Here is a 112,479-nt window from a genome sequence, read left to right as displayed (position 1 = left end):
AACATCAATTTCCGTCCTTTTCTATCGGCAAGGCGTCCCCAAATCGGTGAGACGATTGCGGCGACGAGGAACGTTGCCCCGAACGCAATCCCGGACCAGGTCGTAATCTCCTGACGTCCATCGACGCCAAGCTCTTCAATGAATAATGGCAAAAACGGTAAAACGAGACTGAGTGCAGCGGCAGTCAAAAAACTCCCGATCCACACGACGATTAAATTTCTTTTCCACAACGGCATTGTGGCATCACTTCCTTTTTAATGGTAATTCCGAGGTCAAGCAACAACTTCTAATATACACTTCACAATGTGAAATGTCTAGGTTTTGAACTGATGCAATAGTCTCAAAGACTATTGATGGATACCTATTTTAAGCAAACGAACCGATAGTAGGAGTACCATGCAGAAGGAGTGAACACTAGTTTTCTCGTCAGTCTCGTCTGCGTCTCGTTTTTCAGTCTGTTGCTGCCGTCAAGCGGTCAAGCCGCTCTCCCCGTCACGCGCCATACGGTGATGTGGTCGATTCCGGAAGCGTCCATCCCCGTGAAAATTAATCAGCTCGCCAACCGGCAGATGAAGCGTGTCTATCTTCATGTTGCTGTGGAGGGGGACCTGATTCTCTATCGAACATTCGTCGAGGCCGCGCATGCAGCAGGAATTGAAGTTTACTTCCTGTTCGGACAACCACGCTGGATTACGAATGAAGGCGCGACCTTCCGACCGAATGCCGAAGACCCGCTCGCCTGGATTACCCTGTATCAAAGTGAGACGATGCAGCATCCGGATGGAATCAGCGTCGATCTCGAACCGTAGGCCTTACCGGAGTGGACGACGAATCAATCTGCCGTTATCGCTTCTTATCAACGAATCCTGACTGCCTTTCAGGAGCGGGCAACGATGGAAGGGCTACCGCAACTCTTTCTTCCGTTTTGGTTCCTACGGTCACGGATGTCTCCGGACGTCCTGTCAGTGCCTGGGCGATGGATCTTGCAAGCGAAGTGACCTTAATGAGTTACCGGACTGTCTACGGTGGTGGAAACGGCTTATCCGCCATCACGCTCGTCGATACGTTGTATGCGGCAAACCACCAGCACAACCTGTCGTACGCTCTCGAGTTCACGGAACTACCGGAGACACCGAGCATCACCTTTTATGGTCAGTCACGGCAAGCCTTGAACCAACTCGTCAATCAGACGATGAACAGCTCTTTCCCCCCGCGTGCCATCGTCTATCATGACTTTGAGGCCTATCAGGCGTTCATGCAAAATACGAAATGATTGATTGGCAAGATTCTTTAAGCTATTGATGAAAAAAAGCTCAGTCCTTCACGGATTGAGCTTTTTTGCTGTTACAGTGCTGTTTTGATTTCTTCCAACATTTTTTCGATCGATTGGATACCGCCACCAGACAGATACCACACGTCTCCACTCAAGTAGACGACCTTATTATTTTTGACGGCATCGACGTTTTTCAATAATTCATTGTCCATCGCTTGTTTCGCCGTTGCGCCTTCACCGATTGCTTCTCCACGATCGATGACGAAGATGATGCCCGGATTTTTTTTGACGATGTATTCGTACGAGACATCTTGTCCGTGGACGGCTTGATCAAGAGTCGTATCGATTGCTTTTAAACCAAATGCATCGTAAATCAAGCCAAAACGAGAGCCCGGTCCGAACGCACTCATGCTTTTATCCCCCGCGAGCAGGACAAGTGACTCAGGTGCTTCTTTAGCATCCTCTTTGACTGCCGCGATTTTTTCATCTACTTCTTTTAATGCAGCTGTCGCTTCTGCTTCTTTTCCGAACAATTCACCGAGCATGTTGACGTTATCTTTGAACGATGTCATGTAGTCCTGTGTATCGATTCCTACATAAATCGTCGGTGCAATCTTGCTGAACTCTTTATACATTTCCGATTGACGGGCTGAGATCAGGATGACGTCTGGTGCAAGTTCACTGATTGCTTCAAAGTTTGGTTCTTTTAAACTTCCGACGTTCGTATACTGCTCTGCTTCATATTGCTTAAGATAGGCTGGAACGAGTTCTTTCGGTAGACCTGCCACTTCGACACCGAGTTCATCGAGTGTATCGAGTGCACCAAAATCAAAGACGACGACTTTTTTTGGGTCTTTGACGACCTCAGTTGAACCTAATTCATGTTTGATTGTTATTTTTTCATCGCTTGAAGCGGCTGATTCATTTGTTCCTTTTCCACACGCACCGAGTGCGACGACACAAATTGCAATAACGAGTAAGAACCACTTTTTCATGTTAATTGATCTCCCTTATGTTAAGTATAGTAGAGGCAAATTTTATGATCATCCATCTGTTCCAACGTTAAATCCATTTCATACAGGTTTTCGAGTAACGACTGTTCCATCAATTGCTCTGTCGGACCCGTCGCAACGATTTGTCCTTCTTTCATCGCGACCATCTGATCTGAGTAAACGGATGCGAAGTTCAAGTCGTGTAAGACGACGACGATCGTTTTATCTTCCTCGTCGACGAGCTTCCGGAGTAACTTCATCACCTGGACGGCATGACGCATGTCGAGGTTATTCAATGGTTCGTCGAGCAAGATATAATCCGTATCTTGGGCAATTACCATGGCGATGAAGGCACGTTGCTTCTGACCTCCGCTGAGGGCGTTGATTTGTTTATCTTGCATCTCTTCGAGGCCGACGTATGCAATCGCCCGATCGATTTTCTCGTGATCAAGGGCGGTCAGTCGTCCTTTCGAATACGGAAAACGACCAAACCCGACGAGCTCACGGACCGTCACACGCAGTCCGAGGTGATTGCTTTGTTTTAAAATCGACAGTCGCTTCGCCAAGTCATCTGACGGAAATTGACTGATTGCCGTCCCCTCCAGTGTGACGACGCCCGCATCCGCTTTCGCGAGACGGCTAATCATTGAGAGGACCGTACTTTTACCCGCACCGTTCGGTCCGATGAAGGATGTCAATTTACCTTTCGGGATCGTGAACGTTGCCTCTTCGACGACGGTCTTCGTTCCGAACCGTTTTGTGATGTTGTCAATCGTAATCATCGGTCGACTCCTTTCAGCAAGAGATAAATAAAGTAGCTACCACCAATCAAGTTCAAGATGACACTGAGCGTCGTCGAGAAGTTCAAGACGTGCTCGACAATCAACTGCCCCCCGACTAACGCGATCACACCAAGTAAAACTGTCGCGACCGCTAAAGCGTGATGGCGGTACGTCGGGATGAGTTGATAGGCGACGTTGACAATCAATAGCCCTAAAAACGTAATCGGTCCAATTAAAGCCGTTGCAATCGAAATATAGATGGCGACGATGATTAACAGACGTTTGACGATTTTTTCATACGGAATGCCCAAGTTAATCGCATGGTCGCGTCCGAGTGCCAATACGTCGAGGAAGCGGACATACCGCCAAAGCCAAGCCGTATTCAAGACGAGGAGGACTGTCGCTAACATCAATAAGTCCGAATCGACGTTGTTGATGCTCGCGAACGAGCGATCTTGCAACAATTGAAATTCGTTCGGGTCCATCAGCAGTTGAAGGAACGAGGTGATGCTACCGAAAAACGTTCCGAAGACAAGACCGACGAGGAGAAGGAAGTAGACGTTCCGCCCTTCCCCTCGGAACAGCAATTGATACAGCACGATCGCAAAACCGACCATCAAAAGAATCGTTGCGACGAAGCGGACTTCGATTCCGACTTCAAGCAGGATTGAGCTGCCGAACAAAAACAAGAGTCCGGTTTGAAGCAACATATACAGTGAATCGAGACCGATGACGTTCGGTGTCAAAATCCGGTTCATCGTCACGGTTTGGAAAATCAAGGTCGAGACCCCGATCGCGACACTCGTGACAAGCATCGCTGCTAACTTTGTAAAGCGCCTTGGAATGACATATCCGAGTGCCCCTTGTAAGTTCAACGTCATATAGCCAACCATGCATAATAACGCGAGGACGCCCAGCCAAATCAACCGTTTACGATAAGCCATAACGATCCCTCCTAAACAAGAGGTAGAGGAACAAGCCACTGCCAATCGTCCCGACCATCAAGCTAATCGGAATCTCATACGGTGCAATCAACAGGCGGCCCGCAATGTCACAGACGAGGACGAACAAGGCACCGAACAGAGCCGTTAACGGTAACGTCTTTCGTAAGTGATCGCCGTACCAAATCGAAATCAAGTTCGGCACGATCAGACCAAGAAACGGAATCACACCGACCGATAAAATCACGGCTGAAGCGATCAATGAAACAATCGCCAGCCCAAGCTGCATGACACGCTTATGGGAGATACCAAGATTTTGTGAAAATTCTTCGCCCATTCCGACAATCGTAAACCGGTGGGCATAACGATAAGCGACGAACAGCAACGGAACAGTTATGTAAAGCAATTCGTAGCGTCCCTTTGTGATCATCGAAAAGTTTCCTTGCATCCATCCTTCTAAGCTTTGCAGCAAGTTAAACCGCAATGCGAGAAACGTCGTCAAGGCACCGACGATACTGCCGAGCATCAACCCGACGAGAGGAATGAAAATGACGTCCTTCATTTTGATCCGTTCGAGAATCCGCATGAACAAGAGCGAACCACCAAACGCAAATCCAAATGAAATGAGCATCTTAATCAGTGGATGTGCATCACTAAAGCCAATCATTGAAACGACGATTCCGAGTTTCGCGAAATCCATCGTTCCCGCCGTTGTCGGTGAAACGAAGCGGTTTTGTGTAATTTGTTGCATGATCAATCCCGCAATGCTCATACCCGCTCCAGCTAATAAGATACTTAAAAGTCGTGGTATCCGACTCATCAAGAACAATTCCCATTCCGTCTCGCTCCAAGATAAAATTTCTGTTAAATCGAGGTCAGCGACACCAACAAACATGGAGCCAATCGAGACACATACGAGGAGGATTCCCCAAATCATAATCGACATCGTAGTCTCCTTGTAAAGATAATGATATTCATTCTCATTGAGAACATTCTCATTCTCTCTTTTTTCCAGGCTTTCGTCAACCGTTATTCTGATATTTTTTTTAGAAAGTCTTTTTCGCGGTCACATAAAAGTGCGTTTTTTTGAACAACATTCAGTACATTGACCTCGTGGGTTTTGAACAACATTCGCTTCTACCACGGTTCGCTTGCTTAGGGGCAAGCGGGAAGCCGCTTCGCTTTTTACAAAAGCTGCAGGGTCTCCCCTTGCTTGCTCGTGAACCTTTTCAAGGTTCACTGATTCCCTCAAGCGTCTCACCGTTTTCGAAGCAAGTTGTTCAAGTTATCCCTATTTCCGTTTAAGGCGCTACATCTTATCGATTGGCGTTCTCACTTCTATGGAAGCTCAGACACGCGTTAACCGATCTGTTCTAGAACGGCATTCGACAGAAACGCACCTGCCTAAAAGATTCGCTTCCCGTGACTCCTACGGGAAAAAGCGCAAGAAATTCTTGCGCTGTCAGAGGCAAGCGAGACCCTGCTACTTATCCGGATAGGATCAAGTAGCAACGGCTTGCGCCTCGCCCGAGGAAAGCACGGGAAGAAAGAATCTTCATCCCCCAACATTCTTGAATCGTTCAAGGCACTGTACTTTGTCTATCTGCAATCTAATCCGATCTGTTCGAGAACGGCATTCGACAAAAACGCATCTGTCTAAAAGATTCGCTTCCCGTGACTCCTACGGGAAAAAAGAATCTTTATCCCGCAACATTCTTGAATCGTTCTCTACGCAAAATAAAAAGAGGTAACCCCCACAATTAAGTGAACGGTTACCTCATCGCTTGACGATTTGTGCCAAACAAACATTTCTTATTTTCCTAAGTTATCGAGCATGATGCCTGTCCCGCGTGCGACACATAACATTGGATCTTCTGCAATCAAGACCGGTAACCCAAGCTCTTTTGCCAACAACTGATCGATTCCATCGAGCAATGCCCCACCACCTGTTAAGATGATGCCGCGGTCGATGATATCTGCTGCGAGTTCCGGGGGTGTCTTCTCGAGAACCCGTTTTGTCGCTTCAACGATTTCCATCGCTGATTCTGCGAGTGCTTCATGAATTTCCTGTGAGCTGACCGTAATGTTATGCGGCAGCCCTGTGACGAGGTTGCGTCCCCGGATGTCCATCTCTTCCTGACGTCCGTCTTCTGAGACCGTTGCGACCGTCATCTTGACGTTTTGCGCCGTCCGTTCACCGATGATTAACTTATGCCGATCTTTGATTGCCCGAATGATATCGTGATCAAATCGATCTCCTGCAACTTTGATTGTTTCGCCACAGACGATATCTCCCATCGAGAGTACTGCAACATCCGTCGTCCCGCCACCGATGTCGATGACCATATGTCCCGCAGGCATCCAAATGTCCATCCCTGCTCCGACCGCGGCTACTTTCGGTTCGACTTCGAGGAAGACGGTTTTCGCGCCCGATTTTTCTCCTGCCTGACGAATCGCTTTTGCTTCGACCGTCGTGATGCTCGCTGGTGTACAAATCAACATCCGAACGCCACCGAACATGCTGCGGACCTCAATTTTATCGATGAAGTGACGTAACATGGCTTCCGTCATCTCGAAATCTGCGATCACACCATCTTGGAGCGGACGAATCGCGACGATGTTTCCCGGTGTCCGGCCTACCATTAAATGTGCTTCCGTACCTACTGCATGAATTTTGCCGGTCGCTTTATCAATGGCGACGACTGAAGGTTCATCGAGGACAATTCCTCTTCCCTTTACATGAATGACGACATTGGCAGTTCCTAAATCAATTCCGATATCTTTTGAAAACATCTCGCGTGATCTCCTTTACCAGCTGGCTATTATTCCATAATTTAGAACGTCGTTTGGACGTCTAACCCATTTATGTATACATACCTTTCAATTTTAGCACAGGCAAGCAAAAAGAGACGACTTTCTTTTTCAGAAAGTCGTCTCTCGTTAATGAAATGGAATAATAGCTTAAGATTAAAGCTTTGTCGCTGCCGTTTCTTCGACAACCGCTGTTTCTTCCGTGATGCGCTCGACATCTGCGCCAAGGGCTTGCAGTTTCAAGTGGAAGTCAACGTATCCACGATCGATGTGATGGAGTGCACCGACACGTGTTTCACCTTCAGCAATCAAACCAGCTGTGACGAGCGCTGCACCAGAACGAAGGTCTGTTGATAAGACTTCTGCTCCTTGAAGCTGAACACCACCTGTGATGATGGATGAGCGTCCTTCGATTTTGATATCAGCATTCATGCGGCGGAATTCTTCCACGTGCATGAAGCGGTTTTCGAAGACCGTTTCCGTGATGACCGATGTTCCTTCAGCTTTTAAGACAAGCGCCATCATCTGTGCTTGAACGTCTGTCGGGAAACCAGGGTGTGGCATCGTCTTCACGTCGACAGCAACCAATTTCTTAGGTCCGACAACACGAAGCCCTTCTTCTGTATCCGATACTTGAACACCCATCTCTTCCATTTTTGAGATCAATGGACGAAGATGCTCACGCTCAGCACCGATGACTTCGACGTCACCTTCTGTGATTGCAGCTGCAATCATGAATGTTCCGGCTTCAATCCGGTCTGGAATCACATAGTGGTTGCCACCGTGTAATTTTTCGACACCTTCGATACGGATCGTTTCCGTACCTGCGCCACGGACTTTCGCGCCCATCGCGTTCAAGAAGTTCGCGAGGTCAACGATTTCAGGTTCTTTCGCAACGTTCTCGATGACTGTCGTGCCTTCAGCGAGTGTTGCCGCCATCATGATGTTTTCTGTCGCACCGACAGAAGGGAAATCAAGATAGATTTTTGCACCTTGGAGACGACCATCGACTTGTGCTTCAACAAAACCGTTTCCGATGATTGTTTTAGCGCCCATCGCTTCGAATCCTTTTAAGTGAAGATCAATTGGACGTGATCCGATTGCACAGCCACCCGGCATCGCAACGCGTGCGCGACCGAGACGTGCAAGGAGTGGACCCATGACAAGAATCGATGCCCGCATTTTACGAACGTATTCAAGTGGTGCTTCGTCTTTTAGTTCCGGTTCTGCATTGACGGTAACCGTATTCGCTTCTGCATCGAATTCAACTTGTGCGTTTAAGTTCCGTAAGACATTGTTGATTGTATAGACGTCTGCAAGACGTGGTACGTTTTGAAGGACCGATTGACCTTCTGATGCGAGCAATGTCGCAACCAACGTTTTTAAGACTGCATTTTTTGCACCTTCTACTTTTACTGTTCCAGCTAATTTACGTCCGCCACGGACAACAATTTTTTCCATTACCCATACTCCTCTGCTTCGTTTCTTTTCTATTCGTACAATTCGTGATTGGTGTTGATCATAGTTGAAAAGTCAACAAATGATAGAAAGAAACTTTCCTATAGTTATCTCTCGTGCCAAAAGCCAATACGATTTTCAGTGTCATAATCAATGTGTTTCTTCATTATAAGAATACTATCCTTTTCCATACTAATTCAGATGACCAAATTAGGGTTTACAAGGAAGTTACAAGTTCAGCCTACTAAAAATTGAAGACGTTGGGCGAATCCCGAATACTCCAGCAAAAAGCGACCGACGAGGGAACCGAGTGCAATCGCAAGCAACGTCCGTAACGCAATGGCGTGTGGACCTTTAGGATGTTGGAGGATTTTTTCCCACTTGACTGGTAAGAGTGACCACCAGGCAAGAACAATTGCCATTACATAAACGAGCATACTCACTAAAGCACTTAAACCAATTGACGTCACGCGCTTGCACCTCTTCTTCGTGTTTTCTTCAACCTTACCATGATTTCACAAAATGAATGATTTCGCAAACAAAAAAGCACAATATGCATTTATTTTAGCGCATAAAATATATTTATTAAAGATGATTGTCACAATTTCTATAGAAGTAAGGATGAAAAGTTTGTGAATAAGAGGTCTATATGGTACTTTTACTATTTTTCGCCATCTTAAACCTGAATCGCCTTAATCTTAAAGAAAACGCTTTTAAATTGACGTTTTCTATAAAAAAAGACCCGATTTCCACGAGGGAAACCGGGTCTTTTACTTGAATCAATCGCGACCGTAGTCTTTTAAATCGAGACGGTTAATTGCCCGTTTCAATGAAAGCTCTGCGCGTTTGAACTCAAGATCTGATAATTTCGTGTCCTGGAGACGTCGTTCTGCACGAACCTTCGCAGCCGCAGCACGGTCATAATCGACCTTATCTGCCTGCTCCGCCGTTTCTGCAAGAACCGTTACAGTATCCTGGCGCACTTCCATAAAGCCACCGCTGATAGCGATCAACGTGCGTCCGCCATCTTCGTGGCGCAACTTCAAGATGCTGATGTCGAGTGGTGTTACGAGCGGTACGTGGTGCGGGAGGACCCCGATTTCACCCGTTATCGTTTTCGCAACGACCATACGGACATCGCCATCATACACTTCGCCATCCGGGGTGACGATATTGACATGAAGTGTGTTCATCTCAAGTCCCCCTTATGCTTTGTCACTTAGACAAGCGCCTTCGCTTTTTCAATCGCATCTTCGATCGGACCGACGAGACGGAATGCTTCTTCCGTCAAATCATCGTGTTTGCCATCGAGGATTTCTTTGAAGCCGCGGATCGTGTCCTTAACTGGGACGTACGATCCTTTTTGTCCTGTGAACTGCTCAGCTACGTGGAAGTTCTGCGACAAGAAGAACTGGATACGACGCGCACGGTGAACACTTAACTTGTCATCTTCCGACAACTCGTCCATACCGAGGATTGCGATGATATCTTGAAGTTCTTTATAACGCTGAAGTGTTTCCTGAACTTGACGTGCTACAGCATAATGCTCTTCACCGACGATTTCAGGTGAAAGGGCGCGTGATGTAGAAGCAAGTGGATCCACGGCAGGATAAATACCCATCTCAGAGAGACGGCGCTCAAGGTTCGTCGTTGCATCTAAGTGAGCAAACGTCGTCGCAGGAGCCGGGTCAGTATAGTCATCGGCTGGTACATAAACCGCTTGGATTGATGTAACCGAACCTTTGTTTGTTGACGTGATACGCTCTTGGAGCATACCCATCTCTGTTGCAAGTGTTGGTTGGTAACCAACGGCAGATGGCATACGACCGAGAAGGGCTGATACCTCTGAACCAGCTTGCGTATAACGGAAGATGTTATCAACGAAGAGAAGAACGTCCTGTCCTTGCTCATCACGGAAGTACTCAGCCATTGTCAAACCAGTCAAGGCAACACGAAGACGTGCACCAGGTGGTTCGTTCATCTGACCGAAGACCATCGCTGTTTGTTTGATAACGCCTGAATCCGTCATCTCATGGTACAAGTCATTACCTTCACGTGTCCGCTCACCAACACCTGCGAATACCGAGATACCGCTGTGCTCTTGAGCGATATTGTTGATCAATTCCTGGATGAGGACGGTCTTACCTACACCGGCACCACCGAAGAGACCGATCTTACCACCTTTGATGTAAGGCGCAAGTAAGTCAACGACTTTAATTCCTGTTTCAAGAATTTCAACTTTTGTTGAAAGGTTGTCGAACGTTGGTGCTTTTTTGTGAATCGGAAGACGTTCCACGCTTGCATCAAGTTCTTTTTCATCAATTGGGTTACCGAGTACGTTGAATACGCGACCGAGTGTCGCTTCACCGACGGGTACCGAGATTGGAGCGCCTGTATCCAGGACTTCCACTCCACGGCGTACACCATCCGTCGAATCCATCGCAATGGTACGGACGACATCGTCACCAAGGTGTAATGCGACCTCAAGCGTTAAGTCGATAGCCACTTCTTCTACAGTTTGCGGCGTATATTGAATACGAAGCGCGTTGTAGATGTTCGGTAAGTGTCCTTCGAACTTAACGTCGATGACAGGTCCCATGACCGCGACGACGCGGCCTTTTAAACCGAGTTCGTTCATCGTGTTTCCTCCTACCTATCATTACGTCCTTGGGGCTTACTGCTGCGCAGCTGCTCCACTGACGATCTCTGTGATTTCTTGCGTGATTGCAGCTTGTCGAGCCCGGTTGTAGACGAGAGTCAATCGACCGATCAAGTCATCTGCGTTATCTGTCGCACTTTGCATTGCTGTCATACGTGACGCATGTTCTGCTACTTTCGCGTCAAGAAGCGCACCGAAGATCAAGCTTTCCGCATAACGCGGAAGGAGTTCAGAAAGGATTTGCTCCTCACTTGGCTCATACTCATAAGTCGTCGAAGACGAAGCTTCGATTTCTCCGAGTGGGAGAAGGGTTTCGACTTTCACTTCTTGGCTGATGACAGACAAGAAATGGTTGTAGCTCAGCTTGAGTTCGTCGATTTCACCGTTCGTGAACGCACTCACTGTACGCTTCACGATTTCAGCTACATCAACATACGAAGGAGAATCGTTGAGTCCTGTGATCGCGTCTGTGACCGTGATTCCGCGTGAACGGAAGAACTGAACACCGACTTTACCGACCACATACAGAACGTAACTGTCCGTAGTGTGCTTTTCTTTGATTTCCCGGTAGACTTCACGCAGCACGTTGGCGTTATATGCACCAGCTAAGCCGCGATCCGATGTGATGACGATAAATCCAGTCTTTTTGACGGGACGTTTCTCGAGCATCGGATGGCTCGCACCTGTCGTGCCATTCGCAATGGTTCCGAGAACCTCCTGCATTTTCAGCATGTAAGGCTGGAACTTCGCGCTATGTGCTTGAGCGCGGTTTAGTTTCGACGCCGAAACCATGTTCATCGCTTTCGTGATCTGTTTCGTACTTTTCGTCGAGTTAATCCGCGTTTGTATCTCGCGCAACGATGCCATTTCGATTCACCACCTTGTTAGTATCAAGAGCGTTCAGGCGAAGCCTAAGAGTTGACCCTTAGACTGTCGCTTGGAACGTTTTCTTAAATTCTGAGATTGCTGTAACGAGTTCTTCGTCAGCCGGAAGGTTACCTGTTTTACGGATCTCATCGCAAAGCTGTTTGCGGTTTTGATCGAGCCAGAGGTTGAGTTCCTTTTCAAAACGACGAATATCCGTAACGGCAACATCATCAAGGTGACCACGAGTCAAGGCATAGATGATGATGACTTGCTTGTCGACAGTCAACGGTTGGTTAAGATCCTGTTTCAGAACCTCTACTGTCCGCTCACCACGGTTAAGCTTCGATTGTGTCGCTTTATCAAGGTCAGATCCGAACTGTGAAAAGGCTTCGAGCTCACGGTAAGAGGCGAGGTCAAGACGGAGCGTACCCGCTACCTTCTTCATCGCTTTTACTTGAGCCGATCCACCAACACGCGATACCGAGAGACCCGGGTTGATCGCTGGACGGACACCTGAGAAGAAGAGATCCGATTGAAGGAAGATTTGACCATCCGTAATCGAGATAACGTTCGTCGGGATGTAAGCCGAGATATCCGACGCTTGTGTCTCGATGAACGGAAGTGCTGTTAAGCTACCTGCGCCAAGCTCGTCGTTCAATTTCGCCGCACGCTCAAGAAGGCGTGAGTGAAGGTAGAAGACATCCCCTGGGTAAGCTTCGCGGCCTGGTGGACGCTTCAAGAGAAGCGAAAGCTCACGGTATGCAGCTGCTTGTTTTGAAAGATCATCATAGATGACAAGAACGTGCTTGCCGAGATCCATGAAGTGTTCACCCATCGCTACACCAGCGAATGGTGCGAGGTAAAGAAGTGGTGCCGGCTGTGAAGCAGCGGCAGAAACGACGATCGTGTAATCAAGTGCACCGTTTTTACGGAGTGTTTCAACAACACCACGGACTGTTGATTCTTTTTGTCCGATTGCGACGTAAATACAAATCATGTTTTCTTCTTTTTGGTTGATGATTGTATCGATGGCGATCGACGTTTTACCTGTCTGACGGTCACCGATGATCAACTCACGTTGTCCACGACCAATTGGAACGAGGGCATCGATTGCCTTGATTCCTGTCTGAAGTGGTTCGTGAACCGATTTACGTGCCATAACGCCAGAAGCTTTACGCTCGATTGGGTTATAGTGTTCCGTTTCGATTGGACCAAGACCATCGATTGGCATACCGAGCGGGTTAACGACGCGACCGAGCAATGCGTCCCCTGTCGGTACTTCCATGATGCGTCCTGTACGGCTAACTGAATCGCCTTCTTTAATATCAAGGTAGTCACCAAGAATGATGATACCAACGTTGCCTTCTTCTAAGTTTTGCGCCAAGCCCATTGTGCCGTTAGCGAATTCTACGAGCTCTCCCGACATGACGTTGTCGAGTCCGTGTGCACGAGCGATACCATCACCAATTTGGATGACCGTACCCGTCTCGTTCACTTCCATCGTAGAACCGTACTGCGCGATACGCGCTTTAAGCAGGGCGCTGATTTCTTCAGCTCTAATGCTCATGCGTTTCACCCCTATTTTCTTACGCTTTTAACAGCTCACGCTCAAGTCGCGTTAGTTTCGTTTCGATCGTGCCGTCATATGTCGTGTAACCGATTTGGACGCGAAGTCCTCCGATTACGTTCGTATCAACAACATTTTCTACTTCAAGCGTTTTACCTGATTTTTGGCCGAACGTTTCTTTCACTTTCGTGATTTCCGCGTCTGACAATTTGTATGCACTCGTCACGACGGCTGTCGCAACGTTACGGTGTTCATTCAATAACGCAATGAAATGCTCCGGCAAAGACAATACTTCCGCCGCACGGTCGTTTTCGACCATGACGAGGATGGTATTCAAAACAATCGTGTTGAAGCCCGTGAAGCTCGTCTGTAAGACTAACTTCAGCTCTTCCGCAGAAATCGATGGGTTACTTAAAACCGATGCGAGCTCTGGTGTTGCGTGGAGCACTTCGCCGAGCGTCCGCACATCAGCTTCTGCTTGCTCGAGCACATGATGCTCAAGCGCAAGATCGAAGAGCGCTTTTGCGTAGCGTCCCGCTACGTGATCACGCATTAGTTCGTGCCCTTAGTGTCAGCAAGGAATTGATCGACGAGCGCGCGCTGAGCGGCTTCGTCTGTCGCAAGCTGTGTTTTCATGACGTGGCGTGCTGCAGCGATTGCTTGAAGAGCAACATCGTTCTTCAAAGCAGCTTGTGCTTCAGCGCGTTCACGGTCGATTGCACGGCGAGCTTCTTCCTTACTCATTTCTGTCTCAAGACGTGCCTGCTCCATCGCACGTGCTTGTTCTGCCTCAGCTTGACGGCGTGATGATTCTAATAAGTCACGTGCTTCCGTACGTGCCTTATTTAATTCTTCTTGTTGTTGTTCTACGTAGACTTCAGCGTCTTTACGGCTTTTTTCAGCCGAGTTGATCTCGCTAGCCACATGCTCTTCCCGCGCTTTCATCATGTTGATGAGCGGGCCCCAAGCGAATTTCTTCAAGAGGATGAGGAGCAAGAGGAAAACGACGATCGTGACGATCATATTGGCAAGTAAAAGGTGGCTTTCTTCGCCGCCTGCTTCTGCCGCAAGATACGTAAGATTCATTCGATTACACTCCCCTCGTGGTTGGTCCAACTTCTTATATCTACATAAGGGAGCAAAAGCTCCCGTGACGGTTCACTCCTGTCGAACGAATAACGCCCTATGTAGCTCGTTTCTTAAACTATGAATTAAGAGTTGAGGAGAAGGAAACCGACCGCTACACCGATGATTGGAAGTGCCTCAACAAGACCGATACCGATGAACATTGTTTGACGAAGTTCGTTTTTGAGTTCTGGCTGACGTGCTTGTCCTAATACTGTACCGTTTACGATAAGACCGTTACCGATACCAGCGCCAAGTGCGCCGAGTCCGATGATGATCGCTGTTGCAATAAGTTCCATTATAAATTGCCTCCCTAGATTGTGTTCGAAATTTGGTCGTGCGATTATCGGAAAAGCAGATGCTTTACCTTCGAATTAATGGTCGTGCGCTGCCTTATGTCCGATGTAAACCATCGTCAGGATAAGGAAGATATACGCTTGGATCGCTCCGATGAAGAGTGAGAATCCTTGCCAAATCAGCATTGGAATCGCTGAAAGGATGACACCGACTGGTCCGAGGAATTGGAAATCGTTCGTTCCAGAGATGATTCCGATCGAGAGAATGATTCCGATCATGATTTCACCAGCGAAGATGTTCCCGTAAAGACGAAGACCGAGCGTCAACGTGTTTGCGAATTCTTCAATGATGGTAATAATAAACATCGGCGTCATAAACGTTTTCGCATATGCACCGAAGCCGCGCATTTTCACACCGTAATAATGGCTCATGACCACTACCATAGATGAAAGTGCAAGTGTCACGTACGGATCCGCAGTTGGTGAGTTGAACCAAATGTAGTGACCCGTCACAACGTTAAATGGGAGACCCATTAAGTTGGACACGATGATGAATAGGAACAGTGTCATTCCGAAAGTAAGGAAGCGACCCCCTGTTTTCCAATCCATCGTACTGCTGATGATTCCGCGAACGAATTCGAGGAACCACTCTAGCGTGTTTTGAAAACCGGTTGGCTTCATCGCGAGACGTCGCGTACCGGCCACGGCAATCAGGAAGACGAGAGCAGCTGCTATCAGCACTGTGATCAAGTTCGTCCAGCTACCGTACAGAACGAAGTCGCCCCAGAGTGGGATTTCGTAAAGTGGCATTTCGTGGTTCATTTGACTATTCACCTCTTTTCCCGCTTAAGTTCGTGAGTCAAGAACTCACAAAATTGTATGACGTGGCCGGCGAGAAGGCCTATTACCACCGCAGTTAATGACAATTCGGCTTCGTACTTCAAACCGATCATCACACAAAGTACCGCGACCGCCATGCGTGATACGGTCCCTCGAGACATCGGCTTGCGCCCACGCTCGATTACACGATACATTCGATCGACGCTTAATCGTTGCAGCGTCAAGATCATGAAGCTACCTGCCCCACCTAATGCCAGCCCATAAATCACTGGATCACTCGGATAACCGACAAGTAACAAGACAGCCAGGATTCCATAATAGAGTCCAAACCATCGTAAGTACGCACGATACAACGCATCTTGAAGGATTATGTTCATGTCTTGTCTCCTAACAAGTGCCTGATCATTGCGATCATGCAAAGAATGCCGATGAAAATCCCGATGAACACTGAGAATGTCGCTCCCATCTTTTGCCACCAGTCTTGCTGTTCCCCATAGTTCCCAACAAGGAAGCCGATGACGATTGGTGCGGCAAGTGCCGTCGAAATTTGCGAGGCCATGACCATACTCGTTGCGAGCCCTTTTTGGCGCACTAGAGACGACCCCCTTTTCCCAATTGCAGGTTCTTTTTCTTTCCCACAATTTGCGGATTTTCATACTAGTCAAGAATACAATGAGAACCATTTCATAGTCAAATGAATTCACAAATAAAATAGACCGCTGAAACCATTGTATATCAACGATTGATAAGGTTTTCACAGAGGTACCCCATCCACCTCTTTTCACGAAGATGTGAAGAAAATATGTAGTACTATCAACGTTTAAAGAGATGGTTCACTTGATGAACAAAACCATTGAACAGTAACGTTATATCGCGTTCTGGAATGAGAAACAAGCCGTCTAAAATTGATTTGTGTCGATTTTGTGAAAAAGTATTTTTTGTTCAAGATTGGAAGCGCTTTCGATTCGGGACAGGAAAACCGCTCTGACATCTGTTTGTAACAAAGGATTTAAAGCATTTCCAATTTGTCTGTTGTGTTACTTGTCACAGCTTGAAATGTCATGAATGGATTATAGGTTTTAAGGTCAGCACGGTGATTTAGATTTTACATTTTCTTCACAATCAGGCAGATTGAGGCGTTTATTTCTTAGTTAAAGATATATTGATGTATGTTTACTCACTGCTTTTTGTTTAGTGATTATCGGATAGACCATTATTGATTATTGAATAGACCTTTCGCTATTTCCTCTCACTTTCCTTGGGCGGGACGCAAGCCGCGATTTCCCTATCGGGTAACCGGGTCTCGCTTGTCCCTGTCGGAAGCGTTCCGCTTCCTCTTCCCATAGGAGTCGAGAGGAATTGCTCAAGGCGATTCAATTTACAAGTGACTAACAACACTACGCCTTGACCAAAGTTTAGTAGAGCGTAATTGAAAAGGACGTACCCAGGTCGACTCGACTCCTACGGGAAAAGAAACCACAGTTCATCGTGGTTTCGTCAGAGGGAAACAAGACCCGGCTTGGCACACACCGTGTACCGAGTCGCGACTTGTCCCTCGCCCGAGGAAAGCGAGGTCGACGGGAACGTCTGAAACAACTTATGGAAGTTAACCTTAAACGGAATCATTAAAAAGGACGCATCCGTTCGTCTTGATTCCCGTGGGAACGGCAAGATATACGGAAACGCCCTAAATAAACATTTTTTGGACTGGATTACTTCATTTTAGATATCTGCATGAAAGGGTTCTGAAGTTTCCCCTTGATTGAAGTGCGCTAAAATCGCTGCTGCAATCCGCTCCGACGCATGACCGTCCCCGTAAGGATTTGAAGCATGCGCCATTTTTGCATAGGCCGCTTCGTCTTCAAGCAACTCGCTCGCCATCCGGTAAATCGTCTCTTCATCTGTTCCGGCAAGTTTCAACGTACCGGCTTTGACTCCTTCCGGACGCTCCGTCGTATCGCGTAACACAAGGACAGGTACGCCGAGCGAGGGTGCTTCTTCCTGTACGCCGCCGGAATCGGTCAGGATTAAATGGGCACGACTGGCAAAGTTATGAAAGTCGAATACATCGAGCGGCGGAATTAACGTGATGCGGTCGTGTCCCCCAAAGATTTCAGCCGCTGTTTCCTGGACGACCGGATTCAAATGGACCGGATAGACGACGTGCACGTCCGGATATGTATCGACGAGTCGACGGATCGCCCGAAACATCTGATGCATCTTCTCTCCGAGGTTTTCTCGCCGGTGTGCCGTCATCAAGATCAGGCGTCGTTTGCCGACTGCCTCGAGCATAGGGTGAACATAATCCGGCTGGACCGTCGTCTGCAGGGCATCGATTGCCGTATTTCCCGTCACATAGACACCAGCATAACGATTTTCAGATGCTAAGTTCGCTGCCGCCTGATCGGTCGGCGCAAAGTGCAGATCTGCGAGTGTCGACGTCAATTGACGATTGACCTCTTCCGGAAACGGTGAGTATTTATTATATGTACGGAGTCCGGCTTCGACGTGTCCGACGGCGATTTGATTGTAGTAGGCAGCAAGACTACCGACGAACGTCGTCGTCGTGTCGCCATGAACGAGAACGAGATCCGGTTTGACATCCTTCATGACGAGATCAAGTCCTTCGAGACCACGCGTCGTGATGTCGACAAGCGTCTGACGGGGTTGCATGATATTGAGGTCAGAATCCGGTTCAATCTCGAACATCCGTAACACTTGATCAAGCATTTCCCGGTGTTGCGCCGTGATCGTCACATGGACATCGAACGCTGGATTTTGTTTTAAGGCATTGACGAGCGGTGCCATCTTGATGGCTTCCGGTCGTGTTCCAAAGATGGGCATGACTTTGATGGGCATCATTACTTCCTCCTTTTTCTACTTCCTCCATTTAAGCATAGTTGAAAGCTGTCCTGCATCTTACAACAAAAAAAGCAGCCTGCCGGGAGTGGCAGACTGCTTCTGTCTTACTTCGTACCGAACAAACGATCACCGGCATCCCCGAGTCCAGGGACGATATAACCATGATCGTTCAGTTTTTCATCGAGTGCCGCGAGGTAAATATCGACATCCGGATGCTCTTCCTGAACGCGTTTGACGCCTTCAGGTGCTGCACACAGGCAAGCCAGTTTAATGCTTTTCGCGCCTTGTTTCTTTAAAGAGGAGATTGCGTCAGCAGCCGAGCCGCCTGTCGCAAGCATTGGGTCGACGACGACAAAATCACGTTCTGCGACGTCAGTCGGCAACTTGAGGTAGTATTCCGTTGGTTCAAGCGTCTCTGGATCACGGTAAAGACCGATGTGACCGACTTTGACGTTCGGCATCATCCGAAGCATCCCGTCGACCATCCCTAGTCCTGCGCGAAGGATCGGAACGATTCCGAGCTTCTTGCCTTCAATCATCTTCTGCGTCGTTTTCGTGACCGGTGTCTCGATTGCGACTTCTGTGAGTGGAAGGTCACGCGTGATTTCATATGCCATCAATGAAGCCACTTCGTCGACAAGCTCCCGGAATTGTTTCGTCCCCGTTTCGACTTTACGCATGATTGTCATTTTGTGCTGAATCAATGGGTGATCAAATACATGTACTTTACTCATTGTTTGCATCTCCTCTCAATTCTCTTTTCGCATTGTACTCCAAAAAGTGACCGCTTGGGAACTGTTTTTTTGGAATCACTCCTCCCCAAGCGTACTTTTCCCGTCAAGAATCGCTTGCGCCGCATAGGACCATTCATTATCTGGTTGCTTCGCTAATTCTTCTAACGTCGCCTTATAATCGCCGACCTTATTCTTTTGTTCATAGACGGCCTGCATCCATAACACATCACTCATGTAACCGGAATCCGGGAAGTCCTCTCGATACGCGACATAATCCGTTTGTTTCGTTTCACCTAACTTGCCTCCAGCAATCAATTGATAAAAACGTGCCATGCCCTTCGTTGCGTCATCCGTTAACACAGTTCCCGTCAACAAGCGGTTCGCTGACTTATAATCTTTTTCTTGCGTCGCAGCGATCGCCTGTTTCAATGTTTCTTCGGGAGAAAGCGTCTTCTTTGCATCCGTAGTCGCTTTTGGTTTCGCTGTCTCTTTTGGTTTCGCTGTCTCTTTTGGTTTCGTTGTGTCTTTTGATTTCACTGGTGCTTGTTCTGTCAGCTGTTCATTTTTTTCTTTTAATTGCTCGACTTCTTTTTCAAGCGCGGCCAATTTTTGTTCAACGTTCTCTTGATTGGTCACGACCGGCACTTCTTCCGGTTGTGAGAAATCAAGTTGAAAGAGACCGAGAACGGCAAGACCCGCAACAAGCAATCCGCCGAGCATCCACGGATTCGATTGCAGCTGCTTTTTCCACGGTTTGAGCTGCGGATGATTTTGGACAGCTGCCGGGAGCATGGAAAAACGCTTTTTGACGAGTCGCTTCCCGCCCGCTTTTCCGGCGATTGCTAACCGGTACCGCTGGAGCTCCGCCGGAATCCCTTTGTTCTTCCACTGGCTGAACCGCGTGTCCGCTTGTTCATAAAAGCCTGCTTCTTGCATGATGACGATTGCTTTAAAGTCTTCACTGAGTCGTTTATATTCACGTTCTGTTTGACTTTTTTTAGTCAGCCAGTCCGCAATTTGAGTCGTATTGATTGTTTCGAGTTCTGATTGGACCAGTGCTGAAAATTTCATCTGACAGTTTCCACCCTTACCTTATTTTACTAAGGTTAAGTATACCAAAAATCATGGTCGTAAAATATAAGTCTTCTGACGCATGGTGGACAAAACACGGACGCCGCCTCTTGTCTCGAGACGACGTCCGCGTTATTCCACTTCGCTCAAGTAACCATCCTCGATCCGCAGGACACGGTCACAATACTCAAGCATCCGCTCATCATGGGTGATGACGATGACCGTTTTTTGTTCCTCATGGGCTTGCTTTTGTAACACTTCCATCACTTGGCGTCCGTTCGTATAATCAAGGCTTGCCGTCGGTTCATCTGCGAGGACGAGTCGCGGCTGATTGACGAGTGCCCGAATGATCGCGACACGCTGTCGTTCTCCACCCGATAAGGCGTGTGGCAAATGGTGTGCACGGTCTTTTAATCCAAAAGCGGCGAGCATCGCGGCGGCGTCAACTTTCCGCCCCGCTTCTTCTGCGACGAGTTCGAGTTGTTCCGCCGCCGTCAGGAACGGAACGAGATGCGATTCCTGAAAGATGAATCCGATCTCTTCGAGGCGCATCTTTCGGCGTGCTTCGTCCGATTGCTGATTGACGTGCTGTTCCCCAAACTGAATGTCTCCCGCTGTCGGTGTTTGCAACAATCCGAGCAGTTGGAGCAACGTACTTTTTCCACTTCCGCTCGGTCCGACTAAGGCAATCAGTTCACCCGCTTTCGCTTCGAATGAAACATCATGGAGCACGGGGACGTCACTGTAAGTCTGTTCGACATGTGTCATCTTAATCATCCTGCCATTCCTCCCATCGCGTCTGCCGGCTCAAGTTTTTTTAAGGCCCGGAGCGGAATCACGGATCCAATTAATGCCGTACCGATCAACAATGCCCCGTAACCGAGACTCGTATCCCACTCAAAACGAAACGGAATGCCGCTCGGTAAGACTTGGCTGACACCGAGCGTCACGCACAGGCTGAAAGCAAGCGACAGGAGCGTCAAGACGAACACCTGCAAGACGAGCGCGCTTCCAATCGTCCGTGTCCGAATCCCGATCGCCTTCAAGATGCCCAGTTGCTTCATTTTTTGCATCGTCAAAATATAGAAAAACGCCGTCAAAATCAAGGCGCCGATTACGACAAGCGCCAGCCGCATCATCTGGAATGAATTTTGTTCCGCTGCGTAACCGGGAACCTGCTTGACGATGTCTGCTTTCGTATACGTCGTCAGGTCCGTTTTGAATGAATCCTGACTGACAAATGCCGAGACATAGTTCGTCTGCATCTTCGCTTGCCAGTCGTCCCACGACGCAAGCGTCGTCCATAACACAGGCGCATGGCTGTAACGTCCATCCGTGACGGTACCGACGATCGTAAACGTCATCTTCGTCCGAAAATCGGTTACTTTGTCGCCGACTGCGGTCCCGGTCTGTTTCGCATAAGCGGTATCGACGAGAACTTCGCCTCGTTTCAACGCTTGCAGTTGCTTTGGACCGTACGCCGTCTCAGCAGGTAACGCAAACACCGTCACATCGTCCTTCGTCCCGTCCTGTTTCTCGAGAACCATATTTTGAACGCCGAGTGCCTCCGTCCCTTTTGGTTGCTCCTGTTCCTCTAAAAATGATCGCGTCAGTTGCCCTTCCGCCTCTTGACTGAGTGCCACCTGCTCAACCGGTAAATTCCGGATGACGGCTCCATTATCGTATGCCAGTCCGTCTGCGAGCCCGGTGATCATTAAAATCAAGACGATGATCAATGTCGTCACGAGCCCCATCAGACCGAAGCGTTTTTTCATCCGGATTAGTTCGCGCCAACCCATTTTCATTTAATATCCCTCCTGTATGTGCGTTACAGGTCTTATCTTACGGATACTATATGAACGGAGCATGAACAACTTACGTCGCCCGTAAAAACGTCAGGATGAACGTCGTCCCCGCGCCGATTTTCGAATCAATCTCGACCGTCCCGTGCAACTGCTTGACGGTCTCGGCGACGATGGCGAGCCCGAGCCCCGTCCCGCGCGAACCGCGTGCCGTGTCGGCTTGATAAAAGCGGTCAAAGGCATGGGCAATCATGTCGTTTGACATACCGGGACCTTCGTCCGTGATGCGGACAATGACGTGCTCCGCAGTCTGTTCGGCTTCAATCGTAATCATGTCCCCGTCGTTTGAAACATGGAGGGCATTCCGGATGACATTTTGAAAAACATGTTCGAGTGCGGCGGCATCCGCCTCGATCGTCATGTCACTCGCGACATCAACAGCGACAGCGACACCACGTTCATCGATTTGGTAGGCGAGTGTCGCGAGCGTCGTCCGAATCGCTTGTCCAAGATGGATTGACTCCAGTCGCATCCGACTTCCTTCATCGAGCCGGGCGAGGACCAGCAGTTGCCGGGTCATCTCTGCCATCCGGTCTGCTTCACGCGCAATCGTTGCCAGTTTATCCTGTCCGACAGGTGCGACATGCGGTTGCAGTTGACCGGCGTACCCTTTAATCGTCGTCAGTGGCGACTGAAACTCGTGCGAGACGTTGGCGACGAACGTTTTGCGCTCAGCATCCGACTTCGCGACTGCTTCCGCCATCTCACCGAACCGCCGTGACAACTCTCCAATCTCATCGCGCGAGGTCGTCGCCACATGAACGGCATAGTCACCGGACGCGACTTGTTTTGTCGCATCCGTCAAGCGTTTAATCGGACGCACGAGATAGCGGATTGAGAAGGCAAGCAACAGAAAACTGATGACGACGAGTAAGCCGAGGAAGGCTCCGACGAACAAATGGAGTTCACGGATTTGTCGGCTCAAATCGGGTCGAATGAAGACGGCGTCGGTCCCGTTTGGCGTTTCGAGCGACGCACCGACTGTATTGACGACTTCATTGTCAAACAGACCGAGTAAAAAGAGATGAAACGGATAGTCCCGCATTCCGTGATAGACTTCCCCGGCGCGGACCCGTTCGATGATCGCCGGTGCCAGTGTTTCGTCGCGGAATGTATTCCCGTGGCGGATAACGGGGCCTGTCTCCGGGACGACATAGAGCTGAAAACCCGTCGCGCTCAACATGTCGTAGAAGGAACCGGTCTGTCCGTCGCCATGCCGTTCATAGTAGGCAAACGATTGATCGACCGCCTCTTCGACCTTTTGACTATAGGAAGACTGCAAGACATTGTAGTAAAACAAGTTGCTGATCAGTAAGGAAATCAAGGCCGACACGAGCAGGACCAGACAGACGAGTCCGACGATTTTCGTATAAAGTGACTTCATCCCTTCGCCTCCAGTCGGTAACCGAGACCGCGGACGGTACTGATGTGAATCGCGTCCGTATGGCGCAAGCGACTGCGCAAGCGTTTGATATGGACGTCAATCGTCCGATCATCACCCATGAAGTCGAGTCCCCAGACCCGTTCAATCAATTCCTCCCGACTGAAGACACGTCCCGGAAAACTCGCAAGCTGATGTAACAAGTCGAACTCACGCCTAGGCAACGTCAATTCCGTTTCGCCAAGCATCACCTGTTGACTGCGTTTATCAATCGTTACGTCACCAAACCGGAGAATCGGAAGCGCCGCCTTTTGATACCGCCGGGCGACGGCGTGTAAGCGGAATAATAATTCTTCCGGGTCAAACGGTTTCGTGATGTAATCATCGGCACCTGCCGTAAATCCGGCGCGTTTATCTGTCAACTCTCCGAGCGCCGTCAACAGCAAAATCGGCAGTTCATCTCGTTGCCGGAGCTGTTCACATAACTCAAGTCCACTCCGCCCGGGGATCATTACGTCGAGAATCGCCGCCTCGAACGTCAGCTCGTTTATCCAGCACGCCGCTTCTTGCCCGTCTGCCGTCGCCCGGACGCGATGGCCGTCTGCTTCGAGCGTCTCGACAATCAGGTGTTGAATGTTTTGGTCGTCTTCTACGACTAAAATCTCCATCTTTCGTCCCTCCTATCCTATCGTTTACTCGTCAATCAAAAAAACCACCTCTGACTTCTCAGCGATCGAAAAGAAAGAGGTGGTTCAACAGACGGGTCAGCATGCGTTCCGATTACCCGCGTTCCGGGTAAAGCGGGAAGCGACCTGTCAATGCAAGGACTTGCTCGTGTGCATTTTTTAATGTGTCGTCGTCTTCCGGGTTTTTGAGGACGAGTTCAATCAATGCCGCAATTTGTTTCATTTCTTCTTCTTTAAAACCACGTGACGTCATCGCTGCCGTCCCGATGCGAATCCCGCTCGTGACGAATGGGCTGGCCGGATCGAATGGAATCGTGTTTTTGTTGACCGTGATACCCGCTTCATCAAGGGCATGCTCAGCGAGCTTACCTGTGATGCCGAGCGGCTGTAAGTCGACGAGCAACAAGTGGTTGTCCGTGCCGCCTGAAACGATCCGCAGACCACGTGCCGTCAATTCTTCACCGAGTACTTTTGCATTCGTGACGACTTGACCAATGTAGTCTTTGAATTCAGGAGCAAGTGCCTCACCGAACGCGACCGCTTTTGCTGCGATGACGTGCATGAGGGGACCGCCTTGAATACCAGGGAAGATCGATTTATCAATCGCTTTCGCATGTTCTTCTTTACAGAGAATCATCCCACCACGTGGCCCACGGAGTGTCTTGTGCGTCGTCGTCGTGACGAAGTGTGCATGCTCGACAGGGTTCGGGTGCAGACCCGCTGCAACGAGCCCTGCAATATGCGCCATATCGACCATCAAGTATGCGCCGACGCTGTCTGCGATTTCACGGAAACGTTTGAAGTCGATGACGCGCGGATAAGCCGATGCTCCCGCAACGATCAATTTTGGTTTGTGTTCTTCTGCAAGCTTCGCGACGACATCGTAATCAATCATCTCTGTCTCTTGATCGACACCGTATTCGACGAAGTTGTATTGAACACCGGAGAAATTCACAGGACTACCATGCGTTAAGTGGCCACCGTGTGAGAGGTTCATCCCGAGGACCGTATCGCCCTGGTCAAGAATCGTGAAGTAGACGGCCATGTTCGCTTGTGCACCCGAGTGCGGTTGAACGTTTGCATGTTCGGCACCGAAGATTGCTTTCGCACGATCACGTGCCAAGTCTTCTGCGAGATCAACGAATTCGCACCCACCGTAATAACGGCGTCCCGGGTAACCTTCTGCATACTTGTTCGTCAGCACGCTACCTTGTGCTTCCATGACAGCTTGCGAGACGAAGTTTTCTGACGCAATCAACTCGATATTATCGCGTTGACGTCCTAGTTCCTTGCGCATTGCCGAAAAGAGTTCCTCATCTTGCTGTTTCAGATACGTAAGCGGTGTTTGTTCCATCTGAATTCCCCCATTCATTTTCGATACGCCTATCTTAACACGAATAATCAGTCCGCGGCACCCACAAAAAGTGCAGAAAAATAGCAAGAGGTATGCAACCCCTTGCATGAATCATTCGTATTTAGCACGCATTCCACCAATTAACTTCGGACGCGTCGTTGCTGCCGTAACATGTGCCTCACCGATTTCCCGGTGTGGAAGGCGAACCGGGATGGCGACCGGCTTCAAGTGCATGCCGATGAACGTGTCTCCGATGTCGATTCCAGCATCTGCTTGAATCGATTCGACGACGACCGGGGCAGAAAAACGTTCATAGGCGATACTCGCCATCGAACCACCTGCTTCCGGTACCGGGACGACCGTGACCGGTTCCAGTCCAAGTCGTTCAACCGTTTGGCGTTCGAGCGTCAAGGCGCGGTTGATGTGTTCACAACCTTGGAACGCAAGATCGATTTGATGCGAACGACGAAATGTATCGAACACCTCGAATAATGCTTCCGCGACTTCCGGCGAACCCGCTTTTCCGATTTGTTTACCGATGACTTCACTCGTCGAACAACCGATGACGAGCAGCTTCCCTTTTAAAGGGAAGCGCTCATTCAAATCGGTCAACGAGGCTTCAAGATCCTGTTTAATCTGTTCGAGATCCATTTACTTCACCTCATAATCCGAGATTTTGCAGACACGGTTTTCGTGACGTCCACCTTCGAACTCCGTCTCTAACCAAATCTTTGCGATATCAAGCGCAAGACCCGGTCCGATGACACGTTCGCCCATCGTCAAGATGTTCGAGTTGTTATGCTGACGTGTCGCTTTCGCACTGAACGTATCATGGACGAGTGCCGCACGAATCCCTTTGACTTTATTCGCTGCGATTCCGATTCCGATTCCTGTTCCGCAAATCAGGATTCCACGATCAAATTCACCGTTCGCGACGGCCTCCGCGACGGGAATCGCGACGTCCGGGTAATCAATCGAGTCAGACGAATACGTACCGAAGTCCGTATAGTCGATCCCGAGTTCCTTTAATAAACCGTTGATTTCTGCTTTGAGTTTAAAGCCACCATGATCTGCACCGATTGCTACTTTCATCTGAACTATTCCCCCGTTTGTCTAGGTTGTTTTTTCGGAAGTTTCCGGTTGTCCGGCGCTTTTCTTCCATTTCCGTTCTGCGTTAATTTTAACACAAGACGGTTGACGAGGGGTTCGAGTTCATTTCGAACTTGGCGATAGACGTTCATCGATCCACCGTACGGATCGTTGATGTCCCGCTCAAGCCCTGTCACATATTCATAGAGGGTGAACGTCCGGTCCTTCAGTTCCGGGTAACGTTCCCCGACTTCTTGTTTATGACTCCGCGTCATCGTCAAGATGATGTCAGACCAGCGTCCGAGAACATCATCGAAAACTTGCGTATAATGCTCGAGTTCAATTCCCCGTTCCCGCAATACTTGGAGTGCGTTCTCTGACGCATCGAAGCCTTGCATCGAACGCAGTCCCGCAGACCGGACATCAAACTCTTGATCTGCGACTTTTGAGCGTAGTAATGCCATCGCCATCGGGCTCCGGCATGTATTTCCAGTACAGATAAACAATACGCGACGTGTGCTCATCTCAGTATCCTCCTTCTTTACGGGCGAATGATCCGACCACCTGCTGCCTTATGGAGCCGATTTCGGACTGCTAGCCCAACCCCTTCTTCTGATAGGTCCCGTACAAAAATCTGATCCACCGTCGTCTGATCAAATCGCCGTAAACAATCGTAAAGACGCTGTGCCGCTGTTTCTGCGGTCGTGCCGAGGAAACAGCGGACATCTGCTTCGACGTCTTCTCCGTCAAAGAGAATGACGCCGGTCTTTTGTCCGGTTTGGCGTGCTTCATCGATGAGCTGCTGCAGGAAAGAGAGGTCGCCCGCCACGACGGACAATGTTGCTTCCGGTGCGTAGTGCGTGTACTTCATTCCCGGTGCCTTCGGTGTTTTATCTTTCATCGATAAAGCAGGATCGAGTGCCACGGTGCCGATCTCCGCTTCCAGCTGTTCACGTGTGACGCCGCCCGGTCGTAAAATGACCGGAGGTGTCATCGTACAGTCGATGACGGTCGATTCAACACCGATACCGGTTTCTCCCCCATCGACGATTGCTGCGATTCGTCCCGAGAGGTCATAGGCGACATGTGCCGATGACGTCGGAGAAGGTTTTCCGGAACGGTTGGCACTCGGTGCCGCCAACCCTAGTCCTGTCGCTTCAATCAATTGAAGTGCAAGAGGATGGTCCGGCATCCGTAATCCGATCGTATCAAGTCCTGCGGTGACGAGGCTTGAAGCGGTTCCGTTCGATTCTAGAATGATCGTCAAGGCACCTGGCCAAAACGTATCCATCAAACGTTTCGCGACAGCCGGAATACGAGTGACGAACTGCTCTGCCTGTTCGATTGACGCGACATGGACAATCAATGGGTTGTCGGACGGTCGGCCCTTCGCGGCGAAGATTCGCCGAACGGCCGTCTCGCTCGTCGCATCCCCCGCAAGACCATAAACGGTCTCTGTCGGCATCGCGACGACTTCCCCTGCTTTTAATAAGTTTACTGCTACATCCAGTGTCTGTTGATCGATCATTTCCGTCTTCACTCTGTACAATCCTTTCGTTCCGCATACACGATACGGTCTTTACCGTTTATATCTTTTAAAATACCCGTTTCCGCAGTAGGATAACGCTCTTTTAACATCATTTGCACTTCACTTCCTTGATTGTGTCCGATTTCAAACACAATCAAGCGAAAATCGTCCTTTAAAATACGTGTGCTGCCGTCAATCAAGCGACGATAAAAAACGAGACCGTCTTTTCCGCCGAACAGCGCGAGATGAGGCTCATGGTCAAATACGACGTCACTGAGCAACTCATCTTCTTCAATATAAGGCGGGTTCGAGACGAGGACACGGACCGATTGATCGGCGAGCGGCTCAAGCAGATCCCCTTGTAAAAAAGTTACGTCGCCGCCAAGTGCCGCTTGATTTTTTTTCGCGACCGCAAGTGCGTCTTCTGAAATATCGACCGTCGTGACCGGCTGTCTGAGCTCGAGCGCGAGTGTGACCCCGATCGCTCCGCTTCCCGTTCCGATATCGACGATTTCACCCGGGTGGAACGTCTCCCCGCCTAAACGACGGACGACGAACTCAATCAATTCTTCCGTTTCCGGACGGGGAATCAGGACAGCTGGCGTAACCTGAAAATCGCGTCCATAAAAGGGTTGGTACCCGATCAAGTGTTGGACGGGAACACCATTGACGTGTGCCAGTAAGTATTCGCTGAATAACAGGTCATCGTCCGGCGATAATTCGTCCGAAAGTCGCACGAGCAATCCCGTCCGGTCGACTTGTAACACATGCATAAGTAACCATTCGGCACTCGACGCCTCGCGTCCTGCCGCGACTAACATCGTTTGTGCTTGATTCAATCGTTTCGCAATCCGCATCAGTTCGCCGCCTCCGATGCCCGTGCCTGGTACTCCATCACGAGCGTGTCGATGACTTCATCCATCTCGCCTTGGAGAATCCGGTCGAGCTTTTGAATCGTCAAGCCGATTCGGTGATCCGTCACCCGGTTTTGAGCGAAGTTATACGTCCGGATCCGCTCGGAACGGTCGCCCGTCCCGACAGCTGATTTGCGTTTTTCATCGTACTCGGCCTGCTGTTCGCGTTGAATTTTATCATAGACGCGTGCTCGTAACACTTTCATTGCTTTTTCTTTATTTTTAATTTGCGATTTCTCATCCTGACAGCTGGCGACGATTCCTGTCGGCACGTGTGTCACGCGGACAGCGGATTGTGTCGTATTGACGGACTGACCGCCGGGACCGCTCGATGTAAACGTATCGACGCGGACATCTTTATCGTGAATTTCAACTTCGACATCTTCTGCTTCCGGCAAGACGGCGACGGTCGCTGTTGATGTATGAATCCGTCCGCCTGACTCTGTCGAAGGCACACGTTGGACGCGATGGGCGCCGTTCTCATATTTCAGTTTCGAGTACGCCCCTGTCCCTTTGACGATGAAGATGATTTCTTTATAGCCGCCGAGTTCCGTGTAGCTCGCATCGATGATTTCGATTTTCCAGGCTTGTTTCTCAGCAAACTTCGAGTACATCTTGAAAAGATCAGACGCAAATAAGGCTGCCTCGTCGCCTCCTGCCGCACCCCGAATCTCGACGATGACGTTTTTGTCGTCGTTCGGATCCTTCGGTAAGAGTAACGCTTTTAATTTCGTTTCGAGTTCCTTGATTTCCGGCTCCAGGATTGTCACTTCTTCTTTCGCGAGGTCCCGCATCTCGGGATCCGTCAACATTTGACGTGCTTCCTGATAGGCTTCCATCTTATCGCGGTAAACGCGATACGTTTCGACGGTCGGCGCGAGCTGGGATTGCTCCTTTGAGACCTCTCGTAATTGATTCGTATCATTAATGATCGCCGGGTCAGCCAACTGATCATTTAATTTTTCATAACGGTCCTCTAACGCACTTAATCGATCCAACATAATCGGTCATCCTTCCTGACGGTTCTTCTATCGTCAGTATAGCAAATATTTAGAACGTCAGTAGCAAGACCTCCTCGCGACCGTCACTTCCGTCGTCAGACCGGTAGTTGACGTCAGACGGTCATTTTCCTATAATTAGTGTACTAATTGAATTAATACACTTAAGGAGGTGGAAGGATGTTTACCGTTGATCCGAAAAGTCCGCTCCCGATTTACGAGCAACTGGTCACGCAAATCATCCGCGCGATTGCGCGGGGAATCCTACGGTCGGGCGAACAGATGCCGTCGGTCCGCGATCTTGCGAGCACGTTACTCGTCAATCCAAACACTGTCTCCCGTGCTTATCAGGAACTCGAAAGCCGAGACTTTATCGTGACGATGCGAGGAAAAGGCTCCTTCGTCTCGGATTTGCCGCTTGACCAAGTCAAACAAGCTGCCATTCAAGAGCACATCACGACACTTTGCCTTGTCGCGAATGAACTATCGATTTCGAACGAAGAACTTTATCAGTTACTCATACAACACAGGGAGGATTCATCATGTTGACCGTGTCACACTTAACAAAACAAATCGATTCGACGATGATTTATGAAAACGCCTCGTTCACATTGCCTGCTGGTACGATCACAGCATTGATTGGACGAAACGGCGCCGGAAAAACGACGTTACTGAAAACACTTGTCGGGGCACTCGAACCCTCGCGCGGGAAAGTCGAATGGAACAACCAGTCAATCCACGACGTCCCGGCAGCACGGAAGCATCTATTTCTCGTTCCCGACTCCATCGGCGTCTACCGTCAGATGACACTCGGATCACTGATTGAGTTTTATCAGGCTTTTTATCCGAACTTCGAACGGACCTATATCGAAAACTACTGCCGCTCGTCGAACCTCGATCGTGGTCGGAAAGTGACGTCGCTCTCGAAAGGACAGGCGCAACTGTTCTTGCTGCAACTCGCGTTTGCGACGAACGCCCCTGTTTTGTTACTCGACGAACCGACAGACGGACTCGACCGGATTAATAAGCGCAACTACTTACAGCAACTGGTCTCTTTACTGACGGAACGTCAGACAGCCGTCTTGATTGCCTCACATCAACTCGAGGAACTCGATACGCTCGCGGACCGCGTGATGACGATCGAACAGCACCTCGTCAAGGAACCGAAGACACTCGACGATGCAAAAGCGAGCATGCAAAAATGGCAAGTCGTCTACGAGACCGTCCCCGAGCTGAAGCACCATGACATTCATGTCCTGACACAAACCGGACGCGTCGTCACCTTGCTCGTTTTATCGGAAGCAGGAAAGCTTTACTTAGAGAAGACGAATCCCTTATTAAAGGACGCCTTACCGGTCCAGATGGAAGACTATTTTTTAGGAACGTTCGGAGGAAATCGTCATGATTAAACAATTGATTCGTTATCATATCAAACAAGGCATTTGGCCGCTCGCGACGTTCTTTTTACTCGCAATCTTCAGCTACGGCTTCAGCAGTTTCTCCGCCATCGAAAATTTCGATACGTATCGTCTTGATGCAAAACCAAATCTCTTGCAAACCGTACTCGTCAGCCCGATTTTCGCCGGTTTCGGAGCGCTTTTGATTGCCGTCTTCGCCATTTTGATGGTTGGTCAAGAACGGGGCAGCGGACGCAGTTTAATCCTCCATGCCTTACCGATTCATAAAAAACATCTATTCTTCATTAAGTTGAGTATCGGGGCCGCCGTATTGATCATCATTCCAATCCTCGGCTTTTTCTCGAGCTGGTTCATCTTACAAGGCATCGGAGGCATCCATCCGTTTGATTACGTCACTTTGAGTGATCTGACATATGACTTTTTTAAATTCTTCATCTTCGATATGACAGTCTTCGCCATTTTCTTGTTCGCAGGAACGATTGCGGGTGATATCATCGGTCAGCTCTTAATCGGGATGTTCCTGTTCTTTTTGAATTACTTCACGTTTTTTGCCATCGCTGCCGTCACGACACTCGGTTTCGGACTTAAAGATGATTTCACATCGTCACTGGATTTTTTGATGACGGTCACAACCCCGTTCCCGTTGTTGTTCCAATCGAATGATTTAACCGGTCCTGCGATTTACAGCGCTGCTTTGACGATCCTGCTTCTCGTCATCAGCCGTCAGCTTTATGTGCGTAGCGAAAACGAGCGACTCGGTCGCTTTACCGTCTTCCCGAAGTCGCATCCGTTTTTCATCATTCTCTTTACGGTCTATACGACGTTCATACTCGCTGCCGTCATCGGCGTCATTTCGTCCGAGAATCAAATCCTGTATTGGCTCGCCGTCTTGATTCTCGCCTGGCCTGCCTTCAGTTCCTACCGCCGGATGATTGGGTGGAGTCGCTGAATCCGTGCTACACTTGTTTCAAATCTTTTAAATAAGGACGGTCTACACCCATGCCAAAATATCTTCAAATTTCCCGACAACTCGCCGCCCGGATTCAGGATGGATCATTACCTGCTGAAACGAAATTACCATCAGAAACGGAATTGATGGCAGAATTCTCTGCGAGTCGCGGGACGGTCCGTAAGGCAATCGATGCGTTGCTCGAAAAAGGCTTTGTTCGTAAACAACAAGGCAAAGGCGTCTTCGTCTTGAGTCAAGATGCGATCGAGTTTCAGTTCAATGGCATCGTCAGCTTTTCGGAAGCCCATCAAAAAATGGGGCAACACGAAGTTGAAACGGACGTTTTGTCTTGCGACGTCATCGATGCGACGGATGAGCTCGCTCAGTTATTCAGTGTAAAAAAAGGAACATCGATCACACGAATCAAACGGATTCGAATCATCGACGGTGAACGCGTCATTTTTGATATCAACCACTTCGTGACAGAACTCGTCCCAGGACTCACTTCAGCGGTCGCTTCCGGCTCGATTTATACGTATATCGAACAAACGTTGAACCGGCAAATCAGCTATGCGAAACGAAAAATCGAAGCGCAGCCTGCGACAGCTGAAGATCGGGAACAACTCGACTTAGAGGGGACGACGCATGTCATCGTCATCACGAATGACACGTATTATTATGAAGGGCAACATTTCGAACATACGGAATCGCGCCACCGTCTCGATAAATTTCAATTTACGGATATCGCGCGTCGATAGACCGCAAGATGGCCGCTCAAAAGACGATTCGAGACAGATTGCGCTCTAAACCGTTTGCATGCCTGGATTTTCCTCATGGTATGACCTGAAAAGCGTTACGTTCGTTGACTCCTACGGGGAAAAGTGCGTTTTTAACGCACGTTCAGAGGCAGGCAAGACCCTGCTCGTTGTCCGTGAGGATCAAGGAGCAACGGCTTGCGCCTCGCCCGAGGAACGCAACGAAAACAGACGCTTGATTTCCCGGTAGCACGTTGTCTACAGTCTTAAACCGCCTCCCTATTTTGTCGGAGAGGCGGTTTTTATCTTGATTCAGAAAGGATTGAAGTCTCCTCTTCTTCAATCCATTTAAACTTATCTATATAAGTTGTTGACTTAACTTATATAGATAAGTTAAGATGGATTTGCGCAGATAAGAAAACGTTTTCATTTCAAGTGATGTCTTCAGTTCAATCCAAAAGGAGAATGAGAGATGAAACCTAATTACCGTCAAATTGCTGAACAACTCATCGAACGAATCGGTGGGAAAGATAATATTGAGCAAGCCGCCCATTGTGTGACGCGGCTCCGCCTGACACTGAAAGATCAAAGCCTCGTCGAACAAGATGCCTTACTCGAAGTCCCGCTCGTCAAAGGGGCATTCCTGAATGCCGGCGTCTATCAAATCGTCATCGGCGCGGGGGATGTCGACCGCGTCTATGCCGAATTCATTCAATTGACCGGATTAAAAGCAACGACCATCGCCGACGTCAAATCGTCCGGTGCTTCCAAGATGAATCCGTTCCAGAAACTGATTAAAGTCTTCTCCGACGTCTTCATGCCAATCATCCCTGCCATCATCGTCGCTGGTCTCTTGATGGGGATCAACAATCTCTTCGGCATCGAGTTCGGCGGAAAAACGATGATTGACCGCTACCCGAACCTCCAGGGGTTATGGGATTTAATCAACATGATGGCGAACACCGCCTTCGTCTTCTTACCGGCACTTGTCGGCTGGTCGGCGACAAAACGGTTTGGCGGAAGTGAAATCCTCGGGATCGTCATGGGACTGATGCTTGTCCACCCGGACCTCCTGAATGCCTGGAATTATGGACAAAGTGCGTTAAAAGGCGAGATTCCGACATTCAACATACTCGGTCTCTTCGAAATCGAAAAGGTCGGTTACCAAGGTCAAATCCTGCCTGTACTCGCAGCGGCCTATGTCTTAAGTACGATCGAGAAATGGCTCAAGGAACGTGTTCCGAATGCAATCCAGCTCCTCGTCGTTCCGATTACGACGATTACTTTAACTGGTTTCCTTGCCCTCGCTGTCATCGGTCCCGTCACGCGTCAGCTCGGCGACTGGATCACGATTGGTGTCGTCAATACGTTCGAAGCCGTCCCGCTGCTTGGTGCCTTGTTGTTCGGTGCCCTCTATGCACCACTCGTCATCACGGGGATGCACCATATGTTCATCGCCGTCGATCTTCAACTGATTGGACAAAGCGGTTCAACCTTCATCTGGCCGATGATCGCCATCTCGAATATCGCTCAAGGATCAGCGACGCTCGCCATGCTCTTCCTCGCGAAAAACGCGAATGATAAAAACATGGCGTCGACGTCCGCGATTTCTGCCTACTTCGGCATTACGGAACCGGCGATGTTCGGTGTCAATTTACGCTTTAAATATCCATTTTATGCAGCACTCGTCGGATCAGCCATCGCTTCTTCCTTCATCGCCGTCAGCGGTGTCTTAGCTCCTGCAATCGGTGTCGGTGGTTTGCCTGCCTTCATCTCAATCGTTCCCGGATCGATTTTGTCGTTCATCATCGGTATGGTGATCGCGATTGTTATCCCGGTTGTCTGTACGTTCCTGTTCCATTACGTCTCGACGAAACGCGCACGAAAAGCGGCACTCAAAGATGCTGCGTAACTGTTTTTAGAAAGGTGTGACTTGTATGACTCTCACAACGACCGACTGGCGGAAATCCGCTGTTTATCAAATCTATCCGAAAAGTTTTTACAGCCCGGAAGGAAAAGCGACGGGCACCCTCCGTGGCGTCACGGAAAAACTCGACTATCTCGCGTCACTCGGCATTGATTATTTATGGCTGACACCCGTCTATGCCTCACCACAAAATGACAATGGGTATGATGTCAGCGACTATTATGCGATTGACCCTTCTTACGGGACGATGCAAGACTTCGATGACCTGCTTGCGGAAGCAACGAAACGTGATTTAGCGGTGATGATGGATATCGTCGTCAATCACTGTTCAACGGAGCACGACTGGTTCCAGCAAGGACGGAATCCCGACAGTCCGTATCATGATTATTTCATTTGGCGGGATGAACCGACCAACTGGCAGTCGAAGTTCGGTGGTCCGGCCTGGTCATTTGATGAAGTCGCCGGCAAATATTATCTTCATTTGTTCGATCAAACCCAAGCCGATCTCAACTGGGAAAACCCGCGTCTTCGCGAAGACATCTATCAGATGATGCAGTTTTGGCGCGACAAAGGGGTCCGTGGATTCCGCCTGGATGTCATCAATCTCATCTCGAAGGATCAATCGTTCCCAAATGACCCGACTGGAGACGGCAGAACCTTTTATACGGATGGACCTCGTGTCCATGAGTACCTCCAGGAAATGAATCAACGTGTGTTTGACGGTTATGACTTGATGACGGTCGGTGAGATGTCCTCGACGACACTCAATCATTGCCGGCAGTATTCAAATGTCAGCGAGGAAGAGTTGAAGATGACCTTTAACTTCCACCATTTAAAAGTCGACTATCCGGACGGTCAAAAATGGATAGCCGCGCCATTCGATTTTCTTGAGTTAAAACGGATCCTGTCGGACTGGCAAGTCGGGATGCAGGGAAAAGCGTGGAATGCCATCTTTTGGTGCAACCACGACCAGCCCCGTGTCGTCAGCCGGTTCGGTGACGATACCGTCTACCGCGTCGAAAGCGCGAAGATGCTCGCGACGACGTTACACGGTCTACAAGGCACACCGTATATTTATCAAGGCGAAGAAATCGGGATGACGAATCCGGACTTTACGGATCTTACAGATTATCGTGACGTCGAAACATTGAATCTCTATGAAGAAAAAATTGCTCAGGGCGAAGCATCTGAACAGATTCTTGCGGCAATCCGCCAAAAATCACGCGACAATGCCCGAACACCGATGCAATGGGACTCGACGCTTCACGCCGGTTTTTCAGAAGCAACGCCGTGGATCGACGTCGCTCCGAACTATACTGACATCAATGTCAAAGCTGCCGTCGCTAATCCTGATTCGGTGTTCCACCACTATAAAAAGTTGATTCAATTACGAAAACAATATGACGTGTTGACGAACGGAATGTATCGTCTTCTCACACCGGACGACTTGTCGATTTGGGCGTACGAACGAACGACAGAGGACGAACAGCTGCTCGTCCTCTCGAACTTCTACAGTTCAGAAAAGACGTTCACGTTACCAGAGACGATGTCGGACGCCGACGTCTTGATTCAGAACTATCCTGATGTCGCACAAGACGGGCGCAACGTCACATTACGTCCATATGAGTCGGTCATGTTCTACCGGACCACTTAACGACTTGAAATGAATAAAGGGAGGTGGATTTCCAGTGCATGACCCGGAAATCCACCTCCCTTTCTCTTGTGAACGATAAGAATTTGCATAGAAAAGGCCGATGCTTCCGTAAAAAGTCGGAAGCGTCGGCCGTTTGATGGATTGTGATCTGACTCCTGCGTCGGATTCACCTCCAAAAGAAATGATCGCTTTTGGATTCAGGAGGCGTTTCGATTTGCCTGTTCTTTTTTCAGCTGTTCGCGGAACAACCTCGTCTCGGCAATGACGACGCCGGACAGACCAAGCAGACCAATCAAGTTCGGTATTGCCATCAAACCGTTGAAGACGTCCGAGATGGCCCAAACCATGTTCAAGTTCGTCGTCATCGCGCCCATTCCGGCGACGAGAACAAATACGACGCGGTACGGCACGATTGATTTTTGACCAAAGAGATAATAAATCGATTTTTCACCATAATACGACCAGCCGAGGACTGTTGAAAAGGCAAACAAGACAAGTCCAATCGTGACGATATACTTTCCGGTCGGACCGAGGAACACTTCAAAACTTGCAGTCGTCAATTCGACTCCTTCTAATCCCGTCCCGATTTTTCCACCCATGACGAGCGTCAATCCTGTCATCGAACAGACGAGAATCGTATCAAGGAAGACTTGTGTCATCGAGACGAGTGCTTGTCGTCCCGGGAAATCGGTTTTCGCCGCCGCCGCCGCGATTGGCGCTGAACCGAGACCCGCCTCATTCGAGAAGACGCCTCGGGCGACACCGTAACGAATCGCCGCCCCGATTGCACCACCCGTAATCGCTTCATTCGAGAATGTGCTGCTGAAAATTGTTGAAAATGCCGCTGGAATCAAGTCATAGTTCATGATCAGGATCAATAAACCACTTCCGACATAAAAGAAAATCATGAATGGCACGAAAAAGCTGACGACTTTCCCAATCGATTTGACACCACCCAAAATGACGCCACCTGTTGCGAGCATTAAGACGATTCCGGTCACGTAGAGCGGTACATCGAACGTTGACTTCATCGCGAGCGCGACCGAGTTCGTTTGAACCCCGTTACCAATCCCGAAAGCGGCAATCGAAGCGAAAGCGGCAAATAAAATCCCGAGCCACTTTTGCTTGAGCCCCCGTTCAAGATAGTACATCGGCCCTCCGGCCATCTGCCCCTTTTCATCGACGACACGGTATTTGACGGCGAGAATCGCCTCCGCATATTTGGTCGCCATGCCGAATAATCCGGATAACCACATCCAGACGATCGCACCTGGTCCCCCAAGGACGACGGCTGTTGCGACACCGACGATATTCCCCGTACCGACCGTTGCTGCCAGTGCGGTCATTAATGCCTGAAAATGACTGATGTCCCCTTCCGATTGTTTCGAGTCCTCTTGTTTCGTAAACGCGAGCTTTAACGCATAAGGAAGTTTTGTAATTTGAATGAATCCTAAACGAATCGTTAAGTAAATGCCTGTTCCGACTAATAGGATCAGTAACGGTGCTCCCCAAACCAAATTTGACACCGAACTTACCCACTCAGTGAATGACGTTCCCATGCTTTTCCCCCTCTGCAATTCGTATGTAGACTTTCCCATTTTTTCAGAATTGACAGAATACTGTCAACCCTATTTCCTAAGTTCCCCTTTCAGAGATGTTCCACACATGAAAAAAACGCCGACCTCCTCCGGCGTGTCACGTCGGGGAAAATCGGCTGTTCGTCATTGGTTCATATCAGTAATCGATTGGGCCTCTTTTGCCTCTTCCGGCAGCTCAATCGACTCGATGGCATTGAATTTCGAAAACGTGGATTCATTCGTCATCTTAAAGGTCGTGCCTTCTGTGATTTCAAACTCCATCGTCATATCGAGCGTCTTCGGATAATACGTCTTTGCGTCATATGTCATCGTATATTCCATCTTTTTATAATCCACTTGATCCATCATCTCTTTCATCTGCGCCATCTGTCCCGATTGTTCGAGCGCGTCTTTCATGAAGTTTTTCAAGTCGTCCCCCGTCAAGTCCACATCAATTTGATAGAGTTCATCTTTTCTTTCGGCTGTCCAATTGTCTTTATACTTCTTCAACAGTTTCAGGTTTTGATCGGTCGAGACGGATGATTCCATGATGTCATTCATCTCCGAGATGTCTTGGACAAACCATTGCCCGTCCTGTGCGATATACATCTTGTCGTCGAGCATATAGCTCTCCATTTGTACATCCGAGCCATCCTCGACATTCTTCATCTTAATCGTTTGATGCATCGTATAGGGTTTTTGAATGACATCTGCTGCGACTTGCTGACTGACAGGCAGACCGCCGACTTCTGAAAAGATGTCGCTCTCCATATGAAACGACTGAATATCCTCCTGTGCTGCCGTCGCCTTTTTTAACAGTTCACTATTCGACAGGTCGTCTTGACTGCATCCGGCAAGACCGACCGAAGAAACCATTGCCAGCGAAAAAAACCATCTTCCCTTCTTCATGTGCGTTCCCTCCTCGTTTACCTGTGTCTACGAGTCGATTTTGGAAAAAGTTTCAAACTGAGTCGGTTACGCTTAGCGCTGATCCGGATAGAGCAACAGCTCAATGGCTTCAGGCCGCATCGGACGACCGAAATAATAACCTTGCATCCGTGTACACTTCAAGCGATTCAAGACGTTGACTTGTTCGAGCGTCTCGACCCCTTCCGCGATGACTGCTACATCCAGCGATTTTGCTAAATGAATGATGGAGGAAATCATCGCATACCCACTCGTCTCGATATTGATTTTTTTAACAAATTCACGCGGAATCTTTAACGTATCAATCGGGAAATCGACGAGACGGGATAATGAGGAATAGCCTGTCCCGAAATCATCAATCGAAATCGTGAACCCCAGCTCTTTCAAACGATGCATCGTCTTGACCGTAACCTCGATGTCTTCGACTGCCGATACCTCCGTGATTTCTAAATCGATTCGCCTCGGGTCGACGTCTGTTTCTGCTAAAAGTTGCATCAACGTCAGGACGAACGTTGGGTGATGGAACTGTTGCATCGAGACATTCAGACCGACCTTCAACTCGATTCCTTTATCCTCCCAGCGTTTCGCCTGCAAAAAGCCTGCACGTAAAACCCATTCGCCAAGACGAATGATCATCCCCGCTTCTTCCGCGAGGGGAATGAAATCGTTCGGTGAAATCATTCCGAGCTCCGGATGATTCCAGCGGACCAACCCCTCGACACCGACCATCTGATACGTGATCGTGTCGACTTGAGGTTGATAATACAAGACGAGTCGATTCGTCTCAATCGCATGGGGAAGCTCCGACTCAAGTCGTAGCCGGTATGACGCCGCTTCCGCAATATCATCAAAGAAGACGACCGTTTTTCCGCCTTTTGCCTTTGCCTGATACATCGCTAAATCCGCTTGTTTTAATAACGTCACGACATGTTTCGGTTCCGTTCTTTGATGGCGAACTACTCCGATGCTCGGGCTCGAGACGACTTCAAGTCCTTCAATATTGTACGGGATGCTCAACTGGTTAAGAAGGCGCTCGGTCCGGGTTCTCGCCCCTTCTTCCGACACGATATGACGGAGAATGACCGTGAATTCATCGCCCCCTTGTCGGGCGACGACATCTTCGATTTCTGTCGCGCGGCGTAAGCGTTCTGCGACTTGAATCAGCAATTGATCGCCGATGTGATGTCCAAACGAGTCATTCACGAGTTTAAAATCGTTTAAGTCGATGAAGCAGAGAATGATCGTTTCTTGACTTTGTTCTTGCTCGACTAAATGGTGTAACATCTCTTCGAAGTACTTTCGATTGACCGCTTTCGTCAAGTGGTCATAGTACGCAAGCTGATGGATTTTCAATTCATTTTTCCGCATGTCTGTGATGTCACGACCGATGCCGAACAAACCAACAAGTCGTTTTCGGACACGAATCGGAATTGTCGTCACGCTGAGCAGGACATTGTTGCCACCTTCCTTTCGAAACACCGTCTCGAATTGTTCAGCGCTCATCTTATCTTGATCCGCCATGGCAGAAGTCCCTTGTCCAAGCAATTGATCGTACGACCGACCAATCAACTCGCTCTCACAATGTTCCGTCAGTTTTTCGAATGATGGGTTCGCACTTTCAATTTGTCCTTTCAAATCAAGAGAATAAACGGCATCCGGATGATACGTAAAGAGTGATTCATAACGTTCCTTACTCTCTTCCAACTCATCCGCCTTATGGTGGATTTCTTGAATCAATTGATGGTTACTTAAAATAATTAAAATTTGCCGGACTAAAATTAAGAGAATCGTCACCCCGCAACCAATCATCAATCCATTTAAGGCATCTCCCCGTTGCGCATAAAACAGCATTGTTGAGAACAATAGAAGTACGAGGAAATACGGTAAAAACAATCGCCCGAGATGCAAGGATTGCCTTTCTTCCTGATCGACTCGGATATGTTCCATCGTCACTTCTCCCGCATGACCGGAAATCGCGACTAACAATAAACTTAAAATGAATAACGGATCAATCGCTGCGGTGTTCTCATACCCATGGATGGTCGTCATATATAGAAAAAGGGTATCGGCGATAATCTGAATTAATATTCCGATTAACAAAAAGGAGAAACAGGTCGGTCGTGTGACAGTTTGTCGTTTTTCGATTAAGAAGTAGATGCTGATGACACAAAACAGCAATACGACATCATTCATCGGATACGCGAACGCGACGAAGTTTTCCGCTGTCGACGCTTGCCCATCCGCTAAAGAAGGACGAACCAAGAAAAACCAGCTGTATGTCACAGCGACAGTCATGACGATTAAAATATCAAACACGAATCGAATCAATTGATGTTTCGTCACGTATTTTCGAATCAAATGAAGAAATGCCATAAAGAAAAAGAACGATTGCAACATATAAAAAGGGTCCGGCAGACCGGGAAAAGGAACGGCAACCTGTTGGATATTTTCATAAGACATCCAAATCAGTTCCGCAATCAGATAACTTCCTGTTCCGAAAGCAAGATAGAGAAAAAACCGGCCTTGGTCCCGGCCATTCGTTCGATATGTGTGCAGTAAGAATAATGTTGCAGCTATACAGCCTATGATAGAAAAAATGTTATTTCCCCACGATGCCAGTTCCGGTCGATCGGCATAAAACCAGATCCAACTATAATAGCTCAAACTAAATAAAAGAACGCCGTATACGTAATGAATCCGCTTCATGTTCATTCGCCCCCCTTTCTTCCAAACCTCTAAGTTTTCCGTACTTTTATTATTATACGGTGGTTATACCATCCCGTGTATCCGTGACCATGAATTATTGATAAAAACCAAAAAAATTTCTATCGCATGTAAGAGGGGCGCGACCTCAAAAAGGAATCGCTCATTTTCCACGCGCTTTCCTGCAGGAGTCGCGTGAAACGAGTGATTCCTTTTGAACGATCTAACAGGTGGCGGATTGACTTTTACGTCTGTCCCCGTTTTACATCCGATAGAGAAACATTACTGAAAGCTGCGTAACAAGTTCGCCATCTCGATGGCAGAGACCGCCGACTCATACCCTTTGTTCCCTGCTTTCGTGCCGGCCCGTTCGACCGCTTGTTCAATCGAGTCCGTCGTCAATACACCGAAGATGATCGGAACACCCGTCTCACGCGACGCACCGGCAACACCTTTCGCGACTTCATTGCAGACATAATCGTAATGCGACGTCGCACCGCGGATGACGGCACCGAGTGTGATGATGGCATCATACTTACCGCTTTTCGCCAGTTTCTCCGCGACGAGCGGAATCTCGAATGCGCCCGGCACCCACGCCGTATCGACGCTATCCGCTTCGACACCGTGACGACGGAAGGCATCGTTTGCTCCTCCGACTAATTTAGAAGTGATCAATTCATTAAAACGTGCTGCGACGATCGCAACCCGGAGTCCTTCGCCCGTTAAAAATCCTTCGTATACCATCTTATTTTCCTCCTTCGAGATCGAGCAGATGCCCGAGCTTCGTCTGTTTGGTTTTGAGATACTGGTGGTTTTCTAAACTTGCCGGTACTTCATGCGGAACCCGCTCAAGCACAGTGATGCCGTACGTTTCGAGCGCTTGCTGTTTATCCGGGTTATTCGTCATCAAACGGATTTTCGTGACACCGAGGTCCTGAAGCATCGCTGCTGCGACGGCGTAGTCGCGTAAGTCGGCTGCGAATCCGAGCGCATGGTTCGCCTCGACCGTATCGAGTCCTTGTTCTTGGAGCTCATAGGCTTTCAGCTTCGCCATCAGACCAATCCCCCGACCTTCTTGCCGCAAGTAGAGGACAGCGCCGCCTTCTTGTTCAATCCGGTCGAGCGCCGCGTCGAGTTGCGGACCGCAGTCACACCGTTTTGATCCGAAGACGTCACCCGTCAGACATTCGGAATGAACCCGGACGAGCATCCCGTCTTCTGCTTCACCTGATAGCACCGTGACATGTTCCTTGGCGTCAGGTGTCGTATAACCAAGCATCCGAAACGCCCCGTGCGTCGTCGGTAACAAGACTTCCGCTTCACGGCGGACAGAGCGCTCGAGATAGCGGACGAGAGCATCGATCGTAATCATTTTTAAATCATGTTCTGCTTTATACGTCACTAAATCATCAACCCGTGCCATCGTCCCGTCGTCTAAAATGATTTCACAGATGACGGCCGCTTCGGCGCTTCCCGCGAGCCGTGCCAAATCAATCCCTGCTTCCGTATGACCACGCCGGACGCGTACGCCGCCTTCGTTTGCGATCAACGGAAAGATGTGTCCGGGACGCTTGAACTGCTTTGGACCATCCGTCAACATCCGCTGAATCGTCATTGCCCGTTCCGCTGCACTGATGCCGGTTTTCGCATCTTCATGATCAATGCTGATCGTAAAAGCCGTTCCGTGCGGATCCGTGTTGACATCTGTCATCGGCCGGAGTTCGAGTCGTGTTGCGATATCCGGACTGACCGGGACACAGACGAGTCCTTTGCCGTAAGTGATCATGAAGTTAATCATCTCGGGTGTCGCATGTTCCGCAAGTAACACGAGATCCCCTTCGTTCTCACGGTTTTCATCGTCACAGACGATAATCGGTCGTCCGCGTTTTAAGTCATCCACTGCTTCTTCAATCGAATCAAATCCGTTCATCATACTTCGCCTCCTAAAAATGCCGACCAGTCCGTCTTCGCATCCTTCTGCGTAAAGTGATAGAGATGTTTCGCCATCAAGTCACATTCGATATTGACGAGGGCACCCGTCTGCAAGCGATCGAACGTCGTGACTTGGCGTGAATGGGGAATCAATGAAATCGTCACCGCGTCGTTTCCGACATGTTGCAGCGTCAGGCTCGTCCCATTAATCGCAATCGATCCTTTCGGAATACAGTACTTGCTCCAGTCGCCTGCCTCAAAACGGTATTCCATCGCTTCACCGTCCGGTCGCCGGCTGAGAAACCGAGCCGTTCCGTCGATATGACCGCTGACGAAGTGACCGCCGAACCGTCCATTCGCCGGCATCGCGCGTTCGAGTTGAACGGCTGCTCCGACCCGTAACGTCTGCAGCGACGTCGCTCGGATCGTCTCATGGACGGCATCGGCCGTGAATCCGCTCTTCGTCATCGCCGTCACCGTCAAACAAATCCCATCAACGGCAATGCTGTCGCCAATCTTTGTTCCATCAAGCACTGCTGTCGCTTCAATTTCGAGCGCCAGCCCGTTCGGACGGGGGACTTTCCGTTTTATTGTGCCGAGTTCTTCAATCAATCCGGTAAACATGTCATCCTCTCCTTTCGTACATACTGGAGATGGACGTCTTGTCCGATTTGGTTCATTTTCACTAAATCAAAACGGTCTTCGATGTCCTGTTCCGTCGTCAGAGACTTGGTCCCACTGAAGAGGGACGGTGCCTGATAGAGTTCGATCGTATCCACGAGATCCGCTTCTAAAAATGCGGATTGAATCGTGGGACCGCCTTCAATCAACAGACTGCGAATACCTTGTTCATATAAAAGTTCGAGGATTTGGTCCGGTGTCGCATACGTCCCGACGAAAACCGTCACGTTCGCCCGTTCGCTTGTTCGTGGCTGTTCCGTCAGCCAGTACGTCGGATTCAAGCCATCGTTTAAGACTTGGAATGTTTCAGTCAGGCGCCCGCGGCGATCGACAATGACACGGACCGGTTCGATGCCGGTCGAACTGCGCAACGTCAGTGCCGGGTCATCGATGATCACCGTGTCGCTTCCGACGAGAATCGCGTCGTGTATCCCGCGTAACTGCCGTCCGTCAGCACGTGCCGCTTCCGAAGTGATAAAGCGTTGTTCACCCGTCGCAATCGTCCCGTTCATCGTTTGGGCGACTTTCACTGTGACATGCGGACGTTTTCGTTCAATCGCCGTCCAAAATGGTTCATACAGTGCCACTGCCTCGTCTTTTAGTAGACCGACTTCGACGTCAATCCCCGCCTGACGGAGACGTGTGATACCGCTTCCTGCGACGAGCGCGTGGCGGTCCTCTGTCGCGATAAAAACACGATTGATTCCTGCTTCGAGGATTGCTTCCGTACACGGCGGTGTTTTGCCGTGATGATTGCACGGTTCGAGTGTCACGTAGAGATCGGCTCCGCGTGCTGCTTCACCTGCCATGAGGAGCGCTTCGACTTCGGCATGGGGTCCTCCCGCATAACGGTGGGCCCCAAAACCAACAATCCGCCCCTGTTTGACGATGACGCAGCCGACACTCGGATTCGGGCTCGTTTGACCGTTTAACATGTGTGCTAGTTGCATCGCATAACTCATGAATGTTTCCATTTTTTCCGCTCCTTTCAATAAAAAAGACGCCTCCTGTAAAAGGGGCGTCGTGATTGAAGGATTGACGAAATAAGCGTCTCGCGTTTCTGTTTTTACACATACAGAAACAGACCTTTCCCTGAAAACATTTTTTCAGAAAATGGCAGCAAGCGCATTGTTTCGTCCTTCTCCCATCCGGACTTTACCGTCGGCCCTGGAGTCTCACCAAGTCAGCCACAGTGCGTACACTGCAGGTCGCGGGCTCATCGATTTATCAATCGCATCACCGCCGGTTGGGATTTTCACCCTACCCCGAAGAACTGGTTATTGAGTTATACAGCTCAAGACTAGCACAGGTCATTCTAAAATACAAAATGAATTGTATTTCATTCTCTTTTTTTAGGAAAACATCAAAAAAAGGACCCTTCTCTTAAAAGAAAAGGATCCTTCCATCTGCACTAAGGCAGAATCCGCTCCGCTCATCTTTCAGACAAACGTCTGACGGAATTGGCACAGTACGACGTAAGAAGTCTGTTGCCGAGGTTTCGTAGGGCCAGTCCCTCCACCTCTCTCGATAAGTGCTACGGTATGAAGTTCATATGTGTGATGTTTCAAGTCGTTCTTATGTCGTGAATCTAATGCTTACACTACGGGGATTCCTTTCTCAAGTCAACCATATTTTCAAAATTAAACCAAATTACCCAGTTTATCAATTTCGACTTCTTTTTGACGTCTTGACAACGTATTTCAATCAATGCTATCCTCTTCACAATGATTATTCCGACAATTCCTATACGATATATCAAGAGTGGGCGAGAGATCTGGCTCTACGAACCCACGGCAACCTGCAACATGCAAGGTGCTCCGACCAGCAAAGCCGATGCTTTGGATGATACTTACGAGAATCTCGTAGTGCGCCTAAAGCACTACGAGTTTTTTAATAGAAGGAGGAACCCTTTATGAATTCATCATCACCCGTCCTGTTTGGCGCAGAAGCTTTTTTGATTGAACGAGGTCCAATCGGTATTTTACTGTCTCACGGTTTTAACGCAACCCCTCAAAGCGTCCGTACTGTCGGAGAGCAGTTTGCCGCCCAAGGGTTTACCGTGTATGCCCCGCGTCTCGACGGACACGGGACGAGCATCCGTGATTTCGAAGCGTCGACTGCTGAAGATTGGAAACAAAGCCTCCGCCAAGGGTTCGACGTCTTAACCAATCATTGTTCGTCCATTTTCATCGCCGGACAATCGATGGGTGCGACACTTGCCCTTGCACTCGTCGCGGAAGGATTACCTGCTGACGGATTGATTACGATCAATGCAGCGTTAGCGATTCCTGCCTATGAAGCATTATCTTTTGAAGACTGTCCACGCTACTTAAAAGAAAGTACCCCAGACATTAAACGTGAAGCGTTTGAAATCATCTATGACCAAGTCCCTGTCGTCTGCGCATCGGAACTTTTGACCTTGATTGACCAGACACGTCCACTCTTACCAGCCATCGAGATTCCAACACTTATTTTATATTCTGCCGAAGACCATGTCGTCCCGCCTGAAAGTTCGGATTACCTTTATCAAGTCATCGGTTCGACGGACAAACGGAGCTATTGCCTGCTTGACTCCTATCATGTCGCGACCCTCGATTATGATCAAGAAACGATTGTCCGCGAGGCAACACACTTTGTACACCAATATAGTCGTTTGACCCACACCGGTTGATGTCTTTCCTGCGCAAAAGCAAGGGATGAAGACTGTTTCGATGCGTGTTTCAAGCATCGACTAAGCCGTCCAGAACAATATGAATGCGCAAAAAAAATGGCCGATGCTCCCTTGAAACGATGGGAGTATCGGCCATTTGATTGATGTGGTCCTGACTGATGAATCAGTCCTTCGTTTACTTCATCAGTTCTGTTGCTGTTTCTTCCATTGTTGCAGGGCTTGCGATTTCCCCGGCACTTCATGGCAGTGGCGGCAACGCGGCTCATACGACTCTGACGCGCCGACTAAAATGATTGGATCATTGTAGTTGGCAGGTCGACCGTCGATTAAACGTTGCGTCCGCGATGCCGGGTCACCGCACGACAGGCAGATCGCCTGCAGTTTCGTGACGAACTCTGCCCGTGCGAGAAGTTCCGGCATCTTACCGAATGGTTCCGCCCGGAAGTCTTGATCGAGTCCGGCACAGATGACACGTTTTCCGTCCTGCGCGAGGGCCTCGATGACATCGACGATTTCATCATCAAAGAACTGAACTTCGTCAATCGCGACCACTTGTGTCTCTTGTGCGACTGCCGCGTACACGTCACGGCTCGTCGCCATCGGTACCGCGATGACAGAGTTGCCGACGTGCGAGACGACATGTTCTTCATGATAACGGTCGTCGATTGCCGGTTTAAACACTTGGACCGGCAACTTCCCGTACTGAGCCCGGCGAACGCGTCGAATCAATTCTTCCGACTTACCAGAGAACATACTTCCGCAAATCACTTCAATCCAACCATACTGATTTATTACATGCATCATTGCAGACACCGTCCTCTAAAATTAGTCACTTTAACGAGTATAGCCCGAATCGAATATAAGGAAAAGAGTTGACTTCTCGAAATCAAAAATCCATCCGTTCATTCCCATGATTCCCCACCTTGTCGTTTTAACCAGTCCTCATTTCCTGTACACTATAGAAGAAGAATTTATGAAGGAAGGTGTTCCCGATCCATCACATATTACATGAAGTGCTTCATCAATATGGTTCATTCGGACTTGCGATCCTTCTAGCCGGGGGGATCATCGGGCTTCCTGTTCCGGATGAAACGTTACTGATCATGTCCGGTTTTTGGATGCATCAAGGCAATTTACCCTTAATCGGAACGATTCTCGCCGCTTACGCCGGAAGCTGTATCGGGATGACGATCAGCTACCTGCTTGGTCTGAAACTCGGAATGCCGTTGCTTCATCGAATCGGACCGAAGTTTCGCATTTCTGAAAAACACATTGTCACGGCAGAAGCCGGCTTTCTTCGTTACGGCAAGTCGGTCTTGATTATCGGTTACTACATACCTGGCCTTCGCCAACTGTCCGCTTTTTTTGCCGGTGTTTCGAAGATGCCGTTTCGGGTTTTCGCCGTCTATGCGTATACCGGGGCTTTGATTTGGATTAGTGTCTTTCTCGGCGCAGGTTTTTTCCTCGGCCGACATTTTTCCTTCAGTCGTCTCTTCGAACAATTCGCGACAAATCCTGACTTGCTCCCGTATATCACCGGCATTGCCGGCGCAATCGGCTCATCGTTCGTGTTGAAGACTTACCTGACCTATCGCGCCCAGTTCAGTCTATACAAAAACAGCCTGCTCCAGTGATGGAGACAGGCTGTTTTTTAATGGATAGGTCGCAATTACTTGCGGCCGTATTTTTTGTTGAAGCGATCGACACGACCGTCTGCAGCGTTGAACTTTTGACGACCAGTGTAGAATGGGTGCGAGTCCGAAGACACATCCACGCGGATGAGTGGGTACTCGTTTCCATCTTCCCAAGTGATTGTTTCGTTCGAAGAACGAGTAGAACCAGTTAAGAATTTGTACTCAGTAGTTGAATCCATAAATACAACTTTGTTGTAGTTTGGGTGAATTCCTTGTTTCATGGTTGATTTCTCTCCTTCCGCCCTGGTTCATTTGCTGAGCCAGAGTAAGTTACCTTCCTATACTAAACGATTTTTCATCGTCTCGCAATACCTATTTTCAAGTCGGTGTATCTGTTTTGATCGTCCGTGGTTTAGCTGCTGCCCGGCGAATCGGCTTCTTCTTTTCCTTCAACAGTTCAACGAAGAATTCTTCATTATTTTTCGTATCCTTAATCTTGCGCAAGAAACTGTCGACGAACTCGTTTGATTCATTCATCGTCCGACGAATCGTCCACAACGCATCGAGTTGATCTTTCGGTAGGAGCAACTCTTCTTTCCGTGTGCCGGATTTCCGGATATCGATCGCCGGGAAGATGCGACGCTCTGATAGTTTCCGGTCAAGATGAAGCTCCATGTTGCCGGTCCCTTTAAATTCTTCATAGATGACGTCGTCCATCCGTGAACCGGTCTCAACGAGTGCTGTCGCGAGAATCGTCAAACTGCCGCCATGTTCGATGTTGCGTGCTGCTCCGAAGAAACGTTTCGGTTTATGGAAAGCAGCCGGGTCAATCCCCCCTGATAAGGTCCGTCCGCTTTGCGGGACGGTCAGGTTATAGGCACGCGTCAGACGTGTGATCGAATCCATCAAGATGACGACATCTTTTTTATGCTCGACGAGACGCATCGCCCGCTCGAGGACGAGTTCTGAAATCCGGACGTGATTATCCGGTGTCTCATCAAACGTCGAACTGACGACGTCTGCTCCCGGTACGGAACGTTCGATATCCGTCACTTCCTCCGGTCGTTCATCAATCAAAAGAATGATTAACTCAACATCCGGATGATTGACTTGAATCGAATTCGCAATCTCTTTTAACAAGGACGTCTTCCCCGCCTTCGGTGGTGCGACAATCAATCCGCGTTGCCCGAATCCGACCGGCGCAATCATGTCCATGACACGAACCGACAGATGACGCGGTTCTGTTTCAAGACGCATTAAACGATCGGGGTAGATCGGTGTCAGCGCAGGGAAGAACAAACGGTTTCGGGCCGTGTCCGGCGCTTCTCCATTCACTGCTTCAACGCTCAATAAACCTTGGAAACGTTCATTTTCCTTCGGTGGACGGACTTTTCCTGTGACGACATCTCCATTACGAAGATTAAAACGACGAATTTGTGAAGCGGCGATGTAGATATCTTCAGAGGATTGTGAGTAGTTGATGGGACGAAGGAAGCCGAAACCACCATCGTTTTGCATCTGTGGATTGCCGGGGATGACTTCAAGCACCCCTTCGAGGAAGTAGAGACCGGTTGATTCTGCTTGTGCTTTTAAAATCTTGAACATTAACTCACGCTTCCGCGCTTCCCGGTATTGCGGAACATTTTTTACTTTCGCAATTTCATATAGATCCTTCAATGTCAGATTACCGAGTTGGGCAAGTGTATAGGAACGTTCTGGTTTATCGGTTTTTTCAGTTGGCATATGCATTCACCTATTCTTTATAAATTCAACAGCAAAGTTCTGTAACGTATTTAATGATAAAGCAAAAAAATCTTTTGTGAATTAAAGGTATCACATATCTACCACTTTCGTCGTGATTTAGCGAATGGAAATTTCTTCTTTGTAATATTCCACGATATTATTGCAGTTATATTACAGAAAAGCGGTATTTTGTAGCGGAACTGAAAAAACGTTTTCACACGACCGCATGCTAAGATATTCCTGCAGAGAAAAACTTACAAAGTCGTAAGGATGACTGCCTAAACAAACACTCAATGATTTCATTATATAACTCGGTCACATAAATTTTAATTAAAATGGAGGAATTCACATATGAAACGTTTTCTAGCATCGGTCGCGACAGCCGCATTAGTGGTTTCAGGTTTTGCGTCAGTGGGAACAGGTAAAGTTGAAGCTGCTACAATTACTAAAGTCAAAATCATGGATAACGGATTACGCGTTCGTTCAGGTGCCTCTACAAAATCTTCAATCGTCGGTAAAGTTAACGCAGGTCAAACATTCCGTTATAAAGGAAAGTCAGGTAGCTGGACGAAGATTTATTACGGTGGGAAAACACGTTACGTGTACACGAAGTATACAAAAACATACAAGAAAAAAACAACAACTTCAACAGCTAAGAAAACAACGACTTCTTCTTCAACACGTACAAAGATCTTAAGCGAAGCAGCAAAACATAAAGGTACGCCTTACGTCTGGGGCGGTACAACAACACGCGGTTTTGATTGCTCTGGTTTCACAAGCTACGTTTATAAGAAAGCAGCTGGAAAAACACTTCCACGCTCGTCTTCTTCACAATACTCTTCATCTAAGAAAGTCAGCGTCTCAAGCGTTCAACCGGGAGATCTCGTCTTCTTCTCACACGGTAGCGGCATCCAACACGTTGGTATCGCGACAAGCAAGACAAGCATGGTCAACTCGGAAACGGGTGGCGTTAAATACTCAAGCTTCAAATCAGGATACTGGGGTTCACGTCTCGTCGGAGCCGGTTCTTACCTTTAATCCAAACACGATCGACCAAGCGGTTGAGCATCGGCTCAATCGCTTTTTTGTTTGTTCTGCGCTATCGTCTAGTTAATACCCTTTTTCTATCAATTCAATCCACGAAACAGGAGCGTGATCCTATGAACGTATTGATTACAGGAGCCTCAGCAGGCATCGGTCGCGAGCTCGCACGGTTACATGGCATGCAAGGAGATCATCTGCTGCTCGTCGGGCGCAATGCCGAAAAACTGTTCGAGACGAAGTATCTCGTCGAACAAGAAGGAGGAACGGCTGATGTCTTTCCTTACGACATCGGACAGCCCCTCCACATCGAAGCCCTCCTTCGGGCGACAAAAGATGATTCGGTCGATCTCTTAATCAACAATGCCGGTTTCGGATTATTTGGTGAGTTTCTCGAAACCGAACTTTCACGCGAACTGAACATGATTGATGTCAACATCCGGGCCCTGACTCATCTGACAAAAGCTTATGCACAGCGGATGCGGGACCAAGGTATACAAGGTCGGATCGTACAGATCGCTTCGACGGCAGCATTTCAAGCCGGTCCGTTCCTAGCCGTCTATTATGCAACAAAAGCCTACGTCTTAAGTTTTTCCGAAGCTTTAGCAGAGGAACTCGCGCCTTACGGCATTCAAGTCACGGCGGTTTGTCCCGGTGCGACCCATACCGATTTCGAAGCGACGGCCGGCCTGTCTGCTTCCCGTTTGTTTAAACGCCCCGGCATCATGGATGCGCCAACCGTCGCTAAGCTATCCTTCGATGGATACATGCAAGGCAAGACGCTGGTGATTCCTGGTGCAAGCAATGCCTTCTATGTTTTCCTGACGCGGCTCTTACCACGTCAAACACTCACAAAGATGAGCGCTTCCGTCCAAGCACCGTTGAAAGAATAGTTGGTTCACAAAAGAAAAAGACCTTTCCGAAAAAATCGGAAAGGTCTTTCAGCGTATAGACAAACTATTAAAAAGCGTAAACATCATATGGTATCGAGATGCAATCCGTTCGCGCTTCCCTGTCTCGCCTCGTCTTCAAAGCGGCAATCGGTCACGCCGCTACAGCAAAGCTGCAGGGTCGCGACCGATTGCTTTTCGCGGTTCTAAGCGATTCGAAACGGATTGCGCTCTAAAACGTCTCCATGCCCGGCTTTTTGGTCACGGTATTAGCTAAAAAGCGTCATATTTCGTTGACTCCTACGGGAAAAAGTGCGTTTTTAACGCACGTTCAGAGGCAGGCAAGACCCTGCTCGTTGTCCGTAAGGACCAAGGAGCAACGGCTTGCGCCTCGCCCGAGGAAAGCAACGAATAAAGACGCTTTTTTTCATGATAGCACTTTGTCTACAGTCTGAAAGACCTTTCCGAAAAAATCGGAAAGGTCTTTCTTTGTTTTGCTCAGTTTCATGCATTACTTAATGACGAGCTTCGGTTTCTTTTTGAACGAGTGATGTCCTTCGACGAAACGAACGGTTCCTGATTTTGCGCGCATGACGACAGAGTGCGTTTGTCCACCTTGTCCGGAGAACTGAACACCTTTCATCAGCTCACTGTCCGTTACGCCCGTTGCAGCAAAGATACAGTCATCTCCTGAAACAAGATCGTCCATCATGAGGATTCTTGACGGATCTTCAATCCCCATCTTTTTACAGCGTGCGACTTCCGCCTCGTCTGCCGGAAGCAGACGGCCTTGGAGTTCACCGCCGAGACACTTAAGTGCAACGGCTGCAAGCACACCTTCAGGCGCTCCGCCTGAACCGAGCAGTAAATCAATCCCTGTATGCGGGAATGCGGTATTGATTGCCGCTGCGACATCGCCGTCGCCAATCAAGCGAATCCGTGCTCCCGTTGCCCGAATCCGTTGAATGACTTCTTCATGACGTTCACGATCAAGAATCGAGACGACGACGTCTTCGATGTCTTTATTTTTAGCTTTCGCGACAGCGGCGATGTTTTCTTCAATCGTCGCATCTAAGCTGACGTGACCTGCCGCTTCCGGACCGACAGCAATTTTATCCATATACATGTCCGGTGCATGGAGCAAATCGCCGGCATCTGCAACAGCGAGTACGGCAAGCGCACCCCATGTTCCTTTTGCGACGATGTTCGTTCCTTCAAGCGGGTCGACGGCAACATCGAGTCGTGGGCCATATCCATTTCCAAGCTTTTCTCCAATGTAGAGCATCGGTGCTTCATCCATCTCACCTTCGCCAATGACGACCGTTCCCTTCATCGGGATCGTATCGAAGACATCACGCATTGCGCTCGTCGCCGCGTCATCTGCCTCATTCTTCAAACCTTTCCCCATCCAGCGGGCAGAGGCAAGTGCCGCCGCCTCTGTTACGCGTACAAGTTCCATTGATAGACTTCTTTCCATGTGTATGTCCCCTCTCTTTTGCTAAAAATCGGTCAGACCGTTTCGCGCCATACGAGGGCCCCGAGCCCTTTTAACTTTTCATCGAACCGTTCATAACTTTGATCGATGAGTTCAGCATGATGCAACAACGTTTCGCCTGAAGCGAGCATTCCACTTAGAACGAGTGCTGCCGCGCCACGCGGATCTTTCGCCTCGAGTTCTGCCCCAAACAACGTTTCACCACCGCGGATGATGATGGAAGCAGCATCTTCATGCGTAATCCGTGCACTCAGGCGACGCATTTCTTGGACGTGACGGAAACGTTGGGGGTACAGCTTATCAACAACGATGCTCGCACCCTTCGCTTGCAGAAGCGCCGCTGAGATGATTGGTTGCATGTCACTCGGAAACCCACCGTAATGGAAAACCCTGATATCGACCGGTTTCATTTCCCCGATTGAAGCCGTGACTGCATCGTCTGCGACTTCAACCTTCGCACCGAACCGTTCGAGCTTTTGAATGATGCTTTCAAGATGTAACGGAATGACGTTGTCGACCGTGACGCGTCCAAGGACGGCGCCCATCGTCAGAAACGTTCCCGCCTCCATCCGGTCAGGAATCAGTGTATGGCGACAGCCTTGAAGCGATTTAATCCCTTTGATGCGAATTTCATCGGTCCCTGCACCTTTGACACTCGCTCCCATGTTCGTAAGCATCGTACTGACATCGATCACTTCCGGATCATAGGCGGCATTTTCAATCACTGTCGTTCCTTCAGCCATGACGGCGACGAGTAACGCACTGATTGTCGCACCGAAGGAAGGTAAATCAAGATAGATGCGGTTACCCTTCAACTCTTCGACACGCATGTAGTAAACACCTTGTTCGTTTCGCATCGAAACACCGAGACGCTCGAGTGCTTTAATGTGTAAATCAATCGGTCGAGGACCGATGGCATAGCCACCGGGTAAACCGACGACCCCCTGTTTAAATCGCGCTGCAAGAATGCTCATGAGGTAGATTGATCCACGTAATTTCCGTGTCTCCGCTCCCGTCAAAGGCATTGGTTCGACTTGACTCGGGTCAATCGTCACCATATCGCCTTGACGTGTCACGACGGCTCCAAGCGTCTCCATGATTTGGATCATCGTCGTAACGTCGCCAATGTCCGGCACACCCTCAAGTACGACTTGCTGATCCGTCAAGAGTGCGGCCGCGAGGCATGGAATCGCACTTTGTTTCGAACCGCTGATCAAGACCGTTCCTTCAAGGCGTTGTTGCCCTACGATATGCAAAATGTCCACTATCCATCAACCTTTCTTCACCATCTATTATTGCTGGGCTTTTTCCCAGTCCGCGAGAAACTTCTCGATTCCTTGAGTCGTCAATGGGTGGTGTGTCAACGACTCAATGACGTTGAACGGAATCGTCGCGATATCTGCACCTGCAAGTGCTGCATTCGTGACATGAATCGGATTACGAATCGATGCTGCAATGATTTGTGTCGGAATATCATGGACAACGAAGATTTGCGCAATCGTTTCGACGAGTCCCATTCCATCTTGCCCGATGTCATCGAGACGCCCGAGGAACGGCGAAACGTATGTCGCTCCAGCACGTGCTGCGAGAAGTGCCTGGTTCGGATTGAAAATCAATGTCACGTTCGTCGTAATTTTTTCTTTTGACAATGCTGCAACTGCTTCAAGACCAGCAGGTGTCATCGGAACCTTTACCGTAATGTTCGGTGCGATTTGTGCGAGTTCCTTCCCTTCACGAATCATTCCTTCTGCATCGAGTGCGATGACTTCCGCACTGACGGATACATCCCCGACGATTTCACAAATCTCACGGAGACGTGTATGGAAGTCGACGCCTTCTTTTGCGACGAGTGATGGATTTGTTGTAACCCCATCTAAAATCCCCATTTTATGTGCTTTTTTAATATCCTCTACGTTCGCTGTGTCGATAAAAAATCTCATTTTAATCCTTCCCCTTTCATCCCTTAAAGTATTCCCTTGAAATCGCTTACTGTTCCATTATAAATTTTTTTCGCTCGAAGTCCTAACGTTTTCCAAAAACAGTTTGCTTTCTAGATGAAAAAAAATGCGATAGACCGGAGTCTACCGCATTTTAAAGGATAAAAATTATGCTTTGTTGCTTGAACCAAACTCACGCATCTTACCGATGACTGTTTGTTTGATTGCTTCGCGACCTGGTGCGATGAATACGCGTGGGTCATATGCTTCTGGTTTCTCAGCCAATACTTCACGAACGACTTTCGCGAATGAGATTTGGTTCTCTGTGTTGACGTTGATTTTAGAAGTACCGAGCGAAATCGCTTTTTCGATATCGTGTGTCGGGATTCCTGTACCACCGTGAAGAACGAGTGGAAGGTCTGTTGCGTTACGGATTTCTTCCATTTCAGCGAAACCAAGGTTTGGTTCACCTTTGTAAGGACCGTGTACAGAACCGAGTGCTGGAGCGAGCGTGTCGATTCCTGTTTCTTTAACGATGCGAACGCACTCGTCAAGTTTCGCGTACATAACGTCACCGATGACGTCGTCTTCTTGTCCACCGACAGTTCCAACTTCTGCTTCAACAGAAACACCTTTAGCATGTGCATACTCAACAACTGCTTTAGTTGTTTCGATGTTTGTGTCGATTGGGCTGTGTGAATCATCGATCATTACAGATGTAAATCCAGCGTCGATCGCTTCTTTACATTTTTCAATGCTTGAACCGTGGTCGAGGTGAATCGCAACAGGAACTGTTACTTTCATGTCGTGAACGAGACCTTCTACCATTTTAACAACCGTGTAGAATCCGCCCATGTGACGTGCTGCACCTTCAGATACACCAAGGATAACTGGTGACTGCTCTTCTTGAGCCGCACCGAGAATCGCTTGTGTCCACTCGAGGTTGTTGATGTTGAATTGACCTACTGCATACTTACCTTCGAGCGCTTTGTTTAACATGTCTGTCATAGATACTAATGGCATAATGACATCCTCCTCTGTTTTGATCGCTGCTTACACGGAATCGTGTAATTTCAGACTGATTATAACATACTGATTCGCTTGAACGTACAGCATTTCGCTCTGTTTTCAGGTTTGTGACGACGACGTGAAGGATTAACCGCTTACATCGCTCGAAATCTGCACAGTCACTTCTTTTTTCAGTTCAAAGATATCAAACGGCTTTCCGAAGAAGGCGACGACACCGAGTCGTTTCGCTTCTTCCATCGCTTCTTTTTCACTGAGCGCCGTCATTAAAATCGTCCGGATCGGACGTCCGATTTGGTCTTGATGACGCAACACTTCAATCCCTGTTTTCCCAGGCATGTTGACGTCCATCAGCAGCAGATCGTAATCCGCTTCGCGTAATCGTTCAATCGTCTCGATTCCATCGACCGCTAAATCCGTGATGTACCCTTGCGCCTTGAATAACTGTGCCAATAAATTCCGAATGCCCGGCTCATCTTCCGCGATGAGTAGTCTCCCTTTCATCTTTCACACTCCCCCTCTAGTTATTTCCATTCTACATTAAAGTAAAACTTGCTATATACTGTCTGTGATAGAAATTTAGAGAGGATGTTCACCCATGATGAAAATTTTAGCGACTCAATTCAACGGAAAACTGCAAAGTCTCGTCAAACAAGAGGATGAATTGTTCGATGTCGTCCGTTTGCTGGCTCAAGCGCTCGTCGGAGAGGGTACCGTTTATGTTGATGCTTACGGCGAATTCGAAGGTCTTTATCCGATGTTGTCCGAAGGTCCGGACCAAATGAAACGTGTCTCACAGATTAAAAATCATAAAACACTCCATGCCGTCGACCGGATTCTCATATTTACACCGGATACGGAACGCCCCGACTTCCAAGCATCACTCGCCCGCTATGACTCGTGGCATACACCGTATGCAATTGTCACGCTTGGAGATGTAACAGAGACGCTCGAGCGCTCCATCGCACCACTCGCCTTAAAATTCAATAAAGGGTTGCTCCCGGCTGAAGACGGCTCGCGTCACGGGTTGCCAAGTCTTGCCCTCGGAGCTTTCTTGCTGACACATATCTTGACGCAACTGCAAGAGATGACGGAAGAGTGGGCTTGACGCTTTTCTTCTATAATAATGACTGCTGAATCCTAGATACGATCTTTGCAAAAATTTAACCGGGTATCACTCTTTCATGTCGTCCTCTTTCGATGGGTGGCGCACAAAATACATGGTTCCATACAAAACAATTAAAACCGACCGACTCCCCTATTGTTTCAAAAGAGGAATCGATCGGTTTTTCTATGAGCACGGTTTTATGCCGAAGCTTGATCTTCCTGTGCTTTGACTTCTTCTCCATATGAGATTTGATCCTGCATTCGAACGAAAGGCAAGTAAATCGCAACGGACATAGCGATCGTCGCAATCTGTAAGAGTGCTGCCCGCCATCCTCCTATCAAGAACCCTGAGATGATTGGCGGAGTCGTCCACGGAACTTGCAAGGCATTAAACGGTTCGACCCATCCCCACAAAATCGTGAAATAGACCATGAATGATGCAATCGCCGGAACAATGACGAACGGGATAAACATGACCGGATTGAAGACGATCGGCATCCCAAAGATGACTGGCTCATTGATGTTAAACAGACTCGGTGCAAGTGACAATTTACCGAGCTGCTTCAAGTGAGCTGAACGCGCAACCATAAGCGTGGCGATGATGAAACCAATCGTAATTCCAGTACCTCCAAGTTTCGTAAATACATCAAGAAACTGAATCGTAACGATCTTTGCATTCTCTCCGACGACAAGTTCTTTCCCCGAGTCGATGAGCGCTTGGTTCTGTAATGCATTTGCTGTCAACAATGGTCCCATAATCCCCATGATGATTGCCGCACCATGAATGCCGCACCACCACATAACAGACATCAAGACCATGATGAGCACTGCTCCGGCAAGCGTATCTGTTAAGTTTTGAATCGGTGCTTGAAGCACGTCATAAATGACTTCCGTGAACGTCCGATCAGCGAACGCCTGGAATACCGCAAACGTCACAACTGACAGTGTGATGACAGCTAATCCCGGTACGAGCGCTGAAAACGAATTGGCCACACCTGGTGGGACGCCATCCGGCATTTTGATACTGATTCCACGCTTGATGAACTGCGAATAAACGAACCCGACAACTAATCCAACAAGAATCGCTGCCATGACCCCTTGTCCGCCTGTCCAAACTTTTGGCACGACCCCGTTTACGACTTCTCCTGATTCCGAAAGGACTGAAGCTTGAGTAATGATTAAAAACGAAATAATTGCAAGGATACCAGCCGGCACCCCCTCAATCTTTTCATTTTTGACGTAGGAATAGGCAATCCCGAATACACCAATCAAAGCTAGGATGTCGAATGTCGCTCCAACGACCTGCGTCAGCGGTAACGTCCAATCTGCCCCAAATAACCCTGACATGAAATTTGCCCACCCCGGAATCGGAAGTGCCAAAATCAGTAGGAAAAGTGATCCGATGATAGTCATCGGCATTGTCAAAATAAATCCATCTTTAATAGCGAGAACAGGTTTTGCATTCGCAAAACGAGCAAAAGCTGGTGTGACTTTTTCGAATGCGGTTTCTAGACGGCTCATTCGGAAACCTCCTTATAGGTCTGCAGCGCGCGTGGCGATGATTTCTTGATACCAATGGAACGACTGTTTCTTTTTACGAGCAAGACCATTTGCATGATCGACATAGATGAAGCCGTACTGTTTTTTATAGCCGTTCAGCCAGCTCAGAAGATCAATGACCGACCACGCATAGTAACCCGAGACGTTGATCCCTTCTTGAACGGCATGCTTCACCGCACGTAAATGACCTTCAATGTATTCGATTCGCGGTGTATCTTTGATTTCTTCGCCGACGATTGGATCGACGTCACCAAGTCCGTTCTCTGTGATGTAGATTTTGACATCGCCATAACGGGCTTTTAGCATCCGCATTCCTTCGAGGAAAGCATCCGGTGCAATTTCCCAGCCCCACTTCGTATACACTTTATCATCCATCAAGACCGTCTTGTAAACACCATCGAACGACGGATTCCCAGGGCGACCTGTCGAATTTTCACGTCCGCCTGCCATGACGAGTGCTGTATCATTTTTCATGACACGTTGCGGGCAATAATAATTAAGACCAATGAAATCATTCATCGGAGCTGTCCGTTTGAGCAAGTCGAGCTCCTCTTCCGTCCAGTCAGGAAGAAGATTTTGTTGGTCCAATTGTTTGACGACATATTCCGGATATGTTCCTTTTAAAATTGGATCATAGAACCAGTGTGTCGAAAATTCATTCGCATGCATCTCAGCAAACTTATTATCCGCCTCATTATCGATGCTGAACGCTGGATTAAACACATGTGTGATGCCAATCTCACCTTCATGACCCGCCTGCTTAAAGCTTTCGATCGTGCGCGCATGTGCGACGAAGACGTTATGCGTCGTTTGGAAATACGCCTTTGCATCTCCTTCGATTCCTGGTGGGTGTGCACCTGACAAGTAGCCGAGCGAACAAAAGATGACCGTCTCGTTAAAGGTGATCCAGTTGCGGACGCGATCCCCAAAAGCCTCAAAACAAGTCTCGGCAAAACGGACGAACGCAGCGACCGTCTCCTGACTCCGCCAGCCGCCTCGTTCTTCAAGTACTTGCGGAAGATCCCAGTGGTATAGCGTCACGAATGGTACGATGTTGTGTTTTAAGCACTCGTCGATGACGTTGTTGTAAAACTCTAATCCCTTTTCATTCACTTCCCCCGTGCCATTCGGGAAGATGCGTGGCCAAGAGATGGAGAAACGATATGACTCGAGTCCCATTTCAGCCATCAGTCCGATATCTTCTTTGTAACGGTGATAGTGATCAATCGCGACATCACCGTTTGTATTTTCAAATGTCTTTCCTGGAATTTTCGAGAAGACATCCCAGTTCGAGACACCCTTCCCGTCCTCGTTCCATGCACCTTCGACTTGATAAGAGGCAGAAGCAGCACCAAACAAGAAATTTTTAGGCATTTTCAAAGTCGTCACCCCGTTTATTTATTTGCGAGTTTGATCGCATGGTCCAGTACTTTTGTTCCGTTCATCATGCCGTAGTCAACCGTATTGATGACATCAATCGGAACACCTTTTGGTTCACAGATTTGTTTACCTTTCGCAAGTAAATATTTGACTTGTGGTCCAAGGAGCGCAACATCGATTGTATCCACATACGTTTCCATTTCCGATTCCGGGTACGCTGCGATTTCCGTTTCAAGACCACGTTCAGTAGCAACCGCTTTCATTTTTTCCACTAACATACTTGTTGACATACCTGCCGCACAGAAAAGTCCGATTTTCATCATTTTTGATCCATTCCCTTCAGTTGGTTGATTTCGTTTTGCATGTTCATCATGTATCCGAGCATTTCTTTTACAAGAATCGTATTCATCAAATGGTCTTGAGCATGTACCATCAAGACACCTACTGTAGCTGTTTTCCCTTGCGCTTCAAGCGTGACGAATTTCGTTTGGATGCCGTGCGCTTCTTTTAATGTTGCATCCCCTGTCTTGACCGCTTCATTCGCTTCCGCGACTTTCCCTTCTTGCATGAGGAGCATTGCCTGGTGGTAACTGGCTTTCGCGTCTCCCGAGAGGGCGATGAGACCAAATATATCTTCCGGTGTAATGTCAATCGTTTCAGAAACCATTGTATCTCTCCTTTTTGTATGGATAACTAAAATTCATAGGTACAAATTCTACAAGTTGATAATAGCACGCGTTAAATTTTATGTAAACCCTTTCTTATTGAATAAAATGTGAACAAAAAAACGTAAGCGAGATGACTCTCTCGCCTACGTTCATGATTTAATATTGGAGACTTTAAGCATTTTGACATGTCGAAAATGATGTGTAGCACGTGATACGTCAAAGATTTGACCATTCGTTAAATACACAGTGTTGTCGACGAGCAAGGCTGGATCATCTTCTTTCAGCTCGAGTAATACTGCGTCATCTAATTTCAAAAAATCAGCATAGATGACGCGATCAGCAAAGCCAATCGCGAGTTTTTGATCATTACGTAAATAGTTATAAATTGATTTCTGAATGATGTTTTCATCAAGGTAAATGACTAAACTTTTACGAAAATAGGAATCCTCGACTGAAAAAGGATGATCGTCGACCAGACGAAGACGCTTGACGTAATAAACGGGGGTTCCGACCGGACACTTCATTCGTTCTGCAACTTCTTCGTTTGCTGTCGTCTGCTCAAACGCAAGGACACGCGTCTCGACTTTCCGTCCACTAAAGTCACTAGTCAATCCTTGGAGTTTTTCGAGATTCACATAATCGCTGTTGTAATGATCCCGAACGAACACCCCACTCCCTTGTACTTGATAGACATATCCTTTATTCACAAGAATCTCAATCGCTTTTCGGACAGTATTACGGCTGATTCCATATTTTGTCGCGTATTCGTCTTCTGTGAGCAACTTGTTTGTATGTTGATAGACGTGATTTACGATATCCGTCTCGATTTGTTCTGCAACTTGCTTATACTTGGCGGTCATCGCTATCTACACCTTCCACTTAAATTTGTAGGAATGAATTCGCTATCATTATAGCAGATAAATTTAAAAAGCGTCCTTAAACTACGGAATCATTGAAATTTTAGAGATATGTCCCCTTCACAATTATAGATTCGTAGCCTGTGACTCCTACAGGGAAAGATGCGATTTCGCGCTAGCAGCGGCAAAAACGAAAAAAAACGCTTTTTAGGCAATATCGTAGGGAAAGACAAGTGATGCAGACGTTTTGAAGACGAGTCGAGACAGGAAAGCTTGTCATGACAGCAAGCTCATGCAGACTCTTGACGCTTCATAAGAGTTTGTCTACACGCCAAAACCCCCTGTTTCCGCTTGGAGACAGGGGGTTGATTTGCTCGTCCTACTTCTTATTCTCCAAGTGACGCTCGGATGAAGTCATGGAAGAGTGCTTGCGGACGTTCTGGACGTGAAATCAATTCCGGGTGGAACTGACACGCGACGAACCATTTATGTTCTGGAATCTCGATGATTTCAACGAGACGGCCGTCCGGACTCGTACCCGAGAAAATCATGCCGTTCGCTTCGAACTGCTCACGGAACTCGTTCCCGAACTCGTAACGGTGACGGTGACGTTCGTAGACAAGCTCGCTCGAATACGCCGCACGTGCTTTTGAACCTTCTTCAAGCTTACACGGGTACAGACCGAGACGAAGCGTTCCACCGAGATCTTCGATGTCCTTTTGTTCAGGGAGCAAGTCGATGATCGGATATGGTGTCGACGGGTCAATTTCAGCCGAGTGTGCCCCTTCGAGGTTCAAGACGTTACGTGCGAATTCGACTGTTGCAAGCTGCATGCCGAGACAGATGCCGAAGAACGGAACGTTGTTTTCACGTGCGAAACGCGTCGCTTCGATTTTTCCTTCGATGCCGCGTTCTCCGAATCCGCCTGGAACGAGAATTCCATCTGCTGAACCAAGTAATTCGGCGACGTTTTCACGCGTCACGTCTTCTGCATTGATCCAGTCGATGTCGATGTCACTATTGAAGGCGAAACCGGCGTGTTTGAGCGATTCAGCAACTGAGATGTACGCGTCACGGAGCTCAACGTATTTTCCGACGAGTGCAATCTTCGTTTTCTTCTCAAGATGCGTCACCGTATGGACGAGTTGCTTCCACGCTGTCATATCAGCTGACGGTGTATCGAACTTGAAGTACTCGCAAACGAGTTGATCCATGCCTTGACGTTGCAAGTTGAGCGGTACTTCGTATAATGTCGATGCATCTTGTGCTTCGATGACGGCTTCCGGACGTGTATCACAGAAGAGTGCGATTTTATCTTTCATTTCTTGCGGGACCGCATGCTCTGAACGAAGCACGATGATATCCGGCTGAATTCCGTAGCTGCGGAGTTCTTTGACACTGTGTTGTGTCGGTTTCGTTTTCAATTCACCTGCTGCTGCAAGATACGGGACGAGCGTACAGTGAACATACATGACGTTTTCTTTTCCGATATCGTTCTTGACTTGGCGAATGGCTTCGATGAACGGAAGCGACTCGATATCCCCTACTGTTCCACCAATCTCCGTGATGACGACATCTGCGCCTGTCTCTTTACCGGCACGGAAGACACGATCCTTGATTTCATTCGTGATGTGCGGAATGACCTGAACCGTTCCACCGTTGTAATCACCGCGACGCTCTTTTTTGAGAACTGTCGAATAGATGCGACCGGATGTCACGTTTGCGTTTTGGCTCAAGTTGATGTCGATGAAACGCTCGTAGTGACCTAAATCAAGATCGGTCTCAGCGCCATCATCCGTTACGAATACTTCACCGTGTTGATATGGGCTCATCGTACCTGGATCGATGTTGATGTATGGGTCAAATTTTTGAATCGTGACGTTCAGACCACGGTTTTTGAGCAACCGTGCGAGTGAAGCAGCCGTGATTCCTTTTCCAAGCGAAGATACTACCCCACCGGTTACGAAAATATACTTTGTCATGAATAAAATGCTCCCTTCTCAAGTCCAAAAATCTAGCAGAGGTCTAATAAAATAAAAAAAGCAAAAGTGCCCCCATTTGCAGGAGACACTTTTGCTGAAATTAAGCACGTTGCTTAAAGAAGCCCATGACTAACTTACGTCATTCCGAAAACTTCGTCAAGCAGATTTTTAACAAATAAAAATCTTTCGTCCTTAGTCAGCCGTCAATGAAAAAACTACGATTTCTTACTCGAAATCGCAGCTGTACGGTTGTTTATACTTCTTCTTCATCGTCCTCGAAGTCTTCGAGATCGTCTTCTTCTAAATCATCTTCAAGATCGTCGATTGCTGCAACTTTCTTGAAAGAATCGTCTTCTGTGTCGTCAGCTGAATCATAGTCCGCTGTCTTCGCAAATGTATCGAGGTCATCTTCGATCGTCTCGAATTCATCTTCTTCTGCGTCATAGTTGAACTCTTCTTCGAACTCATCGAGTTCACCACGTTGACGTGCTTCGATGACGAGATCCTCGTCTGATTTATCAAACGGATACCAAGCACGGAGTGACCAACGGTTTGCTCCGACGTTAACGAAGTTTCCGTCGATGTTCATGTCTGTATAGAGTTGAGCAAGTTTCTCGAACTTGTCTTCTTCACCTGTAAACGAATGATACTTTTCAATTTCTTTCGTGATGTCATCGAAAGTGATTGGCTGTTCGCCAGCTTCTTGAAGCATTTCATTGACGAATTCAATCAGTGAAAGTTCAGTAATTTTTTCTTTACTCAAACGGCTGAGGCTCATTGTGACGGCCACTTCCTTTCATTTGCGTTCAATCCATTACTTCTCATTATACGCAAAATGGCTTTTAAAAATCCAGTCTCTATTCGAAAAAAGATTAATTTGCTTCATTTTTGTGTTTCTGTCCTCACTAAAAAAGGAATAATGGAGGGAGAAGAAGGAGGAATTGACGATGGAGATGACAGTTGAACGAGTAAACGATTTTGACAGCTATAATTGGTTGCCTTTACTTGCGAAAAGCTCGCAGGAAGGATTTCAATTTATTGAGTACATGTTACGAAATCGTCGCGATGAAACCTTTCAAGAGACCGGTGAGGCGCTATTCATCGTTCTTTCGCCGATGGGGCAACCCATCGCCTGTGGTGGTTATACGAAACAACCGCACGAAGCTTCGACCGGCCGGATTCGCCACGTCTATGTTTTACCTGAAGCACGGTCCAAAGGAGTCGGAACGAGCTTACTCGAGAAAATGATTCGGGAAGCTTTCTTAAGTTACGACCGGCTCGTACTCTTCTCTGATGCCGCAGATGGTTTTTATCGGCGCCTCGGATTCGTACCTGCATCCGGTGAGAAAGTCACCCACGAACTAGTAAAATCGAACAATCGGAAACAGATATAAGAAACATTTTTTATTTTTAACAATCGAAAAGACCGTGTTCCCTGAATCGGGGACACGGTTTTTCCTTACGCCATTCGTTGTTTTAAAAAAGTCAACGCATCGATCGCTAATTGATGATCGGCCTCTTGCGACAACCCTGACACGGTCAGTGTACCGATGATCCCGACGCCTGCGACCCGAATCGGAAACGATCCCCCCGCATCCGCATAATCGCCTGGCGCAACGGCGTACATCGTATGGTAGGACCGTTGTTTCAGTTTATTGTAGACACGCATGTAGAGCGAGCTATGTCCGTGACGGGTGACGACGTTTGATTTACGGCGAATCCATTCTTCTTGATCGGGAGCCGTTCCTTCGAGTGCCGCGTAATAGAGACGTTGCCCATTGCGTTTGATTTCGACGGCAACCGCTAACTCTTCGCGCAGTGCCCGCTCAATGACGTATTGTCCGGCAGCAATCGCCTCTTGATTCGTCAAACTCGTCAAGACGAGCTGTTGTTCTTGTTCGAGTAAAGTTTCGATGTTCATCTGTCCCACTCCTTCCGACAGATCGTCCGCCCATCTTCACTGCTTTTGCGGACGGCTTCGATCAGCTTCATTGTCTTCAAAGCATCATGCAAGTCGACCGGCAGTCGTCCTGTCGCTAACCCGTCCGCTAAGTCGCGGTAATAGCCGAGGTAGTTTCCGGATAGCGTTTCCAGCCGTTCTGCTGCCTGTTCTGCCAGCTGCAGATGACCAAAGTCCTCCGGGTCGTCCTCACCTAATGTCCCGTCCGCTTCCCGCCCTGAAGCAAGTCGCGCTTCTTGCGGGTCCATCCCGTATTTCACATAGCTTCCCCGCGTACCGTGCAACTCAAAACGTGGTGTCGGTCCTTGAACGAACGATGTCGAGCGAAGAATCACCCGGCGTTTGCCATAGTGCAGCGTGATATGGAAGCCGTCATCCGTCTCTGCCCCGTCACGTTGCATCAAGACGTCACCCGTCAATTCGTCCGGTTCACCGAACAAGGCAAGCGCTTGGTCAATCAAATGGGAACCGAGATCAAACAAGATGCCGGAACCCGCTCCCTGCTTCTCCCGCCAGCGGTCACGGACGACCGGACGGTAACGGTCAAAACGTGACTCGAGAAGTTGCCAATCACCGATTTCATTGGCTTCTATCAATTGCTCGACCGTCAGGAAGTCACCGTCATAGCGACGGTTGTGATACACGGCGACATGCACCCGATGTTGTTCGGCAAGTGCCAGTAGCGCCTCCCCTTCCTCAATCGTAACAACGGCCGGTTTTTCGAGTAAGACATGTTTGTTTGCTTCGATTGCTTGCTTCGCCATCTCGAAATGAAGACCTGTCGGCGTCGTGATGACGACGAGCTCTGTCGCTTGATCGTGCAAGGCCTCGTCGAGCGTCGTAACGACACGCGCTTCCGGAAAGACACGGTGGACTTTTCCTGCGTCACGTGAGACGACTTGTCGCACATGGAATTCGGGTAACACATCGAGTAACGGGGCATGGAACGTTACAGCTGAAAAGCCGAATCCGACAATCGTGGTTTGAATCGGTGTCATGTCAATTCCTCCTTCGCCACTTCAATCGTGACGTCTGCTTGATGTAGTCGTTCTTCCCAATCCGCAGATGGGCGCTCGTTCGTAATCAGGACATCGAGTTGTTCTAAGCTACAGACTTTATGGAAAAAACGTTTGTCAAACTTCGTCCGATCGGCTAAGACGATCACTTCTGCCCCGCTCCGAATCATCGCCTTTTTGACAATCGCTTCTTCTAAATTTTCTGCGAACACCCCTTCACTTGTCAGTCCACACGCTCCGAGAAACACGCGGTCGACTTGATAATGCAGGATGTCATCCGCTGTTTTGATACCGACGAGACTCTTCGCATGCGGATCGAACTTACCACCCGTGACATACAAGTCGACGTTTGCCCGTTCGCCGATTTGCTCCGCGATTTCGAGTGAATTGGTGATGACCTGTAAGGAATAGAACGGAATATACGCCGTCATCTTCGCGACCGTCGTCGCCGCATCGAGTACAATCCGGTCATCCTGCTTGATTCGCATCGAGGCCCGTTTTGCAATCCGTTCTTTCTCTGGTTGCTCCGTCCGTTGATCGTACTTCAAGGTGCGCTTCGCCCCCGCACGAACAAGCCCGTTTTTGATGCGAATGATATCGCCTTCACTTTCCAGTTGAATGATGTCACGCCGTGCTGTATCCCGCGAAATTTGATACGTTTCGACCAGTTGATCGAGCGTCAGCTCCGGCGTCGTCTTAATCCATTCACGCATCTTTTGTAATCGTTCTGCTTGACCCATAAAGCACCTTCCTTATATTCAATTCTTTCCTTTATTTTAATTTTTTTCATTAAAAATTGCAATTTTAATGCAAATAAAACGTATCCAGATTCGGGTAAAGGAAACTAATGCCACATTAGATAAGGAGGGACGACGATATGAAATCCATGTTAATTACGGGTGCCTCGTCAGGAATCGGATTAGCGACAGCTCGTCGCTTTGCTGAATCCGGATGGACAGTTTACGCGGGGGTACGCGAACGAACGGAAACACTTGAAGACTTTAGTTCCACTCACCTTCGCTTCATTACACTTGATGTCACGGATACGAAAAGTTTGAAAGCAGCTTCTCACCAAATCGAACAAGAGGTCGGTCATCTCGATGTCTTGTTTTGTAATGCCGGCCAAGGCTTACTGCGGGCAATCGGGCAGGCGACGAGTTATGAGATCAACCAACTGTTTGAGACGAACGTCTTTGGCGTGATGCGAACGATTGAACAGTGTCTGCCCCTGTTAAAAGCGGCACCGCACGGGAGTCACTTGCTCGCGACTTCAAGTACGAGCGGACTCGTCGGACAACCACTCAATGAAATTTATTGTGCGAGCAAATTTGCCGTCGAAGGTTTACTCGAAAGCCTCGCGACCTATTACAAACCGTTCTTTTCAATTGATGTGACACTGATTGAGCCCGGTGCCGTCGAGACGAACTTCACGGCAAACGTTCTTGACCAGCTCGAGCAGTCAGGCGGCTTGCATGAGGATGATTTTAAACCAATCGTCGAAAATTATTTACGTCTGTACCGGAAACACCATGCGACGCGCCAAGCATCGCGTGAAATCGCTGAGTTGGTTTATGCCCTCGTCCACATGAAAGAACCAAAACCGTTGCGCGTCCGCACGACACCGGTCGACGAGGCTTTCGTCGCGCATAAGACATCTGCCGATCCGTCTGGATTAATCGGTATCATGAAGACACGTCAATTGACATTAAATCTTGAATGATTTCCCTCTTGTAAAAAAAACGCCGTCATCCTCTCGTCAGACGTCCTATACTGAGACTATATACCTACAGCTTAGAAAGGGCGGTCTTGTCATGACGACATTATTTTTGTTTACCGCGGTTTATCTACTACCCACGTTCATCATGTTTTATATGTCCGTCGACATTTTCTTACGCAATCCGAAACGAGCGGAACACCGCCTGTTAAGTCTGTTCACATTTGCTTACGGGATGATGTTCTTAGGCGAATTTTTCCGAAATGCTTCGCCGATTGAAATGAGTCCGGCTTTCGTGACGTACTGGTTCGGAAATGCCGGATTACTTGTATTTAGTACGTCTCTTCACTTTATCTTTCGTGTCTCAAATCTTCGAAAAAAAATCCCCCGTTTTTTGTATCCCGGGATTTTTTATGCACCGATGCTCATCGTCCTCGTAACTTATCTCTTTCAAACGAATGTCATCAACAGCCAACGTTTTGAACAAGTCGGTCTGTTCATCTACCCAGAATTCAATTCATCTTATTTAATTACAATCACCGTCGGAAACGTGTTTCACACCTTGGTCTTCACGTTACTTGTTTATACACGCAAACAATTAAACGATGCGCGGCGGGGGATTATCACCTTACTGATTTTCGCTGCTTCGCTCACACTCATCTGGAACATTTTGTTCGGTTACTTTTCGTTTTACGGCAAGATCCCACCGTATGCGTATATGTATGGCGGACTCTTTTGGGCGGCTGCCATCACGATGTCAATGCGTCGATTTGATTTCTTGGCTTCTTATCAAACACGCTTCGCGACACTCTACAACTTGAACCCATCAGCCATCGTTCTTCTAGACCGCAGTGGCGTCATCGAAAGTGCTAATCCGGCCGCCTATCAACTGCTCGAAGAAACGGAACTCGTCGGACAGTCGTTCCTTGATTACTTGCCGCAAAACAAGCGAACGGACTGGCTCGAACATTACACACACCACTTTGACTCTTCTAATCAATTCATCGAATACGAAACGAAAGTCGCGACGATTCAAAAACAGGAACGGTATGTCGTCATGGATGGGGATTTCGTTTTCATCGAACAAGAACTGCATGGGATGTTGCTCATTCGTGACATTCAAGCTTCGAAAGAGGCGGAACAAGCGATTCGTTTCTTCGCCTATAACGATCCCTTGACGAAGATTCCGAACCGACGCAGCTTTTACGAAACAGCCGCGGCGGAACTCTTACAACACGCGAGTTGCTCGATTGCCGTCGTCGATCTCGACGGATTCAAAGCGATCAACGATACGTTCGGTCATCAAATCGGTGATGAATATTTAATTCACATCGCACAGCTGCTAGAAGAACATGTTGCAGAAATCGGATTTGCGGCACGTGTCGGAGGCGATGAATTTTTCTTATTGCTCTATGACCAGACACCAGAACAGCTGCACCACTTCGCGACGTCCTTGCTCGAGCGGTTCCAAGTCAATCCTTTCACGCTAGCTGAAGAATTAATCGACATCCGAACGAGTATCGGGATCAGTTTTTCACCTGACCACGGGATCAACCTTGATACATTGATTCACCATGCAGACCAGGCGATGTATGACGTCAAAAACAACGGTAAAAATGATTACCGGATTCATGATACGATGGACAAAACATTGCGTCAGCATTAAGGAGATTTGTATGATTTCATTTTTAGCGATTTTTTCACGGTTGTTCAAAGGCATTCGACGAGCGTTTCAGATTTCTTATTTCCAGGGACTCCTGTTCCTCTGTTTGTTGACGTTAGTTTCCGGAACAATTTTCTATAGCACCGAAGAAAATTTATCGATCGTCGATGCTCTCTATTTCTGCATCACGACGCTCAGTACGATCGGTCACCCGACGTTCGTCCCGACGACGACACTTAGTAAAATCTTCACGATGGCCTACATTACGATTGGATGCGGTCTGTTCCTGACCTTGATTGCTACCCTCTCGTACGTATTGATTAAGCAACCCGACGAAGATTGATGAAGGGAGAACGTCCGATGCGACAAGCCGCGATTCAAAACAACTTCGACTGGTGTCGGCTCATCTGTGAGCTCCACGGCTGTACCGTAAAGGAAACGGACGATCAATGGATTGCGACCGGAGACGTGCCTGCACTGTATCCAGAAGTGATGATTCGGACGCCCCATCAACACTTGACGTTCGATACAGCAAGCAGTATCAAAGATTGTACGGCGAGCTATGATTTTTCAAAAGACGGTCTGACTCATCTCTTTACAGCAGAGTGGATTGCACGCCAACCGATTTATGATCGTCTGGCCCTGCCGCCTGACTGGACGGTCGTGACAAACGTGCGGCTTGCAGAACAGTTTTTCAAGCTCGTCGACGTCCATGACTTACCACGTGACCTATTCAATCGAAAAGAGGTCCGCCTGTTTTTCTCCGATCAACAACAAGCTGCCTTTATCGCTTTTTCGAACGGACAGACGACGGGACTTTCGCATTTAACATCGGATTATCTAGACGAGCGCTTATGGGACGATGTCATTCGGCTCAGTTCAGCCCATTTTCCCGGGCAACGAATCGTTGGCTACGAGTATGGCGATCAACTGATCACAGCACTCGAAGCCGGATTTGATGATATCGGTCCGCTCGCTGTTTGGACACGGATGACACCTTGATTCAGGCGATGTATCGCTTATCGAGGTCGAAGAGTTCATGTAGGTATACTGCCTTATAGCGCTTTCTCGTCTTCAAAGCGACACGCCTAAAAAGCATCATGTTTCGTTGACTCCTGCGGGGAAAGCAACGAAATGAACGACGCTCTCCTTTCACGACTACAACTTTGTCTACACGAAAGAAGCACGCCTGACAAATCGTCAGGCGTGCTTCTTCAATGTTTCACATCAAATGATTGATAAAGGCAGTCGCAATCCCGAAATAAACGAGTAACGACAAGATGTCATTGAGCGTCGTAATGAGTGGACCCGAGGCAATCGCCGGGTCAATCTTCAACCGGTGCAAAATCAGCGGAATGATTGTCCCGGCGAGCGTTCCGAAAATCAACGTGATGATTAACGAACTACCGACGACGAGACCAAGAATCGGATTTCCCTGCCAGACATAGGCAATGATGGCGATTAAAATTCCACACGTCACCCCGATGATTAAACCGACGCGGAATTCCCGTAAAATCAAACGCGTAACGACCTTTTTGTCGACTTCCCGTGTAATCAACCCCCGGACAACGACCGCAAGTGATTGCGTTCCTGTGTTTCCGGTCATCCCGGCAATCATCGGCATGAAGAAGGCGAGCGCAACGACTTTCGATAGTGTCTCCTCAAACTGACTGATGATCGAACCGGAAACGAGGCCGATGAACAGTAATAAAATCAACCAAGGCAACCGACGTGTTGCGGCAATCAGTGGTTTCGTCTCAAAATCAATCGACTTACCGGACGCTGCCAGCTTCTCGATGTCCTCATTCGCTTCTTCCCGTAAAACATCTAACGCATCATCGACCGTAATCAGACCGACGAGTACATCGCCTTCGACGACAGGTAACGAAACGAGGTCATAGCGTTCGAACATCTTCGCGACATCTTCCTGATCGGTTTCAGCCGATACACGGATGACTTTTTGATCCATGACGTCACCAATCTGCTCGGCATTATTCGCAAGAATTAAATTCCGGTATGAGATGACACCGACGAGTTCACTCAACTGATTGACGACGTAGACATAATTAATCGTTTCCGAATACTCGATATAGTCACGCATCTTTTCGACGGTCTCTCCGACCGTGAAGTCTTCCGGGACCCAAATAAAACGGTTTGTCATCAAGCGACCGGCTGTCTCGACTGGATAGGTCAGCAGGTTTCGGACGACGAGCGCTTCATCCTGACGCATACCGGACAGAAGGCGGTCGACTTCCTCTTCTTGCAGCTCTTCTAAGAGGTCAACTAAATCATCGTTTTCCATCAAGTCCATTACGTGACCTGCATGTTCGACATCGAGTCGACGCAAGACTTCTAATTGTTGTTCAAGCTCAAGTTCCTCAATGACATCTGCTAAACGCTCGTGATCGAGATAACGAAGCAGCCGTTCTTGCTCGACTGGTTCTAGCTCAACATAAAGCTTTGCTAAGTCATAGGGATAGACTTCCTCAATCGCTTGTTGTGCTTGTTCACGACGCTCTTTTAACAGCGCATCCAGCAACAATAACTTCCACTGTTGTTCATTCGACTGACTCACGTTACCACCCCCACGTTTTCTCCTTCTATATCTTAGCATGAGATGTTCAAAAGCTCCCCCCTTTGAATCCAGTTGACATTTGCAGACAAACCCGTTAAAGTTTGCCCTAAGGAAACATTTATAGTTTAACGAATGATACATGACTTTATGCAATCTAATTTTTTTAGTTCTTTTTTTGCCCTAAGGAAACTTTTTATACCTTCATTAAAATTTGAAAGGAGCATGTACGATGTACGCGATAGAAGTAGAACAATTATCTGTCTCCTATTTTGAGACGACGGCACTTGAAGATGTGTCGTTAAACATTTTATCCGGTCAGCTCGTCGGCATCATCGGTCCGAACGGGGCCGGGAAATCAACGTTCATCAAAGCCTTAATGGAGTTGATTCCTGCGCAAGCTAAAAAAATCACCCTGCTCGGACAAACGATTGATGCGACGCGAACTCAAATCGCCTATGTCCCACAACGGAGTGCCATCGATTGGGATTTTCCGATTCGTGTCCTCGATGCCGTACTGATTGGTTGTTATCCGAAGCTCGGGTTGTTCAAACGACCGAACAAACACCACCGCGCTTTTGCGAGTGCTTGTCTTGAACGCGTCGGCATGAGTGAGTTCGCCGACCGCCAAATCGGTGAACTGTCTGGTGGACAGCAACAACGGGTCTTCTTAGCTCGTGCGCTCGCACAGGAAGCTGAACTTTTATTACTCGACGAACCGTTCGTTGGTGTCGATGTCGTCAGTGAACGTGTCATCATCGATCTCCTGCGCACGTTGCGTGACGAAGGCAAAACGATCATCGTCGTCCATCACGATTTGAGTAAGGCAGCTGATTATTTTGACGAATTATTACTCCTTAACAAGACGGTAATCGCGTACGGTCGACCGGAAGAGGTCTTGCAAGCAGATACGATTGAAGAGGCTTACGGGAATCCACTTGCCTTCTTGAAGAAAGCGGAGGTCTCCTCATGAATTTCATCGAAGCGATTTTTCAATACGATTTTTTACAAAAAGCACTCATCACGTCCATCATGGTCGGTGTGATTTGCGGCGTGATCGGATGTTTCATCATTTTGCGCGGCATGTCTTTGATGGGCGACGCGATTTCGCACGCCGTCTTACCCGGTGTCGCGATTTCCTACTTGCTTGGAATCAACTTCTTCATCGGAGCGGTCGCAACGGGTCTGCTGACGGCACTCGGGATTGGATTCGTCAGCCAAAACAGTCGTATCAAGAATGATACAGCGATCGGCATTCTCTTCACGTCCGCCTTCGCTCTCGGGATTATCCTGATTTCATTTTTACGCAGTAGCAGCGACCTGTACCACATCCTGTTCGGTAACGTGCTCGCCGTCCGTCCGAGTGATATGTGGATGACCCTCATCATCGGTATCATCGTCCTCGGTGGCATTTATCTCTTTTACAAGGAATTACTCGTGACCTCGTTCGACCCGACGATGGCAGCTGCCTACGGTCTTTCGACACGATTCATCCATTATTTACTGATGATGATGTTGACGCTCGTCACGGTCGCCTCCTTACAGACCGTCGGCATCATTCTCGTCGTCGCGATGCTGATTACGCCTGCTGCGACAGCCTATCTGTTGACGAACCGGCTCTCACGGATGATTTTCCTGTCGGCCAGCTTCGGAACGATTTCCGCCATCATCGGTCTTTACTTGAGCTTCACGTACAATCTGTCTTCCGGTGCGTCGATTGTTCTCGTCGCAACCGCATTGTTTGCGCTCGTCTTCATTTTTTCCCCGCGCCACGGTTTGATGCGGAAATGGAAAACATCAACAAAGGAGGTTGCTTCATGAAATTAAAAACGCTCATTCCACTCGTCGGTCTCAGCGCGCTACTCGCTGGATGTTCAAGTGAATCAACAGACAACGATAAACTTCAGGTCGTCACGACCTATTCGATTTTAGAGGACATGGCCCGCGTCGTCGGCGGTGAACACGTCGAGGTCCATAGTATGGTCAAAATCGGAGCAAACCCGCATGAATATGACCCACTTCCGACGGATGTTCGAAAAATGGCAGATGCCGATGTCGTCTTTTACAACGGACTCAACCTTGAAGCTGGAGGTTCATGGTTCAACAAATTACGTTCAAGTACGAACAAAGACGATAAAGATGCTCCTGTCTATGAACTGAGTCAAGGTGTCGATCCGAAGTACCTGACATCTAAAGGGAAAGAACAGGAAACCGATCCCCATGCATGGCTCGATCTTCAAAACGGAATTCAGTATGTCGAAAATGTCAAAGACGGTCTCATTAAAGAAGACCCGGAACATAAAGCTGATTATGAAAAAAATGCATCGTCCTATATTCAAGAACTTGAAACACTCGATACGCGAGCAAAAGAACGCTTTGCCCGGATACCGGAAGAACAACGTCACCTGATTACGAGCGAAGGTGCTTTTAAATACTTTAGCGATGCTTACGATTTTAAAGCCGATTACATTTGGGAAATCAATTCAGATAACCAAGGGACGCCGGATCAAGTTCGCCGCGTCGTCGACTTGATTAAACAACAAGAGATTCCCGTCCTGTTCGTCGAAACGAGCGTCGATCGTCGGAGCATGGAAACTGTCTCGCGTGAAACCGGCGTCCCGATCGGTGGTACGCTCTACACCGATTCACTCGGTGCCGAAGGAAAAGACGGATCGACCTATTTGACGATGATGGAAGCGAACTTCGATACGATTGAACAACAATTGAAATGAGCTAGTCATTAAATCGTCATCATCCCCCTCTCAAATCGATTAAACGACACGGTATACTGACTGATAGAGGAAATCGATTTGGAGGGAAGTTCATGAAACGACAAGTACGTTGGTTTACACTAACGTTGACGGCAAGTCTAGCGCTCGGCGCTTGTGCCCCAGCGGAACAACATACAGACAAGCAGATGAGCACAGAACATGCAGAGCACGAGACGCACGGTGCAGGGGATCAACTCGAAAAAACGAGTGCCAAGACGATTGCACCCGCTTTCTTAAAAGAAACCGATGAATCGATCCAAACGATTTATCTTGCCGTCGCCAAGCATCAAGACTTACTTGAAAAGATGCCGTGTTACTGCGGATGCGGTGAGACAGCCGGTCATACGAGTAACTATGACTGTTTCATCGCCGATCAGACAGCAGCAGGTGAAACGACGTGGACGACACACGGCATCACATGCGGGACATGTCTCGATATCGCGGCACAATCCATCGTCGCCTACCAACAAGGAACACCGATCAAAAAAATCCGCCAAGACATCGATGCGGCTTACGCAACTACTGGAGTCGCCCCGACAAAAACACCTGCATTATAATACTCATTCAAAAAGCCCCTTACTCACACGGCTGCGCATCTTTAAATGCGTCGTCTGATCGATGGGGCTTTTTTTGTTGACGCACAATTAGCATTCAAAGCGTTAGTGTTTCCTTCTTTCTGTAGACGTTTCATTTCAGCTACACGGTGGAACATTTTGAAGAGATACCTGAAACAGGAAAGGATGACGACAGATGACACAGATGAAAGCCGTTGGATTTCACCAACACTTGCCGATTACAGAAGAGAATAGTTTGATTGATCTTGAACTGCCACGTCCGGAAGCGACTGGTCATGATGTACTCGTCGAAGTCAAAGCCGTTTCCGTCAATCCGGTCGATACGAAAGTCCGGGCACATGGTCAAGATGAAACAGAACCGAAAGTCATCGGTTACGATGCTGCCGGAATCATCGTCGAAGTCGGGAATGACGTCGGGCGGTTCGAAGTCGGTGACGAAGTCTATTATGCCGGTGCCATCAATCGTCCGGGATCAAACAGTACGTTCCAACTCGTCGACGAGCGAATCGTCGCGAAAAAACCGGAACGGTTGACGTTCGCTGAAGCGGCGGCGTTGCCGTTGACAACACTGACGGCATACGAAGCATTAACCGATCGCCTCCATATCTCGTTTGACGCCAAGTCGAACCTCGACAAGACGATTTTAATCGTCGGTGCAGCCGGTGGTGTCGGTTCCATCGCGACGCAACTCGCGAACAAAGCCGGACTGACCGTCATCGGGACGGCTTCGCGCAGTGAAACGATCGACTGGGCAAAAGCACACGGGGCACACCATACGATCAACCACCACGAAGACTTCCGCCCGCAACTGGAAGCACTCGGTTATTCGTATGTTGACTACATCTTTTGTTTGAATGCGACCGATCAGCATTTTGAAGCGATGGTCGATGTCATTGCGCCGCAAGGAAGTATTTGCAGCATCGTCGAAACCGACAAATTGCTTGATTTAAGTGCCCTGCAACAGAAAAGTGCGAACTTCGTCTGGGAATTCATGTTCACCCGGTCCCTGTTCCAAACGCCTGACATGATGCGCCAACACGATATCTTGACGCAAGTCGCGGCGTGGCTCGATGCAGAGGAGTTAGAAACGACGGTCACGAAAACCTTGACCGACATCAATGCAGCAAACTTAAAAGAAGCCCATCGTCTCGTCGAAAGTGGGAAGACGATTGGGAAGGTCGTCGTCGCAGAAGCATGATCCGGTCACTTCACCCAAGCCATTCAAGTAAAACACTAACTTAACTAAGTTCAATTCTACGCTCAGGCATACTGTCAATCAGTATGTCTTTTCTAATGTTAATTTCTCATATTAAAGATATTTTAATTTTTCTTCTATATTTTTAAGTCTAAAAAATGTACGATTATGATAAGAAAAATATGTACACAAGTTACATCTAATGCATATATACGCTGACGTAAAGGAGCATTTAAAAATTATATGAATAAATGGTTAAATAAAAAAATCAGTCGGCAAATCATGTTCGCTTTTTATCTTATCTTACTTGTACTTTCAACGACCTCGATTGCTGCTTACTTTTATACAAATCATCAAGTCGCTAATGCCGAAAGTAGGATTGACGATATCAGCACCAGAGAAGACCGCGCGACGAAGCTCTGGGATACATGGCAGTCGCTTCAGTATGAAGTCAGGGGCTATGTCGTCTTCGGAGATGACGCCGTCATGGATGTGATCGAGTCGAAACAAGCATCACTCGAGCGCCAGACGAAATGGTTCGAACAAAATCGGATTTATGAAGCTGATCAAATTTATGCGACTGACATCCGATCGCTCTATACGTCGTATACGAAATTCGTCATGCCGAGTCTCATCCGTTACGTCCAAGCGAAACAGTCAGGAGCGATTGATGAAACGTTTCTTGAGATGCCGAGTTTAAAAGCAATGATGCCAGACATTCCGTCAGACCCTGACCGGAAATTTAAAATGGATGCTTCCGATAGCGAAACGATGCGCACGAGTGTCAACACGATGGAAAGTGTCTTTACGAGTTACCGAAACAGCTTAAACGCAAAGGAAGCAACAGCAAAAGACCAACTCGTTCAACAGACGAAATACGCCGGTTGGATCTGGTTAATCAACCTAGCAGTCCTGTTTCTCGTCGTGTTACTCCTCGTTCGTCCTTTCATCGAACGGACGACGCGTCAAATCCAACTGCTGAGTAAAGAAAGTAAATTGCTCGCGCAAGGACAACATACAGCACCACTGATTCCGATTGAACGCTCTGACGAAATCGGCGAACTTAGTAAATCGTTTCATCAGATGGCATCCGCCCTGATTGATAACAAGCATCGCCTGATGTCGACGAACGATAACTTGGAACAAGCACTCAAAGTGACGTTACGCAATGAAGCATTACTAAAAATACGGAACCAACTGACAGAGACGCTTGCTTCCCGTGACTCCGTGACGGCTTATCCTGCTGTCATCGAAAAAATGGTTGAAATTACAGGGTCGACGCATGGATCACTTATCTTTAAAGAAGGAACGACTGTAACCAATATCATCTCGCACGCGATGACAGATCAAGAACAGGACACCTTGATCGCGACGATTGAACCATTAATCCGTCAAGCGCGCCGTGATAAGATACCGCATACGGCACAAAATGCTGAACGCGCCTTAGCCGTTACTCCGGTTCTTGATCCGAGCACGGATGAAATCATTGCCTATATCTATTTAATGCGTTTAGACATGGCCTTCAACAAACAAGAACAAGAAGAACTTGCGACCTTCTCACGTCAACTCGCCCTATCCCTGCTTCGGATGCGAACGTTTGATGAGATCGACCGTGAACGTGAGAAGACATCCCGTCTTCTAAACTCCATCCGAGAATCCGTCGTCTACATTGAACTGGACGGCTCCAATCAGTTAATTAACCGGCCGTTACTTGATCTATTCAACCATTCAATCGAACAAGATTCGGAAGTCGACTGGTTGCTTGATATTGATGAATCAATCGTCAATTTAAAATACCGGGTTGACCAACTGCCTGAGTTTGAGCGTTATTTGCATCAAACCTTTATTGAGCACGAAATCGGTGAAGGTATCCTGTTCTCGATCGATCAGGAAAAACGTTTTATCAAAACATATTCTGAAAAAATCCACTATGGTGGTCAGTTCCGTGGCATCATGCTCGTCATGCGTGACGTCACGAATGAAGTCGAAATCGATCGTTTAAAAAATGAACTCGTTTCGACGATCTCGCACGAATTACGGACACCCTTGTCATCGATTTACGGATTTACCGAATTGATGATCGAACGTGAGCTGTCACCGAAGCGGCAAAAGACTTACCTCGAAGCTGTTCACTCGGAGACAAAACGCTTATCTCTGCTGATTAACGATTTCCTGGATTTACAACGGATGGAAGCAGACCGGCAGGAATATGAGTTTGAATCGTTTGATTTAATCGAACTGATTGAAGACCTGAAACAATTCCACGGTCTCTCTTCGACGACTCATGTGATTACTGTCTCACACGATGTAACGCACCTGTTAATCGAAGGCGATGCGAAAAAAATCCGCCAATTGTTCGGGAACCTAATCAACAATGCCATCAAATATTCACCGGCCGGCGGAGCCATCGATATCGAATTAGCGGTTCGCGATACGCAGGCTTCCGTCGCGATTCGTGACCACGGAATCGGGATTCCGACTTCTGCGATGGGTGAATTATTCCAAAAATTCTACCGGGTCGATAACTCGGATACACGCAAAATCGGCGGGACTGGACTGGGTCTATCGATTTGTCGCGAAATCGCCCGTGCTCATGACGGTGAAATCCACGTCGAATCCATCGAAGGTGAAGGATCGACTTTCACCGTCGACTTGCCATTGCGCCATCCGAATGCTTGATTTCAACTACACACTTCATACAAAAAGGACAATCGATAAACGCTATCGATCGTCCTTTTTTGATTGCTTGAATTTGCGCTCTTACTTCAGGAGACGGCTCGCCACTTCGACTGTCCGTTTTGCTTGATGACGGACGGCAGGTTCAACTGACTCAACCATCTTCCCTTCCTGGTCGACGGTGACCGTCGTTCCGTACGGGTTCCCTCCTGCTGCAAACAGCACCGGATCCGAATAGCCAGGTGCCGCAACGATTGCACCCCAGTGGAACATCGTCGCATAGACGGCAAGGACGGTCGTTTCCTGACCACCATGCGGGTTTTGTGCAGAAGACATTGCACTGACGACTTTATCGACAAGTTTTCCTTGTCCCCAAAGTCCTCCCGTCGTATCAAGGAATTGTTGGAATTGACCTGGGACATGTCCATAACGCGTCGGCACACTAAAGATGATTGCGTCCGCCCAGTCGAGTAAGTCGACGGTTGCTTCTTCGACGTCACGTGTCGCGTCCGTATGTTTTTGCCAAAGTGGATTCGAGGCAATCGCTTCCGCCGGTGCGGTTTCTTTAACTTTTGCAAGGCGGACTTCTGCTCCGGCAGCTTCCCCTGCCTCTTTCGCCCACGTGGCGAGTTGATGATTGGTACCGGTCGAACTGTAGTAAATGACTGCTAATTTCACATTAGACATGGAATCGCTCCTTTTCTACGACAGTGACGGACAATGGATGTACAGGTTATCTTTTCCCATTTTGTCTGTAAAAAAACGCCTTTATCTTGATCCTAAGATTTTTTGTGACTGAACTTCGATGCCTGCTTCTCTTTTTTTCTTAGTTCGGAAGAACGGATGCAGTCGGCAACAACCATTTGAACCAACGTCCGTGCCCGTCCGTTTCAGCAATCGTCTGTTCCTGGAGTGCCCCGTCCCGGTACAGATCAAGGTGCAAATAACGGTCCTGAACGTTATTGTACAGGTGATAGACGTCACGCGTTTGTCCAATCCGCTCGACGACGTGGAGCAGTTCTTTTTTCAGTGCAAGCGGTAACTGGTTTGCGACATGGGTATGGAAAATACAGAGGATATGCGCTGTCGGAATTCGCTCGGCACATGGTTCAAGGAGTTGAATCCCATCCCCTTCAATCAGTTCGAGTGGATGTTCGGCGACGTAACGTGCCGCCTGTTCAAACAGTTCAAGCCGCTCACGGTGTTCCGTCCAAATCAAGGCCTTTAACCATAATCGTTCGTCGTCATCCGTCAAATCAACGGTGTTCAAGTCAAGCCCGATTCGCTCGGCAATCGGCGGTGCTGTCCGTGCAAGCGGTGGGACATGCTCACCTTCAATCGTCGACGTCAAACGAAGACGCGACGCCGGATTTCCGAACGTCTCCCCCGTTCCGTAGTCATATGCGTACTGGTCGAACAGCAACTGCAGACCGGCACTCGTACCGATCTCAAGTAACGCGAGCGGACGCTGTTCGGCTTGATGAATCATCCCGAAGACCGGATAGAGATAGGTACAGCGCCGGACTTCGTTCGTTTGGACGAGACGCGTCGTCAGCAACTCAATCAATTCCGTTTCGTAGACCCGGCAAAAATCCTGAAAAGCCGGAAATGACTCATCGAACGGTGCGGCGTCCGTCGTCACACTCGGATAATACCGGGCTAACGGATGCTCGACCCCTTTTAGTAACAGATAATGGACGGCACCAAACAAGAGGTTCGGTACCGGTTGTCCGTCCCGTGCCTGTTGGCATATTGTCAAGATCGCTGTGTCACACGCGACGTGACGGGATAAGTACTCATAAAAAGGGCTCGAGTCCTTACACTCGCGTTCCGCGAACGTCTGAAACCGTACCGCTAATTCTTTGTTCGTCATCGCTATTCCCCCTACTATATCGTTCTTTTGAATAAATTCACCAAATTATTCCAAACCCCTTTTTTATATTTTATAAAATAAACGAATATACCATTTCACAATTTTTAGCACATCGTGATGTTCCTTCGCTTTTGTTATAGGGTAAATAGCATTAGACAACGATGATACAGACAAGGAGGTTGGCTTTGATGATCGGATTCGGTTATGCATTTTATTTACTACTGGGCATGCTCAAGTTCATGCTGTTCAGCTTTTATACGAACACAGAAGTTTCATTTAAGCTCGTCCTGTTGAACCTGGCCGGGATGTTGCTGTTATCGAGCTGGACCTTGCTCATCCAGTGGAAGAAACGGCGCTGGATTTGGCTTGGTCTGTTAGTGCTACATAGTTTCCTGTTAGTCTCAGATCTTTGGTATTACCGCTACTTTGACGATTTACTGTCCGTTTCCCTGATGTCGCAAATGCTGCAGATGAGTGATGTCGGCAGTGGTTTCATGGCACTGATCGTCCCGACCGATTTTTTCCTGTTCGCAGATAGCATCATCTTCGGACTCGTTTTAATCTTCTTACGGAAGAAACGGTTTACTGTTGCGAAGCGACAACAACGTCGTTCGGCGGTTGCCGCTTTTCTCGCCGGCATCGTGCTGTTCGCAGCACCGCTCACCTATGCCGTCGTCAAACAGGAGCAGCGGCTCGACCAGTCGATCTCCGACATGCGGGACTATTACCAGCTCGGGTTTTGGGGATATCACGGTGTCGATCTCGCCCGTGGAATCACGCGGGCCATCAGTCCGGACGGATCATTGACGGAAGCGGAGCGGCGACGGCTCGAACAATCCGCACCGGATGAAACGGCTGGTGCTGTCAACACACCGAACATCATCATGGTCCAGTTGGAATCCTTCCAAGGGTCCGTCATCGGACAGATGATTAACGGGCAGGAGCTGACGCCGCACTTAAACGAACTCAAACAGGAGTCGCTCTACTTCGAGTCGTTTTATCACCAAACGCACGAAGGACGGACGTCGGATGCGGAATTCATTACGAATACGTCGCTGTACCCGTTGAAGTCGGGCTCGGTCTACACCCGTTTCCCGGACAATGAGTTCGGCGCCTTACCGCAACTGTTAAAAGACAGCGGCTATGACACAGCCGCAATGCACGCCTACGACAAAGGGTTTTGGAACCGGGACAAAGTTTACGACAACCTCGGATTCAATCACTTTTTCAGTAATAAAGATTATCCGGACAACAAAGAAATCGGAATGGCCTTAAATGATAAACAGTTTTTGACGAAGTCGATCGAACATATGGAGACGTTACAAGAGCCGTTCTTCTCGTTCCTCGTCGCCTTGACGAGTCATACGCCGTATGAGATTCCAAAAGACGAACGCGAACTCGACTTAACAGGGTACGACGATCCGATGCTGAAACGGTATTACCAGACCGTTCATTATGTCGATCAAGGCGTCGGACTGATGATTGACGAATTGAAAGCGAAAAACATGTGGGATGATACCCTCGTGATCTTTTACGGTGACCACGACAGCGGCTTGACGAACGAAGGCAGCGAACTGCGGGAGAAAGCCGGAATCGACAACCCGGTCGACCTGTTCGAACTTGACCGGCAAGTTCCGCTGTTCATCAAGAAACCGAATCAACAGGACGGAAAGATCATCAAAGAAAACGGCGGACAAATCGATATTGCTCCGACGATCGTCGACTTGCTCAACCTCGAGTCATCCTACATGATGGGCAACTCGCTCGTCGATGATGAACCGAACGTGACGGCGTTCCGTGATGGTTCGTTCCGTTATCAAAACTATTATTATGAAGCGGACTTAACGGAAAAAGCCGGCAACGGTGTCTGTTATGACGTCTCGACGACAAGCGAAGTCGACCTTGATTTATGTAAAAAACAAGCGGATGTCCGGAAGGATTTACGCCTATCGGATGCCATCATTGAGAAGAACGGCTTGGAACAATAAACGAATTAAGAAATCACTTTTTCTTCACGCGCTTTCCTCAGGCGAGACACAAGCCAGTTTTCCTGTCCTCTCTGGACAGGAAAGCGGGTCTTGTTTGTCTCTGACAGCGCAAGTCACCTTGCGCTTTTTCCTGCAGGAGTCGCGTGATTCAAATGATTTCTGCAACACTAAAGGAGGAGCAGGACTCAACATCCGGCTCCTCTTTTTATGTGCTTTAGTCAATCCATCTTGAACGGATCATTTAGTGAGATGTCCGATATTTATTCAACCACTGTCGTTCCTCGTCAAACAGGACATCCCATCTTTTCGTGATGATCCAGTCAAACAACACCGGAATCGTCTTATCCGATTGTCGATAGCGATTCAAAAAACGCAGTGCAACCAGACCATCGTCGCTTTGAATCTGCCGCTTTCGCTTCAACATAGTCTTCAGCCGTTTGACGACCGGCTGAATGGAGGATGCATCCCCGTGTTTCGCAATTCCGAGCAACGCATATGCTTTGACGTCGACCGACCGATCCTCCAAACCTTTTATAAACATTGGCAGGAACGAGTCGTCTCCTAGTTCACTGATGGCATTGAGTGCCGAGTGCCGGACATCACCTTTCGGATGATCGAGGAGCGGTAACAGATGCGGAATCACCCGCTCCGTCCCGATCGTTGCCAACACAAAATTCGCACTCATGATCTCAAACGAATCGGTGGAGGTCGTAATAAATCGAATTAACGCCTCTTCTGCTAAAGCCCCCCGACAGGAGCCGAGTGCATCAATCGCCGAATTTCGAATAGCCGAACGGGAATCCTCGACACACTGGATGATATCCGTCGCGTCATGTACCCGTTCCTGTTTCGCCGGTTCATCGAGGATGCTGACAATTAGTGTCGGCTTCGTCTCTTGCGCCAGCCGTTCTAACAGAAAATCAGCAACACGTACGTCACCTGTATTCATCCCAATTGTCCCAAGCATAAAGTAGAAATACTGTTTCATTTCTAGTCGCTTAGTCTGTTCAAGCAGGTCCATTAACACAGGAAGCATTTGAATATCCTGAAAACGCCGTGCTGTTTCATAAGCCAAGTCAGACGGCGGCCCTTCACTCGTAGAATAACCCCATTCTTCATCGTACACATATTCATCAATCGACATCTGCCCCGCTAATGCGATCAATTCATCTTTGTTCATCGGCAGTTCCTTTAGTCTTCTCAAACAGTTTATACCAGTACAACGTGATATCAATTTCCGGATTAGCAGACTGTTTCAGCGTATCTACCCCACCAAGCACAAATCCTTCTTTGGCATAAAAACGGCAGGCAATCAAATTATCGTTTTGCGCTTCAAGCGATAAGCCGATCAACGACTGTTCCTTCGCCCAGGTTTCGGCTGCTTCAAGCAACAAATGGCCGACGCCACTTTTCCGAAAACTGCTTCGGACAGCGATATTTTCAATGTAGGCCAAACGATTCCAGTCTTTGACGAGACGGATTTGCCCAATGCATTCGTTCTCATGAAAAGCTAACAAAACAATTTTTTCACTGCTGTCGATATAAGTAGACCAATCCAGTGTGTCATCCGGGAAACGGATTTCTGATAGGGTATCGTATAACTGTTCTTCGTAAGACCAAATGCCATCAGAAAAACGAGGAAGGACTTTACCAATGATAGGGAACGATTCATTTGTGTCGTTGATGATAGTTATGGATTGTTCCGTTAAAGGTTGAATTGTGATTTCTGCGTTTTTCTTCATAGATTTCCACCTTTCACAACCTGTCTTATAATTTCTTAAAATTAATCTTTTTTTGGCACATAAAGAAAGACAGAAGTACTTAAAAATCATGTAATCATTGCAATTTGCAATAGGTGGAAAACTTCAATACTTATATTTTTAACCTTAGGAGGTTATCAAGATAAACCCTTAAAAATATGAATCGACCTATATGAATCAGATGCCAAACTTGAAGCAAAATTTTTACAGAATGACAACGATGCATGCGTCTAAAAAAGGGTTCTGAAATCAAAATGATATCTACAAGAACATCGATTTTAAGTACTTATTCAGCCAAAAAGATTATTCGAAAAAGAAAAAATCGGTATGGAGCTGAACGATTACTAGTTCTTCCTCGAATCGATTGATCATATGTATCCCCTGCAGGAACTGGTTATATTTCTTAAAATTCACTCTATTATCATGAAGTCTTTTTTGATTTTTTCAATGTCTCGACCAGTTGTTTTTTCCAAATACTTTAGGAAAGCATCATTTTCTTTAGTACCAATATACGTTTTAAATTTCTCAACATGCCCTTCAAACCCTTTGAAATAATTACTTTGATAATGTGGATCGTTGTAAATTTTAATGAATTCAAGATAATCTTTAGTACTCATTTTGTTTCGAATTTGCATTAAAAGAGAGTCCCATTTTTTTATTTTTTTCTCGTATAAAGGCTTTTTAAGTTTATTTTCTCTTTTTTCTTCTTCTTTTAATTGTTGAACATATTGTTCGATGTCGTCTATGTATTGAAAAAGTTCAAGTCGATTTTGACTATCTAATTTTGGCAGTATTTCATTCTCGTACTTCTTATACATTTGTTCTCTATAAGATAACTTCTTTTTTATTATTTGATTTTCTTTTTTATTTCCCGTATTCTCTTTTAATAATTTGATTCCCGTTTTGGCTACACCCATCCCAGCTAAGATCTCTTTTTGATTATCTTTAATTAACTTTCCAACTTTTTTCCCGCCTTCAACAATTGATGTAATTTCAATTTTCGCCATATAATCCACCTTTAATAAAATTAGTATTTATACCATTAAAGTAATTAAACAGTTTATTTTTCAACCTTTAAACTCTATACATAAAAAAATCAAAATAAGTTTCACTTTTCTATTCTAAAGTATTTTTAAATAGAAGTATTAAATCATTATACTTGTTAAAAGTAGTCGATAAAATATCAATTTTCAGAGAGTTTCTAGCGCAAACTGAATCAATTGATACGAGAGCCAAAACATCAAGCAACCTATTCCAAAATCTAAAACCTTCCATGCTATTGGTTTTTTAAATACAGGAATTAGCCATCTCGCCCCATAACCCAGACCCAAAAACCATACAAACGATGCAATCAAGGCCCCGATTAAGAAATTAACTTTTTGATCCAATGTCAAAGTCCCAGCTATTCCCCCTATCACGACGACTGTATCTAAATATACATGTGGATTTAAAAGTGTAATCGCTAATGTGAGTAAGATCGTCTTGTGAATAGGGATAATTTTGGCATCAGTTGAAATGTCGATTGCACTTGATGAAGACAACGCATTACGCAAAGATTTGAATCCGTATAAGAGCAGAAATAGTCCTCCGACAATCGCAAGACCGACATTCGCAAAAGTATTATTTTTAATAGCAGTACCGACTCCTAGTACGCCGGTACACATCAGTAACACATCGCATAAGAAACATACTAGGACTACCCAGAAAATATTGTTTTTCAATAAACCTTGTTTTAGAACAAACGCATTTTGAGCTCCGATTGCTACAATGAGCGTACCTGACGTCAACATCCCCTTTAAAATTTCATTCACTTGATGGCCTCCTCTCTTCTCACCTAAAAAAATGATACATACTGTTTATGTAGTTCTTTCAAATATTAAGTATACTATTGCAAATAAAAAGTACCGAACCCTATTTGCTAGGATTCGGTACTTAAAGATGAAATGTCTTACATCATGCCGCCCATTCCACCCATGCCGCCCATATCAGGCATTGCAGGAGCAGATCCGGCTGGTTCTGGTTTATCGGCGATGACGGCTTCCGTCGTCAGGAACATCGCTGAAACAGACGCTGCGTTTTGAAGTGCTGAACGCGTCACTTTCGCCGGGTCGACGATTCCCGCTTCAATCATGTCAACGTACTCGTCTGTCGCGGCGTTGTAGCCCATGCCTTGCGCTTCATGTTTGAGACGCTCGACGATGACTGAACCTTCTTGACCGGCGTTTTCCGCGATTTGACGGAGTGGTGCTTCGAGCGCACGAAGGACGATGTTGACGCCTGTCGCTTCGTCGCCTGTTGAGACAGCAAGAATCGATTCGACGGCTTTCGTCACGTGAATAAAGGCTGTTCCCCCACCGGCAACGATTCCTTCTTCGACGGCTGCACGTGTCGCATTCAGTGCATCTTCAATCCGGAGCTTGCGTTCTTTCAGTTCCGTTTCTGTTGCTGCTCCGACTTTGACGACAGCTACGCCGCCCGCGAGTTTCGCAAGACGCTCTTGCAGTTTTTCACGGTCGAAGTCGCTTGACGTTTCTTCGATTTGCGCACGGATGGCGCCGACACGTGCTTCGATTGAATCACTGTGTCCGTGTCCTTCGACGATCGTCGTGTTGTCTTTTGAGACGACGACTTTCGACGCACGGCCGAGTTGCATGATTTGTGTTTCTTTCAAATCAAGACCGAGCTCTTCTGTGATCAACTCTGCCCCTGTGACGATCGAGATGTCTTCGAGCATCGCTTTACGGCGGTCACCGAAGCCTGGTGCTTTCACCGCAACCGCGTTGAACGTACCACGGAGTTTGTTGACGACGAGTGTCGCGAGTGCTTCGCCTTCGACGTCTTCCGCGATGATTAAGAGCGGTTTATTTTGTTGGACGACTTGCTCGAGGACCGGCAAGATTTCCTGGATGTTCGAGATTTTTTTATCTGTGACTAAGATGTACGGGTTCTCAAGCACCGCTTCCATCTTGTCGGAATCCGTAATCATGTATGGTGACGCATATCCACGGTCGAACTGCATCCCTTCAACAACGTCGAGTTCTGTCGTGAAGCCACGTGATTCTTCGATCGTGATGACACCGTCCTGACCGACACGTTCCATTGCTTCCGCGATCAATTGACCGACTTCTTCGTCAGCAGCAGAAATCGCCGCAACTTGTGCGATTGCTTCTTTGCCTTCAATCGGTTTTGCGATGGCGTGGAGCTCTTCGACGGCACGGCGGACCGCTTTTTCGATTCCTTTACGGATGACCATCGGGTTCGCGCCCGCTGTGACGTTTTTGAGTCCTTCACGAATCATCGCTTGTGCGAGGACTGTCGCTGTTGTCGTACCATCCCCTGCGATTTCGTTCGTTTTCGACGCGACTTCCGCGACGAGTTTCGCACCCATGTTTTCAAAGTGGTCCTCAAGTTCGATTTCTTTTGCGATTGTCACACCATCGTTCGTGATGAGTGGTGAACCGAATTTACGTTCGAGAACGACGTTACGTCCTTTTGGTCCGATCGTCACTTTGACTGCGTCTGCTAATGCGTCGACACCGCGGAGCATCGCGCGGCGTGCTTCTTCACTGAATAAGATATCTTTTGCCATGACTGAAATCCCCCTTTTATTATTGTGCTACTGCTAAAATATCGCTTTCGCGTAAGATTAAGTATTCATTGCCATCGACCTTGACTTCTGACCCGGCATACTGCGCGTAGATGACATGGTCGCCGACGTTCACTTCAAGTGGTACACGTACACCCTGCTCTGTCACACGGCCTGTACCGACAGCGATGACTTTACCCTCTTGTGGCTTTTCTTTCGCTGACCCAGGAAGAACGATTCCTCCGAGTGTTGTTTCTTCTTTTTTAACGACTTCGATCACGATGCGATCACCAAGTGGTTTTAACATGCGAAACATCCTCCTTGAAAATGACTGTTTTTTAGCACTCACTTTAATGGAGTGCTAACATATTTTTATCTTAAACGGTTTTCAATCGAAATTCAACCCTGAACCCTTATCCGTTTTCCCGAAATCGCCATCTTTGAACCATCACCATTCGTGCGCCCGGCCTGTTTGTTTGTTACAATCGGGACAGTACCTTCAATACAAAGGAGTTGTGTCCCGACCGATGAAAAATTCCGTCAATCTGCCGTTCAACATGGCTGATAAGTGGCAAATCCGTCACATCATTCCGATTGTGATTTATTTGATCGTCCAGCTCGTACCGGCAACATTCCCGAGCTTTCTCTCAAAAAGCCAAATTCCGGGTGTCCTCGGCTGGTGGCTTGCGATTGGCTTTACCGTTGCCGTCATCGTCTCGTTCTTCTGTCTTCGTCCTGACTGGCAGAAGTGGAAAGCAGAAGGCAATCAGACGGATCCGATCGACACATTAAAGTGGATTGGGATCGGAATCGTGTTGCTTTACGCCTTACTGATTAGCGTCAACCTTCTTGATGCCTGGATGTCTGGTGGACTCGAAAACGTCGCGAAATCACAAAATACGGATGACATCATGAAAGCAATCCAAGTCATCCCGATTTTACAGCTGATGGTCGTCTTACTCGGACCGATCATGGAAGAATTTTTATTCCGTCACATTATGTTCGGGAACTTGTCGACAAAACTGAACTTCGTCTTCAGCTTCGTTCTCAGTGGTGTTATCTTCGGGTTCATCCACGGAGACAACAAGTTTTTGATTTATGTCGCGATGAGTTTTGTTTTCTCACTCGTCTTCGTCAAAACGCGCCGCATCATAGCACCGATTGCGATTCACGTTTTCAATAACGGAATTGTCGTACTCGCACTCTATGCAATGACTTAACTTACGAAAGGTAGTGTTTTCATGCGCCAAGGCTCAAACTTCATGGCATTATTTTATGCCCTGTTCGGTATTCTGTTCATGTACCTCGCGTACAGCAACTCGATCGAGGCAGGAACCGTCTTTAACTTTTGGACGATTCTGTTGACGCTGTTCGCAGCAATCGACTTTTACCGTCTCTATCTGATTTTCCGCTTCCGGATGGCCGCGAAGAAGATGATTGAGAAGGAACAAAACAAAAAAAATGATAAAGAATAAGTAACCTGTCCGCCTCTTGACCGATTCAGTTCGTGAAAGGGCGGATTTTTTTGTCTCTTGCTCACTGTATCCTTATGGAAAATCAGGCGAACAGTTTTTTAGACGCGCTATCGTCAGCTTGTTCCCGTTTCGAAATAATCGAAGTGACCAAAAAAAGAGTTACTTCTCGTGACTCCTACGGGAAAAAGCGCAAGACCCCTTGCGCTGTCAGAGGCAAGTAAGACCCTGCTTCTTGTTCGCTAGAATCAAGAAGCAACGGCTTACGCCTCGCCCGAGGAAAGCACGAGAAGAAAAATCTTTTCGCATGCATCTCTTTCATGAATTAACCTTCGTACAAAACATATATTTTACTGACTCATTATCAAAAACCCTTATCTATCCATAGAAACAAATCACTTATACTGAATATACGGTTCTTCACCGGAATCGAACGGGCAAACCCACAGAAATGTGGTGACGCAAAACTATAGGGGCTACCGCTTCAAGCTATGCTTGCCAGTTACCGAAGTTCACAAAAGGAGACTACGTTCACATGAAAAAAATCAATTATGTCGTTACTGCCGGCCTCGCTTGTGCGTTGATGCTGACGCCGCTCGGCTCAATCGATGCCAAGAGTAAAACATCGAAGCATGACCGCAACAAGAACGGAATCCATGACAACTGGGAAAAGAAGTACAAGCTTAAAGGGAAAAAACTTGCGCAGCAAGATACGGACCATGACGGCTTAAGCAACTACACCGAATATAAGCTCAAACTCAATCCACGGAAGAAAGACAGCGACCGCGATAAGATCAGCGACGCACATGAAGATACGGACCGTGATGGCTTAACTAACGCCATCGAACTCGAGCTTGGGACAAAACCATACAAACGGGATTCTGATGGTGATGGAATTCTCGATGGCAAAGAACGCAACAAGGTCGGTCACCGCTATGAAGATATGCTGAAAAAAATGAAGATTGCTCTCGCGACAGAGACGACGCAAAGTCAGATTAAATACCAGTTTAAAAAGAAGAAGAGTCAGCTGCGTGTCAAAACGAATGACGCAACGGTCGATGAAACCCGTGTCCGCCAATTGATTCAGTTCATCGAGTCACATCCGAAGATGACGGAAGAGGAATTACGGGCACAACTCGTCAGCTTATTCGCTCTCTCTGGTTCTTACGAGTTGGAGATTGAACTCGAGTACTTCGATCACGAAGAAACGAAATCAGAGCACCGTCACGTTGAAGAAGACGAGCAAGACGATGATCAAGGTCAGGACGAAGATGATGATTCAGATGATGACTCGGACGACGACCATGAAGATGAAGATTAATCCTTAAACAAAAAAACACCTGCTCTAAAGACGACCGACGTCCATGTGACGAGGGGCGATCTTTAAGACAGGTGTTTTTTACTTTTCGTTGACCATTTCTTGAATCAATTCACGGTTCCGTTTTTTGAAAACTTCATTGTGGGATGAGACCATCGCGACTTTGGCAGCATCCGGTTCAATGAACTGCTTCGCCCGGTTGACGGCGTTTGCCGCGTCCTGGAATGTACCCGAAATCAAGTTCACCTTTCCGTCATGCGTCAAAATATCTCCTGCTGCATACAATCCCGGTACACTTGATTCGCTCGACGCGTTACCGGCGATGTAAAAGTCGTCGACTTGTTTGATGTCGAGTTCCGAGTTCGCGAGCAACTCTGCTTCCCGTTCGTAGCCATGGTTGATGATGACTTCATCGACGTCAACGATGTTTGTCACGTCCGTCGCACAATCAATCAATTCGACGGACGCAATCCGGTGGTGATCGTCGCTTGCGATCAACTTATGAATCGTCGTGTTGAGGAGACAGACGGCTGAGCTTCGGACGAGTTGGTCGACTTGTGCCTCGTGACCTGTGAAACAGTCTTTCCGGTATGTGACGTAAACTTTTTTCGCAATCGGTTCGAGCTCGTTCGCCCAGTCGATCGCTGAGTTACCGCCACCTGAAATCAGGACCGTCTTATCTTTAAACCGCTCAATCGATTTGACGGTATAGTTCAAGTTCGACACTTCGTACCGTTCGGCCCCTTCAATCTTCAGTTTTTGGGGATTGAGTATCCCGCCGCCGACAGCGACGATGACTGTCTTCGAATAATGAATTTCTCCCGACTCCGCTTCGAGGACGAAGTTTCCGAATACGTCTTTTGCGATTGAAATGATTTTTTCATTCAGGTGCACGGACGGATTAAACGTTAAGCCTTGTTCGACGAGTTGCTCGATCAGCTTCGCTCCGGTAATGGGTGGCTGTCCCCCGACATCCCAAATCATCTTCTCCGGATAAACATGAATCTTGCCACCAAGCTCTGCCTGGTATTCAATGATTTTCGTCTTCATCCCGCGTAATCCGCTATAGAAAGTCGAGTATAACCCGGCCGGGCCTCCACCAATTACCGTTACATCAAACAATTCCTGCTGTTCCATCTCACTCACTCCTCGCTCTCGACTACGACTGATTATCATTCTCATTCCCAATGATAACGTGAACATCTCTTGAAGACAAGAAAAAATGTTGACAGCGTTTTTATGAGACTGGTATGGTTAGGGAGACGATAGTGATAATCATTATCAATGAAAACAGCTTTAAACGAGAAGGAGCCTCTGCGTATGGTACGTCTAGCAACAGAAGAAATCAGTATCGGATACGGAGATCGTACCATCGTCAAAGACTTGACGGTTCAGATTCCGGATCGGCAAATCACGACAATCATCGGTGCGAATGGTTGCGGTAAATCGACCTTATTGAAAGCGATGACCCGAATCATCCCCCATCAGTCTGGTCGTGCCCTGCTTGACGGTCTCGATATTGCGAAGGAAAGTACAAAGCTGCTTGCCCGGAAAATGGCGATCCTGCCTCAGACACCGGAAAGTGCAAGCGGTCTAACGGTCGCAGAGCTCGTCTCATACGGTCGTTTTCCTTATCAAAAAGGATTTGGTCGCTTAACGAAACATGATTACGAGATCATTGACTGGGCGTTAGAGGCAACGGATACGACGGCATTCAAACACCGTCCGGTCGACGCCTTGTCCGGTGGTCAACGGCAACGCGTCTGGATTGCGATGGCGCTGGCGCAGGAAACGGATATCATCTTCCTCGATGAGCCGACGACTTACCTTGATCTCGCCCACCAGCTCGAAGTCCTCGAGCTGCTCGAGCATCTCAACCGGACGGAAGGCCGGACGATCGTCATGGTGTTACATGATTTGAATCAGGCCGCCCGTTTTGCCGACTACATCATCGCGATGAAAGAAGGCGAAGTCGTCAAAGCCGGAACGTGCGAGGAAGTCATTTCGCATGACGTCTTAAAAGAAGTATTTCATATCGATGCCGAAATCGGTCGTGATCCACGGACGAATAAGCCGATGTGTGTCACCTACAACTTAATCAAGGGAGATTAACCACATGAAGAAACTAGTACTCTTACCGATTTTATTACTCTTAGCACTCGTCATCGCCGCCTGCGGCAATACAGATAAAACAGAAGATACGTCTTCCGATACGAAAAAAGAAACGATCACCTATAAATCGGAAGAAGGTGACGTCGAAGTCCCGGCTGATCCGAAACGCGTCGTCGTCCTTGCCGGTTTCGCCGGAAACGTCATGGCACTCGACGTCCCACTCGTCGGTGTCGATTCGTGGTCAAAATCGAATCCGAAGTTTGATTTGAAAGACGTCCAGGAAGTATCAGAAGAAAACGTCGAAAAAGTCATCGAACTCGAACCCGATCTCATCATCGGCTACAATACAACGAAAAACATCGATAAATTTAAAGAAATCGCTCCAACCGTCACGTACACGTACGGCAAAGTCGACTATTTGACACAACATATCGAAATCGGTAAATTGCTCAATAAAGAACAAGAAGCACGCGATTGGGTCAAAGACTTCCAAACACGCGCAGCGGACGCCGGAACAGAGATTAAAGCCAAAATCGGTGACGATGCGACGGTCTCTGTCATCGAAAGCTTCGATAAACAGCTTTACGTCTTCGGCGACAACTGGGGACGCGGTACAGAAATCCTCTACCAGGAAATGAAATTGAAGATGCCGGAAAAAGTTACGGAAATGGCTTTAAAAGACGGCTATTACGCGCTATCACCGGAAGTCTTACCTGAATATGCAGGGGATTACCTCATCTTCAGTAAGACGGCAGAAGCAGATAACTCGTTTACAGAAACAGACACATACAAAAATATTCCTGCTGTTAAAAACAACCACGTCTTCGAAGTCGATTCGAAAGAATTTTACTTCAATGATCCATTGACGCTCGAACGTCAGCTCGAGTTCTTCAAGAAAAGTTTCCTTGGCGCGTAACAAAAATAAGGAGGGAACCGATTTTTCGGTCCCTCCTTTTTGACTATCTAATGAAAGTGAGACGATAACTATGTCATCCGGTCGATTCCCGTTCGGACTGAAAATCACGTTCGGTTTACTCCTGTTCGTCGTCATGTTCTGGATCTCGATGACGTTCGGTGCCGCCGACACGACGATACGTGAGGTCTGGAACGCTTTGACGTTCGGTCCCTTGAACGGTAAAGCAAAAATCATTCAGGAAATCCGGTTACCGCGCGAAGTCGCTGCGATGCTGGTCGGGGCTGCACTCGGTGTCTCCGGTGCGATCATGCAGGCGATGACACGTAATCCCCTTGCCGATCCCGGACTGCTTGGGCTGACGGCAGGCGCGAACGCGGCCCTTGCTCTTGCGCTCGTCTTCATTCCCGGTATCAATTACTACGGCATCATGCTCGCGTGTTTCCTTGGAGCAGCAGCCGGTGCCTTACTTGTCTTCGGGATCGGTGCCTCAAAACGTGGCGGGTTTTCACCACTTCGAATCGTCCTCGCTGGGGCCGCGATTTCTGCTTTTTTATACGCAATCGCAGAAGGGATCGGCATTTACTTCAAAATCGCTCAAGACGTCTCGCAATGGACATCCGGCGGGCTGATTGGAACGACCTGGGGGCAACTGCAAATCATCACCCCCGTCATCCTGATCGGCATCGCGATTGCGATGATCTTCTCACGTCAATTAACGATTTTAAGCTTATCAGAAGAAGTCGCACTCGGGCTCGGGCAAAACATCACCCGGATTAAAGGTGTACTCTACGTCGTCGTCATCCTGCTCGCCGGGGCCGCCGTTGCTTTAGTCGGTAACATGGCATTCATCGGCTTGATGATTCCGCACATCGTCCGCGCAATCGTCGGCACCGATTACCGCTTCATCCTCCCGATGACCGCCGTCTTCGGTGCGACGTTCATGTTACTCGCGGACACGATTGGCCGGACACTGTATGCTCCATACGAAACACCGGTCGTTGCGATCGTCTCGATGCTCGGGCTGCCGTTCTTCTTACTCATCGTCCGCAAAGGAGGTCGTGCGTTCTCATGATCGAAACATCGCTCCGCCGCCGTCAGCGGTTGATCTTTATCGTCTTTAGTCTGTTATTGCTCGGAACGATCATCATCAGTATCGGGCTTGGGCCCGCCTCCCTCTCGTACGACCGGCTTCTGCCGACACTGTTCGGTCAAGGGTCGTTCAAAGAAGAGTTTGTTTTGTTCTCACTCCGCCTGCCGCGGATTTTAATCACGGTACTCGCCGGCATGGCACTCGCCTTATCCGGTGCGATTCTTCAGGGCATCACCCGCAACGAACTCGCAGATCCCGGCATCATCGGTATCAATACAGGTGCTGGTGTCGCCATCGCCGCCTTCTTCCTTTACTTCCCGGTCGATGTCGGTGCGTTCATCTATGGGTTACCAGTTGCTGCCTTCATCGGGGCATTGATCACAGCGATTGCCATTTATGCCTTATCGTATGATCGTGTCCGTGGCCTGCAACCGATCCGTCTGATTTTGACCGGAGTCGGATTCTCGATGGCGTTATCCGGCATCATGGTCGTCCTGATTTCATCCGCGCGCCGTGAGAAGGTCGACTTCATCGCCAAATGGCTCGCCGGGAACATCTGGGGAACGGACTGGACATTCGTCTACGCGTTGTTGCCTTGGCTGCTTATTCTCGTACCGTTTACGTTTTATAAGGCAAACAAACTCAATCTGCTGGCGCTGAATGAACCGGTTGCGATCGGCGTCGGCGTCGCGATTGAAAAGGAGCGCATCCAACTGTTACTCGCCGCTGTCGCACTCGCTGCATCCGCCGTTTCTGTAACAGGCGGGATCGCCTTCATCGGTTTGATGGCGCCCCATATCGCGCGCGCCCTCGTCGGTCCAAGGCATCAACTGTTCTTACCGATCGCCGTTTTGATTGGCGGATGGTTACTCGTCCTCGCCGATACGATTGGTCGGAACATCGCTGACCCGCAAGGCATCCCGGCAGGAATCGTCGTTGCGATCATCGGTGCTCCTTACTTCATTTATTTGCTGTCAAAAAAATAACCTCTACATGATGCGATCACAACTAAAAACGCAAGAAGTAGGCGAATCCGGAATCCGCCGCCTTCTTGCGTTTTTTTGTTGCTCTAAGATGACCAGTCAATATTTGATTCGTTTTTCTTCCCGTTCCGCCCGGATCAATTCCTGTTCTGATAAGTGTGTCGGATCGAGTCGTTTAATCCGTTTATCGACAATTCGGTCCAATGACAGCACCGTTAGGAAAAAGACAAGGAACGGTCCGATGTATTCGGGACGCGCTACGTAGGGCGTGATGATTTGCCCCAGGACGACGACCAGTACTTCAATGATACTGATCAATATATACGGTAGTCCGAGATGATCCCAGGCCTCAAGCCCGTCAAACCGCTTCTTGAAATAGCGGTACTTCAGGAATCGGACGATCCATCGATAGGATAACAAAGGGACTAACAAGAAATACTGAAACGATGATTCTGTCAGATGCCAATCGTCTGCTAAAAAGAGAAATACAAACAATACCAGTCCAAACAAGACCGTTTGAATGTAACGTGCCTGTTTTAAAAATCGGATATAATCCATTTTCCGCTCGCGTTGCATGCTCTCCATCGTTTGCCTCCTCGTTACATCCCGATTCCTTCGCCCGTCGGATGACGGTGTTCGATTCCTTTTCGGTCCGGTGTCTCAAGCAAATCCATTTTATCGAGCTTCGTTACCGTCCGGTCCGTCCACTTTTGAAATTGCAGCATCCCTGAAATCCACAACATTAGCGGAAACAGATAGCCCCACTGTCCAAGGTGCGGGGCGACAACTGCGGCACCCGCAATAAAGACCGCTTCGAGTAAAGTGATCCCACCGAACAGCAGACCAAGTGGTCGCGCCTGTACCTTCGACCGAACTAACAGAACGGATTGGATCACTCGCTGCATGCCATTATAGGCGAGTAACGGCGTAAGAATCAAAAATCCAACTGCTGAATCCGTCAGGTGCCCGCTTCCGGAGAAGAACAGCACCGCAAAAAATACGCCCGCAATTACATACGTCCGGATTTGCCGGCTGATTTTTGTCCATTTTTGATACGTGCTTAAAGTGTTTCTCATCCGTTCACTCCTCTTGTGTGTTTCGCTTACTTACGGTAACGCTCAATCTCACGCATCGTGACGAATGCCGGATCCAGTTGTTTCGCTTGTTTGTTCAATTGGGACACAATCAAATAGGCGACGATGATCGACATAAGAAAGACCGTAAAAGAAATACCGGCGTATTGTGGAAAAACAGTCCCCACGTAAAGTGTAAAAATTGGGATGAACGAACCGATAATCGATACACGTGCCACTTTCAAGACCGTCTTTTTATAGATATCTTTCGTAAGGCGTTGCTTTAAAATCCGCAGACGAATGATTTCTCTAAGTGCGTTAGCCAAACAGAATACCGTAATCGCAAATAAGGAGATCAGCCCTCGAAAACCCGGGATGAACCAACCAACAAGCGCAAGCAGCAGAACTGGAACCGGCACCAGATGCTGAATCCTTTTTAATGGCGGTCCCAGTAATTTCAACCGTGTATTTTTTTCAATCAATGTACTCACCTTGTCACTCCTCCACTTCTTTAACATTCGCATGAATTTCTTTATCACTGACGAAGTCGGGATCGCCTGACCGGGCAATCTTTTTAAACAACCAATCCGTAACGTAATAGACCGGTGCGAGGATGATCAGCATCCAAAGGGCAATTTTCCAGATCGACATCTCTTTCGTCTCAAGTATCACGGTGTACAGCGAACCGTACAAGACGAATTGAATCCCGAGCCACAGCAACGATTGGTTCATCACTTGGTCGCTTGAGAGATAGCGCGCCAGGATTTTTCGTTTTTCGAGTCGAAACGGGAGATCAAACACGAGAAAGACAAGCGGTAACAGACTCAAGTACATGGTCGTGCTGAAGATTTCCGTAAACGTTCCTGCTGTCGCCATCAAGGCAGCGATGACCCAACTTTTATTCTGCAATTGATTTTTTTCGATATAAGCAACCGTCAACGCCTGTAATCGTTCCTCGCGGAGCGTTTGTTCCATCCTGAAATGCCCTCCCTCGTTTCAACTGTCTATACTGTCATATACTTACAGTTTACCAGTTATGTTTCAAAAAAAAAGAAACTTCCTTAAAAAAGGAGTTTCTAGGCTGAAACCTGAATGATGAGATAGATGACGCTATACGCAACAATTGCTAACGGAATCAGCGCGACACCAATCAACCAACCGTTCTTATCACGGATTCCGAGATACAGAACAAGACAGCCGACGATGAAGGCAATTAACGTCGTAAATGGATTCATAATGCTTCCCCCTCTTGATTACCTATTAAGAAATTTCCCATTCCCTCAAAAGGATAAACACAGAAAACGACTTCAATCGGTTCATCAACATCATCCAGGCTGTAAGCTTCTGTTTTGCCGCCACCACTATAACAAAAAACACCACTCGGCAAATGCCAAGTGATGTACATATGGAGACTATCGGGCTCGAACCGACGACCTTTTGGCTGCCAGCCAAACGCTCTCCCAGCTGAGCTAAGCCCCCTCATATTCTTGTAATCAGTATAAACCATATCGATTCACTTTTTCAATATAAAAAGAGCGCTTCCAAACAAAAACCTCTCCGTCGCCGAAACGACCGAGAGGAGACTGTTACTTATTCAACTCACGCATCAAATCCGCTTGCCGTTCAAGCTCCGCCTGTTGCTCAAGAATCAGTACTTTTTTGTACGTCCGGGCTGAAATCATGATGCTGATTTCATAGAGGACGAACAACGGTACCGAAATCATCAGATGTGACGTCACATCCGGTGGTGAGATTAAAGCCGCGATGACAAACAGCGCAAAGTACGCATATTTCCGATTTTTCCGCATGAACAATGGCGTCACGAGTCCAAGACGAGTCAAGAACATCGTCACGACCGGCAGTTGGAACAAGATACCGAACGGAATCGTCAGCCGTATTAAGAAACTGAAATAGTTTTCGACCCCGATGACTTGCTCGATGCCGAGCTCTTGCCCAAGTTCCGTCGATACTTTGAGTAGAAACGGAAGTAACCAAAAATAAGAGAACGCGATTCCGGACAAAAATAAGAAAAACGTGACCGGAATATACGTCAAGGTCGCTTTCTGTTCCTGTTCGAATAAACCGGGTCGGATGAACGCCCATAGCTGGTACATCCAAAATGGTGAAGCCAGGACGACCGCGATGATGAACGCTAAATTCAAGTACAACATCAGGGGATCGGCCACATTAAAGGCATTCAATCCGATGCCGAGCTCTTTCAGGTCCGACTGCAGAAAACGCACGAGCGGTCGGACGAGCGGAAAGGCCGCGGCGAACAAGACGACGACGATGATGAGTGACCAGACGATCCGCTTGCGCAACTCGTCTAGATGCGATGTCACACTCTGTTCTTGATCAATCGCCATAATTTAATCACTTCTCTTTCGATTCATCCTTGTTGTCTTTATCATCGTCCATGATGCCGTGTGTCGCACTCTTGAACTCTTTTAACGTCTGACCGGCAGCACGACCGAGCTCCGGTAATTTTTTCGGTCCGAAGATGATCAACGCGACGGCACCGATCAAGGCGATGCTCCCCGGTCCGATGAACGCGATGGTTGATGGAATAAGGTTTTCCATTATGATTTCACTCCTTCAGCTGATTGCGAATAATGCTTCATGAAATAAACTAGTGACTGCAACTCGATCGACAAATCGATGTGATGGACCCGAACATGGGCCGGTACGTTCAACCGCGCCGGTGTAAAGTTCAGGATTCCGGTCACACCATACTCAACTAACTCATCCGCTACTGACTGTGCGAACTGGGATGGGACCGTCAAGATGGCGACATCAACCTTGTTCGCTTCGATTTGCTCTTTCATGTCAGAGACATGATAGATAGGAACGTCTTGCGTCGTTGTTCCGACCTTGTTTTCGTCCGCATCAAACGCAACGACTATCCGAGTACTATTATTCTTTAAAAAGTTATAATTTGCAAACGCCGTTCCGAGATGTCCGACCCCGACAAGTGCCACATTCGTGACTTCATCCTGATTCAGTGTCTTTCGGAAAAACGTCAATAGATGTTGTACGTTGTAACCGTATCCTTTTTTCCCTAACGCCCCAAAGTAGGAAAAATCGCGGCGGATCGTCGCTGAATCGACTTTGACCGCTTCACTGAGCTCTGCTGAAGAGACGCGCAGCTTGCCTGAGTTATAAAGACTCTGAATGAAACGATAATATAACGGCAGTCGTTTCGCCGTCGCTTGTGGTATTTTTGTGTCTGGCCCATTCATACTGCAGTTCCCCCTTCGGCCACGTTCTGACGTGGCACCCAAATCAATGCAAAGAATTCTATTCTCTTTGATTGTAAACCACTTCACATAGACTAACAAATAATATATTCCACGGGACTCCTGCGTTTTTTTCATGATAGACTAAAGGGTGGAAGGATGGATGTTTTTATGATTCTCTTACAAGTGAACCAACTATCAAAATCATTCGGTGTTGAGCCGATTTTAGACAATATTAAACTCGAAGTGCAGGAGCGGGACCGGATTGCGCTCGTCGGACGAAATGGTGCCGGAAAATCGACACTTTTAAAAATCATCGCCGGAGAGCTCAGTCATGACTCTGGTGAGATCATGAAGAGTAAGGAAGTGAAAATCGGTTACCTCGCCCAGGACAGTGGTCTTGAGTCGAATGAAACGATTTGGAATGAAATGTTGACCGTGTTCGAACACCTGCAAGAGCAGGAACGTTCGCTCCGTCGGATGGAGATTGAGATGGGGATGGACCATATCTTGAATGATGCTGTTGCTTACGACCGTCTGTTGAAAACATACGATCAGGCACAACATGACTTCTCGGACGCCGGCGGCTATCAGTTCGAAGCCAACATCCGCTCCGTCCTGCACGGGATGCGTTTTTATCCGGACGATTATTCACGCCGGATCCAGACGCTATCCGGTGGACAACGGACGCGACTCGCACTGGCGAAGATGTTGCTTCAGGCACCTGAGCTGTTGATTCTTGATGAGCCGACGAACCACCTCGACATCGATACACTCTCTTGGCTCGAAAGTTACCTGGCTGGTTACCGTGGAGCGGTCTTGATCGTCTCCCACGATCGTTACTTCCTCGACCAGGTCGTCAACGTCGTCTATGAATTGTCACGGAACGTCTGCCGGAAGTTTACCGGCAACTACACGAAGTACTTGGAACAAAAGGCAGCACTGTATGAACAAGAGATGAAGCAGTTCGAACAGCAACAGGAAGACATCGCGAAGATGCAAGACTTCATCCAGCGTAACATCGCACGGGCGACGACGACGAAACGCGCACAAAGCGTCCGCAAACGTCTTGAAAAAGTCGACCGGATTGATCGTCCGGATGGGGATGAACGCAGCACCGTCCTGTCGTTCCCGATTGAAAAACAAAGTGGGAACGATGTGTTACAAGTCACGCAACTCGCGGTCGGCTATGAAGAAGCCGTCTCAAAAGGCATCACGTTCCGATTACAACGCGGCGAATCCCTCGCCCTCGTTGGTCCGAACGGAATCGGAAAATCAACGTTACTGAAAGTTCTTGTCAACCGGATTAAACCGTTATTCGGTGAACATCGTTTCGGGACCGGCGTTTCTGTCGGCTACTACGATCAGGAGCAGGCCGAGCTCAACGACCGCAACCGGGTCATCGATGAAATTTGGAACGAGTGGCCGTTGATGCGGGAACAACAAGTCCGGTCCGTCCTCGGTCAATTCCTGTTCAGTGGTGATGATGTCTTTAAACTTGTCCACGAATTATCCGGCGGCGAGCGCGGACGCCTCGCCCTCGCGAAGTTAAAATTACGCAAAACGAACGTCCTCATTCTCGATGAGCCGACCAATCACCTCGATCTTGATTCGAAGATGGTGCTTGAGAACGCACTTGTCGACTATGAAGGCACGCTCCTGTTCGTCTCCCACGACCGTTACTTCATCGACCGGGTTGCGACACGCGTCATCGAGATGAATCCGGACGGTGTGACGGATTATCTCGGCGACTACTCTTACTATATGGAGAAGAAGGCCGAGAAAGAAGAAATCGCCCGCCTCGAAGCAGAGGAAGAAAAAGCAATCAAAGTCGCTGCTTCGAAAAGCATCGACAAAGATGCGCAAAAAGAAGAACGAAAAAAGAAACAACAGCTCGAACAACTCGAACAAGACATTGAACGGTTGGAAACACGATCAACTGAAATCGAACAACTGCTTTGCGAACCGGAAGTCTTCAACGATATTCCGAAGGCGACGGCGCTGTCGGCAGAACGGGATCAGATTGATACGGACCTCCTCGAACTGATGGAACGATGGGAGAGTTTCCACTAATGCGCTCGAAAAGTTATGTCATCAACCTCGTTCAAGGGTTATTGTCCGGGGTGCTCTATTTCGTTCCGATGTATGCCGACTACGTGTCGGCCTTCATCCGGCCGGATGCCTTTAATGCCGTCGTCCTGTTGTTCATCCTCATCTCGTGCATGATCGGCCTCGTGATTAAGACGTGGAGTGGTCTCTTCATCAGCCTCTTATCCGGATTAATCTGTACGTTGCTGACGACCCAGATGTTCGTTGAACTGAATGACCCGTTAATCATCAGCTATTACGGAGCCGTTTCACCGCTCGTCGCCTTTTTGATCAGCTGTCTCGGCATTTGGGCACTGGCGATTCTCTTTTTTTTACTCGATGGTTTCCAGTACGAAAAACGTCACCATGCAGAGTAACTTCTTCAGTTGTCCGACATAAAAACGCACTTTTTCCCGTAGGAGTCAACGAAACGTGACGCTTTTTAGACTGTAGACGGTTTAGAGCGCAATCCGTCTCGAATCGCTTTTAAAGCGAAAAGCAATCGGTCGCGACCCTGCAGCTCTGCTGTAGCGGCGCGGAAGATTGCCGCTTTGAAGACGAGGCGAGACAGGGAAGCGTGAACTGACAGCATCCTCATGTAAAATTTTCGTGATTTATAAGAGTTTGGCTATACGCTGAAGGCACGTCCCGCGTTCGGGACGTGCCTTTTTGCTTCTAAAAAATACTAGTCCTACTCGTCGATCCGCCTTCAGCTCGTCGGTCGGGCAATCGTAAAGATGTCTCCGACTTTCGCATAGTCGTTACCTGCGAGACGGGCGATCGCTTTTAAACCATCCGGATCAATCCGGAACGACTCGACGAGTTCATCCGCGACGTGATACCGGACGATCTCCCCAATCAAGAGGTTGGCCCCTTCGAGTTCGAGATGATTCGTCAGCTTCAATTCAAAGCGGATCTTCGCTTCTGCGACAGCCGGAACATCGATCAAATCACTATCGACTAACGTCAAATTCGTCCGTTCGAGTTCACTTTCACCATATGCGAGTGGTGCCGCGGTTTCATTGACTGCCTCGACGATTTCTTCACTGACGATATGGATGACGTATTCCTGATTCAGCAAGATGTTTTTTGCGGTATCCTTTTGCCCTTGCTCCGTCTGCTGGACGGCGATGACCAGTTGCGGCGGGTTGCTTGAAGCGACCGTGAAAAAGGAAAATGGCGCCGCATTGACGACTCCATCTGCACCTTTGGTCGTCACGAACGCGATGGGTCGAGGAATGATGCTGCCGATCAACAATTTATAGTTTTCTTTTGGACTTAAGTCTGCTGCATCAAATTTCATAAAAACCGTCCTTTTCGATCACCCGATAAGTGCTGCGAGTGAATAGTCTCCAGCTCCGATCATCGCAACGCCTAAGGCGATGACGATCAGTGCCATGTTGTATTCGTACCCGTTTTGCGTCACCCAGTAACCATTCGTCCCATGCACTTTGACGATTGCGACGATCATCGAACCGATGATCAGGAGGGCTGCAATCCACAGGAATAATCCACCGGCGAATAATAATCCTCCGACCAGTTCAGCAATCCCTGCCATCAGTGCAAGTGTTTTCCCTGGCTTCATCCCGATGGACTCAAACCAACCGCCTGTCCCTGCGATACCATGTCCACCGAACCATCCAAATAATTTTTGTGTTCCGTGTGCCGCAAATGTTAAGCCGATAATCAACCGAATCAGAAATAATCCTAAATCCATCATGTATAAAACTCCTTTTACTTAATGTTTTTTAATTACTATTAGTAACTTAATATCGATACTAAACTATCACTTACTAAAAGTAAATAGATTTGTTTTCGTTATTTTTATTACTATAAGTAAAATAATTCGTATTTTAGCGTCAAAGTGGGTATACTACATATATAAGAAAGGATGAGCGCTGATGGAGAATACACTAATTCCGACGGCCCTTTGTCCGAAAGTCGAACATGCCTTTGAAATATTGGGCAAGAAGTGGACGGGTTTGATTTTACGTCATCTCTTGACGAAGACCTGTCGTTTCAATGAAATTCAAGATGCGATTCCCGAGCTCTCTGGTCGTATGTTAACGGAACGCATGAAGGAACTTGAGGCGGAAGGTATCGTAGCCCGGACCGTCATTCCGGAACGTCCGATAAAAATTCAATACAGTTTGACAGACAAAGGTCGTCAGCTTGAGCCTGTAATTCGTTCGATCGAAGAATGGGCTGAGTTACAAGATTGACTGAAAAGAAGACATCCATGCTGGGCATGTGGTGTCTTTTTTTATTCTTTTTTGCATTGAGAATCCTTTTCATTTAGAATGAAGTCGTGTCCTACCATGAAAGGATGTGTCACGTCATGAAAATCATGATCGGTTTCGTCAGCATGTCTGGCAACACGGAAGACATCATGCACTTACTTAAATCAGAACTCGAGCAAAACGGCTGCCAGGTGCAGACGGAAGAACTCGATCAACTATATCCAAGCGACTTAGCGCAGTATGATGCCGTCCTGCTTGGTTCTTACACGTGGGGCGACGGTGATCTCCCCTATGAAGCAGAAGACTTCGTCGATGAGCTCGCTGCCAGTTCAATCGCGATTCCGGCTGCTGCCTTTGGTTCCGGTGACCGCGATTATCCGAAATATTGTGCGGCCGTCGATCTGCTTGAACAAGCTCTGACGTCAGCTGGTGCACAAGTCGTCTTACCTGGTCTAAAGATTGAATTTGACCCGGATACGGCCGACAAACAACAGGCTTGCCGGTCATTTGCACAAGAATTTTTCAAGCACGTCGAACAGCTTGTCATGAACTAACGCTTTAACAAAGAACGCATTCAAGAAGCAATCGCTATACAGACAAGAGGACTCTTCCGATGTCGGAAGAGTCCCGTGATGTAATGCTTAACCAAGATTCTTTTTCGCTTTCCAGCGTTTTTGAAGATACCACGGCACGATTGTCAAAATTAAAAAGACAATGATTGCACCAATGATGATTCGTGGGTCTTTCGAGACGATACTGCTCCCTAAAAAGTTATAGGCGAACGTTCCGGGAATGATTCCGATCAGCGTAGCTAAGAAGAACGGCAATAAACGAACTTTCGAGAGTCCAGCTGCGTAACTGATCAAGTCAAAATTAAAAATCGGCAACAACCGAAAAATTAAGACATAGATGAACCCATTCTTCTCGAGCTGTTGCTGGATTTGATCGACTTTTCCGGCACCGTTCTTAATAAATCCCTTACCCAGTTTTTTTGCGACTAAGAAGGCGACGACTGCTCCTAGTGTAGCACCGATGACGGTATAGACCGTCCCCATCAAGGCGCCGAAGGCGAGTCCGCCTGTGATTGACAGGACAGACGCCGGAAAGAAAATCAACGGACGTACGGTATAGAGGACGATATAAAGAATCGGTGCCCACATCCCGAACGATAAAATCCATTCCTTGATGTCTGTCGGACTAACATTTAAATACGATCGACTGAACCAAATCAGACCGATGATGACGAGTAACACGAATGCAAGACGTACTCCTTTTTGTTGGCGTGACATAATTTCCTCCATTTCATTGAGCATATATGAACGCGGTATATATAGAATTCCCAACAATCGATTTTCTTATACCTGATGCAATTTATTGAATATGCGTTTCAGCCGCTCACGATTTTGGGAACTACTAAAAGATAACATGGAAAATAGAAAGGTGATAACTATGACACAATCAATAAAAGCACTCGTCTTTGATGTCTATGGTACATTATTTGACGTTCATGCTGTTAAAGTCAAAGCAGAAGAACTCTATCCGGAGCATGGCGCAGACATCAGCCAAGTCTGGCGTCAAAAACAACTTGAATATTCCTTTTTACGTCAACTGAATGGACAATACGTTCCGTTCAGTCAAGTGACGCGTGATGCACTCCGTTATGCCCTCTTACAATTGAAGTTGCATGTGACGGAAGAAAACATTGCTGCCTTAATGGAGGCCTATCTCGAGCTGTCGCATTACGACGAAGTCGAAGCAGTCTTACAAGAGATGAGCGGCAAACAATTGGCCGTCTTTTCAAACGGCTCCCACGATATGCTTGACCCGTTAATCGAACAGTCCGGACTCGGATCACTGTTTGATCACATCATCAGCGTTGATGACATCAAACAATACAAACCGACGCCTGCTGCTTATATGCATGCGCTGAACACACTCGGTCTGAAACGCGAGGAAGTCTTGTTCATGTCCTCGAACGGATGGGACATCACCGGAGCGAAGAGCTTCGGTTTCCGGACGGCCTGGATCAACCGGTCCGGCTTACCGGTCGAAGAACTGAACCTCGACCCCGACAGCATCTATGACGACTTGAACGGTTTGCTCGAATGGAAATGAAGTTAATTAAAAAGACAGCCGATACTCCTCCGTTACATCGAGGAAAATCGGCTGTTTTTTAGTAATTCGCAAGACGCGAATATCCTTTTTTAAAGAGATCTAGCTTCAGTCCACCGTCTTTTTCGATGAAGAAGAGGTACTCTTTTTGATCTGTATCTTTATAAAAAACTTTATAGAGCGTCAATGTGCGTTTCTTATTGTTCTCGACTGCGACTACTTCGTGCTTTGAGATGACTTCTGCTTGTACTTGCTCCGCGTCAAGACGGTCGACCATCGGCTGGAAGGATTCCTTTTCCGCATCGGTCGCCGGTTTCCCCGGTGCGATCGTGAAGTAATCGTCACTTGCCTTGTTCGTCAATCCGTACTTCCGGTCGACGAGAACGACATTTTTTAGTTCACCGTTTACCGTCCGGTCAAACGCATACAGCTTCTCGATCCGCGTTTGCTCTCCTTCAGCACGACCGATTTCGTACAACGGTTCTTGTTTCGTATTCGTTTCGACTGCTTTCTTATCCGGGACAAGTTCCTCTTTGTAAGCGACTTGATAGGCATCGACGATTTCGCGAATCTGTAGTCCGATCGCAACCACGACGAGTATACCAAGTACGACGATAATGACTTTTTTCATGTTGGTTCCCCCATGTCTCTCGTATTCCTTACTTTAAATCTAGCCCAGGTTCTGCATTCATGGCAAGTGTCGATTGGCGTTGCGCCCGATAGGGATGAATCGCGGCGGCTCCGATCATCGCTGCGTTATCGCCACATAAGTGCATCGGTGGGATGACGAGGGTGATCCCTTCACGCTGACAAGCTTCCGTCAATCCGTGGCGTAACCCTTTGTTCGCCGCGACACCACCTGCGAGTAAGAGTTGTTTTCCACCCTTCTCTTTGACGGCACGAATCGATTTAGCGACGAGCACTTCGACGACACTCGCTTGAAAACTTGCTGCCAAATCTTCCGGGATGATCACTTCACCCCGTTGCTCTGCATTATGCACCGCATTGATGACAGACGATTTTAAGCCGCTGAAGCTAAAATCATACGAATCTTTTTCGAGCCAAATCCGTGGGAAGTGGAATGTGTCTTGTCCTGTTTGTGCCAATTGGTCAATCCGGGGTCCACCGGGATACGGTAATTTCAATGTCCGTGCGACTTTGTCGTATGCCTCGCCTGCTGCGTCATCACGTGTTTCACCAATCACTTCATACACACCATCTTCCGGCATATAAATCAATTCCGTATGACCGCCTGAAGCAATCAGGCAGACGAGCGGAAATTCGAGTTCCTGGACGAGGCGGTTCGCATAGATGTGTCCGGCGATATGATGGACGCCGAGCAATGGTTTACCGTGCGCGAAAGCGAGTGCCTTCGCTGCACTGACCCCAACGAGAAGTGCACCGACAAGACCTGGCCCTTCCGTAACCGCAATCGCATCGATGTCGTCAATCGTTACGTTCGCTTCCGTCAAAGCATCATCGATGACATAAGTGATCCGCTCGACGTGATGACGTGATGCGACTTCCGGGACGACTCCGCCAAAGCGTTTATGGCTCTCGATTTGAGACGAGACGACGTTCGATAAGACGTCCGTTCCTCCCCGGACGACGGCAGCTGCCGTCTCATCACAGCTTGATTCAATAGCAAGTATCAATGGTTGTGTCATGTCTCGTCTCCTTCTAGTTCCAACCAGTAGATGGCTGCATCTTCATTATTGTCTTGATAGTAACGTTTGCGTGTTCCGGCATATAAAAAACCGAGTTTTTCATACAAGGTACGTGCCGGTGTATTCGAGACGCGGACTTCAAGCGTCATTGCCCGCAGACCGAGTTCCCGTGCGACTTCAATCAATTCCTCTAGCAACCCTTCACCAAGCCCGAGCCCACGTGCCGTACGTTTCACAGCGACGTTCGTGATATGACCTTCATCCGCGATATGCCAAAGTCCGGCAAAGCCAATGATTTCGTCCGTTTCTGCGACAAGGTAATAGGCATTCGGATTTTGCGTCATTTCCGCGATGAAGGCTGTGAGCGTCCAAGGTGTCGCAAAGGACTCCAGTTCGACCGCATGCACACCGGGTGCATCGGCGACTGTCATTTTACGAATACGCGCGTCAGTCATGACGTTGCGCCTCAATCCACTTCGCTTCTGCCTCGGCAAGGCGTAAATAGCGTGGTTCAAATGCATGCACATCGACCGGGACACGTGTCGCGCCTAGTAAAGCCAATACACCTGCGCGTGGCGTCCGAAACGCAGGCCCAACGATTTCAAACGGTTGCAGCGCTTTAACGAATTTTTCCGTATCACCTGTCATCAACGTATCTGTCGGTAACGTCGCAACAAAGTCAGCGACTGTCGTGTGTTGTTCGTCGCCAACGCGCTCACCGTTTTCGTACATACCAACAAAGCCCGTTCCGCGGCGTGCATCTTGAATCGCGACGACCCGTCCCGTCCGTCCTGTTGATGCTGCCATCAGCTCGAGCGTCGAGACGGCAACCAGTTCGATGCCAAGTGTATAGGCAAGTGTTTTGGCCGTCGTCGCTCCGATTCTCAGTCCCGTATACGAACCCGGACCATCTGCGACGACGATGCGTGTTAATTCTTTAGGTGACCAGTTCGCTTCTTGCATCAATCGTTCGAGTAACGGCATTAACTTCGTTGCATGGTTCAAGGACGTCACATACGATGCTTCCGCAATGATTTGTGTTCCGTCCGACAGCGCAACAGAAAGTTGTTTTGTTGATGTATCGATCGCTACGATTTTCATAAGCTTAATCCCTCACATATCTTAATGTACGCCTCACCGATTGGCTGAAGACGGAAACGTCGTGCATGGTCTCCTGTCCGTTCGATTGTGATGACGAGCCGTTCCGGAGGCAAGACGTCTGCAATCAACTCTGACCACTCAACGACTGCGACCCCGTCGCCGTTCAAGTATTCTTCAAGACCAATGTCGTCACCCGATCCCTCTAGACGGTAGACATCCATATGGTATAACGGCAAACGACCATTATAGACCTTCATGATTGTAAAGGTCGGACTGTTGACATTACGCGTCACACCAAGTCCTTTTGCGAAACCTTGCGTAAACGCTGTTTTTCCCGCTCCAAGATCGCCATCTAATGTAATGACCATCCCCGCGAAGGCACGGTGTCCGAGTGTTACTGCGAGAGCCGTCGTCTCTTCTAGATTTGCCATTTCAAGTTCTATCATCCTGCGTCCCTCCTCTTGTCATCTTTCTCTATTGTATCTATTGTACCGAACAAAAAAGACAAAAAAAAATACGAAACGCTGAACGTTTCGTAGTAAAGTTGAAGTTAAGTTTAAAATTGGTTGCGGGGGCTGGATTTGAACCAACGACCTTTGGGTTATGAGCCCAACGAGCTACCAGACTGCTCCACCCCGCGACGATAAACGTTTCGGATTTGAATTATTTAAAAATTGGTTGCGGGGGCTGGATTTGAACCAACGACCTTTGGGTTATGAGCCCAACGAGCTACCAGACTGCTCCACCCCGCGATGATATAACGTTTCGACAGATATTAATATAACATGTCGTTTCGTGAATTACAAGGAATTCATTAATTTTATTTAAATATTTTCTTGAAATAACTCAGAAAATGCTCTTTTTGCTTTTAATTAAGCAGCTGTCAGCTTGATTCAGCATGTAGACAACATAGTAATCTTTTTCTTTTTTCCTTCCTATCGACTTTGTCCTAGCAGACAATGAGTAGCGAATTGCCTGTCTGTTAAAGAGAAAAAGGACCGACCTGCAAGATGCAGATCGGTCTTTTTCAATTGCCTGGCAACGTCCTATCCTCACAGGGGGAAGCCCCCAACTACTTTCGGCGTTCAAGTGCTTAACTTCCGTGTTCGGCATGGGAA

The 112,479-nt window shown here is 48.1% G+C and carries 122 protein-coding genes, 3 tRNA genes, 1 rRNA gene and 4 riboswitches (1 of these 130 only partly in view); of the genes, 38 read left to right on the top strand and 88 right to left on the bottom strand.

Features of this window, described 5'->3' with window-relative positions; translation table 11 throughout:
• Window positions 1-236, bottom strand: the beginning of a protein-coding gene (locus KNP96_RS13135; protein WP_088837959.1) for a multidrug efflux MFS transporter. The gene continues 961 nt to the left of window position 1, outside the view; the window shows 236 of its 1,197 coding nt (coding positions 1-236); its start codon is at window positions 234-236; its stop codon lies off the left edge, out of view.
• 171 nt (window positions 237-407) lie between these two features.
• Between KNP96_RS13135 and KNP96_RS16785 the strand changes: the two genes are divergently transcribed.
• On the top strand, window positions 408-809 hold the full coding sequence (locus KNP96_RS16785; RefSeq protein ID WP_239456769.1) for a hypothetical protein: 402 nt from the start codon (window positions 408-410) through the stop codon (window positions 807-809).
• Window positions 810-820: 11 nt separating this feature from the next.
• Window positions 821-1,273, top strand: coding sequence for a hypothetical protein (locus KNP96_RS16780; protein WP_251135178.1), 453 nt, complete (start codon window positions 821-823; stop codon window positions 1,271-1,273).
• 71 nt (window positions 1,274-1,344) lie between these two features.
• On the opposite strand, the gene KNP96_RS13125 is transcribed toward KNP96_RS16780, so the two are convergent.
• From KNP96_RS13125 to prfA, 31 genes are all read right to left on the bottom strand, one after another.
• Window positions 1,345-2,268, bottom strand: coding sequence for a siderophore ABC transporter substrate-binding protein (locus KNP96_RS13125; protein WP_214771007.1), 924 nt, complete (start codon window positions 2,266-2,268; stop codon window positions 1,345-1,347).
• A gap of 20 nt (window positions 2,269-2,288) precedes the next feature.
• Complete coding sequence (locus KNP96_RS13120; RefSeq protein ID WP_214771004.1) at window positions 2,289-3,047, bottom strand: iron ABC transporter ATP-binding protein; 759 nt, start codon at window positions 3,045-3,047, stop codon at window positions 2,289-2,291.
• Window positions 3,044-3,991 carry an iron chelate uptake ABC transporter family permease subunit gene (locus tag KNP96_RS13115; protein WP_214767755.1) on the bottom strand — a complete coding sequence of 316 codons (948 nt, stop codon included), beginning with the start codon at window positions 3,989-3,991 and terminating at the stop codon, window positions 3,044-3,046. The genes KNP96_RS13120 and KNP96_RS13115 overlap by 4 nt, the downstream gene beginning before the upstream one ends.
• Window positions 3,978-4,934: an ABC transporter permease gene (locus KNP96_RS13110; RefSeq protein ID WP_088837963.1), complete on the bottom strand. Its 957-nt coding sequence runs from the start codon at window positions 4,932-4,934 to the stop codon at window positions 3,978-3,980. The genes KNP96_RS13115 and KNP96_RS13110 overlap by 14 nt, the downstream gene beginning before the upstream one ends.
• Before the next feature lie 866 nt (window positions 4,935-5,800).
• Window positions 5,801-6,781, bottom strand: coding sequence for a rod shape-determining protein MreB (gene mreB, locus KNP96_RS13105; protein ID WP_088837964.1), 981 nt, complete (start codon window positions 6,779-6,781; stop codon window positions 5,801-5,803).
• 174 nt (window positions 6,782-6,955) lie between these two features.
• Window positions 6,956-8,260 carry a UDP-N-acetylglucosamine 1-carboxyvinyltransferase gene (gene murA / locus KNP96_RS13100; RefSeq protein WP_029331739.1) on the bottom strand — a complete coding sequence of 435 codons (1,305 nt, stop codon included), beginning with the start codon at window positions 8,258-8,260 and terminating at the stop codon, window positions 6,956-6,958.
• Window positions 8,261-8,493: 233 nt separating this feature from the next.
• Entirely contained in the window at window positions 8,494-8,727 is a 234-nt protein-coding gene (locus KNP96_RS13095) for a DUF1146 domain-containing protein (RefSeq protein WP_029331740.1), read from the bottom strand.
• Window positions 8,728-9,036: 309 nt separating this feature from the next.
• Window positions 9,037-9,450, bottom strand: a complete 414-nt coding sequence (locus tag KNP96_RS13090; protein ID WP_088837965.1) for a F0F1 ATP synthase subunit epsilon — start codon at window positions 9,448-9,450, stop codon at window positions 9,037-9,039.
• A 26-nt stretch (window positions 9,451-9,476) separates the two neighbouring features.
• A complete protein-coding gene (gene atpD, locus KNP96_RS13085; RefSeq protein WP_088837966.1) occupies window positions 9,477-10,895 on the bottom strand; it encodes a F0F1 ATP synthase subunit beta in 1,419 nt (472 codons plus the stop codon).
• A gap of 36 nt (window positions 10,896-10,931) precedes the next feature.
• Window positions 10,932-11,783: an ATP synthase F1 subunit gamma gene (gene atpG, locus KNP96_RS13080; RefSeq protein WP_088837967.1), complete on the bottom strand. Its 852-nt coding sequence runs from the start codon at window positions 11,781-11,783 to the stop codon at window positions 10,932-10,934.
• A gap of 58 nt (window positions 11,784-11,841) precedes the next feature.
• A complete protein-coding gene (gene atpA / locus KNP96_RS13075) occupies window positions 11,842-13,350 on the bottom strand; it encodes a F0F1 ATP synthase subunit alpha (protein ID WP_029331744.1) in 1,509 nt (502 codons plus the stop codon).
• A 19-nt stretch (window positions 13,351-13,369) separates the two neighbouring features.
• Window positions 13,370-13,903 (bottom strand): F0F1 ATP synthase subunit delta, encoded by a 534-nt coding sequence (locus KNP96_RS13070; protein WP_088837968.1) that lies wholly within the window; start codon window positions 13,901-13,903, stop codon window positions 13,370-13,372.
• On the bottom strand, window positions 13,903-14,436 hold the full coding sequence (atpF, locus tag KNP96_RS13065; protein WP_088837969.1) for a F0F1 ATP synthase subunit B: 534 nt from the start codon (window positions 14,434-14,436) through the stop codon (window positions 13,903-13,905). The genes KNP96_RS13070 and atpF overlap by 1 nt, the downstream gene beginning before the upstream one ends.
• Before the next feature lie 125 nt (window positions 14,437-14,561).
• Window positions 14,562-14,774 carry a F0F1 ATP synthase subunit C gene (gene atpE / locus KNP96_RS13060; protein WP_012371545.1) on the bottom strand — a complete coding sequence of 71 codons (213 nt, stop codon included), beginning with the start codon at window positions 14,772-14,774 and terminating at the stop codon, window positions 14,562-14,564.
• Window positions 14,775-14,849: 75 nt separating this feature from the next.
• Entirely contained in the window at window positions 14,850-15,593 is a 744-nt protein-coding gene (gene atpB, locus KNP96_RS13055; protein ID WP_088837970.1) for a F0F1 ATP synthase subunit A, read from the bottom strand.
• A gap of 8 nt (window positions 15,594-15,601) precedes the next feature.
• On the bottom strand, window positions 15,602-15,988 hold the full coding sequence (locus KNP96_RS13050) for an ATP synthase subunit I (protein ID WP_088837971.1): 387 nt from the start codon (window positions 15,986-15,988) through the stop codon (window positions 15,602-15,604).
• Window positions 15,985-16,203, bottom strand: coding sequence for an AtpZ/AtpI family protein (locus tag KNP96_RS13045; RefSeq protein WP_014971404.1), 219 nt, complete (start codon window positions 16,201-16,203; stop codon window positions 15,985-15,987). The genes KNP96_RS13050 and KNP96_RS13045 overlap by 4 nt, the downstream gene beginning before the upstream one ends.
• 1,130 nt (window positions 16,204-17,333) lie before the next feature.
• On the bottom strand, window positions 17,334-18,470 hold the full coding sequence (gene wecB, locus KNP96_RS13040; protein WP_251135796.1) for a non-hydrolyzing UDP-N-acetylglucosamine 2-epimerase: 1,137 nt from the start codon (window positions 18,468-18,470) through the stop codon (window positions 17,334-17,336).
• Between the two features lie 107 nt (window positions 18,471-18,577).
• Complete coding sequence (upp, locus tag KNP96_RS13035; protein ID WP_029331752.1) at window positions 18,578-19,207, bottom strand: uracil phosphoribosyltransferase; 630 nt, start codon at window positions 19,205-19,207, stop codon at window positions 18,578-18,580.
• 75 nt (window positions 19,208-19,282) lie between these two features.
• Window positions 19,283-20,278 (bottom strand): hypothetical protein, encoded by a 996-nt coding sequence (locus KNP96_RS13030; protein ID WP_214770998.1) that lies wholly within the window; start codon window positions 20,276-20,278, stop codon window positions 19,283-19,285.
• Between the two features lie 132 nt (window positions 20,279-20,410).
• Window positions 20,411-21,055, bottom strand: a complete 645-nt coding sequence (locus tag KNP96_RS13025; protein WP_214767759.1) for an ABC transporter ATP-binding protein — start codon at window positions 21,053-21,055, stop codon at window positions 20,411-20,413.
• Window positions 21,052-22,083, bottom strand: coding sequence for an ABC transporter permease (locus tag KNP96_RS13020; protein ID WP_214770995.1), 1,032 nt, complete (start codon window positions 22,081-22,083; stop codon window positions 21,052-21,054). The genes KNP96_RS13025 and KNP96_RS13020 overlap by 4 nt, the downstream gene beginning before the upstream one ends.
• 70 nt (window positions 22,084-22,153) lie before the next feature.
• Window positions 22,154-23,524, bottom strand: coding sequence for a sensor histidine kinase (locus KNP96_RS13015; protein ID WP_214770993.1), 1,371 nt, complete (start codon window positions 23,522-23,524; stop codon window positions 22,154-22,156).
• The gene (locus KNP96_RS13010; protein WP_214770991.1) at window positions 23,521-24,189 is read right to left on the bottom strand and encodes a response regulator transcription factor; all 669 of its coding nucleotides are present in this window, start codon (window positions 24,187-24,189) and stop codon (window positions 23,521-23,523) included. Before KNP96_RS13010 ends, KNP96_RS13015 begins: the two co-directional genes overlap by 4 nt.
• 112 nt (window positions 24,190-24,301) lie before the next feature.
• Entirely contained in the window at window positions 24,302-25,561 is a 1,260-nt protein-coding gene (glyA, locus tag KNP96_RS13005) for a serine hydroxymethyltransferase (RefSeq protein WP_088837978.1), read from the bottom strand.
• 111 nt (window positions 25,562-25,672) lie between these two features.
• Entirely contained in the window at window positions 25,673-26,212 is a 540-nt protein-coding gene (locus tag KNP96_RS13000) for a TIGR01440 family protein (RefSeq protein WP_214767769.1), read from the bottom strand.
• A complete protein-coding gene (rpiB, locus tag KNP96_RS12995; RefSeq protein WP_029331763.1) occupies window positions 26,213-26,653 on the bottom strand; it encodes a ribose 5-phosphate isomerase B in 441 nt (146 codons plus the stop codon).
• Window positions 26,654-26,658: 5 nt separating this feature from the next.
• A complete protein-coding gene (locus tag KNP96_RS12990) occupies window positions 26,659-27,174 on the bottom strand; it encodes a low molecular weight protein arginine phosphatase (protein ID WP_029331765.1) in 516 nt (171 codons plus the stop codon).
• A gap of 17 nt (window positions 27,175-27,191) precedes the next feature.
• Complete coding sequence (locus tag KNP96_RS12985) at window positions 27,192-28,190, bottom strand: L-threonylcarbamoyladenylate synthase (RefSeq protein WP_214770989.1); 999 nt, start codon at window positions 28,188-28,190, stop codon at window positions 27,192-27,194.
• Entirely contained in the window at window positions 28,187-29,035 is an 849-nt protein-coding gene (prmC, locus tag KNP96_RS12980) for a peptide chain release factor N(5)-glutamine methyltransferase (RefSeq protein WP_088837980.1), read from the bottom strand. Before prmC ends, KNP96_RS12985 begins: the two co-directional genes overlap by 4 nt.
• Entirely contained in the window at window positions 29,035-30,093 is a 1,059-nt protein-coding gene (prfA, locus tag KNP96_RS12975) for a peptide chain release factor 1 (RefSeq protein WP_214770987.1), read from the bottom strand. The genes prmC and prfA overlap by 1 nt, the downstream gene beginning before the upstream one ends.
• 177 nt (window positions 30,094-30,270) lie before the next feature.
• Here prfA and KNP96_RS12970 point away from each other — a divergent pair, with 177 nt between their 5' ends.
• The 6 genes from KNP96_RS12970 to treC all read left to right on the top strand — a co-directional run bounded on the left by KNP96_RS12970 (window position 30,271) and on the right by treC (window position 36,793).
• Window positions 30,271-30,639: a GntR family transcriptional regulator gene (locus KNP96_RS12970; RefSeq protein ID WP_088837981.1), complete on the top strand. Its 369-nt coding sequence runs from the start codon at window positions 30,271-30,273 to the stop codon at window positions 30,637-30,639.
• A complete protein-coding gene (locus KNP96_RS12965; RefSeq protein ID WP_214770985.1) occupies window positions 30,633-31,499 on the top strand; it encodes an ATP-binding cassette domain-containing protein in 867 nt (288 codons plus the stop codon). Before KNP96_RS12970 ends, KNP96_RS12965 begins: the two co-directional genes overlap by 7 nt.
• Complete coding sequence (locus KNP96_RS12960) at window positions 31,492-32,457, top strand: hypothetical protein (protein WP_088837983.1); 966 nt, start codon at window positions 31,492-31,494, stop codon at window positions 32,455-32,457. The genes KNP96_RS12965 and KNP96_RS12960 overlap by 8 nt, the downstream gene beginning before the upstream one ends.
• Window positions 32,458-32,507: 50 nt before the next feature.
• A complete protein-coding gene (treR, locus tag KNP96_RS12955) occupies window positions 32,508-33,215 on the top strand; it encodes a trehalose operon repressor (RefSeq protein ID WP_214770983.1) in 708 nt (235 codons plus the stop codon).
• A gap of 469 nt (window positions 33,216-33,684) precedes the next feature.
• Window positions 33,685-35,124: a PTS system trehalose-specific EIIBC component gene (gene treP / locus KNP96_RS12950; RefSeq protein WP_214770981.1), complete on the top strand. Its 1,440-nt coding sequence runs from the start codon at window positions 33,685-33,687 to the stop codon at window positions 35,122-35,124.
• A gap of 25 nt (window positions 35,125-35,149) precedes the next feature.
• On the top strand, window positions 35,150-36,793 hold the full coding sequence (treC, locus tag KNP96_RS12945) for an alpha,alpha-phosphotrehalase (protein ID WP_214770978.1): 1,644 nt from the start codon (window positions 35,150-35,152) through the stop codon (window positions 36,791-36,793).
• A gap of 197 nt (window positions 36,794-36,990) precedes the next feature.
• Here treC and KNP96_RS12940 read toward each other — a convergent pair whose 3' ends face one another.
• From KNP96_RS12940 to ribD, 7 genes are all read right to left on the bottom strand, one after another.
• Window positions 36,991-38,352 (bottom strand): alanine/glycine:cation symporter family protein, encoded by a 1,362-nt coding sequence (locus KNP96_RS12940; RefSeq protein WP_214770974.1) that lies wholly within the window; start codon window positions 38,350-38,352, stop codon window positions 36,991-36,993.
• 162 nt (window positions 38,353-38,514) lie between these two features.
• Window positions 38,515-39,279 carry a DUF6612 family protein gene (locus KNP96_RS12935; RefSeq protein ID WP_214767780.1) on the bottom strand — a complete coding sequence of 255 codons (765 nt, stop codon included), beginning with the start codon at window positions 39,277-39,279 and terminating at the stop codon, window positions 38,515-38,517.
• Window positions 39,280-39,351: 72 nt separating this feature from the next.
• Window positions 39,352-42,003, bottom strand: coding sequence for a putative bifunctional diguanylate cyclase/phosphodiesterase (locus KNP96_RS12930; RefSeq protein WP_251135795.1), 2,652 nt, complete (start codon window positions 42,001-42,003; stop codon window positions 39,352-39,354).
• Window positions 42,004-42,282: 279 nt separating this feature from the next.
• The gene (gene ribH, locus KNP96_RS12925) at window positions 42,283-42,744 is read right to left on the bottom strand and encodes a 6,7-dimethyl-8-ribityllumazine synthase (protein ID WP_088837990.1); all 462 of its coding nucleotides are present in this window, start codon (window positions 42,742-42,744) and stop codon (window positions 42,283-42,285) included.
• 1 nt (window position 42,745) lies between these two features.
• Window positions 42,746-43,930 (bottom strand): 3,4-dihydroxy-2-butanone-4-phosphate synthase, encoded by a 1,185-nt coding sequence (gene ribB / locus KNP96_RS12920; RefSeq protein WP_214770968.1) that lies wholly within the window; start codon window positions 43,928-43,930, stop codon window positions 42,746-42,748.
• Window positions 43,930-44,556: a riboflavin synthase gene (gene ribE, locus KNP96_RS12915; RefSeq protein WP_214770965.1), complete on the bottom strand. Its 627-nt coding sequence runs from the start codon at window positions 44,554-44,556 to the stop codon at window positions 43,930-43,932. The genes ribB and ribE overlap by 1 nt, the downstream gene beginning before the upstream one ends.
• Entirely contained in the window at window positions 44,541-45,587 is a 1,047-nt protein-coding gene (gene ribD / locus KNP96_RS12910) for a bifunctional diaminohydroxyphosphoribosylaminopyrimidine deaminase/5-amino-6-(5-phosphoribosylamino)uracil reductase RibD (RefSeq protein ID WP_088838527.1), read from the bottom strand. Before ribD ends, ribE begins: the two co-directional genes overlap by 16 nt.
• A 158-nt stretch (window positions 45,588-45,745) precedes the next feature.
• Window positions 45,746-45,890, bottom strand: a riboswitch (FMN riboswitch).
• A 152-nt stretch (window positions 45,891-46,042) separates the two neighbouring features.
• Window positions 46,043-46,147, bottom strand: a riboswitch (SAM riboswitch).
• A 215-nt stretch (window positions 46,148-46,362) separates the two neighbouring features.
• Window positions 46,363-46,465: riboswitch (SAM riboswitch) on the top strand.
• Between the two features lie 60 nt (window positions 46,466-46,525).
• Between ribD and KNP96_RS12905 the strand changes: the two genes are divergently transcribed.
• Window positions 46,526-47,284, top strand: coding sequence for an alpha/beta hydrolase (locus tag KNP96_RS12905; RefSeq protein WP_088837993.1), 759 nt, complete (start codon window positions 46,526-46,528; stop codon window positions 47,282-47,284).
• A gap of 183 nt (window positions 47,285-47,467) precedes the next feature.
• Here the strand turns inward: KNP96_RS12905 and KNP96_RS12900 are convergent, their stop codons facing one another.
• On the bottom strand, window positions 47,468-48,085 hold the full coding sequence (locus tag KNP96_RS12900) for a thymidine kinase (protein WP_034801409.1): 618 nt from the start codon (window positions 48,083-48,085) through the stop codon (window positions 47,468-47,470).
• 182 nt (window positions 48,086-48,267) lie between these two features.
• On the opposite strand from KNP96_RS12900, the gene KNP96_RS12895 reads away from it, so the two are divergent.
• Entirely contained in the window at window positions 48,268-48,918 is a 651-nt protein-coding gene (locus KNP96_RS12895) for a DedA family protein (RefSeq protein ID WP_214767790.1), read from the top strand.
• A 35-nt stretch (window positions 48,919-48,953) separates the two neighbouring features.
• Here KNP96_RS12895 and KNP96_RS12890 read toward each other — a convergent pair whose 3' ends face one another.
• The gene (locus tag KNP96_RS12890; protein ID WP_012371588.1) at window positions 48,954-49,199 is read right to left on the bottom strand and encodes a type B 50S ribosomal protein L31; all 246 of its coding nucleotides are present in this window, start codon (window positions 49,197-49,199) and stop codon (window positions 48,954-48,956) included.
• Between the two features lie 97 nt (window positions 49,200-49,296).
• Entirely contained in the window at window positions 49,297-50,661 is a 1,365-nt protein-coding gene (gene rho / locus KNP96_RS12885) for a transcription termination factor Rho (RefSeq protein ID WP_214770962.1), read from the bottom strand.
• A gap of 351 nt (window positions 50,662-51,012) precedes the next feature.
• On the opposite strand from rho, the gene KNP96_RS12880 reads away from it, so the two are divergent.
• The 3 genes from KNP96_RS12880 (at window position 51,013) to KNP96_RS16865 (ending at window position 52,828) form a co-directional block, all read left to right on the top strand.
• Window positions 51,013-51,699 (top strand): C40 family peptidase, encoded by a 687-nt coding sequence (locus tag KNP96_RS12880; protein ID WP_214770960.1) that lies wholly within the window; start codon window positions 51,013-51,015, stop codon window positions 51,697-51,699.
• A 122-nt stretch (window positions 51,700-51,821) separates the two neighbouring features.
• A complete protein-coding gene (locus KNP96_RS12875) occupies window positions 51,822-52,595 on the top strand; it encodes an SDR family NAD(P)-dependent oxidoreductase (RefSeq protein WP_088837996.1) in 774 nt (257 codons plus the stop codon).
• Window positions 52,596-52,693: 98 nt separating this feature from the next.
• Window positions 52,694-52,828 (top strand): hypothetical protein, encoded by a 135-nt coding sequence (locus KNP96_RS16865; RefSeq protein WP_256442617.1) that lies wholly within the window; start codon window positions 52,694-52,696, stop codon window positions 52,826-52,828.
• Between the two features lie 275 nt (window positions 52,829-53,103).
• Here the strand turns inward: KNP96_RS16865 and glpX are convergent, their stop codons facing one another.
• The 5 genes from glpX to KNP96_RS12850 form a co-directional block, all read right to left on the bottom strand.
• On the bottom strand, window positions 53,104-54,069 hold the full coding sequence (gene glpX, locus KNP96_RS12870) for a class II fructose-bisphosphatase (protein WP_088837997.1): 966 nt from the start codon (window positions 54,067-54,069) through the stop codon (window positions 53,104-53,106).
• Between the two features lie 32 nt (window positions 54,070-54,101).
• Entirely contained in the window at window positions 54,102-55,352 is a 1,251-nt protein-coding gene (gene murA, locus KNP96_RS12865; protein ID WP_214767799.1) for a UDP-N-acetylglucosamine 1-carboxyvinyltransferase, read from the bottom strand.
• A gap of 27 nt (window positions 55,353-55,379) precedes the next feature.
• Window positions 55,380-56,027 (bottom strand): fructose-6-phosphate aldolase, encoded by a 648-nt coding sequence (gene fsa / locus KNP96_RS12860; RefSeq protein ID WP_029331801.1) that lies wholly within the window; start codon window positions 56,025-56,027, stop codon window positions 55,380-55,382.
• Window positions 56,028-56,192: 165 nt separating this feature from the next.
• A complete protein-coding gene (gene fba, locus KNP96_RS12855; protein WP_088837999.1) occupies window positions 56,193-57,047 on the bottom strand; it encodes a class II fructose-1,6-bisphosphate aldolase in 855 nt (284 codons plus the stop codon).
• A gap of 132 nt (window positions 57,048-57,179) precedes the next feature.
• The gene (locus tag KNP96_RS12850) at window positions 57,180-57,554 is read right to left on the bottom strand and encodes a response regulator (protein WP_088838000.1); all 375 of its coding nucleotides are present in this window, start codon (window positions 57,552-57,554) and stop codon (window positions 57,180-57,182) included.
• A gap of 94 nt (window positions 57,555-57,648) precedes the next feature.
• Here KNP96_RS12850 and KNP96_RS12845 point away from each other — a divergent pair, with 94 nt between their 5' ends.
• A complete protein-coding gene (locus tag KNP96_RS12845) occupies window positions 57,649-58,158 on the top strand; it encodes a DUF2529 family protein (protein ID WP_088838001.1) in 510 nt (169 codons plus the stop codon).
• 197 nt (window positions 58,159-58,355) lie between these two features.
• Here KNP96_RS12845 and KNP96_RS12840 read toward each other — a convergent pair whose 3' ends face one another.
• From KNP96_RS12840 to rpoE, 7 genes are all read right to left on the bottom strand, one after another.
• Window positions 58,356-59,678 carry a PTS sugar transporter subunit IIC gene (locus KNP96_RS12840; protein ID WP_088838002.1) on the bottom strand — a complete coding sequence of 441 codons (1,323 nt, stop codon included), beginning with the start codon at window positions 59,676-59,678 and terminating at the stop codon, window positions 58,356-58,358.
• Between the two features lie 12 nt (window positions 59,679-59,690).
• Window positions 59,691-61,097, bottom strand: coding sequence for a glycoside hydrolase family 1 protein (locus KNP96_RS12835; protein WP_214770957.1), 1,407 nt, complete (start codon window positions 61,095-61,097; stop codon window positions 59,691-59,693).
• A gap of 14 nt (window positions 61,098-61,111) precedes the next feature.
• The gene (locus tag KNP96_RS12830) at window positions 61,112-61,420 is read right to left on the bottom strand and encodes a PTS sugar transporter subunit IIB (RefSeq protein WP_029331810.1); all 309 of its coding nucleotides are present in this window, start codon (window positions 61,418-61,420) and stop codon (window positions 61,112-61,114) included.
• Window positions 61,417-61,764 carry a PTS lactose/cellobiose transporter subunit IIA gene (locus KNP96_RS12825; RefSeq protein WP_029331812.1) on the bottom strand — a complete coding sequence of 116 codons (348 nt, stop codon included), beginning with the start codon at window positions 61,762-61,764 and terminating at the stop codon, window positions 61,417-61,419. Before KNP96_RS12825 ends, KNP96_RS12830 begins: the two co-directional genes overlap by 4 nt.
• A 150-nt stretch (window positions 61,765-61,914) precedes the next feature.
• On the bottom strand, window positions 61,915-62,625 hold the full coding sequence (locus KNP96_RS12820; protein WP_088838004.1) for a GntR family transcriptional regulator: 711 nt from the start codon (window positions 62,623-62,625) through the stop codon (window positions 61,915-61,917).
• A 383-nt stretch (window positions 62,626-63,008) separates the two neighbouring features.
• Window positions 63,009-64,604 carry a CTP synthase gene (locus KNP96_RS12815; RefSeq protein ID WP_214770955.1) on the bottom strand — a complete coding sequence of 532 codons (1,596 nt, stop codon included), beginning with the start codon at window positions 64,602-64,604 and terminating at the stop codon, window positions 63,009-63,011.
• 253 nt (window positions 64,605-64,857) lie between these two features.
• Window positions 64,858-65,382, bottom strand: a complete 525-nt coding sequence (gene rpoE, locus KNP96_RS12810; RefSeq protein ID WP_029331815.1) for a DNA-directed RNA polymerase subunit delta — start codon at window positions 65,380-65,382, stop codon at window positions 64,858-64,860.
• 169 nt (window positions 65,383-65,551) lie between these two features.
• Between rpoE and KNP96_RS12805 the strand changes: the two genes are divergently transcribed.
• A complete protein-coding gene (locus KNP96_RS12805; protein ID WP_088838005.1) occupies window positions 65,552-65,998 on the top strand; it encodes a GNAT family N-acetyltransferase in 447 nt (148 codons plus the stop codon).
• 65 nt (window positions 65,999-66,063) lie between these two features.
• On the opposite strand, the gene KNP96_RS12800 is transcribed toward KNP96_RS12805, so the two are convergent.
• The 3 genes from KNP96_RS12800 to KNP96_RS12790 are packed head-to-tail and all read right to left on the bottom strand — an operon-like array spanning window position 66,064 to window position 68,320.
• Complete coding sequence (locus KNP96_RS12800) at window positions 66,064-66,525, bottom strand: heme-degrading domain-containing protein (RefSeq protein ID WP_088838006.1); 462 nt, start codon at window positions 66,523-66,525, stop codon at window positions 66,064-66,066.
• Window positions 66,522-67,562, bottom strand: coding sequence for an oxidoreductase (locus KNP96_RS12795; RefSeq protein ID WP_214770953.1), 1,041 nt, complete (start codon window positions 67,560-67,562; stop codon window positions 66,522-66,524). Before KNP96_RS12795 ends, KNP96_RS12800 begins: the two co-directional genes overlap by 4 nt.
• Complete coding sequence (locus KNP96_RS12790; RefSeq protein ID WP_088838008.1) at window positions 67,559-68,320, bottom strand: DeoR/GlpR family DNA-binding transcription regulator; 762 nt, start codon at window positions 68,318-68,320, stop codon at window positions 67,559-67,561. Before KNP96_RS12790 ends, KNP96_RS12795 begins: the two co-directional genes overlap by 4 nt.
• A 137-nt stretch (window positions 68,321-68,457) precedes the next feature.
• On the opposite strand from KNP96_RS12790, the gene KNP96_RS12785 reads away from it, so the two are divergent.
• From KNP96_RS12785 to KNP96_RS12770, 4 genes are all read left to right on the top strand, one after another.
• On the top strand, window positions 68,458-69,300 hold the full coding sequence (locus KNP96_RS12785) for an SDR family NAD(P)-dependent oxidoreductase (protein WP_214767814.1): 843 nt from the start codon (window positions 68,458-68,460) through the stop codon (window positions 69,298-69,300).
• 91 nt (window positions 69,301-69,391) lie between these two features.
• A complete protein-coding gene (locus tag KNP96_RS12780; RefSeq protein ID WP_088838010.1) occupies window positions 69,392-70,960 on the top strand; it encodes a GGDEF domain-containing protein in 1,569 nt (522 codons plus the stop codon).
• Window positions 70,961-70,970: 10 nt separating this feature from the next.
• Window positions 70,971-71,300 carry a potassium channel family protein gene (locus KNP96_RS12775; RefSeq protein WP_029331830.1) on the top strand — a complete coding sequence of 110 codons (330 nt, stop codon included), beginning with the start codon at window positions 70,971-70,973 and terminating at the stop codon, window positions 71,298-71,300.
• 17 nt (window positions 71,301-71,317) lie between these two features.
• Complete coding sequence (locus tag KNP96_RS12770; protein ID WP_088838011.1) at window positions 71,318-71,959, top strand: hypothetical protein; 642 nt, start codon at window positions 71,318-71,320, stop codon at window positions 71,957-71,959.
• Between the two features lie 220 nt (window positions 71,960-72,179).
• Here the strand turns inward: KNP96_RS12770 and mgtE are convergent, their stop codons facing one another.
• A complete protein-coding gene (gene mgtE, locus KNP96_RS12765) occupies window positions 72,180-73,532 on the bottom strand; it encodes a magnesium transporter (protein ID WP_088838012.1) in 1,353 nt (450 codons plus the stop codon).
• 229 nt (window positions 73,533-73,761) lie between these two features.
• Here mgtE and KNP96_RS12760 point away from each other — a divergent pair, with 229 nt between their 5' ends.
• The 6 genes from KNP96_RS12760 (at window position 73,762) to KNP96_RS12735 (ending at window position 80,749) form a co-directional block, all read left to right on the top strand.
• Window positions 73,762-74,502 (top strand): metal ABC transporter ATP-binding protein, encoded by a 741-nt coding sequence (locus tag KNP96_RS12760; RefSeq protein ID WP_214770951.1) that lies wholly within the window; start codon window positions 73,762-73,764, stop codon window positions 74,500-74,502.
• A complete protein-coding gene (locus tag KNP96_RS12755; RefSeq protein ID WP_029331835.1) occupies window positions 74,499-75,350 on the top strand; it encodes a metal ABC transporter permease in 852 nt (283 codons plus the stop codon). The genes KNP96_RS12760 and KNP96_RS12755 overlap by 4 nt, the downstream gene beginning before the upstream one ends.
• Window positions 75,347-76,261, top strand: a complete 915-nt coding sequence (locus KNP96_RS12750) for a metal ABC transporter substrate-binding protein (protein ID WP_088838015.1) — start codon at window positions 75,347-75,349, stop codon at window positions 76,259-76,261. The genes KNP96_RS12755 and KNP96_RS12750 overlap by 4 nt, the downstream gene beginning before the upstream one ends.
• Window positions 76,262-76,353: 92 nt before the next feature.
• Window positions 76,354-76,857, top strand: coding sequence for a PCYCGC domain-containing protein (locus KNP96_RS12745; RefSeq protein ID WP_214770949.1), 504 nt, complete (start codon window positions 76,354-76,356; stop codon window positions 76,855-76,857).
• Window positions 76,858-77,050: 193 nt separating this feature from the next.
• Window positions 77,051-78,073 carry a zinc-binding alcohol dehydrogenase family protein gene (locus KNP96_RS12740; RefSeq protein ID WP_214770946.1) on the top strand — a complete coding sequence of 341 codons (1,023 nt, stop codon included), beginning with the start codon at window positions 77,051-77,053 and terminating at the stop codon, window positions 78,071-78,073.
• 240 nt (window positions 78,074-78,313) lie between these two features.
• Window positions 78,314-80,749, top strand: a complete 2,436-nt coding sequence (locus KNP96_RS12735; protein ID WP_214770942.1) for a HAMP domain-containing sensor histidine kinase — start codon at window positions 78,314-78,316, stop codon at window positions 80,747-80,749.
• Window positions 80,750-80,830: 81 nt separating this feature from the next.
• Here the strand turns inward: KNP96_RS12735 and wrbA are convergent, their stop codons facing one another.
• Together wrbA and KNP96_RS12725 are read right to left on the bottom strand one after the other, a co-directional pair.
• Window positions 80,831-81,433 (bottom strand): NAD(P)H:quinone oxidoreductase, encoded by a 603-nt coding sequence (gene wrbA / locus KNP96_RS12730; RefSeq protein ID WP_088838019.1) that lies wholly within the window; start codon window positions 81,431-81,433, stop codon window positions 80,831-80,833.
• 139 nt (window positions 81,434-81,572) lie between these two features.
• Window positions 81,573-82,619, bottom strand: a complete 1,047-nt coding sequence (locus KNP96_RS12725; RefSeq protein WP_214770940.1) for a DUF2332 domain-containing protein — start codon at window positions 82,617-82,619, stop codon at window positions 81,573-81,575.
• Window positions 82,620-82,807: 188 nt separating this feature from the next.
• On the opposite strand from KNP96_RS12725, the gene KNP96_RS12720 reads away from it, so the two are divergent.
• Window positions 82,808-84,607 carry an LTA synthase family protein gene (locus KNP96_RS12720; protein WP_214770938.1) on the top strand — a complete coding sequence of 600 codons (1,800 nt, stop codon included), beginning with the start codon at window positions 82,808-82,810 and terminating at the stop codon, window positions 84,605-84,607.
• A gap of 241 nt (window positions 84,608-84,848) precedes the next feature.
• Here KNP96_RS12720 and KNP96_RS12715 read toward each other — a convergent pair whose 3' ends face one another.
• The 6 genes from KNP96_RS12715 to groES all read right to left on the bottom strand — a co-directional run bounded on the left by KNP96_RS12715 (window position 84,849) and on the right by groES (window position 90,260).
• Window positions 84,849-85,787: a HEAT repeat domain-containing protein gene (locus KNP96_RS12715; protein WP_214770936.1), complete on the bottom strand. Its 939-nt coding sequence runs from the start codon at window positions 85,785-85,787 to the stop codon at window positions 84,849-84,851.
• The gene (locus KNP96_RS12710; RefSeq protein ID WP_088838023.1) at window positions 85,774-86,349 is read right to left on the bottom strand and encodes a GNAT family N-acetyltransferase; all 576 of its coding nucleotides are present in this window, start codon (window positions 86,347-86,349) and stop codon (window positions 85,774-85,776) included. Before KNP96_RS12710 ends, KNP96_RS12715 begins: the two co-directional genes overlap by 14 nt.
• Before the next feature lie 428 nt (window positions 86,350-86,777).
• Complete coding sequence (locus tag KNP96_RS12705) at window positions 86,778-87,374, bottom strand: hypothetical protein (RefSeq protein WP_214770934.1); 597 nt, start codon at window positions 87,372-87,374, stop codon at window positions 86,778-86,780.
• Window positions 87,375-87,557: 183 nt separating this feature from the next.
• Window positions 87,558-88,178 carry a LysE/ArgO family amino acid transporter gene (locus KNP96_RS12700; protein WP_214770932.1) on the bottom strand — a complete coding sequence of 207 codons (621 nt, stop codon included), beginning with the start codon at window positions 88,176-88,178 and terminating at the stop codon, window positions 87,558-87,560.
• Window positions 88,179-88,315: 137 nt separating this feature from the next.
• Window positions 88,316-89,956, bottom strand: a complete 1,641-nt coding sequence (groL, locus tag KNP96_RS12695; RefSeq protein WP_159173269.1) for a chaperonin GroEL — start codon at window positions 89,954-89,956, stop codon at window positions 88,316-88,318.
• Window positions 89,957-89,975: 19 nt separating this feature from the next.
• On the bottom strand, window positions 89,976-90,260 hold the full coding sequence (gene groES / locus KNP96_RS12690) for a co-chaperone GroES (RefSeq protein ID WP_029331860.1): 285 nt from the start codon (window positions 90,258-90,260) through the stop codon (window positions 89,976-89,978).
• A 220-nt stretch (window positions 90,261-90,480) separates the two neighbouring features.
• On the opposite strand from groES, the gene KNP96_RS12685 reads away from it, so the two are divergent.
• From KNP96_RS12685 to KNP96_RS12675, 3 genes are all read left to right on the top strand, one after another.
• Window positions 90,481-91,173 carry a CPBP family intramembrane glutamic endopeptidase gene (locus KNP96_RS12685; protein WP_088838027.1) on the top strand — a complete coding sequence of 231 codons (693 nt, stop codon included), beginning with the start codon at window positions 90,481-90,483 and terminating at the stop codon, window positions 91,171-91,173.
• Between the two features lie 21 nt (window positions 91,174-91,194).
• Window positions 91,195-91,428, top strand: coding sequence for a DUF4305 domain-containing protein (locus KNP96_RS12680; protein WP_029331862.1), 234 nt, complete (start codon window positions 91,195-91,197; stop codon window positions 91,426-91,428).
• A 423-nt stretch (window positions 91,429-91,851) separates the two neighbouring features.
• A riboswitch (cyclic di-GMP riboswitch) is annotated at window positions 91,852-91,935 on the top strand.
• Between the two features lie 25 nt (window positions 91,936-91,960).
• Window positions 91,961-92,746: a hypothetical protein gene (locus KNP96_RS12675; protein ID WP_214771023.1), complete on the top strand. Its 786-nt coding sequence runs from the start codon at window positions 91,961-91,963 to the stop codon at window positions 92,744-92,746.
• A 78-nt stretch (window positions 92,747-92,824) separates the two neighbouring features.
• Here KNP96_RS12675 and KNP96_RS12670 read toward each other — a convergent pair whose 3' ends face one another.
• Entirely contained in the window at window positions 92,825-93,880 is a 1,056-nt protein-coding gene (locus tag KNP96_RS12670) for an NAD(P)/FAD-dependent oxidoreductase (RefSeq protein ID WP_088838031.1), read from the bottom strand.
• A 183-nt stretch (window positions 93,881-94,063) separates the two neighbouring features.
• Here KNP96_RS12670 and KNP96_RS12665 point away from each other — a divergent pair, with 183 nt between their 5' ends.
• The 4 genes from KNP96_RS12665 to KNP96_RS12650 all read left to right on the top strand — a co-directional run bounded on the left by KNP96_RS12665 (window position 94,064) and on the right by KNP96_RS12650 (window position 97,847).
• The gene (locus KNP96_RS12665; protein WP_029331864.1) at window positions 94,064-94,855 is read left to right on the top strand and encodes an ABC transporter ATP-binding protein; all 792 of its coding nucleotides are present in this window, start codon (window positions 94,064-94,066) and stop codon (window positions 94,853-94,855) included.
• Between the two features lie 4 nt (window positions 94,856-94,859).
• On the top strand, window positions 94,860-95,771 hold the full coding sequence (locus tag KNP96_RS12660; RefSeq protein WP_029331865.1) for an iron-hydroxamate ABC transporter substrate-binding protein: 912 nt from the start codon (window positions 94,860-94,862) through the stop codon (window positions 95,769-95,771).
• 70 nt (window positions 95,772-95,841) lie between these two features.
• A complete protein-coding gene (locus KNP96_RS12655; protein ID WP_214770930.1) occupies window positions 95,842-96,843 on the top strand; it encodes a FecCD family ABC transporter permease in 1,002 nt (333 codons plus the stop codon).
• Window positions 96,840-97,847 carry a FecCD family ABC transporter permease gene (locus tag KNP96_RS12650; RefSeq protein ID WP_251132527.1) on the top strand — a complete coding sequence of 336 codons (1,008 nt, stop codon included), beginning with the start codon at window positions 96,840-96,842 and terminating at the stop codon, window positions 97,845-97,847. Before KNP96_RS12655 ends, KNP96_RS12650 begins: the two co-directional genes overlap by 4 nt.
• A gap of 96 nt (window positions 97,848-97,943) precedes the next feature.
• Here the strand turns inward: KNP96_RS12650 and KNP96_RS12645 are convergent, their stop codons facing one another.
• From KNP96_RS12645 to KNP96_RS12605, 9 genes are all read right to left on the bottom strand, one after another.
• A complete protein-coding gene (locus KNP96_RS12645; RefSeq protein ID WP_214770927.1) occupies window positions 97,944-98,429 on the bottom strand; it encodes a hypothetical protein in 486 nt (161 codons plus the stop codon).
• Between the two features lie 14 nt (window positions 98,430-98,443).
• A complete protein-coding gene (locus KNP96_RS12640; RefSeq protein ID WP_214770925.1) occupies window positions 98,444-98,920 on the bottom strand; it encodes a hypothetical protein in 477 nt (158 codons plus the stop codon).
• Window positions 98,921-98,946: 26 nt separating this feature from the next.
• Window positions 98,947-99,408: a hypothetical protein gene (locus KNP96_RS12635; protein WP_214770923.1), complete on the bottom strand. Its 462-nt coding sequence runs from the start codon at window positions 99,406-99,408 to the stop codon at window positions 98,947-98,949.
• Window positions 99,409-99,412: 4 nt separating this feature from the next.
• Window positions 99,413-99,892 carry a hypothetical protein gene (locus KNP96_RS12630; RefSeq protein ID WP_088838038.1) on the bottom strand — a complete coding sequence of 160 codons (480 nt, stop codon included), beginning with the start codon at window positions 99,890-99,892 and terminating at the stop codon, window positions 99,413-99,415.
• A 101-nt stretch (window positions 99,893-99,993) separates the two neighbouring features.
• Complete coding sequence (locus KNP96_RS12625) at window positions 99,994-100,152, bottom strand: hypothetical protein (protein ID WP_034801002.1); 159 nt, start codon at window positions 100,150-100,152, stop codon at window positions 99,994-99,996.
• 171 nt (window positions 100,153-100,323) lie between these two features.
• Window positions 100,324-100,396 (bottom strand) — tRNA-Ala (locus KNP96_RS12620).
• A 107-nt stretch (window positions 100,397-100,503) separates the two neighbouring features.
• Window positions 100,504-101,283 (bottom strand): twin-arginine translocase subunit TatC, encoded by a 780-nt coding sequence (gene tatC, locus KNP96_RS12615; protein WP_029331875.1) that lies wholly within the window; start codon window positions 101,281-101,283, stop codon window positions 100,504-100,506.
• 7 nt (window positions 101,284-101,290) lie between these two features.
• Entirely contained in the window at window positions 101,291-101,497 is a 207-nt protein-coding gene (locus KNP96_RS12610; protein WP_214770921.1) for a twin-arginine translocase TatA/TatE family subunit, read from the bottom strand.
• Complete coding sequence (locus KNP96_RS12605; protein ID WP_088838040.1) at window positions 101,497-102,156, bottom strand: redox-sensing transcriptional repressor Rex; 660 nt, start codon at window positions 102,154-102,156, stop codon at window positions 101,497-101,499. The genes KNP96_RS12610 and KNP96_RS12605 overlap by 1 nt, the downstream gene beginning before the upstream one ends.
• Window positions 102,157-102,324: 168 nt before the next feature.
• On the opposite strand from KNP96_RS12605, the gene KNP96_RS12600 reads away from it, so the two are divergent.
• A complete protein-coding gene (locus KNP96_RS12600) occupies window positions 102,325-104,226 on the top strand; it encodes an ABC-F family ATP-binding cassette domain-containing protein (RefSeq protein ID WP_088838041.1) in 1,902 nt (633 codons plus the stop codon).
• The gene (locus KNP96_RS12595; RefSeq protein WP_029331882.1) at window positions 104,226-104,618 is read left to right on the top strand and encodes a hypothetical protein; all 393 of its coding nucleotides are present in this window, start codon (window positions 104,226-104,228) and stop codon (window positions 104,616-104,618) included. Before KNP96_RS12600 ends, KNP96_RS12595 begins: the two co-directional genes overlap by 1 nt.
• Window positions 104,619-104,683: 65 nt before the next feature.
• Here the strand turns inward: KNP96_RS12595 and KNP96_RS12590 are convergent, their stop codons facing one another.
• From KNP96_RS12590 to KNP96_RS12580, 3 genes are all read right to left on the bottom strand, one after another.
• Window positions 104,684-104,833, bottom strand: a complete 150-nt coding sequence (locus tag KNP96_RS12590) for a hypothetical protein (RefSeq protein WP_157898499.1) — start codon at window positions 104,831-104,833, stop codon at window positions 104,684-104,686.
• Window positions 104,834-104,950: 117 nt separating this feature from the next.
• A complete protein-coding gene (locus KNP96_RS12585; protein ID WP_088838043.1) occupies window positions 104,951-105,544 on the bottom strand; it encodes a flavin reductase family protein in 594 nt (197 codons plus the stop codon).
• An 18-nt stretch (window positions 105,545-105,562) separates the two neighbouring features.
• A complete protein-coding gene (locus KNP96_RS12580; RefSeq protein ID WP_029331885.1) occupies window positions 105,563-105,961 on the bottom strand; it encodes a DoxX family protein in 399 nt (132 codons plus the stop codon).
• 181 nt (window positions 105,962-106,142) lie between these two features.
• Here KNP96_RS12580 and KNP96_RS12575 point away from each other — a divergent pair, with 181 nt between their 5' ends.
• Window positions 106,143-106,463, top strand: coding sequence for a winged helix-turn-helix transcriptional regulator (locus KNP96_RS12575; protein ID WP_029331888.1), 321 nt, complete (start codon window positions 106,143-106,145; stop codon window positions 106,461-106,463).
• A 116-nt stretch (window positions 106,464-106,579) separates the two neighbouring features.
• Window positions 106,580-107,035 carry a flavodoxin gene (locus KNP96_RS12570; protein ID WP_088838045.1) on the top strand — a complete coding sequence of 152 codons (456 nt, stop codon included), beginning with the start codon at window positions 106,580-106,582 and terminating at the stop codon, window positions 107,033-107,035.
• An 87-nt stretch (window positions 107,036-107,122) separates the two neighbouring features.
• Here the strand turns inward: KNP96_RS12570 and KNP96_RS12565 are convergent, their stop codons facing one another.
• A complete protein-coding gene (locus KNP96_RS12565) occupies window positions 107,123-107,770 on the bottom strand; it encodes a TVP38/TMEM64 family protein (protein WP_088838046.1) in 648 nt (215 codons plus the stop codon).
• A gap of 160 nt (window positions 107,771-107,930) precedes the next feature.
• Here KNP96_RS12565 and KNP96_RS12560 point away from each other — a divergent pair, with 160 nt between their 5' ends.
• Window positions 107,931-108,596, top strand: a complete 666-nt coding sequence (locus tag KNP96_RS12560; RefSeq protein WP_088838048.1) for a haloacid dehalogenase type II — start codon at window positions 107,931-107,933, stop codon at window positions 108,594-108,596.
• A 58-nt stretch (window positions 108,597-108,654) separates the two neighbouring features.
• Here the strand turns inward: KNP96_RS12560 and KNP96_RS12555 are convergent, their stop codons facing one another.
• The 8 genes from KNP96_RS12555 to rrf form a co-directional block, all read right to left on the bottom strand.
• Window positions 108,655-109,224: a hypothetical protein gene (locus KNP96_RS12555; protein WP_214767864.1), complete on the bottom strand. Its 570-nt coding sequence runs from the start codon at window positions 109,222-109,224 to the stop codon at window positions 108,655-108,657.
• Between the two features lie 28 nt (window positions 109,225-109,252).
• Window positions 109,253-110,260 (bottom strand): tRNA (adenosine(37)-N6)-threonylcarbamoyltransferase complex transferase subunit TsaD, encoded by a 1,008-nt coding sequence (gene tsaD, locus KNP96_RS12550; RefSeq protein ID WP_214767867.1) that lies wholly within the window; start codon window positions 110,258-110,260, stop codon window positions 109,253-109,255.
• Window positions 110,257-110,715, bottom strand: coding sequence for a ribosomal protein S18-alanine N-acetyltransferase (gene rimI, locus KNP96_RS12545; RefSeq protein ID WP_029331901.1), 459 nt, complete (start codon window positions 110,713-110,715; stop codon window positions 110,257-110,259). The genes tsaD and rimI overlap by 4 nt, the downstream gene beginning before the upstream one ends.
• The gene (gene tsaB, locus KNP96_RS12540) at window positions 110,708-111,361 is read right to left on the bottom strand and encodes a tRNA (adenosine(37)-N6)-threonylcarbamoyltransferase complex dimerization subunit type 1 TsaB (protein WP_214767870.1); all 654 of its coding nucleotides are present in this window, start codon (window positions 111,359-111,361) and stop codon (window positions 110,708-110,710) included. The genes rimI and tsaB overlap by 8 nt, the downstream gene beginning before the upstream one ends.
• Window positions 111,358-111,807 carry a tRNA (adenosine(37)-N6)-threonylcarbamoyltransferase complex ATPase subunit type 1 TsaE gene (tsaE, locus tag KNP96_RS12535; protein WP_088838055.1) on the bottom strand — a complete coding sequence of 150 codons (450 nt, stop codon included), beginning with the start codon at window positions 111,805-111,807 and terminating at the stop codon, window positions 111,358-111,360. The genes tsaB and tsaE overlap by 4 nt, the downstream gene beginning before the upstream one ends.
• Before the next feature lie 117 nt (window positions 111,808-111,924).
• Window positions 111,925-112,001 (bottom strand) — tRNA-Met (locus KNP96_RS12530).
• Window positions 112,002-112,036: 35 nt separating this feature from the next.
• Window positions 112,037-112,113: transfer RNA gene (locus tag KNP96_RS12525), tRNA-Met, on the bottom strand.
• Between the two features lie 281 nt (window positions 112,114-112,394).
• Window positions 112,395-112,479, bottom strand: a 5S ribosomal RNA gene (gene rrf, locus KNP96_RS17010); the annotation flags it as partial.

It is taken from the genome of Exiguobacterium sp. s133 (assembly GCF_018618595.1).
Taxonomy (GTDB): Bacteria; Bacillota; Bacilli; order Exiguobacteriales; family Exiguobacteriaceae; genus Exiguobacterium_A; species Exiguobacterium_A oxidotolerans.
Note: the sequence above shows the minus strand (reverse complement) of the source record. Positions and strands in the feature narration are given on the sequence as shown.

What these genes read in the sequence shown, in the direction of transcription:
- ribE (WP_214770965.1), bottom strand. Translation starts at nt 44,556, where the DNA reads ATGTTTACCGGATTGATTGAAGAACTCGGCACAATAAAACGGAAAGTC.
- KNP96_RS12880 (WP_214770960.1), top strand. Translation starts at nt 51,013, where the DNA reads ATGAAACGTTTTCTAGCATCGGTCGCGACAGCCGCATTAGTGGTTTCA.
- prfA (WP_214770987.1), bottom strand. Translation starts at nt 30,093, where the DNA reads ATGTTGGATCGATTAAGTGCGTTAGAGGACCGTTATGAAAAATTAAAT.
- KNP96_RS12740 (WP_214770946.1), top strand. Translation starts at nt 77,051, where the DNA reads ATGACACAGATGAAAGCCGTTGGATTTCACCAACACTTGCCGATTACA.
- KNP96_RS12710 (WP_088838023.1), bottom strand. Translation starts at nt 86,349, where the DNA reads ATGAAGAAAAACGCAGAAATCACAATTCAACCTTTAACGGAACAATCC.
- KNP96_RS12940 (WP_214770974.1), bottom strand. Translation starts at nt 38,352, where the DNA reads ATGGGAACGTCATTCACTGAGTGGGTAAGTTCGGTGTCAAATTTGGTT.
- KNP96_RS12970 (WP_088837981.1), top strand. Translation starts at nt 30,271, where the DNA reads ATGTTTACCGTTGATCCGAAAAGTCCGCTCCCGATTTACGAGCAACTG.
- KNP96_RS12590 (WP_157898499.1), bottom strand. Translation starts at nt 104,833, where the DNA reads ATGCTGTCAGTTCACGCTTCCCTGTCTCGCCTCGTCTTCAAAGCGGCA.
- KNP96_RS13115 (WP_214767755.1), bottom strand. Translation starts at nt 3,991, where the DNA reads ATGGCTTATCGTAAACGGTTGATTTGGCTGGGCGTCCTCGCGTTATTA.
- KNP96_RS13025 (WP_214767759.1), bottom strand. Translation starts at nt 21,055, where the DNA reads ATGATTAAGATGACACATGTCGAACAGACTTACAGTGACGTCCCCGTG.
- KNP96_RS12665 (WP_029331864.1), top strand. Translation starts at nt 94,064, where the DNA reads ATGGTACGTCTAGCAACAGAAGAAATCAGTATCGGATACGGAGATCGT.
- KNP96_RS12840 (WP_088838002.1), bottom strand. Translation starts at nt 59,678, where the DNA reads ATGAGCCGTCTAGAAACCGCATTCGAAAAAGTCACACCAGCTTTTGCT.
- KNP96_RS12555 (WP_214767864.1), bottom strand. Translation starts at nt 109,224, where the DNA reads ATGAAAAAAGTCATTATCGTCGTACTTGGTATACTCGTCGTGGTTGCG.
- KNP96_RS12875 (WP_088837996.1), top strand. Translation starts at nt 51,822, where the DNA reads ATGAACGTATTGATTACAGGAGCCTCAGCAGGCATCGGTCGCGAGCTC.
- KNP96_RS12565 (WP_088838046.1), bottom strand. Translation starts at nt 107,770, where the DNA reads ATGTCACGCCAACAAAAAGGAGTACGTCTTGCATTCGTGTTACTCGTC.
- KNP96_RS12830 (WP_029331810.1), bottom strand. Translation starts at nt 61,420, where the DNA reads ATGATGAAAATCGGACTTTTCTGTGCGGCAGGTATGTCAACAAGTATG.
- KNP96_RS13090 (WP_088837965.1), bottom strand. Translation starts at nt 9,450, where the DNA reads ATGAACACACTTCATGTCAATATCGTCACCCCGGATGGCGAAGTGTAT.
- atpG (WP_088837967.1), bottom strand. Translation starts at nt 11,783, where the DNA reads ATGGCATCGTTGCGCGAGATACAAACGCGGATTAACTCGACGAAAAGT.
- KNP96_RS12625 (WP_034801002.1), bottom strand. Translation starts at nt 100,152, where the DNA reads ATGAATCCATTTACGACGTTAATTGCCTTCATCGTCGGCTGTCTTGTT.
- fba (WP_088837999.1), bottom strand. Translation starts at nt 57,047, where the DNA reads ATGCCATTAGTATCTATGACAGACATGTTAAACAAAGCGCTCGAAGGT.
- KNP96_RS12650 (WP_251132527.1), top strand. Translation starts at nt 96,840, where the DNA reads ATGATCGAAACATCGCTCCGCCGCCGTCAGCGGTTGATCTTTATCGTC.
- KNP96_RS12930 (WP_251135795.1), bottom strand. Translation starts at nt 42,003, where the DNA reads ATGAAGCGGATTCATTACGTATACGGCGTTCTTTTATTTAGTTTGAGC.
- KNP96_RS12845 (WP_088838001.1), top strand. Translation starts at nt 57,649, where the DNA reads ATGATGAAAATTTTAGCGACTCAATTCAACGGAAAACTGCAAAGTCTC.
- KNP96_RS13125 (WP_214771007.1), bottom strand. Translation starts at nt 2,268, where the DNA reads ATGAAAAAGTGGTTCTTACTCGTTATTGCAATTTGTGTCGTCGCACTC.
- KNP96_RS12640 (WP_214770925.1), bottom strand. Translation starts at nt 98,920, where the DNA reads ATGAGAAACACTTTAAGCACGTATCAAAAATGGACAAAAATCAGCCGG.
- KNP96_RS12805 (WP_088838005.1), top strand. Translation starts at nt 65,552, where the DNA reads ATGGAGATGACAGTTGAACGAGTAAACGATTTTGACAGCTATAATTGG.
- KNP96_RS12680 (WP_029331862.1), top strand. Translation starts at nt 91,195, where the DNA reads ATGCGCCAAGGCTCAAACTTCATGGCATTATTTTATGCCCTGTTCGGT.
- KNP96_RS13010 (WP_214770991.1), bottom strand. Translation starts at nt 24,189, where the DNA reads ATGGAGATTTTAGTCGTAGAAGACGACCAAAACATTCAACACCTGATT.
- KNP96_RS12570 (WP_088838045.1), top strand. Translation starts at nt 106,580, where the DNA reads ATGAAAATCATGATCGGTTTCGTCAGCATGTCTGGCAACACGGAAGAC.
- treR (WP_214770983.1), top strand. Translation starts at nt 32,508, where the DNA reads ATGCCAAAATATCTTCAAATTTCCCGACAACTCGCCGCCCGGATTCAG.
- KNP96_RS12645 (WP_214770927.1), bottom strand. Translation starts at nt 98,429, where the DNA reads ATGGAGAGCATGCAACGCGAGCGGAAAATGGATTATATCCGATTTTTA.
- glpX (WP_088837997.1), bottom strand. Translation starts at nt 54,069, where the DNA reads ATGGAAAGAAGTCTATCAATGGAACTTGTACGCGTAACAGAGGCGGCG.
- murA (WP_029331739.1), bottom strand. Translation starts at nt 8,260, where the DNA reads ATGGAAAAAATTGTTGTCCGTGGCGGACGTAAATTAGCTGGAACAGTA.
- KNP96_RS13000 (WP_214767769.1), bottom strand. Translation starts at nt 26,212, where the DNA reads ATGGATCTCGAACAGATTAAACAGGATCTTGAAGCCTCGTTGACCGAT.
- KNP96_RS12575 (WP_029331888.1), top strand. Translation starts at nt 106,143, where the DNA reads ATGGAGAATACACTAATTCCGACGGCCCTTTGTCCGAAAGTCGAACAT.
- groES (WP_029331860.1), bottom strand. Translation starts at nt 90,260, where the DNA reads ATGTTAAAACCACTTGGTGATCGCATCGTGATCGAAGTCGTTAAAAAA.
- KNP96_RS12655 (WP_214770930.1), top strand. Translation starts at nt 95,842, where the DNA reads ATGTCATCCGGTCGATTCCCGTTCGGACTGAAAATCACGTTCGGTTTA.
- KNP96_RS12775 (WP_029331830.1), top strand. Translation starts at nt 70,971, where the DNA reads ATGATTTCATTTTTAGCGATTTTTTCACGGTTGTTCAAAGGCATTCGA.
- KNP96_RS13110 (WP_088837963.1), bottom strand. Translation starts at nt 4,934, where the DNA reads ATGTCGATTATGATTTGGGGAATCCTCCTCGTATGTGTCTCGATTGGC.
- KNP96_RS12900 (WP_034801409.1), bottom strand. Translation starts at nt 48,085, where the DNA reads ATGCATGTAATAAATCAGTATGGTTGGATTGAAGTGATTTGCGGAAGT.
- KNP96_RS12890 (WP_012371588.1), bottom strand. Translation starts at nt 49,199, where the DNA reads ATGAAACAAGGAATTCACCCAAACTACAACAAAGTTGTATTTATGGAT.
- rpiB (WP_029331763.1), bottom strand. Translation starts at nt 26,653, where the DNA reads ATGAAAGTAGCAATCGGTGCAGATCATGGTGGCTTTAAACTCAAAGCA.
- fsa (WP_029331801.1), bottom strand. Translation starts at nt 56,027, where the DNA reads ATGAGATTTTTTATCGACACAGCGAACGTAGAGGATATTAAAAAAGCA.
- treP (WP_214770981.1), top strand. Translation starts at nt 33,685, where the DNA reads ATGAAACCTAATTACCGTCAAATTGCTGAACAACTCATCGAACGAATC.
- tsaD (WP_214767867.1), bottom strand. Translation starts at nt 110,260, where the DNA reads ATGACACAACCATTGATACTTGCTATTGAATCAAGCTGTGATGAGACG.
- KNP96_RS12725 (WP_214770940.1), bottom strand. Translation starts at nt 82,619, where the DNA reads ATGACGAACAAAGAATTAGCGGTACGGTTTCAGACGTTCGCGGAACGC.
- wrbA (WP_088838019.1), bottom strand. Translation starts at nt 81,433, where the DNA reads ATGTCTAATGTGAAATTAGCAGTCATTTACTACAGTTCGACCGGTACC.
- ribB (WP_214770968.1), bottom strand. Translation starts at nt 43,930, where the DNA reads ATGAACGGATTTGATTCGATTGAAGAAGCAGTGGATGACTTAAAACGC.
- KNP96_RS12580 (WP_029331885.1), bottom strand. Translation starts at nt 105,961, where the DNA reads ATGATGGATTTAGGATTATTTCTGATTCGGTTGATTATCGGCTTAACA.
- KNP96_RS12605 (WP_088838040.1), bottom strand. Translation starts at nt 102,156, where the DNA reads ATGAATGGGCCAGACACAAAAATACCACAAGCGACGGCGAAACGACTG.
- KNP96_RS12795 (WP_214770953.1), bottom strand. Translation starts at nt 67,562, where the DNA reads ATGACACCGATTCAAACCACGATTGTCGGATTCGGCTTTTCAGCTGTA.
- treC (WP_214770978.1), top strand. Translation starts at nt 35,150, where the DNA reads ATGACTCTCACAACGACCGACTGGCGGAAATCCGCTGTTTATCAAATC.
- KNP96_RS12800 (WP_088838006.1), bottom strand. Translation starts at nt 66,525, where the DNA reads ATGAACATCGAAACTTTACTCGAACAAGAACAACAGCTCGTCTTGACG.
- KNP96_RS12960 (WP_088837983.1), top strand. Translation starts at nt 31,492, where the DNA reads ATGATTAAACAATTGATTCGTTATCATATCAAACAAGGCATTTGGCCG.
- tatC (WP_029331875.1), bottom strand. Translation starts at nt 101,283, where the DNA reads ATGGCGATTGATCAAGAACAGAGTGTGACATCGCATCTAGACGAGTTG.
- groL (WP_159173269.1), bottom strand. Translation starts at nt 89,956, where the DNA reads ATGGCAAAAGATATCTTATTCAGTGAAGAAGCACGCCGCGCGATGCTC.
- rho (WP_214770962.1), bottom strand. Translation starts at nt 50,661, where the DNA reads ATGCCAACTGAAAAAACCGATAAACCAGAACGTTCCTATACACTTGCC.
- KNP96_RS12610 (WP_214770921.1), bottom strand. Translation starts at nt 101,497, where the DNA reads ATGGAAAACCTTATTCCATCAACCATCGCGTTCATCGGACCGGGGAGC.
- KNP96_RS12815 (WP_214770955.1), bottom strand. Translation starts at nt 64,604, where the DNA reads ATGACAAAGTATATTTTCGTAACCGGTGGGGTAGTATCTTCGCTTGGA.
- wecB (WP_251135796.1), bottom strand. Translation starts at nt 18,470, where the DNA reads ATGCCCATCAAAGTCATGCCCATCTTTGGAACACGACCGGAAGCCATC.
- KNP96_RS12670 (WP_088838031.1), bottom strand. Translation starts at nt 93,880, where the DNA reads ATGGAACAGCAGGAATTGTTTGATGTAACGGTAATTGGTGGAGGCCCG.
- KNP96_RS12965 (WP_214770985.1), top strand. Translation starts at nt 30,633, where the DNA reads ATGTTGACCGTGTCACACTTAACAAAACAAATCGATTCGACGATGATT.
- atpB (WP_088837970.1), bottom strand. Translation starts at nt 15,593, where the DNA reads ATGAACCACGAAATGCCACTTTACGAAATCCCACTCTGGGGCGACTTC.
- KNP96_RS13015 (WP_214770993.1), bottom strand. Translation starts at nt 23,524, where the DNA reads ATGAAGTCACTTTATACGAAAATCGTCGGACTCGTCTGTCTGGTCCTG.
- KNP96_RS12595 (WP_029331882.1), top strand. Translation starts at nt 104,226, where the DNA reads ATGCGCTCGAAAAGTTATGTCATCAACCTCGTTCAAGGGTTATTGTCC.
- KNP96_RS12715 (WP_214770936.1), bottom strand. Translation starts at nt 85,787, where the DNA reads ATGAACAAAGATGAATTGATCGCATTAGCGGGGCAGATGTCGATTGAT.
- KNP96_RS12850 (WP_088838000.1), bottom strand. Translation starts at nt 57,554, where the DNA reads ATGAAAGGGAGACTACTCATCGCGGAAGATGAGCCGGGCATTCGGAAT.
- glyA (WP_088837978.1), bottom strand. Translation starts at nt 25,561, where the DNA reads ATGGAACAAACACCGCTTACGTATCTGAAACAGCAAGATGAGGAACTC.
- ribH (WP_088837990.1), bottom strand. Translation starts at nt 42,744, where the DNA reads ATGGTATACGAAGGATTTTTAACGGGCGAAGGACTCCGGGTTGCGATC.
- ribD (WP_088838527.1), bottom strand. Translation starts at nt 45,587, where the DNA reads ATGGAAACATTCATGAGTTATGCGATGCAACTAGCACACATGTTAAAC.
- rimI (WP_029331901.1), bottom strand. Translation starts at nt 110,715, where the DNA reads ATGACTGACGCGCGTATTCGTAAAATGACAGTCGCCGATGCACCCGGT.
- KNP96_RS12685 (WP_088838027.1), top strand. Translation starts at nt 90,481, where the DNA reads ATGAAAAATTCCGTCAATCTGCCGTTCAACATGGCTGATAAGTGGCAA.
- KNP96_RS13020 (WP_214770995.1), bottom strand. Translation starts at nt 22,083, where the DNA reads ATGAAAATGGGTTGGCGCGAACTAATCCGGATGAAAAAACGCTTCGGT.
- upp (WP_029331752.1), bottom strand. Translation starts at nt 19,207, where the DNA reads ATGAGTAAAGTACATGTATTTGATCACCCATTGATTCAGCACAAAATG.
- atpA (WP_029331744.1), bottom strand. Translation starts at nt 13,350, where the DNA reads ATGAGCATTAGAGCTGAAGAAATCAGCGCCCTGCTTAAAGCGCGTATC.
- KNP96_RS12935 (WP_214767780.1), bottom strand. Translation starts at nt 39,279, where the DNA reads ATGAAGAAGGGAAGATGGTTTTTTTCGCTGGCAATGGTTTCTTCGGTC.
- KNP96_RS12660 (WP_029331865.1), top strand. Translation starts at nt 94,860, where the DNA reads ATGAAGAAACTAGTACTCTTACCGATTTTATTACTCTTAGCACTCGTC.
- KNP96_RS12770 (WP_088838011.1), top strand. Translation starts at nt 71,318, where the DNA reads ATGCGACAAGCCGCGATTCAAAACAACTTCGACTGGTGTCGGCTCATC.
- KNP96_RS12755 (WP_029331835.1), top strand. Translation starts at nt 74,499, where the DNA reads ATGAATTTCATCGAAGCGATTTTTCAATACGATTTTTTACAAAAAGCA.
- KNP96_RS12820 (WP_088838004.1), bottom strand. Translation starts at nt 62,625, where the DNA reads ATGACCGCCAAGTATAAGCAAGTTGCAGAACAAATCGAGACGGATATC.
- KNP96_RS12585 (WP_088838043.1), bottom strand. Translation starts at nt 105,544, where the DNA reads ATGAAATTTGATGCAGCAGACTTAAGTCCAAAAGAAAACTATAAATTG.
- KNP96_RS12735 (WP_214770942.1), top strand. Translation starts at nt 78,314, where the DNA reads ATGAATAAATGGTTAAATAAAAAAATCAGTCGGCAAATCATGTTCGCT.
- KNP96_RS12825 (WP_029331812.1), bottom strand. Translation starts at nt 61,764, where the DNA reads ATGGTTTCTGAAACGATTGACATTACACCGGAAGATATATTTGGTCTC.
- atpD (WP_088837966.1), bottom strand. Translation starts at nt 10,895, where the DNA reads ATGAACGAACTCGGTTTAAAAGGCCGCGTCGTCGCGGTCATGGGACCT.
- KNP96_RS13120 (WP_214771004.1), bottom strand. Translation starts at nt 3,047, where the DNA reads ATGATTACGATTGACAACATCACAAAACGGTTCGGAACGAAGACCGTC.
- atpF (WP_088837969.1), bottom strand. Translation starts at nt 14,436, where the DNA reads ATGAATCTTACGTATCTTGCGGCAGAAGCAGGCGGCGAAGAAAGCCAC.
- KNP96_RS12720 (WP_214770938.1), top strand. Translation starts at nt 82,808, where the DNA reads ATGATCGGATTCGGTTATGCATTTTATTTACTACTGGGCATGCTCAAG.
- atpE (WP_012371545.1), bottom strand. Translation starts at nt 14,774, where the DNA reads ATGGAACTTATTGCAACAGCGATCATCATCGGACTCGGCGCACTTGGC.
- KNP96_RS16865 (WP_256442617.1), top strand. Translation starts at nt 52,694, where the DNA reads ATGCAATCCGTTCGCGCTTCCCTGTCTCGCCTCGTCTTCAAAGCGGCA.
- KNP96_RS13070 (WP_088837968.1), bottom strand. Translation starts at nt 13,903, where the DNA reads ATGCGTGATCACGTAGCGGGACGCTACGCAAAAGCGCTCTTCGATCTT.
- rpoE (WP_029331815.1), bottom strand. Translation starts at nt 65,382, where the DNA reads ATGAGCCTCAGCCGTTTGAGTAAAGAAAAAATTACTGAACTTTCACTG.
- prmC (WP_088837980.1), bottom strand. Translation starts at nt 29,035, where the DNA reads ATGCGGATTGCGAAACGATTGAATCAAGCACAAACGATGTTAGTCGCG.
- KNP96_RS12790 (WP_088838008.1), bottom strand. Translation starts at nt 68,320, where the DNA reads ATGGGTCAAGCAGAACGATTACAAAAGATGCGTGAATGGATTAAGACG.
- tsaE (WP_088838055.1), bottom strand. Translation starts at nt 111,807, where the DNA reads ATGATAGAACTTGAAATGGCAAATCTAGAAGAGACGACGGCTCTCGCA.
- KNP96_RS12750 (WP_088838015.1), top strand. Translation starts at nt 75,347, where the DNA reads ATGAAATTAAAAACGCTCATTCCACTCGTCGGTCTCAGCGCGCTACTC.
- KNP96_RS13050 (WP_088837971.1), bottom strand. Translation starts at nt 15,988, where the DNA reads ATGAACATAATCCTTCAAGATGCGTTGTATCGTGCGTACTTACGATGG.
- KNP96_RS12560 (WP_088838048.1), top strand. Translation starts at nt 107,931, where the DNA reads ATGACACAATCAATAAAAGCACTCGTCTTTGATGTCTATGGTACATTA.
- KNP96_RS12600 (WP_088838041.1), top strand. Translation starts at nt 102,325, where the DNA reads ATGATTCTCTTACAAGTGAACCAACTATCAAAATCATTCGGTGTTGAG.
- KNP96_RS12990 (WP_029331765.1), bottom strand. Translation starts at nt 27,174, where the DNA reads ATGAGCACACGTCGCGTATTGTTTATCTGTACTGGAAATACATGCCGG.
- KNP96_RS13030 (WP_214770998.1), bottom strand. Translation starts at nt 20,278, where the DNA reads ATGAAATTTTCAGCACTGGTCCAATCAGAACTCGAAACAATCAATACG.
- KNP96_RS12905 (WP_088837993.1), top strand. Translation starts at nt 46,526, where the DNA reads ATGAATTCATCATCACCCGTCCTGTTTGGCGCAGAAGCTTTTTTGATT.
- KNP96_RS12630 (WP_088838038.1), bottom strand. Translation starts at nt 99,892, where the DNA reads ATGGAACAAACGCTCCGCGAGGAACGATTACAGGCGTTGACGGTTGCT.
- KNP96_RS12745 (WP_214770949.1), top strand. Translation starts at nt 76,354, where the DNA reads ATGAAACGACAAGTACGTTGGTTTACACTAACGTTGACGGCAAGTCTA.
- tsaB (WP_214767870.1), bottom strand. Translation starts at nt 111,361, where the DNA reads ATGAAAATCGTAGCGATCGATACATCAACAAAACAACTTTCTGTTGCG.
- KNP96_RS12675 (WP_214771023.1), top strand. Translation starts at nt 91,961, where the DNA reads ATGAAAAAAATCAATTATGTCGTTACTGCCGGCCTCGCTTGTGCGTTG.
- KNP96_RS12785 (WP_214767814.1), top strand. Translation starts at nt 68,458, where the DNA reads ATGAAATCCATGTTAATTACGGGTGCCTCGTCAGGAATCGGATTAGCG.
- KNP96_RS12780 (WP_088838010.1), top strand. Translation starts at nt 69,392, where the DNA reads ATGACGACATTATTTTTGTTTACCGCGGTTTATCTACTACCCACGTTC.
- KNP96_RS12760 (WP_214770951.1), top strand. Translation starts at nt 73,762, where the DNA reads ATGTACGCGATAGAAGTAGAACAATTATCTGTCTCCTATTTTGAGACG.
- KNP96_RS12705 (WP_214770934.1), bottom strand. Translation starts at nt 87,374, where the DNA reads ATGGCGAAAATTGAAATTACATCAATTGTTGAAGGCGGGAAAAAAGTT.
- mreB (WP_088837964.1), bottom strand. Translation starts at nt 6,781, where the DNA reads ATGTTTTCAAAAGATATCGGAATTGATTTAGGAACTGCCAATGTCGTC.